The following is a 97,574-nucleotide window of genomic DNA, read 5'->3' as shown; positions in this document are numbered from 1 at the left end:
GCGTCAGTGGGCAGCTGCTGCGGCGTCCCGGACAGGTTGACGACGCAGGCGAAGCCCGGCGCGCGGGTGAACCGCAGCACCCCTTCGGGCGCGGCGTCATCCCAGGTCAGGTCGCCGTCGCCCAGGGCCGCGTGCTCCCGCCGGAGTCGCAGCGCGGCGCGGTACAGCTCCAGCGTGGACTCCGCGTCCCCGGCCTCCGCCTCGGCCGTGTAGCCCTTCCAGGACTCCGGCTGCGGCAGCCAGGGGGTGCTGCCGTCGGGGCCGAATCCGTACGGCTCGGTGTCACCGGACCACGGGATCGGCACCCGGCAACCGTCCCGTCCACGGGACGTGTGGCCGGAACGTTCCCAGACCGGGTCCTGCAGCGCGGACTCGGGCAGGTCCTCGACCTCCGGAAGGCCGAGCTCCTCCCCTTGGTAGACGTACGCGCCGCCGGGCAGCGCCAGCATGAGCAGCGCCGCCGCCCGGGCCCGGCGGGTGCCGAGCTCCAGGTCGACGGGCTCCTCGACGTCGTGCTGCGGGCCGCGGCCGCCGGTGTGCGCCCGGCCGTACCGCGTGACGTGGCGGACCACGTCGTGGTTGGACAGGACCCAGGTGGCCGGGGCGTTCTCCAGGGCGAACGCACCCAGGCTCGCGTCGATCACCTCGCGCATGCTCGCGGCGTCCCACGAGGCGCGCAGGTAGTCGAAGTTGAACGCGGTGTGCAGCTCGTCCGAGCGCAGGTAGCGGGCCAGCCGCTCCGGAGTCGCCACCCACGCCTCGGCCACGAACGTACGGTCGCCGTCGTAGCGGTCGGCCACCCGCCGCCAGCCGCGGTAGATCTCGTGGACCCCGTCGCGGTCCCAGTGCGGGTGGTCGAGCCGCATGCTCGGCTCCAGGACGTCCTCGGCCTCCCCGCCGAGGTCCGGCAGGCCCTCCTGCTTGACCATGCCGTGCGCGACGTCGATACGGAAACCGTCGACGCCGCGGTCGAACCAGAACGCCAGCACCCGCTCGAACTCGGCGCGGACCTCGGGGTTCTCCCAGTTCAGGTCCGGCTGCTCGGGGGCGAACAGGTGGAGGTACCACTCCCCGTCCGGCACGCGGGTCCAGGCGCTGCCGCCGAACGTGCTGCGCCAGTCGTTCGGCGGCAGCTCGCCGTCGTCCCCGCGACCCGGCCGGAAGACGTACCGGTCGCGCTCGGGGCTGCCCGGTCCGGCCGCGAGGGCGGCCTGGAACCACTTGTGCCGGTCGGAGGTGTGGTTGGGAACGATGTCGATGATCACCCGGATGCCGTGGTCGTGTGCGTCACGGATCAGGGCGTCCGCGTCGGCGAGGGTGCCGAACATCGGATCGATATCGGTGTAGTCGGCCACGTCGTAGCCCCCGTCCGCCATCGGGGAGGGGTACCACGGCGTGATCCAGACGGCGTCGACGCCGAGGTCGCGCAGGTACGGAAGCCGGGACCGGATTCCGGCGATGTCACCGATTCCGTCACCGTTCGCGTCGGCGAAGCTGCGAATGTAGATCTGGTAGATGACGGCACTGCGCCACCAGGGGGCGTTGACCTGCACGGTTTCCCTTCGGGGGAGAGGTGGGGGACGGTGTCGTGTCCTGCCTACTTCACGCCACCGGCGGTGAGACCGGCGATGATACGGCGCTGGAGGAGGAGCACGACGATGACGAGCGGCACGGTGACGAGGACGCCGGCCGCCATCTGGGTGCCGAACGGCTGGTCGAAACCATACGCTCCGGTGAACTTGGAGATCGACACGGTGGCCGTCTGCATCTCCTTCTTGTTCACCATGGTCAGGGCGATCATGAACTCGTTCCACGCGGCGATGAACGCGATGATCGCGGTGGTGAAGACGCCCGGCGCCGCGAGCGGCACGATGATCTTCCGGAATGCCTGGCCGCGGGTGCACCCGTCGACCATCGCCGCGTACTCCAGCTCGAACGGCATCTGGCGGAAGAACGCGTTGAGGTTCCACACGGCCAGCGGCAGCACGAACGACAGGTCCGGGATGATCATCGCCTGGTACGAGTTGATCCACCCGATGTTCGTGAACAGGTGGAGCAGGGGAACGATCAGGGAGATCGTCGGGAACATCGAGGTCGCCACGATGATGCCGAGCACGATGTTCTTGAACTTGAAGTCCAGCCGCGCCAGCGCGTACGCCGTGAAGGTGCCGACGACCAGCGTGAGCAGCGTCGTGGCGCCCGCGACGACGAGGCTGTTCACCAGCGCCCGCCCGAAGCCCACGCCGGGCTTGAAGACCGCCCCGAAGTTCTTCACCGAGAACGGCGCCGGGATCGGCGAGTTGTCGAACTGATCCTGCGGCCGCCGGAAGGCCGAGACGACCATCCAGTAGAACGGTGCCAGACAGTAGATCGCCACGACGGCCATGCCGAGGTAGGACAGCGCCTTGCCCGCGCTGAACTCCCGGCGCCCCGTGGGCTTGGCCTTGGTGGTGGAAATGGCGGTCATGCCGTTGCCTCCCGGGCGGCCCGCGGGCCCTTCTTGGCGCGCTTGGCCGCGGTCTTCTTACGCGACCGCGCCTCGCCGATGATGTCGGCGCCGAGCAGCTTGACGAAGGCGTACGCGACGACCGCGACGTAGACGAACAGGATCGTGGCGTACGCGGCCGCAGGGCCGTACCGCAGGTTGCTCGCCTCGTCGTAGGCGAGCATGGACAAGGTCTCCACCGAGTCCTTGTGCGCGCCGATCAGCACGAACGGCAGGTCGAAGAACCGCAGGACGTCGAGCAGCCGGAACAGCACGGCGACGAGCAGCACCGGCTTGATCAGCGGCAGGGTGATCTTGCGGAACGTGTACCACGTCCCGGCCCCGTCCACCTTGGCGGCCTCGTACACCTCGGCGGGGATCAGCTGGAGGCCGGCGAGGACGAGCAGGCCGACGAACGGCGCCGTCTTCCACGTGTCGGCGATGAGCACGGCGACCTTCGCGTGGAAGCCCTCCGTGGTCCACAGCACCTGGTGGCCGATCATCGCGTTGGCCACGCCGTCGGCCTGGAACACCCAGCGCCAGAGCAGCGCGGACACCGCCGTGGGGATCGCCCACGGCACGAGGATGCTCGCCCGGACGAAGCCCCGGCCGCGGAACGCCTGGTGCATGACCAGGGCCATCGCCACGCCGAGGATCGTCTCGATCAGGACGCCGACGACGGTGAAGAAGGTGGTGTTGTAGAACGCGTTCCAGAACGCGTGGGACGCGTCGCCGGTGAGAATGTCCGTGTAGTTCTTCAGGCCGACGAACTTGTCGCCCTTGACGACGAACCCGTTGGCGTCCAGCCCGTTGCTGCGCTGGTACATCGACTCTCGGAGCGCGTCGATGATCGGATAGCCGACCACGAGCGCGAGGACCAGGAAGGTCGGCGAGAGCAGAACGGCGGCCAGGCGACCCGAGCCCTGGACGTCGCTCTTGTTCTTCTGCTTTACCGGGGCCACGGTTCCCGGTTCGGCGGTCGTAGTGGTCATGGAGCCCTCCTCGGGGCCCGTGGCGGGACGCGGGGGGCGTCCCGCCACGGGACGCGGCTATGACGTGATGAGCTGTCCGAGCTTGTTCTGCAGGTCGGCCAGCGCCTTGTCACTGGTCGCCTTGCCGGTGAGGGCCGAGTACGCGGCCTCCTGGATCGCGGCGGTCACGTCGCCGTAGCGCACGGCCTGCGGCCGGGGCTTGGCGTTGAGGAGGGACGCCTTGAGCGTGGTCAGGTAGGGGAACTTCTTCTGCAGCTCGGCGTCGTCGTACAGCGCGGCCAGGGTCGGCGCCTCCGAGGAGGCGATGAGGTTGGCCCGCTCGGTCTGCTCGCTGGTCAGGTACTTGATGAAGTCCAGCGCCGTGGCCTTGTTCGGGGCGAACTTGGAGATGGCCAGGTTGTGGCCACCGAGGGTCGGCGCGCCCGGGCCGTTCAGGCCCGGCAGCGGCGCGACGCCGAACTTGTCGACGACCTTGGAGTCGCCCTCCTTGCTCGACAGGGCGTAGGCGTACGGCCACTGGCGGTAGAAGACCAGGTCGCCCTTCTCGAACGCGCGGCGGGACTCCTCCTCCTTGTAGCTGATGGCCTCCTTGGGGATCATCCCGTTCTTGAAGCCGTTGACGAGGAAGTCCAGGCCCTGCTTGGCCTGCGGGGTGTTGACGTTCGGCTTGCCCGAGTCGTCGACGACGACGCCACCGGCGCTGGCGACCGCTTCGGAGAAGTTGACCGTGAGGCCCTCGTACTTCTCGAACTGGCCGGCGTAGCACTTGGCGCCCTTGACCTTGGCGCAGTCCTGCTGCATCTCCGCCCAGGTCTTCGGGGCCTCCTTGATGCCGGCCTTGTCCAGCAGGTCCTTGTTGTAGTAGAGCAGACCGGCGTCGGTCTTCCACGGCGCGGCGTACAGGTTGTTCCGGTACTCACCGGTCTTGGTCGCCGCCGGCAGGAACTTCGTCAGGTCGAACTGGTCCTTGGGCAGCTGCGCGATCCACTGGTTCGCCGCGAACTCCGCCGTCCACACCACGTCCAGGTTCAGCACGCTGTACGCGTTGGACTTGGTCTGGGCGTTCTGCACCATCTGCTGCCGCTGCGCGTCGGCGTCCTCGGGCAGCTCGATGATCCGAGCCTGCTCCTTGGGGTGCTGCTGGTTCCAGGTATTGACCAGGTTCTGCATGTTGCCCGACGTGTCCTTGCCGGTCGCCAGCGTGATCGGCCCGCGGCCGCTCAGCGCGCCGGCGTCGCCGGACCCGCCCTTCTTGTCATCGTCGCTGCTGCCGCCACAGGCGGCGGCGACCACGGCGACGCTCGCCGCGATGACCGCGAAGCGGGTCATTCTCGAAACGGATGCCACCTTTACTCCATCCTGAGGGTTTCTTCGGTACTGCTGCCGGATCCCCGGCCTTGTCACTCCCGTGCCACGAGTTCTGGGCGCAACATCACCCCCTCGGGCGGGGAGTCACTGCCCTGGACCCGTGTCGTCAGCAGGCTGACGACACGGCGCGCCACTTCGTCGAGCGGTTGCCGGATGCTCGACATCCGAGGCGAGATCAAGGTCGCCGCCGGCGAGTCGTCGAAGCCCACCACCTCGACGTGCGGACGACCCTGCGCGTCGAGGCCGCCGGCGAGCCTGGCTCCGACGGCGTGCGTGTCACTGCCGCAGACGAAGGCGGTCGGCGGCTCGGGCCGCGCCAGCAGCCGCTCGGCCGCCTCGGCGGCGACGGCGACGCCTTCCGCGCACACGCCGATCAGCCCGCCGGTGTCCAGGCCGTGCCGGGCCATGGTCCGCTCCCAGCCCCTTCGCCGCTCGTCGCCGAACCCGGTGCCCTCGGGCCAGCCGAGGTAGGCGATGCGCCGGTGCCCGCGGCCGACCAGGTGCTCGACGCCCTGCTCGATGCCGTACGCCCCGTCGACGTCCACCCAGGTGTACGGCCCGTCCTCCTGGCCCCAGGGCCGGCCGAAGCAGACGAATGGGATGCGGCGCTCGGCGAACCACGGCAGGCGCCGGTCCCGCGCCGACACGTCGGCCACCACGAATCCGTCGACCGTGCCGGTGCGGATCAGGTCCTCGTAGGTCGCGAGCTCCTCGTCGACGGCCGCCGGGGCGAACAGCAGCAGGTGGTAGCCGGCCGTCCCGGCCGCCACCGTCAGGGAGTACAGGAAGCGGTCGAGGAAGTTGCTCACGCCGATCGGCGCGGGGATCTTCAGGCCGATGCACCGGCTGGCGCGTTCCCGCAGGTTCTGCGCGGCGCGGTTCGGCCGGTAGCCGAGCTCGTCGATCGCCCGCCGTACGCGCTCGGCGGTCTCCGGCGCCACGCGCGCCGGGCGGTTGAGCACGTTGGACACGGTCTGACGGGAGACTCCGGCAGCCGCGGCGACATCGGAGATCGTCACTCCGTTGGCGTCTCGACGGCGCATTCGTTTCCCTCGCGTTTCGCGAATTTTTTGGTGACCGGTGCGATTTGATCGTTCAAATTGCCACCACGCGAGAAGTGTGTCAAGCAGATGTCCAACACGTTTCCGGCTCGTTACACGGGCGTGTTGGTACCGAGTCCAAGCGGCTCGCACCCTCGGGTCCGAGCGGCCCGGAACCCCCTGAAACAGGCGGGTTCCCCCCAACAGGACGATGCCACGCGGGACTCGATCCGGGAAGAGGGGTGACCGACACGATCCCGGGCAGGGCCATCGGCGGCCTCCGGTGACGAATCAGCGATCCATCCGGGAACACCGGGGCGGATCCGGTCGTTCCGGCTGTACGACCGAGGGAAGAGGGGGGATGTGGGTGTCCGCGGCGTCGGACCCTTCCAGTCCTAGGGCGAGGGCACCGCGATGGTGAGCGCCCTCGCCGGGGTCGCCGCCATCTTCGCGCTGACGGCCGCGACCGGATACTTCGTGGCACAGGAGTTCGCCTTCGTCGCCGTCGACCGGGCGACGCTCGGGGTCCAGGCCGAACGCGGCGACCCCCGGGCCCGGCGGGCCCTGGCCGTGACGAACCGGCTGTCGTTCATGCTGTCCGGCGCGCAGCTCGGGATCACGGTGACCGCGCTGGTCGTCGGCTTCATCGCCGAGCCCGCCACGTCCCGGCTGATCGCCCCGCTGCTGCGGCACGCGGGTCTGAGCGCGGGCGGGGCCGGCGGCGCCGCGGTCGTCGCCGGGTTCCTGCTGGCGACCGCGATCCAGATGGTGCTCGGCGAACTGCTGCCCAAGAACCTGTCGCTGGCCCGTGCCGAGCCGGTCGCCAAGGCGCTCGCCGCCTCGACCCTGGCCTACCTCACGGTGGCGGGCCCGGTGATCCGGTTCTTCGACACGGCGGCCGCCCGGCTGGTGCGGCTGTTCGGCGTCGAACCGGTGGAGGAGCTGCACCACGGCGCGACCCTGGAGGAGCTCGGCGACATCATCGGCGAGTCTCGTCGCGCGGGCCACCTCCCGCCCGACCTGTCCGACCTGCTCCAGCGCGCGCTGACCTTCCGGGAGCGCACGGCGGCGGAGGTCATGGTGCCCCGTCCCGACATCGTCGCCGTCCCCCGGTCCACGACCGTCGCGGAGCTGACCGCCCTGGTCGCCGAGGCCGGCCACACCGACTACCCGGTGTGGGGGCGGGACATCGACGACGTCATCGGCGTGGTCGGAGTGCGCGAACTGGCCGCGCTGGACGTCACGGACACGTCCGGACCGCCCGGCCGGAACGACGCCGGCCCGCCGGGCGGCGACCGGACCGTGGACGCGGTGATGCGCCCCGCGCTGCTCGTCCCGGACACCCTCGAGCTGCAGGCCGTCACGGCCCGGATGCGCGAGGCGCGCCAGGAGTTCGCCGCCGTCGTCGACGAGTACGGCGGCCTGGCGGGGATCCTCACCTTCGAGGACATCGCCGAGGAACTCGTCGGCGAGATCGCCGACGAGAACGACGCCGCCGAGGCGGACCCCACCCGCGGCCGTGGCGTCTGGGTGCTGAACGCCGGTACCCGGATCGCGCAGGTCCGGGACCTCACCAGGCTGGCCCTGCCCGCCGACGCCGCGTACGACAGCCTCAGCGGGCTCGTCATGACGCGGCTGCACCGCCTGCCGCGCGCGGGCGACCGGATCGAGGTCGAGCTCGATCCGGAGTACGGCCCGGCGGGACGCGCCGAGATCGAGGTCCTCGCCGTACGGCGCCGCGTGGCCCGGACCGTACGGCTGCGCGCCCTCCCGCGCGCAGCCGCACCCGCCGAGGAGGTCTCGTGGGCCCGCTGACCTCCGTCCTGGTCACCCTCCTGCTGCTGGCCGGCAACGCCTTCTTCGTCGCCTCGGAGTTCGCCCTCGTCGCCGCCAAGCGCCCGCGCCTGGAGCGGGCCGCCGCGCGCGGCGGCGCCGCCGCGCGGGCCGCCGTCGCCGGGATCGACGAGCTGTCGCTGATGCTGGCCGGCGCGCAGCTGGGGATCACGATGTGCTCGCTGGGGCTCGGCGTCGTCACCGAGCCGGCCTTCGAGGCGCTGCTGGACGCGCCGCTGGCGGCCGCCGGCGTGCCGGAGTCCGCCGCGCGCGTGGTGGCGTTCGTCCTCGCGCTGGGCGTGGTGACCTTCCTGCACATGGTGGCCGGGGAGATGGCGCCGAAGTCCTGGACGATCGCCCACCCCGAGCGCTCGGCCCTGATCCTGGCGATCCCGTTCCGCGGGTTCGCCCGGTTGTCGCGCCCCGTCCTCGCCGTCCTCAACGGGGTGACGAACGGCCTGCTCCGGATCTGCGGCGTACGCCCGAACGCGGAGGCGGAGCCGCCGGCCGACCCACAGCGCCTGTCCCACCTGATCGGCGAGTCACGCCGGATGGGGCTGATCGACGGTGCCGAGCACGACCTCCTGGGCCGGGCGATCACCACCCGGCAGGAGGGCATCGGCCACCTGGTCGTGCCCGCCGAGCGGGTCACCGCGGTCCCCGCCGACGCCGCTCCGGAGGAGATCAGGCGGGCCGCCGCGGCGAGCGGGCACACCCGGTTGCTCGTCCGGGACGGCCGCGCCCGCGTCAGCGGGCTCCTGCACGTGCGGGACGCCCTCCCCCACCGGGCCGGCGACCGGACCGCCGGCGACATGACCTATCCGGTCCCGGCCCTCTCCCTGGACACCACGGTGCTCGCCGCGGTGAGTACGCTACGCCGGGCCCGCGCGCAGCTCGCCCTCGTCGCGACGCCGGAGAACCCCTTCATCGGCATCGTCAGCCTCGACGACCTGCTCAGCGAGCTCCTCGCCGGGAACCCCCACTAGACGCCACCAGACGAACAACAGGGTCGTCACTTCCGCCACTCGTCGATGTGCAGGACCGGCGCCGGGTCCGACGCAGGCGCCCTGCCCGGCGCGAGGTCGCGGGGGCCCGGCCCGGCCGCCGCGCGGGTCGTCATCGGCAGGACGTCGGCGGTGCCCGGCGCCTCCTCCGGGACCACCGCGTACACCGGGACCCTGATCAGCAGCAGGACCAGCGCCGCGGCTCCGGTGCCGGCCGCCGCCAGGGTGAGGACCCCGGGCAGCCGCGCGGCGGCGACGGCCACGCCGCAGAGCCCGGCCAGGCCCGCGACGGTGAACAGGGTCAGGGCGACCTGCGGGACGGTGAGCCCCATCGCGCGCAGCCGGTGCGACACGTGGTCGGTGCCGGCCGTGAAGCAGGACAGTCCCGCGCGTGGGCGCGCGATGACGACGAGGCAGGTGTCCACCGTCGCGACGAAGGTGAACAGGAGCAGCTCGGCCAGCCGGGCGGGCGCGCCGCCCGGGATCCGGACCAGCACGGCGCCGGCCGCCAGGAGGAAACCGATGAACAGCGAGCCCGCGTCCCCCATGAACATCCGCGCGGGCGCCCAGTTGTGAACGAGGAACCCCAGGCACGCCGCGGCCAGCGTGATCAGCAGGAGCGCCAGGCCGCGCCGGCCCTCCAGGCAGGCCGCGCCGGCGATGAGGCAGCCGACCGGGACGGCCACCGCCGCGGCCGCCCCGTCCATGTTGTCCAGGAGGTTGAAGGAGTTGGCGAGGACCACCACCCACACCACCGTCACCACCGGGTCCGCCCAGTGCCCGAAGACACCGATGCGGCCCCCGGCCAGGACGACCGCGCCGGCGGCACCGGCCTCGACGGCCAGCCGGAACGCCGGACGCGTCGGCCGGACGTCGTCGAGCAGCCCGACCAGCGCGACGATGACGGCGGCCACGACGAGGACCGTGATCCGCCGGTCCCAGTAAGGGATCGACACCGTCCCCGCCGTCAGCGCGGCGACGGCGATCGCGACCCCGCCGAGGTACGGCGTCGGCCGGTCGTGGGCCTTGCGGACGTCCGGCCGGTCGATGATCCCGCGTCGCAGGGCGAACCGGCCGAGCCCGGCGCTCAGCACGTCGGCCAGCACGAGCGCGGCGAGGGCCGCGCCCGTCGCCGTCAGCCACGCCGGCACGGCCGCCCGCTCTCGACGGCCCACCTGATCGTGCCGGGCATGGCGCCCCTCCCGAGGTCGGACGACGGCCCTGTGGACGGATGCCACCGTCCGTGACCACTCCGGGAATCAGGCTAGAGATCGACGATCAAAACCGGGGTCGCCCGACCTACATGATCGGAGAAAGTCCGGGCCGGTCGTCCCGGCCTCGGCCGGTGGGATTCCCGCGCGCACTCCCCCCGGGGGGAGGCCGGCCCGGCGCGGCGTTTAACCAGGTCGGCACCGGAAATGTCGCAATAGGCACATTCGGGGAACACAGGGGGGAAGGTACCGCGAGATGACTCAGCGACCTGAGACGATGCCGGAGAGGGACGCCGTCGACCTGCTGATCCGCCAGCACGAGGAGATCCGCCGCCTCTTCGATGACGTCGACCGGAGCACGGGCCACGCCCGCGAGGAGGCGTTCGAGAAGCTCTGCCGTTTCCTCGCCGTGCACGAGACGGCCGAAGAGGAGGTCGTGCATCCTCTGGCCCGCCGGGTCATCCCGGACGGCGACCGGGTGATCGACGCCCGGCTGGAGGAGGAGAACGAGGGCAAGCGCGTCCTGCAGGCCCTGGAGAAGATGGGCACCTCGGCCGCCGGCTTCGAACCGCTCTTCGCCGAGTTCCGCAAGTCCGTCCTCGACCACGCGGAGCTCGAGGAGCGCGAGGAGTTCACCCGGTTGCGCGAGATGGGCGGCACCGAACTGCGCGGCCTCGCCGCTGCCATCAAGGCGGCCGAGGCCATGGCGCCGACGCACCCGCATCCGGGGGTGGAGTCCGCCACCAAGAACATCCTCATCGGCACGTTCGCCTCCGCCGCCGACCGGACGCGCGACGTGGTGCGCAAAACCCTTGGCCGCGAGCGGAAGTGACCTCGCCATGGGGCGGTGCACCCCAGTTTTACCATTTGCGCTCTTGACGCTACGGAGCGTTACCGGCATGGTTGAGGAGACCGCCCATTGCGGTCGATTCGGAATGCGATGGCGCATTTATCGCCAGTCAAATGGTCCGGTCGCCCCGCGGGCACCGGGCCGGACCGGCGGTCCCGGGTAGGCGTGCCCGGGAGGGCGATCGGGAGCTCCTCCCGGTCGCCCGCCCCGGTTCCGGGTCCCCCGACCGCCCATCACGGCAGGTCAGGCGACCGCCCATCACAGGCGGGTTTCCGCGACCGCCTATCACGGACAGGCTCTGCGACCGCCCATCGGGGGCGGGCGCCTCGCGGGCTCAGCGGCCGACGGCGAAATGGGCCTGGACGCGGGTGCCATCGCCGGAGCGGGAGATGCGGACGAGGTCGGAGATCTGGTTGACCAGCAGGAGGCCGCGCCCGCCGTGGGCGTGGGGGCCCACCGGCCGCCGTCCGGCCAGCGGGTCGGCGAGCCGGCCGAGGTCGCTGACCTCACAGACGACGAACCCGGGCAGCGACCACACACGGAGGGTGCCACGGCCGCCGCCGTGCACGATCGAGTTGGCGGCCAGCTCGTTCACCGCGAGCTCGAGGTCGAGAAGACGGTCGCCGGCCAGGCCGCGCCGGGCGGCCTCCGCCGTGGCGAAGACACGGACCTCGCCCAGCGCGTCGGCGTCGAAATCGAGGGCCGCCGTGTCCATGGGCTCGGGGCCCACATCGTTGTACACCTCGATGACCTTCTCTGGGTCGAATTCGGGACTGGCACGCTCGACGCCGTCCTCGATGAGGACCGGGTGGGTCAGCGCCGCGTCCGCCAGCGCCCGCCGATCGAGCTCCGCCGCGTCATAGGGGCAGAGGACCGTGGCCGCGCGCCCGGCGAAGGCCAGGTTGATCAGGGCCTCGTGCTGGGCGCAGGCGGGGTACTCCACCGCCGAACGGCCAGGCCAGACCGGCTCACCGATGATCCGCACCCGCCGTCCGGGATACGCGTCGGCGAAGCGGCGCAGGACACCGGGGATGATCCGGCCCGGGTTCCGTCCCGCCGCGCTCATGTCGATGAACCGCACCCCCCCGGCCGCCGCGCCCAGTCCGGCGCGCAGCAGCGCCAGCCGGTACCCCGGAACGGCGACCGCCACCGGCTCACCGGCCTCGAGGCCGCCGCGCACGAAGGGCAGCGTCCCAGCGAGGTACTCCTCCTCACCGCGGTACAGCAGCGCCGGGTGGGAGAAGGGGGCGGGGGCGGTCATCCCGGTCTACCTCGCTCGTCGGCCACTGAGGAACACTACCGTGAGGTTACGTCTGAACGACCAGGATATTGCGGCCCGCGGCCTCCGAGCCGGTCGCCGGCCACGGCCACGGCCGCGCGTTCCCGGTAGGGTCGAGGCCAGGAAGGCCTCGGCCAGGTGGGGAGGGTATGCGGTGTCCGGTGAGCGGGCGCGCCGGCGGATTCCGGCGATCCTCGTCTCACTGCTGCTGTTCCTCGGTGCCGGAGGCGGGCTCGGCGCCGCCTCGTCCTCTTCTCCGGACGCCCGCCCCCTGACCGCCACGGTCGCGGCGACCGCCCCCCTCGCCGGCGCCGCCCCCGCCGCCGAGCACGGCCGGCACGCGCCCCGGCTCGGTGAACACCGACTGACCGGCAAGACGCCGCTGCGGGCGTCCGGTCCGGCGGGCGTCTCGATGGCGGCCGGCCTGCCCGTCTGGTGGCGGGGGCCGCACCGGACCTCCTCCCGCGCGCCGGCGGGTGACCGGCCGACGCGGGGCGGCCGGGCGCCTCCGGTCCTCTCCTCCTCCGCGTCGGCCTAGCCGTACGGTCGCGAACCGCGCCGTCGGCCGCCGGCGCGCGTACGTCCGGGTGCCGAAACCCCGGAGCCACGGGACGCCCGCCGCGATGACGGCGCGCGCCCGTTCCCGACCGTTCCCGTCCGCGGGCGGCGTGTGCGTGCCGCCGTCCCGCGGACCGCCGGTGTACCCCATCGGCGTTCCGACGTGGAGAAACGACCGTGACCTACCTGTTCCTCGGCATCGCCCTGCTCGTGTCCGGCGGTGTGCTCCTGATCGGCTGGATGTTCCGCCGTGACGACGCGCGTCTCGGCCTGCCGGCACTGGCGACGCTGATCGCCGCGAACGTGCTGGCGATGGTGTACGCGGCCCTCGACCAGTGACGACCACCGCTCCCGGCGACGAGCCTGAGAGGACTCTCGTGGAGATCGAACGCACCTCCCTGCCCGGTATCGGCCTGCAGCACGTGTTCACGACGGCCCGCGGACGGCGCGTCGGAATCGTCTCCCACCACAGCGGCCGGCGCGACCTGGTCGTCTTCGACCGGGACGACCCCGACACCGCCGCGACGACGATCGTGCTGACCTCGGAGGAGGCCGGCGCGGTCGCCGAGCTCCTCGGCACCGCTCGCGTCGTCGAACGCCTGGCCGACCTCCACCGCCACGTCGAGGGCCTGGTCAGCCGGCAGGTCCCGATCACCGCCGGCTCGCCGTACGACGGACGGCCGCTCGGCGACACCCGGGCACGGACCCGCACGGGCGCCTCGATCGTGGCCGTCGTCCGCGGCGGCGGCGTGGTCGCCAGCCCGCGCCCGGACTTCGTGTTCGAGGCGGGCGACATCGTCCTCGTGGTCGGTACCGCCGACGGCACCGCGGCGGTCGCCGCGCTGCTCGCCACGCGGTAGCCGCCCATGCACTCGACGACCCAACTGATCGAACTCGGCGCGATCATCCTGGGCCTGGGGCTGCTCGGCGCGGTCGCGGTCCGGTTCTCCGTCTCGCCGATCCCGTTGTACCTCCTGGCGGGGCTGGCCTTCGGATCAGGTGGCGTGCTCCCCCTCACGACCAGCGAGGACTTCGTCTCGGTGGGCGCCGAGGTGGGGGTGATCCTCCTGTTGTTCACCCTCGGCCTGGAGTACACGGCCGACGAACTGGTGACCACCATGCGGACGGCCGCTCCGGTCGGCCTGTCCGACCTGGTGCTGAACGCCGTCCCGGGCGTCGCCACCGCTCTCCTGCTGCACTGGGGCCCGGTCGCGGCGGTGGCGCTGGGCGGCATCACGTACGTCACCTCCTCCGGGATCACCGCGAAGGTGATGGGCGACCTGGGCCGGCTCGGGAACCGCGAGACTCCCAGCGTGCTGTCGGTGCTGGTCTTCGAGGACCTCACCATGGCCGCGTACCTGCCGATCCTCACGACGCTGCTGGCCGGGGCCGGCGTGCTCGGCGGCGTGGTCGCGCTCCTGGCCGCCGCCGTCACGATGGGACTGATCCTGTTCGTCGCGCTCCGCCACGGCGAGGTCGTGCAGCGCTTCGTCGCCAGTCCCAGCCGGGAGGTGCTCCTGCTGAAGGTCCTCGGACTGACCGTCCTGGTGGCGGGGCTCGCCCAGCAGCTGCAGGTGTCGGCCGCCGTGGGGGCGTTCCTCGTCGGCATCGCGCTGTCCGGGCCGCTCGCCCACGACGCCCGGCAGCTGCTCAGCCCGCTCCGGGACCTGTTCGCGGCGGTGTTCTTCGTGTTCTTCGGCCTGCACACCGATCCGGCGGACCTGCCGCCGGTCGCGGGGGTCGCGGCCGTCCTGGCGGTCGCCGGAGTGGCGACCAAGCTCGCGACCGGATGGGTGGCGGCCCGCCGGGCGGGAGTCGGCCCGGCCGGCCGGCTGCGCGCCGGAACCGCGCTGGTCCCGCGCGGGGAGTTCAGCATCGTCGTCGCCGGCCTGGCGGTCGGCGCCGGCACGAACCCGAGGCTCGGGCCGCTCGCCGCGGCGTACGTCCTGATCCTCGCGGTCGCCGGGCCACTGCTGGCCCGGAGCGCCGACTCCCTGGCCCGTGCCGTGGCCGGCCCCCGCGGACGCCGGGCCTGACCCGTCCCCGCCGGGTCCGGGCCTGACCCGTCCCCGCCGGGTCCGGGCCTGACCCGGACCCGGCGGGGACCGGTTCCCGCAGGGCGCGTCGAATACCTTCCTCCCACTGGGACAGACTTAGGAAAACCGGACGTCCCTCGCGCTGGGACGGACGCAGGACACCGAACGTCGACGGCCCGTGAGGGCCGAAGGAGCATCCGATGGCGCATGAGCGTGCGGGGCGGCCCGCGCAGCCCGAAGACCTGGTGGACGTCGCACGGCTGGTGACGGCGTACTACGCGTACCGGCCCGACCCCGCGCGGGTCGAGCAGCGGGTGGCCTTCGGCACGTCGGGGCACCGCGGATCGGCGTCGAACACCGCGTTCAACGAGGCGCACATCCTCGCCACCAGCCAGGCCATCTGTGAGTACCGCGCGGCCCAGGGAGTCGACGGGCCACTGTTCCTGGGCATCGACACGCACGCCCTGTCGGAGCCCGCGCGCGTGTCGGCGCTGGAGGTCTTCGCCGCCAACGGCGTACGGGTACTGATCGACAGCCGGGACGGCTACACGCCGACGCCGGCCGTCTCGCACGCCATCCTGACCTACAACCGCGGTCGCGAGTCGGGTCTCGCGGACGGCGTCGTAGTGACGCCCTCGCACAACCCCCCGGCCGACGGCGGCTTCAAGTACAACCCGCCCTCCGGCGGCCCGGCCGACACCGACGCCACTTCGTGGATCCAGGACCGGGCGAACGCGCTGATCTCCGAGGACCTCAAGGAGGTCAGGCGCATCCCGTACGCCCGCGCGCTCGCGGCGGAGACGACCGGCCGCTACGACTTCCTCGGCGCGTACGTGGACGACCTGCCCTCCGTCCTCGACCTGGACGCCGTCCGCGAGGCCGGGGTGCGGATCGGGGCGGACCCGCTCGGGGGCGCCAGCGTGGCGTACTGGGGTGAGATCGCCGACCGTCACCGGCTCGACCTCACGGTCGTGAACCCGCATACCGATCCGACCTGGCGGTTCATGACGCTGGACTGGGACGGCAAGATCCGGATGGACTGTTCCTCGCCGTACGCGATGGCCTCGCTCATCGCCCGCAAGGACGAGTTCGCGGTCTCCACGGGCAACGACGCGGACGCCGACCGGCACGGCATCGTCACGCCGGACGGCGGCCTGATGAACCCCAACCACTTCCTCGCGGCCGCCATCTCCTACCTGTACGCCCACCGGCCCGACTGGCCCGGCGACGCGGGCGTCGGCAAGACGCTCGTCAGCAGCAGCATGATCGACAGGGTCGCCGCCGGGCTGGGCCGCCGCCTCGTCGAGGTGCCCGTCGGATTCAAGTGGTTCGTGCCCGGCCTGCTGGACGGCTCGCTCGGGTTCGGCGGCGAGGAGAGCGCGGGAGCCTCGTTCCTGCGCCGCGACGGCTCGGTGTGGACCACCGACAAGGACGGGATCCTCCTCGCCCTACTGGCCTCGGAGATCACCGCGGTCACCGGCCGCTCCCCCAGCGAGAACTACGCCGACCTGGTCACGCGGTACGGCGACCCCGCGTACGCGCGCGTCGACGCCCCGGCGTCCCGCGAGGAGAAGGCGGTCCTCAAGAAGCTGTCCGCCGAGCAGATCACCGCCGGCACGCTCGCCGGAGAACCGATCACCGCGGTGCTCACCGAGGCGCCCGGCAACGGGGCGCCGCTCGGCGGCGTGAAGGTCTGCACCGAGAACGCCTGGTTCGCCGCGCGGCCGTCCGGCACCGAGGACGTGTACAAGATCTACGCCGAGTCCTTCCAGGGCCCGGACCACCTGGCCCGCGTCCAGGAGGAGGCCCGCGACCTGGTCAACGCCACACTCGCCGCCACGTCCTGACCCGGAGCGCGCCTGCCGGCCCAGAGCCCGCCGGCCGGGCTACTCGCCGCGCCTGCGCCGCGACGCCCGCGCGGGGCGTCGCGGCGCAGAATGAACGTATGAGCGGACCATCGACCGCGTACGGGGACAACCCGGCGCTGCCGGCCCTGCGGCGCCACTTCGAGGACCTGCGGGACGGCACCCACGGCGGCGTGGAGGCACGGGCGGACAAGGAGGAGCGGTTCGCCGACACGGTCGTGCTGCTCGCCCCGTACGCCAAGCGGGTCCTGGCCGAGATCGACCAGGGTCTCCTCAAGGGGACGGGCCGCGTCGACGAGACCGGGCTGTGCCGGACCGAGGACGGGGGCCTGGCCGCGTCCTGGACCCTGTCGTGGCCGGAGCAGCGGGCGGCGGGCGTCCGGCCGATCACGCTGGAGGCGCACTTCGAGCGGAATTTCCACCATCCGCACCTGCGCGGCGCGACGGTGGGCGAGTGGCCGCTCAACGTCTTCACCGACCAGCAGGCCGCCGCGGAGGTACCCACCCTGCGCGCCATCGCGGCGGCCGACCTGCACAACCTCGTCTTCCAGCGCGACTACCGCCTGGTACCCGCCATCACCCGGTGAGGAGCGCGGTCCGGCTCCTTCAGCCGGCCGACCTCTCCTCGTCGTAACGGGCCTGGGCCGCCGTGACCTCGGGCATGCGGGCCTCCAGCCACTTGATGACGTCCCAGAGCCGCTCGGCGGCCTCGCGGCCGAGCGGGGTGAGGCTGTACTCGACGCGCGGCGGGATGGTCGGCTCGGCCTTCCTGAGCACGAAGCCGTCACGTTCGAGGGCCTGAAGGGTCTGCGCGAGCATCTTCTCGCTCACTCCGTCGACCCGTCGGCGCAGCGCGTTGAACCGGTAGGTGCCCTCGCTCAAGGCGCCCAGCGCGAGGATCCCCCAGCGCCCGGTGATGTGCCCGAGCGCCTCACGGGAGGTGCATCGGACGGCGAACACGTCGTAGACGACGTCGCCGTAGGCGTCGTCGGCCGCTCCGCCGCCGTCGCGGGACGGGGTCGGCGATCCGTTGGTCGGGCGGCTGTCCATGGCGCTCAGCATACTTCTCCACCGCACTGCTCTTTAGTTGGGTACTCACTCTGAGATTGCACTGTGGAAAAGTTAGTACTACGGTCTTGGGGAGTGCTCACCTCGCGGCGTGGCCGCCGAGGTTCCTCGGACGCGGGAGATAAATGTGATCATCGTTACCGGCGCCACCGGACAGCTCGGCCGTCTGGTGATCGACGGGCTGCTGGAGAAGGTGCCCGCGGACCAGGTGGTGGCCGCCGTGCGCAGCCCCGACAAGGCCGCCGACCTAGCCGCGCGCGGCGTCCAGGTGCGGGAGGCCGACTACGACCGTCCCGAGACACTGCGCCCGGCGTTCGAGGGAGGGACCAGGCTGCTGCTCATCTCCGGCAGCGAGGTCGGGCGGCGCGTCCCCCAGCACGCCGCGGCGGTCCAGGCCGCCCAGGGGGCGGGCGTCCCGCACCTCGTCTACACGAGCGCGCCGCACGCGGACACGTCGGTCCTCGGCCTGGCCGCCGAGCACAAGGCGACCGAGGAGATCATCCGCGAGACGGGACTGACCTACACCCTCCTGCGTAACAACTGGTACAACGAGGTGTACGCCCCGGCGATCACGCAGGCCGTCGCGACCGGCGCCGTCATCGGCGGCTCCGGGGACGGGCGGATCGGCAGTGCCGGCCGGGCGGACTACGCCGCCGCGGCCGTGGCCGTGCTCACGGGGGCCGGCCACGAGAACCGGATCTACGAGCTCGCCGGGGACGTCGCGTGGAGCCTGCCGGACCTCGCGGGTGAGATCTCCCGGGCCTCCGGCAAGGAGATCGTGTACCGCGACCTGCCGCCCGAGGAGCACCGCGCCGCCCTTATCGCAGCCGGCGTGCCCGACGCGTTCGCCGACGTGCTCGTCGACGTCGACCGCGGCGTCAAGGCCGGAGCGCTGGCCGACACGCCGGGCGACTTGAAGGCGCTCATCGGCCGGCCGACCACGCCGATCGCCGACACCGTCGCCGCGGTGCTCGCCGGCTGACCGGACGGCCGCCGCCGGGTTCGGCGGACCGGCCGCCCGCGCGCCCGGAACGGCGGGGCTCCGGGCGCGCGGGCCGGCTTTCTCTGGGCCCGGCACGACCCGCGCGGGGGCGGGCTCCGGCCTCAGCCGGTGGCGACCAGGTGGTCCCGGAGGCCGATGCCGTACGACGTGGGGGTGCCGTCGTAGGAACTGATCAGTGACGGGCCGCTGCCGCAGTCCCAGGTGTTCCACGTCCACCCCAGGTAGCCGACGGCGTGCGTGTCGGCCCAGCTCATGAGGGTGTCGATGAAGTCGTGCGAGCAGTCGTTCTCACCGATCTCACTGAGCGTCAGCGGCACCTGCGCCGCGACCGGGGCGAGCTGACCGTCATAGCAGGACGTGTTCGCGCAGGTGTTGAAGTTGTAGATGTGCGCGAACGCGGCGAGGTTGTTCTTCGGATCGGCCGGCCGGTACTGCAGCCACTGCGTCAGGTCGTTGGAGTACGCCAGCCCGCCGACGAGGATCACGTTGGTGGCGCCGGTCGCGCGTACGGCGTTCACGAGGCTCTGGAAACCGGCCACCTGGTAGGGGATGCCGGCGCAGGTCCCGCCGTCCCGCCAGCAGGTCCAGCCGGAGGCCTCACTGCCGGTCGCGCGCTCGGGGTACGGCTCGTTGAACAGGTCGAGGACCACCGCGTCGTCGCCCTTGAAGGCGTTCGCGACGCCCGTCCAGAACGACGGCGCGTACTGGGCGTCCGGCATCGGCTTCTGGCAGGTCGCGTGGACGTCCGAGCAACCGGACGAGGGACCGGTGTAGGTGCCGTGGTTCCAGTGCATCTCGACGATCGGGGTGACGCCGTGCGCCTCGAGCCGTGACACGAACGCCTTGACCTCGGTCTGGTACGCCGTGCCGCCGTACCGCGCGTCGATGTTGCTCAGGCCGAGCCAGCACTCCTCGTTCAGCGGGATGCGGACCGCCTTGATCTTCCACGCGACCATGGCGTCGATCGACGCGTCGTCGACCGGCCCGTCCCAGATCCCCCGGCCCTGGACGCACATGAACTCGCCGCCGGAGCGGTTCGCCCCGCGGAGGCGTACGGTCGCGCCGCTCGCGGTGACGAGCCTGTTCCCGGAGACGTGCAGCGCGGGCGCGGGCCCGGTCGTCCCACCACCCCCACCACCCTCACCACCGCCACCGCCACCGCCACCGCCGGAGCCGTTGCACACGGTTCCGTTGAGCGAGAAGGACGTCGGGTCGGTGTTCGTGCCGGTGTAGGTGAAGTTGGCGCCGATCTGGGCGGTGGCGCCGCTCGCCAGCGCGCCGTTCCAGCTCGCGCTGGTGACCGTGATGGTCTTACCGCTCTGCGACCACGTGCCGCTCCAGCCCTGGGTCAGCTTCTGCTCACCCGTGTAGGCGTAGCTGAGCGTCCATCCGCTGAGCGCGTCACCGAGGTTCTTGAGGGTGATGGTGGCGCTGAAGCCCGACCCCCAGTCGTTCTTCGCGTAGGTGACATCGCAGGCGACGGCGGCGTGCGCCGTGCCCGTGCCCGTGCCGGTGACGAGGCCGGCCCCGCAGACGCTCAGCAGGAGGGCCAGGAGATAGGAGATCGCGCGTCGAGGTCGCATTGACGGCTCCATGGCGGCTTTGCGGGAGTAGAGTGGGAGCGCTCCCATGCCGAGCGAAGGTAACCCCGGGGACAGGACCGGGAAAGGCCTTTTCATGGCCGTTCATTGCGGACGCCTCGCAGGTCCGGGCATCGGGCCGGCCGCCCCTCACGGGTACGCTGGCAGAAACCGCGGCGGCGCTCCGGAGCCGGCTCCCACCGCCGCCGTGAACTCCAGGCGCGCGACGGCGCGGACCTCGACCGCAGGGTTTCGCCCCACGTCAGGACCGCTACCCGCAGCGCCGGCGACCGGGCCGTCCGCCCGGTCCGCGCGACGGCCACTGTCCACTTCCGGCCGTCGTTAATGTTCTTAACAATAAATGTTAATGTGATTAACGATCATCACGCACGGGACGCGCACCGGATGCGATCCGACGATCTTCAGGAGGCGCCGTGACCAGGCTGAGGTCCCACCCGATCATCCTGGCGGCATGCGCCCTGCTCGCCGTCGCCACCCCGTCGGCGGCGGCCGCCCGCTCCACCGGGGGCGCGGGGCAAGAGGCCGGCGCACCCCTCACCGGCCCACCCCTCTCCGGCGCATCTCCCTCCGGCCCCCTCCTCTCCGGCGAACCGGCCTCCGCCACGCCGTCGCCCGCCACGCCGTCGCCCGGCACGGCCTCGACCACGGCCCCCGCCGCCCCCTCCTCCGCCGCCGACCTGAACACCGGCTGGAAGATCCAGTCCTCGGCCGTCGCGGGCACGTCGGGCGCGACGATCTCCCGGCCCGGCTACGCGACCACCGGCTGGCTGCCGATCAGCCGCCCCGAGACGCTGATGGCGGGCCTGCTGGAGAACGGGCGCTACCCGAACGTCTTCTACTCCGACAACCTGGCCAAGGTGCCCACCGGCCAGTTCACCCCGAACTGGTGGTACCGCGAGCAGCTGACCGTCCACCCGCGCCGTGACGGCCGCACCGTACTGATCATGAACGGGGTGCTCGGCACCGCGGACCTCTGGGTGAACGGCACGAAGGTCGCCGACCGGGCACAGCTCCAGGGCGCGTACGGCCGGTTCGAGTACGACATCACGCCCTACGTCCGGGACGGCCAGAACGCCATCGCGCTCGACATCGCCAAGAACGCCCCGAAGACGTACCTCACCGACAGCACACTGGACTGGAACCCGCCCGCCCCGGACCAGAACACCGGCCTGCGCTTCGCGCCCCAGCTCGCCCAGGCCGGCCCGGTCGCGCTGCGCGACGTGCACGTCGTCCAGCACAACGCCGCGAACCTCGGCAGCTCGGACCTCACGGTCAAGGCCGGCCTGCGCAACGACACGGACGCGGCGCGGAAGGCGCGGCTGGACGCCGTGATCACCCACGGCGGGACGCGGATCGCCGTGTCCGCGGACACGACCGTCCCCGCGAAATCGACCCGTACCGTGACGCTGACCCCCGCGGACCACCGGGCGCTGCACCTGGAGCACCCCGCCGTCTGGTGGCCGTACCAGCTCGGCGCGCAGCCGCTCTACCACCTGACCGCGAGCGCGAACGTCGGCGGCCGGGTCTCCGACCGGGCGGACGAGGACTTCGGGATCCGCACCGTCACCTCGCACCTGACGCCGGTCAAGGCGGGCACCCACGCCTCACACGGCTCGCGGCAGTTCGTGATCAACGGCGTGCCGCTGGCGATCCGCGGCGGCGGGTGGTCGCCGGACATGTTCATGCGCTACTCGCCGCAGAACATCCGCGACCAGCTCTCCTACGTCAGGAACCTCGGACTGAACACCCTGCGGTTCGAGGGGAACCTGCCGCCCGACGACATGTTCGCCCAGATGGACCGTCTGGGCATCCTGGCGATGCCCGGCTGGCAGTGCTGTGACCGGTGGGAGGACCCGTCCTCCAAGTGGCCGGACGCGCTGAAGGCGAACGCCGGCGTGCAGGCGGCGCACGTGGCGCGGTGGCTGCGCGACCACCCGAGCGTCTTCACGTTCTACCAGGGCAGCGACGAGGCGCCCGACGCCGCCAAGGAGGCCATCTACCTCAAGGCGTTCGCGGCGGCCGACTGGGCGACGCCGCAGGTCGCCGCCGCGGAGTACAAGTCGTCGCCGAGGCTCGGCTACTCCGGGTCCAAGGAGGGCCCGTACAACTACGTCCCGCCGGGCTACTGGTGGGCGAACGGGCCGGAGACGGTCGACCCCGGCGACCCGACCTACACCAACCAGGGGAGCGCCTGGGCGTACGGCACCGAGACCAGCGCCGGGAACACGGTGCCGACCCAGGACTCGCTCAACCGGTTCCTGACGCCGGCGGACCAGAAGAAGATCTGGGACCTGAGCACGACCAACGGGCCGGGGACGGGCCCGGACCTCTTCCACGTGTACCAGAAGTACACGAGCTACACGAAGACCGGCCGGATGGGGCAGTACAACACCCCGCTGTGGAACCGGTACGGCCACTGGTCCGACATGGCGTCCTACCAGCGCATCGCGCAGATGGGCGGGTACGAGGTCACGCGGGCGCAGTTCGAGGCCTACCTGGGGCACTCGAAGGACCCGGCCAATCCGAGCACCGGCGTCATCTACTGGATGCTGAACAAGGCCTGGCCGTCGCTGCACTGGAACCTGTACAACTACGACCTCGACCAGCCTGGCGTGTACTTCGGCGCGAAGAAGGCCGGCGAGCCCGTGCACGTGATGTACGACTACGCCGACGGCTCGATCAAGGTCGCGAACCTGACCAGCACCCGGCAGCCGGGCCTGACCGCCACGGCGCGGTTCATCGACCTGAACGGCACGGTGCGGGCGACGGCGCGGCAGGCGGTGCCCACCCTGGCCGGCCAGGACGTACGGACCGTGCTGACGCCGAAGGTGCCCGCGGGCATCTCCCGTACCTACTTCCTGGAGCTGACGCTGACGCGGCCGGGCGCGACGGTGAGCCGCAACGTCTACTGGCTGTCCACGAAGGCGGACCAGGTCGACTGGTCCAAGACGCTCGGCCAGGGCTTCGGCGCGGTGTTCAAGACCGGCGGCTACGCGGACCTGACGGGGCTGCAGAGCCTGCCCGCCGCGAACATCGGGGTCTCCGCCTCGACGCGCCGGAACGGCGGGGAGGCGACCACCACGGTGACCATCCGCAACGTCGGTTCGAAGCCGGTGCCCGCGGTGTTCACCCGCGCCGACGTGCGCCGGGGCACGTCCGGTGGCCGCGCGCTGGGCGGTGACGACCAGGTCCTGCCGATCGAGTGGAGCGACAACGACGTCACGCTCTGGCCGGGGCAGAGCCAGACGCTGACCGCGCGGTACCGCGTCGCGGACCTGCGGGGAGCGGCCCCGGTGGTCGGGCTCACCGGCTGGAACCTCGCCGGTCTCACCGTCCCCGCACGGGGCTGATACCGTTCGCGACTTATTTCGCACTGTCCGGAATCGTGACCGGATCCGGACAATCGGCACCGCCCGGCGGCGCGCGTCCGCGGGGAAAGGCGGCTCCGGAGGCCGCCGTCCCGCCCGGACCGCACTCCGGGCGGTCCAGCGCCATCCCTCCTGACCTGCGCCGATGGGTGCCGCACTCCGCATGCCCGGCAGCGTGAGGTGACGACGCAATTCCGCTCCGCTAAGTCGGGCACCGCCGTGACGATTTTTCACGTTTTCGGCACTTTAAAGACCTCCGGCCTCCTACACTCCTCTCGCAATCCGGTTTCGATCACTAATGCGATCGCCCAATGCGATCGTCCTCTGGAAGGGCAGGTCGATGCCGAGGACGCACCGAAGGCAAGGGCGGCTCGGCCCCCCACGGCGCCGGAGGCCGGCGGCGTGGCTGGGTGAGAGGATCTCCGCCCTTGGCGGAGTGGTCGTCGTCGCGGTGGGTCTCGCGCTGGCCGCCATCGTCGAGCAGGCCGTGATGCCGCCGTCCCCCCGGCACCCGGTCGCCGACCGGCGTCCCGTGCACGCCGGGCGCTCCCACACGTCCCGCCCGGTGGTGTCGCGTCCTTCGTCGTCCCGCGCTCCGGTGAGCCCGGCCGTCCAGCTCAGCCGGCAGGTCGAGACGGTCGCCCTCGCCGAACGCAGCCGCGTGGCCCGGCGGGACTACGGGGTCGGCACGCTGTCCGCCCCCATCGTGCGGCTCAGCCGGATGGACCGCGCGCGCACCTGGGCGTTCGGCACCGAGACGATCCCGCCGCCGCGCGGGAAGACGGTCATGCCGGAATCCTCGCTGTACGTCGCGCAGCGCACCCGCGCCGGCTGGCAGGTCGCCCTGGCCGGCACCCCGCGGTTCACGACGCTCCTGCGGAAGGCGCCCGCCTCCGTCGTTCCGGCCGCCGAGCGCCCGGTGCTGGAGAAGTTCAGCGCCGCGGCCGACGCGCCACTGGACACGGGCCTGATGCTGCCCTGGGGGGTCGGGCAGTCCTGGACCCTCCTGGCCACGGACGACGGCGTGTCGGGCTTCGACGGCGGGGACGGACGGGTCCTCGCCCCGGGCGACGGCCGGATCTACCGGCTCTGCTCCTCCGCCGCCGGTCACGGGCTCGTGCTCCTGATCCACCCGAACGGCCTGGCCACGCAGTACTACCAGCTGTCCGACGTGACGAAGGTCCGCGACGGCGCTTTCGTGAAACGCGGCGACTACCTCGGCCGGACCGGCACGGAGCAGCCGTGCGGAGGCGGCGAGGCGCCGCAGCGGATGGTGCGCTTCGCGATCGGCGACGCGACCGGCCCGATGCGGCTCGACCACTTCCAGCTGGGCGGCTGGACCGTGCGGGAGACGGCGGCGGCGACGTTCGCCGAGCGCGCCGGCGTCCGCGTCGACGCGGGCAATCCGCTGCTGAACTTCGGGGCCGTGCCCGCGTCCCCGGCGCCCTCGCCGTCCAAGAGCCCCTCCCCCGGCCGTACGCCCAAGCCTGGCTCGCCGAGCGTTCGCGTCCCGAACGTCCCGCTGCCCGGTGGGAGCCCCGATGCCGGTGTCTGAGCAGGCCGCCGCCCCGCGCCACACCTCCCGGGAGCCCGGAGCGCGGCGGAGGCGGGCGCGGCGCCGTACCTCCCGAAGACCCGGGCGCACCCGGGCGGCGGTCCTCACCCTGGTGCTCCTCGTGATCGTCCTGATCGTCGGCCGGACCTCCCGGGGAGCGGACGAGGTCGAGCGCCTGCGAAGGTTCCTGGAGTTCTACGTCGGCGTGTTCACCCTCCTGGCGGCGACCGCGGCGGTCGTCGCCGGGGTCGCCGCCGCCCAGCGGGTCCTGCCGATCGGCCTGCGCATCCTCGCCCAGGGCGCCCACCGCGCGACCGCGATCATGGCCATCGGCTTCCTGGTCACCCACATCGCCTTGAAGGTCATGGAGGCGCACGCGACGGTCCTCGACGCGTTCCTGCCCTTCACCGGCCACGGCCGCGCCGCCCTCCTGGTCGGCCTGGGCACCATCGCCGGCGACCTGCTCATCGTCATCGTCGCAACCGGCGTGCTGCGCGGCCGGTTCGTCACCGGTCCCCGTCCGTGGCTGTGGCGCACGGTGCACGCGCTCGCGTACGTGATGTGGGCCCTGGCGATCCTCCACGGCCTGACCGCCGGCCGTCCGCCCAAGGCCTGGGTCACCTGGAGCTACCTCATCTGCGCCGCACTGGTGCTCGTCGCCGCGACCGGCCGGCTGCCGCGCCTGGCCCGTGACCGGCGCATGCTGCGCGCCCGCAAGGCCAGAGGAGACGGCCGGGTCACGGGGAGCGGGGCGCGCGACGGCGCCGCCGACCCCCGTGACCGGGTCAGCGCGGACGCCCGGGCCGCCGCCGAGACCGGCGACCTGCCCGACGAGCAGTTCTGGGCGGCGCTGCGCGCCGAGACCTCGCCCTGGCCCGGTGGGAGATGATGAACTTCCGGTACGTGGGGCCGCCGCGCCTCGGCCGCGGGCTCGACCGGTACCAGCGCATCGACCAGACCGCGCACCGTGAGGTGCACGGGGAGTTCCGCCGGCGCAGTGTGCGCGAGCTGCTGGCGATGGCCGAGCAGGTCGACCTGCGCGGCCGCGGCGGCGCGGCCTTCCCGTTCGCCCGCAAGCTGAAGGCCGTCGTCTCGGCGGCACGCCGTCAGGACGCCCAGACCGTCGTCCTGGTCAACGCCACCGAGGGCGAGCCGGCCAGCGCCAAGGACAAGCTGCTGATGTCCCGCACCCCGCACCTCATCCTCGACGGGGCGATGCTCGCCGCCCTCGCGCTCGGCGCCCGCGAGGTCGTCATCGGCGTGACGGACGGCGGCCGGGCCGGCCGGTCCATCCGCAGCGCGGTCGTGGAGAGCAACCTCGGGGGGTTCATCCGCGTCGTCCGCCTACCGGAACGCTTCGTCACCGGCGAGGGCGGCGCCCTGGTCAACGGCGTCAACGGTGCCCCGGCGCTGCCGCCGGGCCGCAAGGTACGGGCGGCCGAACGCGGCGTGGACGGGCTGCCCACCCTGCTGTCCAACGCGGAGACGTTCGCCCAGCTCGCCCTGCTGTCCCAGCTCGGCCCCGACCTCTACCGGGCGATCGGTACCGCCGAGGAGCCGGGCACCGTCCTGCTCACCGTCTGGGGACCCGGCGGCCGGCCCGTCGTCGTCGAGGCCCCGGCCGGGACTCCGCTGTTCCAGGTGCTCGACCTGTGCCGGGCCGACGTCGGGCAGGGCGTCCTGATGGGCGGGTACCACGGCGCGTGGCTCGCCCCCGCCGCCGCGAACCGCGCCCGCGTCTCACGTGAGGACATCGCCCGGGCGGGCGCGAGCCTGGGGGCCGGCATCATCCTGCCGCTCGCGCCGGACGTCTGCCCGCTCGGCGAGGTCGCCCGGGTCGCCGTCTACATGGGCATGGAGACCGCCGGGCAGTGCGGTCCCTGCCGCCTGGGCCTGCCGGCCCTCGCCCGGTCCCTGCGCGCGCTCGCGGAGGGCGACTCCCGATCCGAGGCGCTGTCGGCGGTACGCCAGGGCATGCAGGTCGTCAAGGGACGCGGAGCCTGCCACCACCCGGACGGCACGTCGCGGTTCATCGCCTCGGCGCTCGAGGTCTTCCGTGACGACGTCGACACGCACCTGGCCTCAGGGACCTGCGGCCGCCCGGTACGCGGGCTGCTGCCCATCGACGGCGAGGACGCCGCCGCGGTGGAAGAGTCCGAGGACACCGGGCTGCGCCTGACGGTGGACTGGACGCGCTGCGCGGGGCACGGCCTGTGCGGGCACCTCGTCCCCGACCTCGTGAGCCTGGACGAACACGGGTTCCCGGTGGTCGAGAGCAAATCCGTGCCGCAGCGCCTGCTGCGCCAGGCCCATCAGGCGATCGAGATGTGCCCCGCTCTCGCCATGCGCTTCAAGACGCCCTGACGAGCGCCGCTCATCTCCCGGGAGATCCCGGGGGCCCTCCGGCGCCGTCCAGGTGGTCCGCGAGGGTCTCGCTGATGACGCCGAGCCACCGCACCTGCTCGGCGTCGAGCGCGTCGAACAGCGCCCGGCGTACGGTCTCGACGTGGCCCGGCGCCGCGCCGGCCAGCGCGGCGAAGCCATCGTCGGTGAGGACGGCGAGCTGACCGCGCCGGTCGGTGGGACAGTCCTCCCGGCGCACCCAGCCCCGCTCCTCCAGCCGGGTGATCGCGTGCGACAGCCGGCTCGCGGAGACACGGGTGTCCTCGGCGAGCACGGACATCCGCAGCGCGCGGCCGGGCGTCTCCGAGAGACGCACCAGGATTTCGTAGTAGGCGTGTGGGATGCCCGAGTCGCGGCGGAGCTGCGCGTCGATCTCGTCGAGCAGCAGGCGATGGGCGGTCAGGTACGCGCGCCAGGTGCGCTGCTCGTCCGGGCTCAGCCATCGCGTCTCGCTCATCCTGGCGAGTCTAGTCACCCGCTCGAACCTCAACCGGTGACCGCGGGCGGTCCCTCCTCGGTCAGGTCGCCCAGCGCGATCCCGTGCCGCCGCAGCAGCCGCTCGAGCTCCACCAGGTGGTAGCAGTAGCCGTCGCCGATGAGGTAGCCCCGCCGGCTGACGCGATAGCAGGGACGGTCGCCGAGGACGATCGCCTCGATCATCCAGCCACCTGCCGCGCTCCAGCGTCCCGCCATGCCGAAAAGGCTACGTGACCTGCGGCGATGCGCGGAACTGGGAGTCGCGGCGGGCACGCGCCGCACCCGGGGAGGCGCTACGCCGTCAGGGCGTCCCGCGCGGCGATCGCGGCGCCGCGCGCGCCGGCCATGTCGAGGTCGGGGACGAGGGCGAACCGCGCGACCAGGGCCTGTTCCTCCCGCAGCACGGTGTGCTCGCGGACCTTGTCCAGAAACCACTCCCGGAACCTCGGGCCGGTCTCGACGACGCCGCCGCCGACGAAGTACGCGCTGGGGTCGGTGAAGTTCGCGGCGATGGTGAAGAGCCGGCCGAGCGCGATCGCCTGCTGCTCGAAGATCTTGAGCGCGAGAGGGTCGTCCTGCTCGGCGTACCCCCGCACGAGCTTGGCGGCCTTGCCCTGCGGCTCATCGGCCAGCGGGTGCCCCTCGAACCTCGTGAGCCAGTACGGCAGGAGGTTGTTGGCGATGCCGGTGAGAGAGGCCACGCTCTCGGCGTCGGCGGAGAAACCGCAGTTGCAGGCGGGCACCGGCTGGCCCTCCTCCAGCAGCCCGTGCGTCGGGATGTGGACGTGCCCGAGCTCACCGGCCATGCCGGCGGCGCCCTTGACGACCTTCCCGGCCTCGACCACACCGCCGCCCAGACCGGTGCCGACGATCGCGGAGACGGACGAGTGCCGGAACGCGTCGGCGCCGAAGTGGGCGTGGTGGGCGTACAGCGCCGCGGCGTTCCCATCGTTGTTGTAGACGACGGGCAGCCCCAGGCGCTCCTCCAGCGCGGCGCGGATGTCGAAGCCCCACCACTCGGGCTGGGAGAAGTTCGTGCCGCCCCTGCTGGAGATCACGCCGGCCGCGCTCGCCGGGCCGGGGGTGTCGAGGCCGACGGCGCGAACCCGCGCCGGGTCGACGCCGGTCACCTCGAGAACCCCGGCCAGGGATGTGGCCAGGGCCTCCACGGCCACCTCGGGGCCTTCGAGCACCCGGCTGGGCGTCTCCACGAGACGGTCGGCGAGGAAGCTCCCCGAGGCGTCCAGCACGGTCGCGTTATTGCTGGTACCGCCGTTGTCCAACCCGACGACCACCCACGTGTCCGGCATTCCTCATCCCCTTTCGGCCTCATGATGGTACGGCTCGCGGCGGCGCGCGGACCCGGGAGGGGCCTCATCCGGCCGCCGGCCGCCCGTCCGCGCGGCGTCAGGCCGGCAGGCCGGTCACGGCCGTGTCCCGGAGACCGCCTGTCCGCGCCTCGTCAGCCGGCCGGCCGGTCGAAGTCGATGACTCCGCGGATCGAGAGATCGGCGAGGACCTGCTCCGGCTCGCGAAGGTCGGCCGCCACGATGGTGGCGCGGTCCTGCTGCTCTCGGGACGGCAGCGCCCGCGCGTGGGCCGGCACGATCGGGTCGGCCGTGTGCGGCACCGAGGTGTCGATCCCCGGATGCGGGGCCGCCGCGCGCGGGTCCGGCGTCACTTCCGCATGACCTCCGGCTCCTGACGGCGGAGCATCCGGGCCACCAGGAAGGACAGGACGACGACCTGCAGGAGCATGACGCCCATGTCCAGGCTCCACGTGGCGAGGTCCTGCTTCCACAGCGGGTCCGGCGGGGTGTCGCGGTGCGGGATCAGCTGCCCGGCGTCGAGGGTGCCGGCCATCGCGGCGAGCGCCCACCGGGCGGGCACCAGCCACGAGAGCTGCTCCAGCACCGGCTTGCCGTCCAGGTGGACGAGGGCGCCGCAGAAGACCACCTGGACCAGCGTCGACATGACCAGGAGCGGCATCGTCATCTCGCTGGTCTTGACCAGCGCGGAGATCAGCAGGCCCAGGGCCATCGCGGTGAAGGACAGCAGGGCGATCGCGAGGACCAGTTCGGTGAGCGGAGTGGTGATCACGCCCTTGTCGTGCGTCTTGACGCCGAGCATGGCCACCAGGGTCAGCACGATCCCCTGCCCGATGGTGATCAGGCCCAGCACGAGCAGTTTCGAGGCGAGATACGCGGATCTGGACAGTCCGACCGCGCGTTCTCGCTGGTAGATCGGTCTTTCCTTGACGAGTTCGCGCACCGCGTTGGCGGCGCCGGTGAGGCATCCGCCGATGCACAGGATCAGCAGGAGGTTGGCCGCCTGGCCGTTCGTGCCCGGGCGGGCGAGCAGGTCGCCGGTGGGCACCACGCGGGCCAGCAGGCCCATGATGATCGGCAGCAGCACGGTGATGCCGAGGAACATCGGGTCCGCGGCGATGCCCCGCACGTAGCGGCGGATCAGCGTGCTCAGCTGCTCCGGCCACTTCTGCGGCTTGGGCGGCGGCTGGTAGGAGGCGACCGGCCCGGTCTGCGGCGCGGCCGGCTGGACCAGCTCGGCCTGGACGTACCGCTGGTGCTCGGCGGAGTGCAGGTAGCGGCCGCCCCAGTCGATGGACTGGTCGTCGAACGCCTGGAAGACGTCCGCCCAGTCGTCGAAGCCGAGGAACGGCAGCGCCTCCTTCGGCGGGCCGAAGTAGGCGATCCGGCCGCCGGGCGCCATGACGAGCAGGCGGTCGCAGATGTCGAGGTTCGCGACGCTGTGGGTGACCACGGCGACCGTACGGCCGTCGTCGGCCAGGCCGCGCAGCATCTGCATCACCGACTTGTCCAGGCCCGGGTCGAGGCCGGAGGTCGGTTCGTCGAGGAAGAGCAGCGACGGTTTGGTCAGCAGCTCCAGGGCGACGCTGACGCGCTTGCGCTGGCCGCCGGACAGCGCGGAGACCTTGTTGTCCCTGCGGTGGTCCAGGGAGAGTTCCTTGAGGACCTCGTCGACGCGCGCCTTGCGCTCGCTCTGCCGGGTGTCGTCGGGGAACCGCAGCTCCGCGGCGTACAGGAGCGCGCGGCGCACCGTCAGCTGCGTGTGCAGGATGTCGTCCTGCGGCACGAGCCCGATGCGGGAGCGCAGCTCGGCGTAGTCGCGGTACAGGTCGCGCCCGTCGTAGGACACCATGCCCTGGTCGGCGGGCCGCAGGCCGGTGAGCGCGCGCAGCAGCGTCGACTTGCCCGAGCCGCTGGGCCCGATGACCGCGACGAGGCACTTCTCGCCGAGCGGGAACGTCACGTGGTCGAGCAGCACCTTGCCCTTGTCGACGGTGACGGTGAGGTCGTGCGCGCTGAGCCGTACCGCGCCGGCGTCGACGTACTCCATGAGGACGTCGTCGACGAGGTGGAACGTCGAGGGCCCGATGCCGATGATGTCCTGCGGGCCGATCGGCGCCCGCTGCACCTGCCGGCCGTTGACGTAGGTGCCGCTGCGGCTGCCCAGGTCGACGATCTCGTACGTTCCGCCGGTGGAGCGCAGCTCGGCGTGCTGGCGTGACACCCGCAGGTCCGCGATGACCATGTCGTTCTCGGGTCCGCGGCCGATGCGCACGACCCGCGACCCCTCGAGCCTGCGGATCTGCGTGGGCTCGCGGTACTGCCCGCTCATCGTCTGCACGATCGGCGACCGCGGCCGCGGGCCGGGTCCCGGCTGTCCCGCAACGCCGCCCGGACCGGGCTGCCCCGCAACTCCGCCCGGGCCGCCGGGTCCGGGGGGAGGCGGGTACGGGGCCGGGCCGCCGCCGTATCCGGGGGGCGTCTGGGGAGGAGTCCCGCCGTACGGGGCGGCCTGCCGGTCGGGTGCCGCGCCGGGGTACGGGCCGGGCCGGCCCGTGGCGGACGGATCGATCGTCGGGGGGATCTGGCCGGGGTACGCCTCGGGCGCGGGCGGGTAGCCGTGCGCCTCGGTCCCGCCCGCCGGGGCGCCCTGGGCCGCGGGCGGATGGCCGTAGGGCGCACCCCCACCGGCGGCCTGCGGAGGGTACTGGCCGGGAACGCCCGGCTGCGACGGCCCCGCGGGCGGCGCCGCCTGCGGGGACGCGTCCTGCTGATACGGCACGGCCGGGCGCGGGGACGGCTCGGACGCGGGCGGGCGGCCCGGAGCGGGATGGCCGCCCTGGGCGGCGGGCGCGGTGCCCGGCGCACCCGACGGCGGGTATCCCGGACCGGCGGCCGGCGGCGCGGCGGGCGAGCCCGGCCCCGTGGGTCCCGGAGCGGCGGAGCCCGGCGTGGTGGCGGGCGTGGCCTGAGCGGCCCGGAAGACGAGCGGGACGCCCTCCGCCGGGTGGCCGAGGCGGACCTGGGTGCCCGGCGCGACGACGACGCGCTGGATCCGGTGGCCGTCCTGGTAGGTGCCGTTGGCGCTGCCGTTGTCCTCGAGCACCCACTGACCTGCGTCGAAGCGGAGGATCGCGTGGGTACGGGAGACGCCGTCGACGGCGATGACGATGTCCGATCCCGGATCCCGGCCCACGCGGTAGGCGCGTCGTGGATCAAGAGCCACCGAAGTGCCGTTGCCATCCACGAAAAGCTGAGTCACGAAACCGCCTTCCCGTCACTGCCCCGTAGCGCCGGGTGAGCGGTTCTACGGACGCGCCTCCCCTGGCCGAGGCTAAACACTAGGGCTTCGCCGACATACGCTGCAATGTTTCGCAAAAGTGGGAGACATCCACTCAGGACCGATATGACGGGGAGGGCATTTATCTCCCGTCGGCGTGCCTGATTTGCCCCCGGGCCGCGCATCCTCGATCATTGACCGAATGTCCCCCGAGCCTCAGGCGTCTCACCAGGCGCATCCGGAGAGTGCCGCCGGGCGATGACCACGACGCTGCAGCCGGCCCCCAGGGCCGACGTTCCACGTACCCGCCGGTCCAACCACCGGCGATGGCTGTTCCACCCGATCGTGGTGGCGACGGCCGCCGCGGCGATCCTGCATCTGCTGTGGGCGAGATACGCCGCGACCGACGGCGGTGACCTCGCCGCGCAGTACGCCTGGACGCGATTCGTAGGGCGTCACCCCGGTTCCGCGTACAACTTCGCGTGGTACGGCGGTATGCACCCGATGTCCTACAGCGTCATCTCGCCGTACCTCATGGCGCTGATCGGCGTGCGCACGGCCGCGGTGATCGCCGGCACGCTCTCCGCGGCCCTGGTCGCCCTCCTCCTCGTCCGCTCGGGCGTCTCACGCCCGCTCGCGCCCGCGTTGTGGGCCGCCTTCTCCCTGTCCTGCAACGCCGTGTCCGGCCGCGTCACCTTCGCACTGGGCGTGTTCTTCGGGCTGGCCGCCGTGACGGTGGTGTTCGTGCCGCGCGGTCCCCGCGTGCTCCGCGCCGTCGCCATCATCGGCCTCGGCGTGCTGGCCACGCTCGCCAGCCCGGTCGCGGGCCTGTTCCTGGAAGTGGTCGCCGCCGCGCTGTTCCTCACCCGCCGCCGCCCGGCCGCGTACGCCGTGGCCGCCGGGCCGCCGGTGGTCGTGGGGGGATCCGCGCTGTTCTTCCCATTCGAGGGCGTCCAGCCGTTCCCCTGGTACCTCGTGGTGGCCCCCGTGGTCGCCTCGGTGGCCCTGGTCGCGTTCGCGCCGCGCGGATGGCGGACCATACGCCTGGGGGCGGTGGTGTACGCCATCGGGACCGTCCTCACCTGGGTGATCCCGTCCCAGGTGGGCAGCAACGTCGACCGGATGGCGCTGCTGTTCGGCGGGACCGCGCTGCTGGCCGCGGCGCTGCACCGGCGCATGGCCGTCCTGTACATCGCCTTCGCGGCCACGGTGATCTCCCAGGTGGCCCGGCCGGTGTTCGACCTCGTCAACACGGCCGCGACCGTCGGGCACACGACGAGCCTCGTCGGCGAGCTGCGCCGGGTGCGCGCCGACCAGAGCCGGGTCGAGGTCGTGCCCGAGCGCACCCACCTGGAGGCCTCCGAGCTCGCCACGCACGTCAACCTGGCGCGCGGCTGGAACCGCCAGGCCGACGTGCAGCGCAACGCCCTGTTCTACGACGGGACGCTGAACGCGGACACCTACCACGACTGGCTGCGCCGCTGGGCCGTGGGCTACGTCGTCCTGCCCTCCGCCCAGCCCGACTGGCAGGCCATCGACGAGGCCCGGATCGTCCGCGCGGGCCAGCCCTGGCTGCGGCCGGTCTGGCACAACCGGCACTGGCGGCTGTACCGCGTCACCGACGCCGTCCCGCTCGCCGATCCGCCGGCGACCGTGAACCGCGCGCTCGACAACGAGCTGGACGTCACGGTTTCCTCCAGTGGTTCGGTGCTGCTCCGGGTGCCCTGGTCCCCGTGGCTGAAGGTCCTCGGCGGACGGCCGGGCTGCCTCGCGAAGGAGGGCGACTGGACCCGGTTCTACGCCCCCGCCCCCGGCCGCTACCGCATCGGCGCGCCGTACGGCCTCCCCCGCGGCTCCTCCTGCCAGGGCTGAGACCGCGCGCCGGCGCCCCCGGCTCCGGGGCGCCGGGTCCGGGGGCTTCTGGTCCTGGGACGCCGGGTCCGGAGACGCCATGCCGGAAGGTGCCGGGCGGGTGTGTCACACGCCGAGGCGGTCGTTCAGCCAGCGGAGCGCGGGGGTGAGCTCGCGGTTCCAGACGCTGAAGTGGTGCCCGCCCGTGGGGAGGGTGATCGAGGCGACGCGCATCGGGGGGCGGACGAGCGCGATGAACCGCCGGGTCGCCCGGTAGTCCCTCTCCCCCACCCGGCTGGTCGTCACCAGGACGTCGACCGGCGGGGCGGGCCGGTGCCGGAGCCGCCAGACCAGGTCGTTCTCATTCCGGTACGCCGGACTCCCGCCGTACAGGTCGCCGGTGGTGATGTCGCGCAGCGCCTTGTAGTAGCCCGACAGGGAGATCCCGGCGGCGTACCGGTCCGAGTGGCGCATGGCGAGCTTCAGCGCGCAGTACCCGCCGGTGGAGTCCCCCATCGCGCTCCATCCGGCGGGGGCCGGCACGGTGCGGTACGCCTCCTGGACCGCGGCGGGCAGGTCGCGCGCGAAGAACGTCTCGGCGAGCGGGCCGTCCGGGACGTCGGTGCACTCCGTGTCGCGCGGCGGGGTGACCATGGGCCGCATCATGATGAAGATCATCGGCTTGAGGCGGCGGGCGGCGATCTCCTGGGCGGCCGTCTGCGGAAGCCGGAGGCGGGTGATGAGGTTCCGGGCGTTCCCGGGATAGCCGGTGAGCGCCAGCGTCACCGGGAACCGCCGGGTCCGGTCCTGGAAGTACTGCGGCGGCAGGTAGACGTAGGCCAGGGCGGTGATCCCCGACCGCGCGCCGTGGATCGTCACCGCCTCCAGCCGCCCGTCCTTGGCCGGAAGGCGGTGCCCGTCGACGAAGGCGTCGTGCGCCGGCACGAGCAGCGGGTCCGGCCCGCCGGGGCCGCTCCCGCCCCGAGGGCGGTGCCCCGCCGCATCGCCCGTGCCGCCGGGCATGCCCAGCAGGTCGCCCCACGACCCATAGAAGGCGAAGTACGCGTTGGCGACGGTGAGCAGGGCGGCCAGGAGGAGGACCTGGGAGACCAGCAGCAGGCCGACCCGCGCCGGGACGCCGCGCGCGGCCCAGGGCGCGACCCACACCACGCCGGCCAGGGCGGCCAGGGCGAGCACGCAGACGAGCACGATGAACGGGGTGCCGGTGAGGCCCATCGACGTCAGCTCTCCGGGCTCAGCCGGCCGCTGAGCCATCGCAGTACGGCAGGAAGGTCCCGCTGCCAGGTCGGGAGCGCGCCGCCACCACGGACGGTGCGGGTCTCGGCACTCGCCGGCGGCCGGGCCAGGGCGGTGAGCCGCCGGGCCGGTTCGCGCGCGCCCCCGGCGGTGAGGACGAGGAGGTGCGCCGGGGGCGGCGGGCGGTGGCCCAGCGTCCAGAGCAGGTCGGCGTCGCGCTGGATCGCCGAGCTGCGCCCGTAGAGGTCACCGGGCGGGGCGCCGTACGACGACGCGGCGCAGGCCGCCGCGGTGAAGCGGTCGCCGTCCCGCAGCGCGAGCCTGGCCGCGCAGTAACCGCCGTACGCGTCCCCGACGACGCCCCAGCCGGGACCGTCCCGCGCGACCCGGTAGGAGGCCGCCACCGCCATCGGCACGTCCTCGGCGAAGAAGGTGTTCGCCTGCCGGCCGCCGGGTGCGTCGACGCAGGCGCCGACCGGGCTCATGAGGACGTACACGGTCGGCTGGACCGCGCCGCCGGCGACCTCACGGGCCGCGACCGACGGCAGGCGCAGCCGGGTGAGCGCGCCCCGCACGTCCGCCGTGAGAACGAGCACGACGGGCGGCCGCCGGTGGCGGTGATCGTGCCGGAGGTACTGCGGGGGCAGGTACACGTAGCCGGTGGCCGTGACGCCGGAGCGCAGGCCGTGGAAGACGACCGCGTCGAGGCGCCCCTCGTCCGGGGGCAGGGCGCGCGACAACGCGTCGGACGCGGGCCGCAGGGACGGCTGCGCCGCGGCGGCGGGCGGCGTGGCCCCGGCCGCTCCGCCGACGACCCGCACCCGGCTCCGGTCCGTGCCGAACAGGTCGGCCCAGGACCCGAAGAAGCCGAACGAGGAGTTCACCGCCACGAGCACCGCGAACACCACGACGGACTGGGCGCCCACCACCAGGCCCGCCCGCGCCGCCGCCTGACGCGCACCACCGGCCGAGACCCGGGGCAACAGGCCGACGCAGGCCGTGAACGCGGCGAGTCCCAGGACCCCGAGCAGGAGGACGAACGGCCCGTCGGTCAGGCCCATCAGGACACCTTCTCGGGTGAATGAGCGCCCGGCCGCCGTTCTCGCTCCCGCAAAAGCGTGGATCCCCTCGTCATCGCTGCGGACAGCGTAGGGAGCCGCGGGTCAGTACTCGTTCAACGCACGGTTAGCGGGACGCTCACCTTTCTCGCAGGCGGCGTGGAGGCGACGCCCAGGCCGGGGTGCGATCGTCCCTACGGCACCGGGCCGCGCGGGAATCATGATCACCCACAGCAGTCACGTTGTACCATTCAGGCAGTGACACGCCACGGCGGCCGCTGGTCGGCTACGGCACCGTCCGCCGGTGGACCTGGAGGAACCATCACGTCAGCCGCCCCTCATCCCCCGTTTCCCGAATGCTTCATCCGACGGGGGAGGTCGAGGTCATGAGTCCGCGCATCCTGACCCGGCGACGGGTGCCCGACCCGGTCGTCGAGCGGCTCGACGGGTCGGTCGTCGCACGGTTCCCGATACGAACGCGGGTGGCCGCCGGGCTGCTCGCCGCCGCGCTGTGCGGGGTGGTCGCCGGCGCGCGCCTGACCGACATCGGCTTCCACGACGTCGACCTTCGCGACTGGGCCGGGGACCTGTCGGCCCGTGCCTGCCGGATCCGCTGGGAGTTCGTGCCGCTGATCGCCGCCCTGGCGACGCTGCACTACCTCGCGTCGGGCCTCGGCGTACGCGCCGCGGCCGACGGCGTCTCCGGGCGGCGGCTGCGCCTGTGGGAGGTGACGGCGTCGCAGTTCGCCGGGGCCGCGGCCAACCGTTTGGCGCCGAGCGGCCTCGGCTCCGCGGCCGTCACCTGCCGGTACCTCACCCGGCGCGGCCTGCCGGTGTACGAGGCGACGGCGGCGATGGCCGCCGCCGGTCTCATGCGGGGCGTGACGAAGCTCGGCCTCGTGGTGCTGGCCGTCGGCGTGTGGAACGGCCTGGGCGACCCGTCGGTGCCGGCCATCCGCCTCGACCGGGTCATGAGCCGTCATTCCGGGGTCATCGTCCCGGTCGTCCTCTCGGTGGCGGGTGCGGCGATCCTCGTCGGCCTGATCGTGTTCTGCTGGCCGGGCGGCCGGGCACGGGCCTGGGCCCGCGCCACGGTGACCGGTGTGGGCCGATCGCTGCGGCACCTCCTCCATCGGCCGCGCTGCCTGCTGTGGACGCTCGCCGCGTCGACCGGCGCGCACGTCGCGCTGGCGCTGGCGTTCGCGGTCAGCCTGCTCGCCGTGCCCGGCGCGCTCGGCGGCGCCTTCGTCGCGCTGCCGGCCGTCTACCTGCTCGGTGCCACGGCCGGCGCGGCGATCCCGACGCCCGCCGGGGTCGGGTCGACCGAGGCCGCGCTGATCACCGCGCTGGCGGCCGCGCACGTCCCGACCGGCCAGGCGGCCGAAGGGGTCCTGCTGTTCCGGGCCATGACCTTCTGGGCGCCCGTCCCGGTGGGCGTGTTCAGCACCCGGCTCCTGCGCCGCAGGCACGGGCTGTAGCGCGCGGGGGCGCTCCCCGGCGTCTCCCGGGTCAGGCCAGGCCGTTCCGGGCGGCGAAGACCGCGAGACGCACCCGGTTCGGGCACCCCGTCTTGGTCATGAGACCCGCCACATGCGTCTTCACCGTCGTGACGCCGATGTGCAGGCGTGCGGCGATCTCCGCGTTGGACAGTCCCTCCGCCAGGAGGGCCAGGACCGTGCGCTCCCGTCCCGTGAGGTCCGGGCCCGGGTTCGCGGGTTCGTCCTGACGCGCGCCGACCGCCTGGGCGACCAGCCTCCGCAGCACTGGTGTGCTGAAGGGACTGTCCCCGTCGGCCGCCCGCCGGATGGCGTCCACCAGTGTCTCCGGCGCGACGTCCTTGGCGAGGAAACCGCAGGCTCCGGCGGCGAGCGCCGGGTAGAGATGGTCGTCGTCATCGAAGGTCGTGAGGACCACGACGCGCGTCGACGGCCGTTCGGTGAGGATCCGCGTCGTCGCGACGACGCCGTCCACGCCCGGCATGCGCAGATCCATGATGACGACGTCCGGCGCCAGGCCCGCCGCGAGGCGTACGGCCTCGGCCCCGCCGGTCGCCTCGCCGATCACCTCGATGTCGTCGGTCGACTCGCACAGCATCCGCAGGCCCGCCCGGACGAGATGCTGGTCGTCGACGATGAGTACCCGGATCATCCCCTCATCCGATCACGACCCCGATTCGGGCAGCAGGGCGGACAGGCGCCATCCGCCGGAGGTGGGGCCGACGTCGAGGCTGCCGCCGACCAGGTCGACCCGTTCGCGCATGCCGAGCAGGCCGTGCCCGCCCCCGCCGGTCGCCGGCGGGTCACCGTTCGTGGCGGGACCGCCGCCGGCGTCGTTGTCGATCTCCAGGCTGACGGTGCCGTCCCCGGTCATCGTCGCGGCGAGCCGTACGGACGCCCGGCGCCCCGCGTGCTTCGCGACGTTGGTGAGCCCCTCCTGGACGAGGCGCAGCACCGTCAGGCCGCGTACGGCGTCGAGTCCGGCGAGTTCGGGGGCGACCGAGGACTCGACGGTCAGCCCCGCCTGCCGGGCCCGCTCGACGAGACCGTCCAGCGCGACGGGCAGATCCGTCGGCTCGGCGAGCAGGCGACCGGGGTCGTCCGGATCGCGCAGCGCGGTGAGCAGGCGCCGCAGGTCCGCCAGGGCGCTGGAGGCACTGGCGTGCACGTCGTCGAGCACCTCGGTCACTCGCGGGTCGGCCCGCGGGATGACGTGCCGGGCCACACCGACCCGTAGCGCCACCGAGGCCAGGTGGTGGGCGACCATGTCGTGCAGTTCGCGGGCGATCGCCGTGCGCTCGCTCATCCGGGCGGCCCGCTCGGCCTCGGCCGCGCGTTCCTGGGCGCTGCGGGCGACCTGTTCGAGCGAGCGGACGTACGCGGCGAGCAGCACCGGGCCGCCCACGACCGCGGCCACCTTGTACAGCAGTGCCGGGACGTCCCCCGGCAGGCCGATCGCGACGTAGACCGCGGTCAGCGCCGAGGCGGCGAGCAGGACCGGAACGCCCCGCCGCCGGAGCACCACCTCGAACAGCGCCACGCTCGCCATCATCTTGATGCCGATCGGCGGCACGTGACCGAACCTCTCGGCCAGGGCGAGGAGCACCGGCTGCCCGAGTGCCACGGTCAGGGGGAACCGCCCGCCGGCCGCCCCCAGCGCGAGCGAGCACAGCGCGAACGCCCAGTCGGCCGTGGCCCGCGGGGCGCCGGTCCGGTGCAGGAGGAGATAGCCGAGCGCGCAGGCGAGCAGGACGGCCCGCAGCGGGCCGAACCCACCGCCGAGCAGCACCGCCCTGGCCGGGCCGAGACGATCGCCCCGCAGCGTCACCCGCGCCTGCGCGGGACGGTCGCCCCGCGGCACCGCCCGCGCCGGGCCGAGACGATCGCCCTGCGGCACCGCCCGCGCCTGAGCCAGGCGGTCGCCCCGCGGCACCGCCCGCGCCGGGGCGGGACCGCCACCGCGCAGGACCGCGCGTGCCTGGGCGAGACCGCTCCCCAGCAGGCGGCCGGGCCGGGTTCTCTCCACACCGCCGACATTAGGACCCGCCGGCGCCCGTGCCTTCCTCCTCCGGGAGGAGGGCGGCTCCTCCGACCGGCCGCCGGGTCGGACCGCCCGGCGGACGCGGGACCCGTCCCCGCCGCGGAGGGTGGGGGCCATGACGACATCCATCGCCCACCGGGACGGTGCCCTCGCGGCGTTCGTCTTCCTCGGCGGCGCCATCGCCGTCGGGGCCTGGACCGTGCTCCTCGGGTTCTACGCCCCCGCCGCCGCCCGTCACCTCTGGATCGGCTTCGACCTCCTGCTCGTCGCCGGGATGGCGCTGACCGGATGGCTGGCCCGCCGCGGGGACGGGCGCGCGGCCCTGACCGCCGCCGGGCTGGCCGCGCTCATGCTCGCCGACGTCTGGTTCGACGTGATGACGGCCCGGCCCGGCCACCGGCCGGCGTCCATCGTGATGGCGTGCACCCTGGAACTGCCGTTCGCCGCCGTCTGCGCCGCCTTCGCGCTGCGGATCCGGGCGCGGGGGTGGCGGTGAGCCGGCGGAGGCCTCCCGGGCACCGGCCGGACGGAGGTCAGCGGGGCGCGGTCCGGCGCAGCCACAGCAGGCCGAGCACCGGGAGCACGACCGGCACGAAGCCGTACCCACTGCCGAAGCCCGACCACACCGTCGGGTCGGGGAAGGCGGCACGGTCGGTGAGGCTGTAGGTGCCGACCGCCAGGACGCCGACGAACTCGACGGTGCAGGAGGCGACGGCGACGCGATACGACGTACGGCCGGAGCGGGCCAGCATCACGGTGGCCAGGACGTACACGACCGCCGCGAACGCCGACAGCAGGTAGGCCACCGGCGCCTCATGGAACTTCGTGGCGATCTGCACGCCGGCCCGGGCGCTCGCGGCGAGGGCGAACACGCCGTACACGGCGATCAGCACCCGCCCGGGCCCGGATCGCCGCGCGCCCGCCTCAGCCATGCCACACCTGCTGCATGCGGACGACGAGGACGGCGATCACGAGGAAACCTGCGGCGAGGACGACCGGGCCCCAGCGGGTGCGCTCGGCGAGTCCCCAGAACGCGGCGACGGGCAGGATCACCAGCGACCCGGCGAGGTAGCCGATGAAGATCGGCATTCCGCCCACCGGCCGGGCACCGCCGGCCAGCCGGACGATCGCCCAGACCACCTGGACGAGCAGTCCGGCCTCGCCCAGCGCGGCCGCGCCCAGCAGGGCGACGCCGACCCGGCGGTTCAGGGCGGCCGTCGCGAGGGCCAGACCGGCGAGCACGAGCGCGCCGATGATCAGTGACACCGCCAGGGCGTGGACCACGCGTCAGCCTTCCTCTCGGTTCGCCGTTCGCTTCGCCTGCACAGGCGAAGACCGTACTACGGCGTGTAGTACTGGCGACCGGCGGCCCCGGCGACGCCGCCCGGAGTTCGTCTCAGCGCTTCACGAGCTCGATGTCGAGCTCGACCAGGAGGGTGCCGCCCACCGCGGCGATCCCGACGCGCACGGCCTGGTTCCAGTCGACGGCGAACTCGTCGCGGTTCAGCTCCGTGACCGCGTGGAAGCCGCAGCGCACGCCGCCCCACGGGTCCGGTCCCGTGCCGAGGTAGGTGGTGTCGAGCGTCACCGGGCGCGTAGTGCCGCGGATGGTCAGCTCGCCGTCCATCGCCCATCGGTCGTCGGCGAGCCGCCGCAGGCCCTTGCTGCGGAAGGCGATGTCGGGGTACTCGTCGACGTAGAGGAAGTCCTTGCTGCGCAGGTGGGTGTCGCGGTCGGAGTTCCCGGTGTCGATGCTGGCGGCCCGCAGGGTGACCTCCACCGTGGAGTTCTCCACGGGGTCGGTGACGACGATCTCGCCGGAGAAGTCGCTGATGCGCCCGCGCACGCTGACGAGCCCGATGTGCCGGGCCCGGACCTGCACGGAGGAGTGCACCGGGTCGATGTCCCAGACGCCGGCTTCGGGGAGCCGGCGTCCGCCGGTCCCCGCGATCTCGATGTCGCCGAGGTCGAGGCCGGTCGGGCCGACGACCGCGGTCCGGGCCTCCGGCTGGTGTCCCGCGGCGGAGACGATCAGCGTGTAGACGCCGGGCGCGATCCCCTCCAGGACGGCGCGTCCGGTCGTGTCGACCGCGGTGCGGCCGGCCTGGCGGCCCGTGGCGTCGGTGAGCGTCAGGATCGCGTGCTCGACCGGCCAGCCTCCGGGGGCGACGATCCGGGCCGTGACGGCGGCGTTCGCGTGGTTCACTGGCAGGCCCCTTTCAGGCGGTCAGCGTGACGTCGGCCTCGACGGGCCGGCCGCCGACGATGTGGACGGGGACGGCGGCCGGGCCGGGGCCCGCGGCGACGACGGTGTACGTCCCCGGTTCGAGGTCTTCGAAGGAGAACTCCCCGGACGCGCCGCTCACGGCGGTCCCGGCGATGCTTCCGGCCTGGTCCATCAGCGTGACACGCGCGCCGTCGTAGAGCCGGCCGTGCAGCAGCACCTCGCCGTTCAGCGTGCCCCGCGCCAGGAGTTCGAGGTCCTGACGCGTCTGGGTGCCCTGCCGGACCGTCACCGCGGCGGCCACCGGCCGCTGTCCGGGCGCGGAGGCGACCAGCGTGTAGGCGCCCTCGGAGAGGCTGATGAACGAGAAGCCGCCGCCCTCGGTGCTGCGCGCCGTCGCGACGACGTCCCCCTGGACGTCGGTCACGGTGATCGTGGCGTCCGCGACGGGCCGGCGGGTTCCGGACAGCCGGACGATCCCGATCAGCCCTCCGACGCCGGCGATCGTCATGTCGTGGCGGACGGTCCCCGTCCCCACCGCCACCAGTGACGCGATCGGCTCGTGGCCGGGCGCCGAAGCGATGATCAGATAGGTGCCGCCCTTCTGCACGGTGAGGCGGTACTCCCCGTCCATCCCGGTGTACGCGGAGCCGATCTTGCGGCCGGCCATGTCGGCCAGCGTGACCACCGCGTCGGCGACCGGCGGGCCCTCCGTCCGCTGCACCGTGCCGAAGACGGTGAGCGTCTCGCTCAGCGCCGTGTTCTCAGTCATCGGTCCATTCCTCCGTCGTGCGGTCGTTCCGGGGCCGCGGCCAGGGCTTCGAGGGCGGGCAGCGCGGCGGCGAGGCCGGCCTGCTGCTCCGCCGGCAACCGCCGGATCTGGTCCTCGAGGAGCCCGGTCATCCGCCGTCCGAGATCGTCCAGCAGTTCGTCGCCGGCGTCGCTCAGAACGAGCCGGCACACCCGGCGGTCCCGTGGGTCGGGCCGCCGATCGATCAGTCGCAGTTTCGCCAGCGCGTCCACGATGTGGGAGACGGTCGGGGTGCTGACCGCCATCCGGCGGGCGAGCTCCCCCACGGGGAGCGGCCCGTCGGCGGCGATCATGGTGAGTGCCGACAGCCGGCTCGGGGTCAGGTGATCCGGCCAGTCCTTGCGCATCCTGCGGTTGAGGGCGACGAGGGCGACCCTGAGCCGCCCGGCGACCTCCCCGGACCACCCAGCGGCCTGCTCGGGCCGCCCGGCGACCTCCCCGGACCACCCGGCGACCTCCCCGGACCACCCGGCCGGCTCCCCGGCCGGCCCGGGGCCGGCCGTCCCGCGGTCCGCGTCCGCGCGGTCCGCTCGTGGATCGGCGCCCCTCGGCACACGCCCCGCGCCACGCGCACGGTGGACGGCACGCCGGGCGCCACCTCGACGGTCACCGTCGCGGGACGGTGACCCGCCGCGACCAGCGTGTAGCCGCCGTCCGCGAGCCCGGTGATCCGGTAGGCGCCGTTCTCGTCGGTGACGGTGGTCGCGACCACCTCGCCGTTCTCGTCGGTGACGGTCGTGGTGATCCCGGCGACCGGCTCCCCGCGCGGGGAGCGCACGACGCCGTGCAGGACGCCGGTCGGGCGCACGCTGTCGGGGACGAGCGGGAAGTCCCGGACGACCGACGCGTCGCCGACGAGGACCGTCGCGGCCTGCGGGACGCGGCCGGGCGCGGTGACGATCACGAGATGGTCGCCGTCCGTGACCGCGATGGAGTACCGGCCGTCCGGTCCGGTCGTGGCCCGCCCGAGCTGGTGTCCGTCGGGCCCGGTGACCGTGACGGCGGCGCCGGGCACCGGAGCGCCCGCCCCGTCATGGACGAGGCCCGCGATGACCGGCCCGGACCGGCCGTTCGACATGGCCCGCTGGGCGGCCGCCGGCGCGTGGGCCGTCTCCGGGACCAGGGTGGTGTCCGGGAGCCGGCCGGCCGCCGGCGCGTGGGGATGCGCCGGGACCATCTGCGGGACGGTGGGCTCGCTGAGTGCCATCCCGGCCTCACCGGTCACCCCTGCCAGCTCCGAGCCGAGCGACTCGTGCTCGGCGGGCTCCTCGCCGGGCTTGTTCCGCCTGGTCAGCAGCGACGCGATCGCGGCGATGACGCAGGCGGCGATCGCGAACCAGAAGGCGATCGTCAGGCCGTCGTGGAACGGCTGGGTGATCAGGCGCGGGAAGAAGCTGCGCCCGGTGAGGTAGGAGGCGTGGTCGGCGGGCAGCTTGTGCAGCTCGGGACCGAGCAGCTGCTGCATCGGGTTGTAGCCGAGGAAGGCCGCGAACAGCACCGCGAGCGGCGGCAGCTGCGCGATCCCGTGGGCCGTCTGGGCCGGGACGCCCTGGGCGACCAGGCCGCTCTGCATCGACGACGGCAGGCTGTTCGACAGGCCGGCCACCATGAGGCTGAAGAAGATGCCGATCGACAGCACCATCGCGGAGTTCTGGAACGTCGCGGTCATGCCGGCGCCGACGCCCCGCTGGTCGGCCGGGACCGAGTTCATGATCTCGGCGCGGTTCGGGGAGGCGAACATGCCGGAGCCGAGGCCGTTGACGGCCAGCAGCACGGCGAACACCCAGTAGGAGAAGTTCACCGGAATGGCGAGGAGCAGCAGGAAGCTGAGGCCGGTGACGAGCGCGCCGCCGACCGTGAACACCCGGACGCCGATGCGGTCCGACAGGATGCCGGACAGCGGCGCCGACAGGAGGAAGCCGACGGTCAGCGGGATCATGTAGATACCCGCCCACAGCGGCGTGTCCTCGAAGCTGTAGCCGTGCTGCGGCAGCCAGATGCCCTGCAGCCAGATGATCAGCATGAACTGCAGGCCGCCGCGCCCGAGCGCGGTCAGCAGGCTCGCCAGGTTCCCCGCAGTGAAGGTGCGGTTCTTGAACAGCGAGAGGTTGAACAGCGGGTCGGCGATCCTCGTCTCGATGTACATGAAGACGCACAGGACGAGCGCGCCGCCGATCAGCGCGGTGAGCACCCACGGGTTGGACCATCCCATGGTGTGATCCTTGTACGGCTGGATCCCGTATGTGATGCCGATCAGAACCGAGATCAAACCGATAGCGAAGGTGAGGTTGCCCCACCAGTCGATCCGCGCCTTCTTGCGGACGCCGGTGTCGTGCAGCTTGACGTAGGCCCAGAAGGTGCCGAAGACGCCGAACGGCACCGAGACCAGGAAGACGTAGTGCCAGTTGACGGGGCCGAGGATGCCGCCGATGATCAGCCCCAGGAACGATCCGGCGATGCCCGCGATGGCGTTGATGCCGAGCGCCATGCCGCGCTTGGTCGCGGGGAACGCGTCGGTGAGGATCGCGGTGGAGTTCGCGAACAGCAGCGCGCCGCCGATGCCCTGCGCGATGCGCCAGCCGATGAGCCAGAGGGCCGCCGCGGCCCCGTGCATCCAGGTGACCGACAGCACGATCGAGCAGACCGTGAAGACGGCGAACCCCAGGTTGTACATCCGGACCCGGCCGTACATGTCCCCGAGCCGGCCGAAGGACACCACCAGCACCGCGGTGACGACCATGAAGCCCATCATCATCCACAGCAGGTAGCTGGTGTTTCCGGCGCCGAGGGGGTTGAGGCCGATGCCGTCGAAGATGTTCGGCAGGGCGATGAGCACGATCGACTGATTGATCATGACCATCAGCACGCCGAGCGTCGTGTTCGACAGCGCGATCCACTTGTACCCGGGGCCGAGGGCCCGGTGGTCTGGCCGTCCGGTCGCGTGTGCGCCCGTCGTCATTGGGAATGCGCTCCTGATAGTTCGTCAGCACAAATGTTGCTTAGCGCTAACTAACTATAGAGCAACCCGGTTCGCCCGAGACGCCCGCCCGGCGAAGAGCGCCCCACATGGGCGATCCCGGAGTACGCGCCCCGGCCGCGCGCCCGCGGGGCGACGGGACGGCGGAACCGGCAGGCCTCGGGCGGGACGGTGGCACGGTGGACCTCAGCCGGGGCGGTGGAACCGGCGGACCTCAGGCCCCGTACACCGGCTCCGGTGAGGCGGCCTCGGCCAGCAGGCCGCGGACCACGGACCCCAGCTCGGCGGGGTCCCACCGCGCCCTCCGGTCGACGGCCGGGCCGTGCCGGAAGCCCTCCATCACGCAGATCCGGCCGCCCTCGGCCTCGAACACCCTGCCGGTGACGTCGCAGCCGGGCGACCCGAGCCAGGCCACGAGCGGCGAGACGTTCTCCGGCGCCATCGCGTCGAAGCCGCCGTCGCCGGGCGCCGCCATCGTCGCGGCGAAGACCTCCTCGGTCATGCGCGTACGGGCCGCGGGGGCGATCGCGTTCACCCGGACGCCGTAGCGCCCCAGCTCGGCCGCCGCCACCAGGGTCAGCCCGACGACGCCCGCCTTGGCGGCCGCGTAGTTCGCCTGGCCGACGCTGCCGAGCAGCCCCGCCCCCGAGGAGGTCAGGACGGCGCGCCCGGCCCCCGGGCGGCCCGCTTTCGCCTCGGCCCGCCAGTGCAGGCCCGCCTGCCGCAGCGGCAGGAAGTGCCCCTTCAGGTGCACGCGCGTGACCGCGTCCCACTCCTCCTCCGACAGGTTCACGAGCATGCGGTCCCGCAGGAACCCGGCGTTGCAGACGAGCGTGTCCAGCCGCCCGAACGTGCCGAGGGCGGTCCGTACCAGCGCCTCCGCGCCCTCGGAGGTGGCGACGTCGTACGGCGCGGCGACCGCCTCCCCGCCCGCGCCCCGGATCTCCGCGACCACGTCCTCGGCCGGGTCCGGGGAGCCGCCCGAGCCGTCCGGCCCGACCCCGAGGTCGTTCACCACGACCGCCGCGCCCTGCCGGGCGAACTCCAGGGCGTGGGCACGGCCGAGCCCGCGCCCGGCGCCGGTGACGATGGCGACACGTCCCTCACAGATCATTCGCCCTCCCGGTCGATGCGTCGTGTCCCGCCGGGTCCCCCGGCGCGGGGTCATCCGGAGCGGTCCGCGTTCGCCGCGCCGAGGAAGGCGGGGCGCTCGCCCCCGCCGTGCACGAGCAGCGCCGAGCCGCTGACGTACCCGGCGAGGTCCGAGGCGAGGAAGACGCACGCGGTCCCGGCGTCGTACGGGTCGGCCAGCCGGCCCAGGGGCACGGTGCGCTCGACGGCGGCGATGCCGGCCTCGTCCCCGTAGTGCACGTGCGACCGCTCGGTGCGGACCATGCCGAGGGTCACCGCGTTGACGCGCACCTTCGGCGCCCACTCGACGGCCAGGCTGCGGGTGAGGCCGTCCAGGCCCGCCTTCGCCGCGCCGTACGCCGCGGTGCCCGGCGACGGGCGCGTCCCGCTCACGCTGCCGACCATGATGATCGAGCCGCCGTCGCCGCGCTGCATGACCGCGTTGGCCGCCCGGGCGACGAAGAGGGGCGCGACGAGGTTCAGCTCGATGATCTTGGCGTGCGCGCGCGGGTCGCCGTCGGCGGCCGGCAGGTACGGGGTGCCGCCCGCGTTGCTGACCAGGACGTCGAGCCGGTCGAGGCCCTCGACGAAGTCCCGGACCGCGGCGGCGTCGCGCACGTCGAGCGGGGCGAACTTCAGACCGGGCGGCGGCCGCTCCGGCGCGTGGCGGGCGACGGCGATCACCTCGGCGCCGGCGTCGAGGAACGCCTGGCTGATGCCGAGGCCGACGCCGCGCACTCCCCCGGTGACGACCGCGACCCTGCCGGTGAGATCGAGCGTGTAGGCCATCGGACCCTCCCCCTGTACGATACTTCTAACAAACGTTTGGTGGAAAGGTAGCGCATGGGCATCTCCACCACGCTCCACCGATCGGGCGTCGCCGAGCTCGTCGTGGACGTCCCACCCGTCAACGCGCTGACCGCCCAGGGCTGGCAGGACCTGGCGGGCGCCGTCCTGGCCGCCGGCCGCGACCCGGCCGTCCGCGTGGTCGTGCTCCGCGCCGAGGGACGCGGCTTCAACGCCGGCGTCGACCTCAAGGAGATGCAGGCCGCCGAAGGGCACACTGCGCTGCTCGGAGCCAACCGCGGCTGCTACGCCGCGTTCGCCGCCGTCTACGAGTGCGCGGTGCCGGTCATCACGGCGGTGCACGGCCACTGCCTCGGCGGCGGCATCGGCCTCGTCGGCAACGCCGACCTCGTCGTGGCCGCCGAGGACGCCTACTTCGGCCTGCCCGAGGTCGACCGCGGGGCGCTGGGCGCGGCGACCCACCTGGCCCGCCTCGTGCCGCAGCACCTGATGCGGGCGATGGTCTACACGTGCCGCACGGTCACCGCGGGGGAGCTGCACCGGCACGGGTCCGTGCTCGAGGTCGTGCCCGCCGCCGAACTGCGCGACCGCGCCCTGGAGCTCGCCGGGACGATCGCCGCCAAGGACCCGTACGTCATCCGCCGGGCCAAGGAGGCGCTGAACGGCATCGACCCGGTCGACCCGAAACGCGGCTACCGGTTCGAGCAGGGCTTCACCTTCGAGCTGAACCTCGCCGGCGCCGGCGACCGCCACCGCGCCGCCTTCCTCGCGGGCGAGGAGGCGACGTGAGCCCCGCCTTCGCGAAGGAGACCTCCATCGAGGAGGTGGTCGGCACGATCGAGTCCGGCATGACCGTCGGCATCGGCGGCTGGGGCTCGCGCCGCAAGCCGATGGCCCTCGTCCGGGCGATCTGCCGGTCCGGCCTGCGCGACCTCACCGTGGTGTCCTACGGCGGCCCGGACGTCGGGCTGCTGTGCGCGTACGGCAAGGTCCGGCGTGTCGTCGCGCCGTTCGCCACGCTCGACTCGATCCCCCTCGAACCGCACTTCCGCCGCGTCCGGCAGCAGGGGACGATCGCCTTCACCGAGTACGACGAGGGCATGGTCATGTTCGGGCTGTACGCGGCGGCGCACCGGCTGCCCTTCCTGCCCACCCGCGCCGGGCTCGGCTCCGACGTCATGCGCGTCAACCCGGAACTGCGGACGGTCCGCTCCCCGTACGAGGACGGCGAGGAGCTCGTCGCGATGCCCGCGCTGACGATGGACGTCGCCCTGCTCCACCTCAACCGCGCGGACCGGCGCGGCAACGCCCGGTACCTCGGCCCCGACCCGTACCTCGACGACCTGTTCGCCAAGGCGGCGGCCCGGACGTACGTCTCCTGCGAACGCCTCGTCGAGACCGCCGACCTGCTCAAGGAGGGGCCGGTGCAGAGCCTGCTGATCAGCCGGTCCCACGTGACGGGCGTCGTCGAGACCCCGAACGGCGCCCACTTCACCTCCTGCGAACCGGACCACGGCCGCGACGAGGCATTTCAGCGGGCGTACGCCACCGCGGCCGGCGACCCGGCCGCCTGGGCCGCGTTCCGCGAGCGGTTCCTGGCCGGCGACGAGACCGCCTACCAGTCCGCCGTCCGCGCCTGGCGGCGGAAGGAGAGCCCGTGACCGGGCGGAGCGAAGACGCCGAGCGGCGCGGCACCGTGGCCATGGACCCGGCGAAGGAGATCTCATGACGGCGACGAGGGCCGAGGTGTGCGTGACGGCGTGCGCGGAGGCGTTCCGCGGCGACGGCGAGATCCTCGCGGCGGGCATCGGCGGCGCCGTCACCGTCCTGGCCGCCCGGCTCGCCCGGCTGACGTTCGAGCCCGGCCTGCTCACGCACGACGGCACCTGCCTGCTGACCGGCGACGTTCCCGCGCTCGGCGAGGGCCCCGGCGATGTCGAGGGCTGGCTGCCGTTCCGCGAGCACCTGTGGCTGGTGCTGAACGGCCGCCGCCACGTCATGCTCGGCGCGAGCCAGATCGACCGGTTCGGCAACACGAACATCTCCTGCATCGGCGACTGGGCACGCCCGAAGGCCCAGCTGCTCGGCGTACGCGGTGTGCCGGGCAACACCCGATGCGGCACCACCAGCTACTGGATCCCCCGCCACTCCCCCCGCGTGTTCGTCGAGACGGTCGACATGGTCAGCGGCGTCGGGTACGACCGGGGCGCGCACGAGATCCGTGTCGTCGTCACCGACCTGGCCGTCCTCGATTTCGCGACGCCCGACCGGCGGATGCGGCTGCGCTCGGTCCACCCCGGCGTGACGGTCGGCCAGGTCACCGCGGCCACCGGCTTCGACCTCGCCGTCCCCGACGAGGTCCCCGCGACGCGGGCCCCGGACGCGGAGGAACTGCGCGTCATCCGCGAGGTCCTCGACCCGGACGGCCTCCGTGACCGCGAGGTCCCGGAAGGCTCTCGCCGATGAGGGGCCGGGCGTGGCGGCGCCGGACGGGCCCGGGCGTGGCGGCGCCGGACGGGCCCGGGCCCGTCCGGCGAGGGAGAGGAGGGCACCGGACCATGCGGACGGCGCTGACCGACCTGACCGGCGTCCGGCACCCGGTCGTGCAGACCGGCATGGGCTGGGTGGCCGGCCCGCGCCTGGTGTCGGCGGTGGCGAACGCCGGCGGCCTCGGCATCCTCGCCTCCGCCACCATGACGCTCGACGCCCTGTCCGCCGCGATCCACGAGGTCAGGGAGCGCACCGAGGCGCCGTTCGGGGTGAACCTGCGGGCCGACGCCGCGGACGCCGGCGACCGGATCGACCTGATCATCCGGGAGGGCGTACGGGTCGCGTCCTTCGCGCTGGCGCCCCGGCCCGAGCCGATCGCCCGGCTGAAGGACGCCGGCGTCGTGGTCATCCCGTCCGTTGGCGCGCGCCGGCACGCCGAGAAGGTCGCCGCCTGGGGCGCCGACGCCGTCCTGGTCCAGGGCGGCGAGGGCGGCGGGCACACCGGTCCGGTCGCCACCACGCTGCTGCTCCCCCAGGTCCTCGACGCCGTGGACATCCCGGTGATCGCGGCAGGGGGTTTCTTCGACGGCCGGGGCCTGGCGGCGGCGCTGGCGTACGGGGCGGCTGGCGTGGCGATGGGCACCCGGTTCCTGCTGACCTCCGACAGCCCGGTGCCCGACGCGGTGAAACAGGTCTACCTCGGCATGACCGACACCGTCGTCACCCGGCAGGTCGACGGCATGCCGCACCGGGTCCTGCGCACCGACCTGGTCGACGCGCTCGAGCGCTCCGGTCGGCTCACCGGCCTGGCCCGGGCGCTCCGCAACGCCGCCCGATTCAAGCGGATGTCCGGCATGTCCTGGCGCGCGATGGTCCGCGACGGCGTGGCCCTGCGGCACGGCAGGGACCTGTCCTGGTCCCAGGTGCTGATGGCCGCGAACACCCCGATGCTGCTGAAGGCCGCCATGGTCGGCGGCCGCCCCGACCTCGGCGTGCTGGCCTCCGGCCAGGCCGTCGCCGTCATCGACGACCTCCCCACCTGCCAGGACCTGATCGAGGGGATCGTCACGAGGGCCACCGACATCCTGACCGCTCTCCCCCCGCCCTGAGCGCCGAGGATCCCCGTCGTTCCCACCACCAGAACCCTCGGCCGTACGCCGCCGCCCTCATCCCGCCGGCCTGGGGGCTCATCCGGCGAGGGCGCGGAGGACGGCGATCGCGTCCTGGGCGCGATCCCAGGGGACGAAGAGGTGGTCGTGGTAGAAGGCGGAGACGGCGTTGCAGCCGATGCCCGCCTCCGCCAGCGCGCCGGAGACGGCCGCCATCATCCCGACGGCCTCCAGCGACGAGTGGATCCGCAGCGTGATCCACGCGCTCGAGAAGACGCCGTCCAGGCCGGCCTCCTCCGCCTGCGCCCGCGGCAGGACGAGCGTGCGCCCTTCCGCCTCCTCGAAGACGAAGATCGGCCGCACTCCGGCCGGCGTCTCCCGATCCCGCAGCGTGACGAAGACGTACTCCTCCTCGTGCAGCAGCGGATCGAGCCCGGCCAGCAGCCGCCGCAGATCGGTCTCCCCCGCCACCACCGTCTCCCGCTCGCCGGATCGGAACCGGTGCGCGGCCGCGTACCGGCGGGTCGAATCCTTCCCTGTCGCCCTCCCGCGGCGCAATCGCGTTCCCTGAGCGTGCTCCGTCCCAGCGGTCCAACGCGGCCGGATATCCGGTCGCCCGGGCGGCGCCGCTCGTGCAAGATCGTTCCAGGTCCGTGAGCAGAGGAGGGCAGGGCCATGCGGAAGATCCCGACCGCGTTCGTCCGCGACTGGGACGGCGACCGGCGGTACGTCACCCGGACCCCGAACCCGGAGTGCGGCTGGGTCTTCGACGGCCAGGGCCGGCCGACCCGCAAGTTCGACGGCACCTGCGTCCGCTACGACGGTGAGCGGTGGTGGGCGCGCCGTGAGGTCAAGCCGGGCAAGGGCCGGCCGCCGGGCTTCGTCGAGATCGTCCACGATGAGCAGACCGGCAAGACGGTCGGCTGGGAGCCCGCCGAGCAGTCGGGCTTCCAGAGGTTCCTCGCCGAAGCGATCGACGCCGGCAGCTGGGAGCCCGGCACGTACGAGCTCGTCGGTCCGAAGATCAACGGCAACCCGGAGGGCCTGGATCACCACGCCCTGGTGCGCCACGGCGCCGAGGACCTCGGCGACGTCCCCCGCGACTACGCCGGCCTGGCCGCCTGGCTGCGCGCCCATCCGTGGGAGGGCGTCGTCTGGCACCACCCGGACGGCCGGATGGCCAAGCTCAAGCGCCGCGACCTCCCCCCGGCCTGACAGTCGGCGCCGAGGATGTCCGTGGTTCCGGCGACGCGAACCCTCGGCCGTACGCCACCGTCCCCGCGCTCGGCACGGATCTCTGGACCACGCCCGGGCCGGCTGCGGGACATCAGCGGGGGCTCTCACCTCTGACCTCGGGCACTGCGGCCAGGACGCGGGCGCGGTGGTCGGCGGGGGTGCCCCACGCGGAGCGCAGCGCGCGGACCTTGCGGATCCACAGGGACGGGTCGTACTCGTCCGTGTAACCGATCGCGCCGTGCACCTGGAGGGCGGTCCGGGCGGTGGCGTAGGCCGCGTCCGAGGCCGCTGCCTTGGCGGCCGACACGTCGCGCGGGAAGTCCGGTGAGCCGAAGGACAGCGCGGCGCCGTACGCCAGCGGCCGGGCGAACTCCAGCCCGGTCAGGGCGTTCGCCAGGTGGTGCTTGACCGCCTGGAACTCCCCGATCGGGCGGCCGAACTGGCGCCGGGTCCGCGCGTACTTCACGGTCACGTCGAGCAGTGCCCGGCCCAGCCCGAGCAGTTGCGCGGCGCAGGCCAGCGCGGCGAGGTCGTACGCCGTCGCGGCGGCGCGAGGCACGGCCGGCCCGGTGGCCAGGCGCTCGACCTGACGGACCGGAAAGAGGCGGCGCGCGGGGTCCAGGGCGCGTACGGCGGGGCCTTCGGGCACGGCCGAGAACAGGTGCTCCCCGTCCGCGAGCAGGATGAGGTCGGCGGCGTCCGCGTCGAGCGCGCGGCGGATCCGGCCGGGTGATCCCAGCGAGACGACGGCCTGTCCCGCGGCGATCCTCGGGAGCCACTCGGCGGCCGGCCCGGCGGCGGCGCTCCCGTCGAGGAGCGCCGCCGCGGCGAGCGTCTCCACGATCGGTCCGGGCGCCGCGTGGCGGCCGAGCTCGTGGGCCGCGACGACGAGTTCGACCGGGAGCGGCCCGGCGCCGCCGTGGCGTTCGGGTACCGCGAGGGCGAAGACTCCGGTCTCCCCGAGCGCGGACCACAGCGTGCGGTCGTGGTCGCCGGCCGCCCACCGGCGGATCAGGGCGGGCGTGCCGGCCTTGGTGAGGAGCCCGTGCAGCGTGTCGCCGAGCAGCCGCTGCTCGGTATCGAGGACGAACCTCATCTCCTCGCCTCCCTGGGCAGGCCGAGGACGCGCTCGGCGATGAGGTTGCGCTGGATCTCGTTGGTGCCCGCGTAGATCGGGCCGGCGAGGGAGAAGACGTAACCCTCCAGCCAGTCCCCGTCGAGTTCCGCGTCCGCGCCGAGGATGTCGAGCGCGGTCTCGTGCAGCTCGACGTCGAGCTCGGACCAGAAGACCTTGTTCACGCTGGCCTCGGCGCCGGCGTCGTCGGCGCGGGAGATCGTCTCGAAGCCCTTGAGCCGGTAGGCGCGCGCCTTGATCCAGGCGTCGGCGACGCGGTCGCGCAGCAGCGGGTCGGCGCCGTGCGCGCGCCACAGGGCGACGAGGCGGTCGGCGGCGGCGAGGAACCGGCCCGGGCTGCGGAGGGTGAGGCCGCGCTCGTTGCCGGCCGTGCTCATCGCGACGGTCCAGCCCTGTCCCGGCTCGCCGATGACGTCCCGGTCGGGCACGAACACGTCGTCGAGGAACAGCTCGGCGAAGGCGGGTCTGCCGTCGAGCCGCCCGACGGGCCGTACGGTCACGCCGTCGGCGTCGAGCGGGAACATCAGGTAGGTGAGCCCGCGGTGGCGTTCGGCGGCGGGGCCGGAGCGGAACAGCCCGAACGCCCGGTCGGCGAAGGCGGCGCGCGAGCTCCAGGTCTTCTGCCCGTTGAGCCGCCAGCCGCCGTCGGCGCGGGTGGCGGTCGCGCGCAGGGCTGCGAGGTCGCTGCCGGCGCCGGGCTCGGACCATGCCTGGGCCCAGATCACCTCGCCGGCGGCCATCGGCGGCAGGACGCGTCCGAGCTGGCCGGGGGTGCCGTGGGCGAAGAGGGTCAGGGCGAGGAGGTTGATGCCGTTCTGGCTCACTCGTCCCGGGGCGCCGGCCGCGTAGTACTCCTCCTCGAAGACGAGCCACTCCAGGGGTGACGCGCCCCGGCCGCCGTACTCCTCGGGCCAGGACACCACGGACAGCCGGGCCGCCGCGAGGGTCCGCTCCCACGCCCGGTGGGCGGCGAAGCCCGCCTCGGTCTCCAGCGACGGCAGCGGCGTCGCCGGCACGTTCCGGCGCAGCCAGTCGCGCACCTCGGCCCGGAAGGGCTCCACCGGCGACAGGTCCAGGTCCATGGCTCGCCTCGAATTCTTTCTAACAACTGTTTGGTAGGGTAACGTACGTGAGCGAGACCGGCACTCCCTCCACCCGGCCGGCGCCCGTCCCCGGCCACGGGCTCCTGCGCGACCGCGTCGTGGTGATCACGGCGGCGGCGGGCACCGGCATCGGCGGGGCGACGGCCCGCCGATGCCTGGAAGAGGGCGCGCGGGTGATGATCGGCGACGCGCACGAGCGGCGGCTCGGGCGGTCGCTGACCGAGCTGGGCCAGGAGTTCGGTGCGGACTCGGTGGCGGCCGTGCCCTGCGACGTGACGTCCGAGGACGACGTACGGCGGCTGTTCGCCGCGGCGGCCGACCGCTTCGGCAGGATCGACGTCGCGGTCAACAACGCCGGCCTCGGCGGCACCGCGGACCTCGTCGAGATGACCGACGAGCAGTGGTCCCGGGTGCTGGACGTCACCCTGGGCGGCACCATGCGCTGCACGCGGGCGGCCCTGCGGCTCATGCGCGAGCAGGGGCACGGCGTGATCGTGAACAACGCGTCCGTGGTCGGCTGGCGGGCGCAGCGCGGGCAGTCGCACTACGCGGCGGCCAAGGCCGGGGTGATGGCGCTGACCCGCTGCGCCGCGCTGGAGGCCGCGGAGTACGGCGTGCGGATCAACGCGGTGGCGCCCAGCCTCGCCATGCACCCCCACCTGGCGAAGGTGACGAGCGAGGAGCTGCTGACGGAGCTGACCCGCCGGGAGGCGTACGGCCGGTACGCGGAGCCGTGGGAGGTGGCCAACGTTATCGTCTTCCTGGCCACCGACTACTCGTCGTACATGACGGGTGAGGTCGTCGCCGTCTCCAGCCAGCACCCCTGAGTCAGCTCCGAGGTATCCCATGAGTCCACGACGGCGTGACGCCGAGGGCACCGCCGCCGCCCGAGCCGAGCGGCGAGCCGAGCTGCTCGCCACCGCCGCGGAGGTCTTCGCGACCCGCGGGTACGCCGCGACGACCGTACGGGAGGTCGCGGACGCCGCCGGCATCCTCGGCGGCAGCCTCTACTACCACTTCGACTCCAAGGAGTCGATGGCCGATGAGATCCTCTCGACCTTCCTGAACGAGATGTGGGCGGCGTACGACCGGGTCCTCGCGGCGGGGCTCGGGGCGCGCGACACCCTGACCGCCCTCGTCGTCGAGTCGTTCCGCTGCATCGACCGGCACCGCCCGGCGGTCGTGATGTACCAGAACGAGTCGCGGCACCTGGCGACCGGCCCCCGGTTCGCGTACCTGACCGAGTCGCGGCGCCGGTTCGAGGACATGTGGACGACGCTGCTGGAGCGCGGTGTCCGTGAGGGCGCGTTCCGCCCGGACCTGGACACCGCCCTCGTCTACCGGTTCGTCCGCGACACCGTGTGGGTGGCGGCGACCTGGTACCAGCGCGGCGGGCGGCTGACCGCGGAGGAGATCGCCCAGCAGTACCTCGCCATGGTCCTGGAGGGGATCCAGCACGAGTAGGAGGCATGTGATGGCGGAGGCCTACATCGCCGAGGCGGTCCGTACGCCCGTCGGCCGGCGGAACGGCGGGCTGGCGGAGGTCCACCCGGCGGACCTCGGCGCGCACGTGCTGACGGCGCTGGTCGAGCGGTCCGGCGCCGACCCGGCGGCGGTCGAGGACGTGATCTTCGGGTGCGTCGACACGGTGGGGCCGCAGGCCGGTGACATCGCCCGCACGTGCTGGCTGGCGGCGGGACTGCCGGAGGAGGTCCCGGGCGTCACCGTCGACCGCCAGTGCGGATCCTCGCAGCAGGCGGTGCACTTCGCCGCCCAGGCCGTCCTCAGCGGCACCTGCGACCTCGTCGTCGCGGGCGGCGTGCAGAACATGTCGCAGGTCCCGATCGCGTACGCCATGACCGCCGGCGCGCCGCCGGGGTTCGCCGGGCCGTTCGCCGGCTCGCGCGGCTGGGAGGCGCGCTACGGCGACCAGGAGGTCTCGCAGTTCCGCGGCGCCGAGATGATCGCCGAGCGGTGGGACATCGGCCGGGCGGAGATGGAGGAGTTCGCCCTCGAGTCGCACCGGCGCGCCGTCCGAGCCGCCGGCGAGGGCCGGTTCGATCGGGAGATCGCCCCGTACGGCGACGTCACCGCCGACGAGGGGCCCCGCCGTGACACGTCCCTGGCGAAGATGGCCGCGCTGAGACCGCTCGTCGAGGGCGGCCGGCTGACCGCCGCGCTGGCGTCGCAGATCTCCGACGGCGCCGCGGCCCTGCTCCTCGCCTCCGAACGCGCCGTGCGCGACCACGGCCTGACCCCGCGCGCCCGCGTCCACCACCTGTCCGTACGCGGCGAGGACCCGATCCGGATGCTGTCGGCGCCCATCCCCGCCACCACGTACGCCCTGAAGAAGGCCGGGATGACGATCGGCGACATCGACGTCGTCGAGATCAACGAGGCGTTCGCGCCGGTGGTGCTGGCCTGGCTGAAGGAGACCGGCGCCGACCCGGCCGTGACCAACCCGAACGGCGGCGCGATCGCGCTCGGCCCTCCGCTCGGCGCGACGGGCGCCCGGCTGATGACGACGCTGCTGCACGAACTGGAGCGCACCGGCGGGCGATACGGCCTGCAGACCATGTGCGAGGGCGGCGGCCAGGCCAACGTCACCATCATCGAGCGCCTCTGACCCGGCGGGGCGTGACGCGCGGCGGTGGGGTCCGGGAGCCTTGTCCATCTCCCGGACCCCGGCTTGCCGCCCATTTGCGCACGCCGGCGGCGTTTAAGAGAACGGATCAGTCCTGAGATCGCCGTGCTCTGCCTATTGAGCTAACGCGCCGCGGAGAGGCGCATGCCGGGCTCGAACCGGCACCCCGACGAGTTTCGTCCGTTCTCACTTGATCCGGCGTTCGGCGGCGAATGCTGAATCTGGAGCGAGAGCCTGAGCTTGAACGGCCGCCTCTGCCATGTTGGGCCATCCCGGCACGGGTGCCGGGAGAGGGACTCGAACCCCCAGTGTCACCGCGATCAGACTGAACTTCAGTTTCAGCTTGCGCTCCTCGCGCTTCCCCCGCAGCGACGGGGGAGTCTGTGACGCTACCCGAAGAGGTAGCGGAACACCACGTCGCCGACGCGCCGGTCGGTCACCTCCGCGCCGTTGGCCTCCTCGCGGGCGAACTTCACGGCCTGCTGCAGCCTCTCCACCCGCTCCAGCAGCTCGTTGATCCGCCGGGCGGGCAGCGCGCCGGAGAACTTCATCGTCGTCCAGTAGCCGACGGCGACGTCCTCGTAGTAGACCTCCACCTGCGCGGGGTGCTTGTCCGTCGCCTCGGCCTTGACGTGGTTGCGCGGGACCTTCTTGGTACGGATCGTGCGCACCGGCTCGGTCCGCCAGGCGTCCGCGGAGTCGTCGAACACCCAGGTCTCGGCGGCGTCCAGCGCCGGGAGCTTCTTGACGAAGGTGTGCAGGTCGGTGAGCTGCTTCTCCAGGAAGAGCAGGTACGTGACGGGGACGTCCCGCAGCAGCGTCTGGCCGTCGACGACGACGTCCGCCTTGGCCGCGCAGTTCGCCCAGTCCTTGGTGGCGGTGACATCGAACAGCCGCGTCATGATCTCGGCCGTCCGGCGCAGAACCTCATCGGCCTTCACCTGCACCCGGGTCGACTCGGGCGGAAGCTGCTCGCCCTCCTCGTCCTTCGGCTGGTAGGTACGCGAGATGCCGGACAGCAGCGCCGGCTTCTGCAGCCCGTGATGGGCGTCGGTCAGGTCGCGGAGCGTACCGCTCTTGATGCCCTTCTCGACGGCGATGATCTGGTTGAGTTTCGCCACCATGCCCCCCTTTCTGGCAGCACGCACCGTATCGCGATCACTGCTCCGTACGCAGGTCGATTAATGTGGGCCGGTGGCACACCGGCAGAGCACCCGCGTGGTGGAGGCGACGGTCGACTCCGGCACCGTGGAGCTGATCCCCGACCCCTACCGCCCCCGGGCCCACGTCCTCATGCTGGACGGCGCGCCGCAGTCCCACGTGGACCTCGACGACCCGGCCTACCTCGACTTCGAGTACGTGCGGCGGCTCGGCCACGTCGTCGACCTGGCGGCTCCGGCGCGGCAGCCGCTGCGGGTGCTGCACCTGGGCGGCGGCGCGCTGACGCTGCCGCGCTACGTCGCCGCGACCCGGCCCCGCTCGACCCAGCAGGTGGTCGAGATCGACGCGGCGCTCATCGAGTTCGTCCGGCGTGAACTGCCGCTGGAGAAGGGCCATCGGATCCGCATCCGGCACGGCGACGCCCGTGAGGTCCTGACGCGGGCCCCCGAGGACTCCTTCGACCTGGTCATCGGGGACGCCTACGCGGGGACCCGGTCGCCCGCGCACCTGACGACGGTGGAGTTCGCCGCCGCCGTGGCCCGTGCGCTGCGCGCGGACGGGTGGTACGCCGCGAACGTCGCCGACGGCGCGCCGCTGACGTTCGCCCGGACGCAGGTCGCGACGCTGCGGGCCGTGCTGCCGGAGGTCTGCCTCATCGCCGACCCCGCCGTGCTGCGCGGCCGCCGGTTCGGCAACCTGATCCTCATCGCCGGGCGGACGCCGCCGCCCGTCGCGGAGCTCACCCGCAAGGCCGCCGGGGACCCCTTCCCCGGCCGGGTCCTGGACGGGGAGGAGCTGACGAGGTTCGCCTCCGGCGCCGCCCCGGCCACCGACGCGACCGCCCGCCCGTCACCGCCCCCGCCCAAGGGGATCTTCTGACCGTCCGCCCCCGCCGGAGGCGGGACCGCGCCGTCAGAGGAGCGGGGCGGCTCCCACGTAGTTCTCGGCCAGCGTCGTCGCGGCCGCCTTCGACGCGGCGACGTACTCCAGGTGGGACAGCTGGAGGCGATGTCCGAAGGCGTCCTGGCGGGGGTCCTTGTGCAGCAGCGTCGTCATCCAGTACGAGAAGTGCTCGGCCCGCCACACGCGCCGCAGGCACGTGTCGGAGTACGCGTCGAGCAGTTCGGTCGTCCCGGAGTCGTACCAGGCGCCCAGCGCCTCGGCGAGGACGACGACGTCGGAGATCGCGAGGTTCAGGCCCTTCGCCCCGGTGGGCGGGACGATGTGCGCGGCGTCCCCGGCGAGGAACAGGCGGTCGTGGCGCATCGGCTCCGCGACGAAGCTGCGCATCGGGGTGATCGACTTCTCGAGGATGGGCCCGTCCCGCAGCTCCCACCCGTCGTCGGTGGCGAACCGCGCCCGCAGTTCGGACCAGATCCGCTCGTCGGGCCACGCGGCGATGTCCTCGGCCGGGTCGACCTGGAGGTACAGCCTGCTGATCTTCGGGGAGCGCAGGCTGTGCAACGCGAAGCCACGCTCGCTGTACGCGTAGATCAGCTCGTCGGTGGACGGTGGGACGTCCGCGAGGATGCCCAGCCACGCGAAGGGATATTCGCGCTCGTGGACGCGCGTGTCCGGCACGGCCGGGCGGCAGACCCCGTGGAAGCCGTCACAGCCCGCGATGACGTCGCACTCCAGCGTCTCGACGCGACCGTCACGGCGGAAGGTCACCGTCGGCGCGCCCGGGTCGACCGAGAGCACCTCGGTCTCGAAGTGGATCTCTCCCCCGGCGGCCAGCCGCGCGGCGATCAGGTCCTTGACGATCTCGGTCTGCGCGTAGACCGTCACCGTTCGCCCGCCCGTCAGCTCGGACAGCGGAATCCGGTGCCCGGCGCCGTCGAAGCGCAGTTCCAGACCGTGGTGGGTGAGGCCCTCGCGGTCGAGCCGTTCTCCGACGCCGCTGTCGCGGAGAACGTCCACGGTGCCCTGCTCCAGCATTCCGGCCCGCTGCCGCTTCTCCACGTAGGCGCGGTCCCGGCTCTCCAGCACCACCGAGTCGATGCCGCGCAGTCGCAGCAGGTGAGAGAGCAGCAGTCCGGCCGGTCCGGCCCCGGCGATCGCCACTTGCGTGCGCATCGATCATCCTCTTTCGTACGTCCTCGGGACGATCCTCGCGCCGACGCCGCGGCCGTCACCCCCAGTCCTTCCACTCAGCGGAACCGCCATGGGCGTCGACGTCCCGGGCGAGGGCGCTCGCCGCGGCCAGGACGGCCGGCACCAGACGCCGCAGATCGACGACGTTGCGCCGGGTGACGAGCGACAGCGCCGCGAACACCGCACCGGCCGGATCACGGACCGGGGCCGCGACCGAGCACGTGCCCAGGGACATCTCCTCCCGGGTCACGGCGTATCCGGAGCGCCGGATCTCGGCGAGGCACGCCCGCAGGCGATCGGCGTCGGTGACGGTGTGCGGGGTGTACGGCGGCAGCCCCAGCGCGATGACCTTCTCGGCGAAGTCCTCTGAGGCGAAGGCGAGCAAAACCTTGCCCACGCCCGTCGCGTGCAGCGGAAGCTCGGCCGCGACCCGCGTCACGATCGGCACCGACCGGGGTCCGCGCAGCCGTTCGAGATAGAGCGCCTTGTCGCCGCTGAGCACCGCGAGCTGGACGTTCTCATGGGTGGCGGCGTACAGCTCCTCCATGTGCGGCAGGGCGAGCTCGCGCAGGCTCCGCGCCGCCGAGGCCTGCGCGCCGATGCGCCACAGGCGCGTGCCGATGCGGTACGACCCGTCGGGGAGGCGTTCGAGGAAGCCGCCGCCGGTCAGCTCCCGGACGAGCCGGTGCCCCGTCGCGAGCGGCAGTCCGGCGCGAGCGCAGATCTCGGTGAGGGTCAGCCGCACGGCGCCGGGCGCGAACGACTCGAGGATGGCCATCACCTTGCCCGCCACGCTGGGCGGGCGCTCGGCACCCGACATCACTCCCGCTTCCTTGACCCTGGACCCTGGACCTTCACGATAGGCAACGCCCCGCGACCCGGCACCGGGTCGCGGGGCGCGAGGGCTCCGATCAGTTGGCGCGGACGTTCAGCGCCTCGATGATCAGATCCAGCTTCCTGCCCTGCTCGTCGAGCTTCCTGCCGTGCTCGTCGAGCCGCTCGTCGATCTGACCGAATCGCTGATCGATCTGACCGAATCGCTGATCGATCTGGCCGAACCGCTCGTCGACCTGCGCGAAACGCTCGTCGATCTGGCCGAACCGCTGGTCGACCTGCGCGAAGCGCTCGTCGACCTGGCCGAAGCGCTCGCCGAACCCGTCGACCTTCTCGGTCAGCACCGCCATGGAGCTGTCGAGGTGGTTGAGCCGCTCGCCGTGCTCCTGCTGGGTGGCCCAGATGCGGGTGACCGTGTCGTTCAGGGACACCAGCTGACGGCCGTTCGCCGTCAGCTGCCGGCCGTGGGACTGCTGTGTCTGCTGAACGATCGTCAGCTGGTCGTAGATCGCGTAGACGTCGTTGTAGAGCTGGCTGATCCGCCGCTCGGTGTCCGTCACGTCCATGACCCTACCTCCCGTGCTTCGCGTTCCCTGGGGGGATCGGGGAACTCGATCACGCGCCGCCGACGCGGAGCGTGAGCGACAGATTACGCTCAGAGTGAACACGGAGGGAAATCGATCATTCACTGTCGGCGACGACACCCTCCTCCACGAGGACGCGCTGGGCGACCGCGAAGGCGGAGTTGGCCGCCGGGACACCGCAATATACCGCGGTCTGCAGCAGGACTTCCTTGATCTCATCCACCGTGAGGCCGTTGCGGAGCGCCGCGCGCACGTGCATCGCGAGCTCGTCCAGGTGCCCGCGGGCGACCAGCGCGGTCAGCGTCACGCAACTGCGGGTCCGGCGGTCCAGGCCGGGCCGGGTCCAGATCTCCCCCCACGCGTACCGCGTGATGAAGTCCTGGAAGTCGGCGGTGAACTCCGTCGTGCGCGCCTGCGCGCGGTCCACGTGCGCGTCGCCGAGGACCTCCCGGCGAACCCTCATCCCCTCGCTCATGCCGTCCTCTCCAAGTGGCGTACCAGTGCCTCGGTGACCGGGCCGGGGCTCTCCAGACCGGCCAGGTGGGCCCCGGGCACCACGACCAGCTCCGCCCCGGGGATCCCCCAGGCGAGGATCTCGGCGTGGTCCAGCGGGGTCGCCACGTCCTCGGCGCCCGCGATGACCACGGTGGGGAGGGCCACGTCGCCGAGCCGGTCCCGTGCGTCGAAGGCGGCGAGCGCCTCGCAGCACGCGGCGTACCCCTCCGGGTCGATCCGCCGCAGCATGTCCCGTACGGCGGCCACGCCGGGACCGGCGTAACCGGCGGTGAACCAGCGTTCCAGGAACATGCCGGTCAGCGGTTCCAGGCCGACCGCCCGGACGCGCGCGGCGCGCTCGTGCCACGGGCCCGGGTCCCCGAACCGCGCCGAGGTGCAGCACAGCGCCAGGCTCGTGAGCCGGTCCGGGTGGCGCAGCGCGAGGGCGGTGCCGATCGCCCCGCCCAGGGACACTCCCGCGTAGGCGGCGCGGCCGATGCCGAGTTGGTCGAGCAGGCCGGCGACCGCGTCCGCGAAGTCCGCGATCGAGCCGTGGATCGCGGGGGAACCGTTGTGGCCGGGAAGGTCGAACCGGAGGGTCCGCCACGGACCGGCCAGCGCCGGGAGCTGCGGCCGCCACAGGTCGAGTGTCGTGCCGAGGGAGGGGCCCAGGACCAGGACCGGCGCCTCCTCCGGGCCGTCGAGACGATGGTTCAGCTCACTCACCGCGGATCCTTTCCGGCTCAGTCGCCTGCCCGTAGGCGTCGAGGGCGCGGTCCACGAGCTCCGGCGCGCGGCCGATCACCTCGGCCAGGTCGACTCCGAACGCCGTGCCGGGCCCGCCGCTCCGCGCGGAGCCGTCGTCTCCGGCAGCCTCCGCACGCCGCCCGGATCCGCCGCGCGGCGCCGAAGCGGGGCCGGTACCACCGTCCGCGCGGTCGTCCCGCGGCAGCAGGTCGCCGAGCGGGCGTCCCTCGCGCACGTCCCGCGCGACGGTCTCCTTGGCGGCCGCCCGGCCCTCTCGTTCGGCGAGCCGCCCGGCGACGTACTCGGCGAGGAGCTCTTCACGGAGGTTGGCGCGCATGCGGTCCGGGAAGACCTCCAGGCCCGCGGTCAGCTCGGCGGCGGTCTCGGCGGCGCCGCCGACCAGGCGCAGGCAGTCGTTGAACGGCTGCCACTCCGCGTGCCACTCCCCCGTCGGCCGGTCGAGGCCGGCGGCCTGGGCGGCGAGCAGGATCTGGACGTACGCCGGGACCCGCAGCGCGGCCGACCGGATCATCGTGGCGAGGACCGGGTTGCGCTTGTGCGGCATGGCCGAGGATCCGCCGCGGCCGGGCGCCGCCGGCTCGGCGACCTCCCCGATCTCGGTCTGGGCGAGCAACACGACGTCCGTGGCGATCTTGCCGAGGGCGCCGGCGACGAGGGCGAGCGCGGCGCCGAGCTCGGCGACGGGCGCGCGCAGCGTGTGCCAGGGCAGCACCGGCTCGGCCAGCCCGGTCTCCTCGGCGAACAGCGGCAGCAGTTCGGTGGTGCCGAGCGCGGCCAGGGTTCCGGCGGCCCCGCCGAGCTGGGTGGGCAGCCGTACGGCCGCGAGCCGGTCCCGCGCCTCCGCGACCGCGGCGAGCCAGCCGGCGGCCCGCAGCCCGAACGTCGTGGGCACGGCCTGCTGTCCGAGCGTCCGCCCCGCCATGGGGGTGTCCCGGTGCCGGCGGGCCAGGCCCGTAAGGGCGTCCGCCGTACGGCCGAGGTCGGCGAGGATCGCCGCGCGGACGCGCGACGCGACCAGCATCGCGGCGGTGTCCATGATGTCCTGGCTGGTCGCGCCCGCGTGGACCTGGTCGCCCGCGACCTCGCGCAGCGCGGCGACCAGCGGCACGACCGGGTTGCCCGCGCCGCGCGCCCGTACGGCCAGGTCGGCCGGGTCGATCCGGGCGCCCGCGAGGGCGTTCGCGACGTCGCCGGGGATCAGCCCGAGACGGGCCTGGGCCCGGGCCAGGGCCGCCTCCGCGTCGATCAGTGCGCGCACCCACGCCTCGGCGGACGTCGCCTCCGCGGCCACGGTGCCGGCGGCGACCGGGGACAGCAGGTCAGCCGAAGTACCGCTCAAAGAACACGGTCTCCTGTTCTCCTCGCAGGTGGACGTCGAAGCGGTAGGACCGCTCGCCCTCCTGTACGGCGACCAGCGTGTCACGCCGGTCCACCGGCACGGCGGACAGCACCGGGTCCGTGGCGTTGCCGGGCTCGCCGGGGAAGTAGATCCGGGTCGCGACCGGCTTGAGCAGGCCGCGGGCGAAGACCAGCACCGCGATGTACGGGGCCGGGCCGCCAGGCTTGATCGTGGAGAACCAGAAGTTCCCGGCCGCGTCGGTTCCGCAGCGCCCGAAGCCGGAGAAGTCCTTGCCGGCCCGCCGCAGCGCGCCGCCGCCACGGGCCACGTTGCCGTCCGCGTCGGCCTGCCAGATCTCCACGAGCGCGTCCGGCAGCGGTTCGCCCGCGCCGTCCAGGACCCGGCCGCGGATCCGGATCGAATCCGGATGCCACTCCGGGACGACGTACGGGCCGTCGGCGTACGGGAGGGCGTAGCCGAAGAACGGGCCGACCGTCTGCGAGGGGGTGCTCATCAGGCCTCCGTGGGGGTCGCGCCGAGGACGATGTCCCACTGGTAGGCGAGGGACCAGTCCGGCACGGTCGTGTCGATGTCGAACCGGGAGACGAGGCGTTCCCTGGCCTTCTCGTCGGGAATCGACTGGAAGATCGGGTCGTAGGCGAACAGCGGGTCGCCGGGGAAGTACATCTGGGTGACCAGCCGCTGCGTGAACGCCGTCCCGAACACCGAGAAGTGGATGTGCGCGGGCCGCCAGGCGTTGTGGTGGTTCCCCCACGGGTAGGCGCCCGGCTTGACCGTGACGAAGCGGTAGCGGCCGTCGGCGTCGGTGAGGCAGCGGCCCGCGCCGGTGAAGTTCGGGTCGAGCGGCGCCGGGTGCTGCTCGCGCAGGTGGATGTACCGCCCGGCGGCGTTCGCCTGCCAGATCTCGACCAGCGCGTTCGGCACCGGGCGCCCGCCGGAGTCCAGGACCCGGCCGGTGACGATGATCCGTTCGCCGATCGGGTCTCCGGAGTGCTGCCTGGTCAGGTCGTTGTCGAGCAGGCCCAGTTCCTCGTGGCCGAAAACGGGGCTGACCAGCTCGATCGCGTCGGGCCCGTAACTGGGCATCACCAGTGGCCGGGACGGCGCCCGCAGCGGCGTGCTCCCGTACGGCGGGTAGAGGTAGGGCGGGTTCGGGTCGGTCATCGAGGTGCTCCGATCGGGGGTTCGGTGCGGTCGCGGATCTCCTGCTCGCTCACGCCGGGCGCGGTCTCGATCAGGACCAGGCCGTCCGGGGTGACGTCGAGGACGCCCAGGTCGGTGATGATCCGCTGGACGCAGGCCGCGCCGGTCAGCGGCAGGGAACACTCTTTTACGATCTTCGGGCTGCCGTCCTTGGCGGTGTGCTCCATCACCACGATCACCCGCCGGGCGCCGTGGACGAGGTCCATCGCCCCGCCCATCCCCTTGATCATCTTTCCGGGGACGGCCCAGTTCGCCAGGTCGCCGCGGGCCGACACCTGCATGGCGCCGAGCACGGCCACGTCCACGTGACCGCCGCGGATCATTCCGAACGACAGCGCCGAGTCGAAGAACGACGCGCCACGACGGACCGTCACCGTCTCCTTGCCCGCGTTGATCAGGTCGGGATCGACCTCGTCCTCGGCCGGGTACGGGCCGACGCCCAGCACGCCGTTCTCCGAGTGGATCACCAAGTCGGCACCCGCGGGCAGATGTCCGGGGATGCGCGTCGGCAGCCCGATGCCCAGGTTGACGTACATCCCGTCGGAAAGCTCGGCCGCCGCCCGCGCGGCGATCTCGTCCCTGCTCCAGCTCATTTCCCGCCCCGGCTCATCGGTAGGTCGCCCGGCCTTCTCACTCGCTCTGGGCCTTGCTCACGGTGCGCTTCTCGATCGGCTTGTCGGCGGCCTGCTCCGGCGTGAGCGCGACCACGCGCCGAACGAAGATCCCCGGCAGGTGGATCTCGTCCGGGTCGAGGAAGTCGACGAGCTCGTCGACCTCGGCGATCGCGGTCCGGGCCGCCATGGCGCAGAGGGGGTTGAAGTTCCGGGCGGCCTTGTCGAAGACCAGGTTGCCGTGCCGATCCCCGCGCGCGGCGCGCACGAGGGCGAAGTCGGTCCGGACGCTCTCCTCCAGGACGTACGACCGACCGCCGAACTCGCGGACCTCCTTCGGCGGGGAGGCCACGACGACGTCGCCGTCCGGCCCGTACCGCCATGGCAGGCCGCCCTCCGCGACGAGCGTGCCGACGCCCGCGGGGGTGTAGAACGCCGGAATCCCGCTTCCGCCCGCGCGCAGGCGCTCCGACAACGTTCCCTGCGGCACGAGTTCGAGCTCGATCTCCCCCGACAGGTAGCGCCGGGCGAGCTCCTTGTTCTCCCCGACGTAGGACCCCATCGCCCGGGTGATCCGCCCGGCGTCCAGGAGGCGTCCCAGCCCCCGGCCGATGGTGCCGCAGTTGTTCGACACGATCGACAGCTCCGAACTGCCCCGTTCGTAGAGCGCGTCGATCAACGTGAAGGGGACACCGCACAGCCCGAACCCGCCGACCGCGATCGACGCGCCGTCGCCGATGTCCGCCACGGCCTCCGCCGCCGAGGGAAGCACCTTGTCCATGTCCCCACCCTGCCAATCCGCGTCCTCCCGGCCACCCCCTCCCTTCCGCTGAGCGGAAATCCCGGGGCCTCGGCTTCCGCCGGCCGCGAAAGATCCCGCCGGGCCGAGGAGCGCCGGGTCCTCGCCGCCTGGACCGCGTCGCGCGGGCGGCCGGCGGGCTGATTGGTAACGTCTGGGAGCCGAGAGCAGGGAGGAACGGGCCGATGCAGCTGGCCGATGGAGTGGGCGCCGTCATCACCGACCGGTCCGGCGGGACGAGCGCCGCGCCGTACGACTCGCGCAACCTCGGTGGCGGGGTCGGGGACGATCCGGCCGTGGTCCGGGAGAACCGCGCCAAGACCGCCGCCGAGCTCGGCGTCGAACGGGTCGTCTACATGCGCCAGGTGCACAGTGCCGACGTCCGGTACGTCACCGGGCCGTTCGGCGACGATCCACCGGCCCTCGACGGCGTCTACACCGGCGAGACGGGCCTGGCGCTGGCGGTGCTCGTCGCCGACTGCGCGCCGGTGCTGGTCGCCGATCCGGTCGCGCGGCTGGTGGGCGGCGCGCACGCGGGCCGCGCGGGCACGGCCGCAGGCGTGGTCCCCGCGCTGGTCGAGGCGATGGCGGGGCGGGGCGCCGACCCGGCCCGGATGGTCGCGCTGATCGGCCCGAACGCCTGCGGTTCGTGTTACGAGGTGTCCGCCGAACTGCGCGACGAGGTGGCGGCGGTGCTGCCCGCGGCCTGGTCGACGACCCGGCAGGGAACGCCCGCGCTCGACATCAGGGCGGGGATCACCGCGCAGCTCACGGCCGCCGGCGTGACCGACGTACGGCACGACGCGCGCTGCACGATCGAGAGCCCCGAGCTGTACTCCTACCGCCGTGAGGGCCGCACCGGCCGGTTCGCGGGCCTCATCTGGCTGGAGTAAGCGGGTCACCGGGCGAGATCCCTGGCGGAATCCGGCCCGGGTGATCGACCCGGAACAGATCACGACGGAACGGTGTTGGAACGTGGGCCCCGGTCCGCCGGCCTGAGGGCGGCGGAAATCGGGTGGCGCGGTGCCCGCCGATCGGGCACGGTGGACGCCGGAGGCTGGACCGTCCGGCTGCCTGCCTATCCTTCCGGTTGCGATGGGATCCTCGATTACCGACCTGCAGACCCGCCTGCCCGAGCTGATGCTGCGTGACCGGCATCGGCTACGTCGTCGTCTCGACGGACTGCGCAAGGTGCGCGCCGCCGAGGCCAGGGAGAAGATCCTCGCCGAGGTCACCGCGGAGGTGGAGGCCGCGGAGCGCCGCGTCGCCCGCCGCCGCGCCGCGATCCCGCCGGTCACGTATCCCGAGGCGCTGCCGGTCAGCCAGAAGAAGGACGAGATCCTCAAGGCCGTCGCGGACCATCAGGTCGTGATCGTCGCGGGTGAGACCGGGTCCGGCAAGACCACCCAGCTGCCCAAGATCTGCCTGGAGCTGGGGCGCGGCGTCAAGGGGCTGATCGGGCACACGCAGCCGCGCCGGCTGGCCGCGCGGACGGTCGCCGACCGGATCGCGGAGGAGCTGGGCACCGAGCTCGGCGAGACCGTCGGCTACCAGGTGCGCTTCGCCGACCACTCCGGCGAGGACACGCTGGTCAAGCTGATGACCGACGGCATCCTCCTCGCCGAGATGTCCCGCGACCGGCTGCTGCGCCGCTACGACACGCTGATCATCGACGAGGCGCACGAGCGCAGCCTGAACATCGACTTCATCCTGGGCTACCTCAAGCGGCTGCTGCCCAAGCGCCCCGACCTCAAGGTGATCATCACCTCGGCGACGATCGACCCCGAGCGGTTCTCCAAGCACTTCGACGACGCGCCGATCGTCGAGGTGTCCGGCCGCACCTACCCGGTGGAGGTGCGCTACCGCCCGGTCGAGGAGGACGACGACCAGGTCCAGGCGATCCTGGACGCCGTGGACGAGCTGGCCCTGGAGGAGCCGGGCGACGTCCTGGTGTTCCTGTCCGGCGAGCGGGAGATCCGCGACACCGCCGACGCGCTGGAGAAGCGCAAACTGAAGAACACCGAGGTGCTGCCGCTGTTCGCCCGGCTGTCGACGGCCGAGCAGCACCGGGTGTTCCAGGCGCACCGCGGCCGGCGCATCGTCCTGGCCACCAACGTCGCCGAGACGTCGCTGACCGTTCCGGGCATCAAGTACGTCATCGACCCGGGCACCGCCCGCATCTCGCGCTACAGCCACCGTACGAAGGTCCAGCGGCTGCCGATCGAGCCGGTCTCCCAGGCGTCGGCCAACCAGCGCAAGGGCCGCTGCGGCCGCGTCTCGGAGGGCATCTGCATCCGGCTGTACTCCGAGGAGGACTTCCTCGCGCGCCCGGAGTACACCGACGCGGAGATCCTGCGCACCAACCTCGCGTCGGTCATCCTGCAGATGACCGACCTGGGGCTCGGTGACATCCTCGACTTCCCGTTCATCGACCCGCCGGACCGCCGCAACGTCAAGGACGGCGTGAACCTCCTGCAGGAGCTCGGCGCGCTCGACGGCGACCGGCTGACGCAGCTGGGCCGCAAGCTCGCGCAGCTCCCCGTCGACCCGCGGCTGGCCCGCATGGTGCTGGAGGCCGACCGGAACGGCTGCGTGCACGAGGTCATGGTGATCGCGGCCGCCCTGTCGATCCAGGATCCTCGCGAGCGCCCGGCCGACAAGCGGGCCGCCGCCGACCAGCAGCACGCCCGGTTCGCCGACAAGGAGTCGGACTTCCTCGCGTACCTCAACCTGTGGAACTACCTGCGGGAGCGCCAGAAGGAGCTGTCCGGCAACCAGTTCCGCAGGCTGTGCAAGCAGGAGTACCTCCACTACCTGCGCATCCGCGAGTGGCAGGACATCTACGGGCAGCTGCGGCAGGTCGGCAAGGACCTCGGCGTCACGATGAACTCCACGCCCGCCGACCCGCAGCGCGTCCACGTGTCGCTCCTGGCGGGCCTGCTGTCCCACGTCGGCCTGCTGGACACCGAGAAGAAGAACGGCGGCGGCGGTAAGGACGATGCCCGGCGCGGCCCGCGCGAGTACCTCGGCGCCCGGAACGCCCGGTTCGCTATCTTCCCGGGTTCGGCGCTCGCCAAGCGGCCGCCGCGCTGGGTGATGGCGGCGGAGCTGGTCGAGACGTCCCGGCTGTGGGCGCGCATGGCCGCCAAGATCGAGCCGGAGTGGGTCGAGCCGCTCGCCGGCCACCTGGTCAAGCGCACGTACAGCGAGCCGCACTGGGAGAAGAACCAGGGCGCCGTGATGGCGTACGAGAAGGTCACGCTGTACGGCGTGCCGATCGTGGCGCAGCGCAAGGTCAACTACGGCAGGATCGACCCGGAGCTGTGCCGGGAGCTGTTCATCCGGCACGCGCTGGTCGAGGGCGACTGGGACTCCCACCACCGGTTCCTGCGCGACAACCGCCGGCTGCTCGAGCAGGCCGAGGAGCTGGAGCACCGGGCGCGGCGCCGCGACATCGTCGTCGACGACGACACCCTGTTCGCGTTCTACGACGAGCGCGTCCCCGCCGACGTCGTCTCCGCGCGTCACTTCGACGCCTGGTGGAAGAAGACGCAGCGCGACGAGCCGGAGCTGCTCACCTTCTCGACGTCCATGCTGGTCAACGATGCCGCCGGGGAGGTCAGCCAGGCCGACTATCCCGACGCCTGGCAGGCGGACGGGCATCGGTTCCGGCTGTCGTACCAGTTCGAACCGGGCACGGACGCCGACGGCGTGACCGTGCACATCCCGCTGCCGGTGCTGAACCAGGTCGACGGCGAGGAGTTCGACTGGCAGATCCCGGGCCTGCGGCAGGACCTGGTGACCGAGCTGATCCGGTCGCTGCCCAAGCAGCTGCGCGTCAACTTCGTTCCCGCGCCGAACGTCGCCCGTGAGGTGCTGGCGCGCATGACCCCCGGCTCGGGGCCCCTCCTCGACGTCCTGGAACGCGAGCTGCGCGCGATGACCGGCGTCACCGTCCCGCGCGAGGCGTGGGACCTGTCCCGCGTCCCCGACCACCTGAAGATCACCTACCGGGTGACCGACCGGCGGCGCACCCTCGCCGAGGGCAAGGACCTCACCGCGCTGAAGCGCCGCCTGGCGCCGAAGGTCTCCGCGACGCTGTCGAAGGCCGCCGACGACCTCGAACGGACGGGCCTGCGCGGCTGGGACATCGGCACGCTCCCGCGCGTGTACGAGCAGGGCCGGGTCAGGGCGTATCCGGCGCTGACCGACGAGGGCGACAGCGTCGCCGTGCGCACGTACGCCACCGAGGCCGAGCAGGAGCGGGCGATGTGGCGCGGCACCCGGCGGCTCGTCCTGCTGAACAGCCCGTCCCCGCTGAAGTACCTGCAGAGCAGGCTGGACAACCAGGCCAAGCTGGTGCTCAGTCACAATCCCCACGGCGGCGTCCCGGCGCTGCTGGACGACTGCATCGCCTGCGCCGCGGACCATCTGATCACCGAGGGCGGCGGCCCCGCGTGGGACGAGGCAAGCTTCCGCCGCCTGACCGATCACGTCCGCGCCGACCTCGCCGACACCGCCGCCGACGTCCTCGCCCACGTGCAGCGCGTCCTGGCGGCGGCGCACCAGGTCGACCGCGGGCTGAAGAGCACGAACAGCCCGACGCTGATCCCGGCGCTGACCGACATCCGGGCGCAGCTGTCCCGGCTCATCTATCCCGGTTTCGTCACCGTCACCGGCCGCCGCCGGCTGCCCGACCTCCTGCGCTACCTGCGGGCGGTCGAACGCCGGCTCGACAAGCTCCCCGAGGACCCGTACGGCGACCGCCAGCGCATGCAGCGGGTCCAGCAGGTCGAGGCGGCCTACATCCGGGCCCGCGACGCCAGGCCCGGCAACGCGGAGATCCGGCGGGTCCGCTGGATGATCGAGGAACTGCGGGTCAGCTTCTTCGCCCAGCAGCTCGGCACCGCCTACCCCGTGTCGGAGAAACGCATCCTCAAGGCCCTCGACCAGGCCACCGCCTCCTGAGGCCGGCCTCCTGAGGCCACCGCCCCGTCAGGCGACGAGCTCCGCCTCGACCGGGGATCGACCCCGGGCGCGGGGGGCGAGCCGGACGGGGCCCAGCCACGAGGTGAGCCGGGCGGCCTCGGCGGCGATCGCCGCGGCCGCCTCCGCGCCGACGTCCTCCAGCAGCCGGTGGACCACCTCGCCGTCGGCGCGCTGCGCCCAGCCGCCGACGACCCGCCCGTCGCACCAGACCGTGGGGCCGGCGTTGCCGTTGCGGTCGAACAGGAGCGGGCCGTGCCCGCCGAGATACCAGTCGCGTCCCGCCCAGCCCATGACCGTCGGGTCCAGAGCGGGCAGCAGGGCGACCCAGGGCCCCGGATCGGGCACGGGCTCCACGTCCTCGGCCAGGACGTACCCGTCCTCGCCGGCGAGCTCGACCCGCGCGACGGCGATCCGTTCCAGCGCCTTCCTGACCTGGGTGAGGGTGAGACCGGTCCACCACTTCAGATCGGAGACGGTCCCGGGCCCGTACGCGCCGAGCCACCGGCGGACCAGCTCGGCCCGCGCCTCCTCCGCGGGGACGCGCGGCAGCCCGCCGGGCAGCCACGCCTCGATCGGAGACCAGCTGAACTGGCTGCTCGTCCAGGAGCCGCGCGGCCGGCCGCGGACGACCCGGCCCTCCGCGGCCAGGCCGAGCAGCACCCGGTTGGCGATGGTCGGCCGTGCCTCGTACGCCTTGCCCTCCGCGAGGAGGATGCGCTCCTTCAGCCGGGGCACGTCGGCGGACAGATCGGCGGCGAACGCCTCGCCGCGGGCCCGTAGCGCGGCGACCGTGGCCTCCTCCACCTCGCGCAGCCAGGCGTCGTCGCCGAGGCCCGCCTGCTCGATGAACCGCAGGGTCTTGCGGCGCTCGCGCCGCGCCACCTCGTCGGAGCAGGCCGCCTGGACCACCGGGGCCGACTCGGCCGGAACCGTGAAGACCGTCCGCCGCATGGCCAGCATCCGCAACAGCAGGCGGTCGTCGTACAGCGCCCGCTCCACCGCGCCGACATCCGGCACGCGCATCCGGGCCGCCGCGGCGAGGTGCACCGACGCCGGATCGGTGCCGTGCAGCGCAACCAGCGCCTGAGCGACGTCGACGACGGTGTCCGCCGGATCCGCGAGACGGTGCCGCGCGCCGAGACGCGCCCGGCGCTCCTCTGCCTTGATCGCCCGTACGGTCATCCGCCGATTATGACGGCGTCCACCGACATTCGCGGCGATCAGGAACCCCCTGTCGATCGGCGGGCTCACGCCGGCGGGAGGCGGCGGTACGCCCTGGGGTCCCGGACGGACTGTCGCCGCCCGCGGCGGGCACGCGGAGCCGGACCGGGCCCACCGCCGCCGGACGCGCCGAAGCGGCCGCGGTCACCTTCTATGCTCTGGCCCATGACGTCCGACGTCGCACCCGCTCCCCGCCAAAACCCGGCCGGCGACCCGACGCCGCGAAACGGCGCGGCCGCGCCCGTGGCCGCCCCGCCGAACGGCGCGAGGCCCGTGGCCGGCCCGGAGACCGTGGCCGCCCCGGAGGCCGGGGCCGGGCCCGTGGGAGTCGGGCCGCACCCGCTGCCCTGGCCGGACGACCCCCGGCTCGACCCGGCGCTGCTCGCGGGCGGCGACCGCCGCAACGTCGTCGACGAGTACCGCTACTGGAGCAACGAGGCGATCGTCGCCGACCTCGACGCCCGGCGGCATCCCTTCCACGTCGCCGTCGAGAACTGGCAGCACGACTTCAACATCGGCGCGGTCGTCCGCAACGCCAACGCGTTCCTCGCCGCGGAGGTGCACATCGTCGGCCGGCGGCGCTGGAATCGGCGCGGCGCCATGGTCACCGACCGCTACCAGCACGTACGCCACCATCCGGCGACGAGCGATCTCGTGGCGTGGTGCCGTGGGCGCGACCTGCCGATCATCGGCATCGACAACCTGCCCGGGTCCCGCCCGATCCAGAGCGCGGAGCTGCCGGCCGCGTGCCTCATGCTCTTCGGCCAGGAGGGACCGGGTCTGTCGGAGGAGGCCCGGGAGGCCGCCGACGTCGTCCTGCACATCCCGCAGTTCGGGTCGACCCGCTCGATCAACGCCGGAGTGGCCAGCGGCGTCGCGATGTACGAGTGGATCCGGCGGCACGCCACCGTCTGACCCGCGCCGGGATCACCGGGCCGGGCCGGGCTCGTGCGGCTGTCCGGCCAGCCGGTACGCCCGGGCCTGCAGGTCGTACAGCTCGCTGAAGACGCCACCGGCCGCCAGCAGCGCGGCGGGCGTCCCCTCCTCCACGACCCGGCCGTGGTCGAGGACGTAGACCTGGTCGGCGTGGCGGACGCTGGCGAGCCGGTGCGTGATCAGCAGGACCGTACGGCCGTCGGCGTGGCCGCGGATCCGCTCGAACAGCGCGTTCTCGGCACGGGCGTCGAGGGCCGCGGTGGGCTCGTCGCAGATCAGCAGTGAAGCGTCCCGGTAGAAGCCGCGCGCGACCGCGATCCGCTGCCACTGCCCGCCCGACAGCTCGTGGCCGTCCTTGAAGCGCCGGTCGAGCAGCGTGCCGTACCCGTTCGACAGCGGCTCGATGACCTCGTCCGCCCCGGAGGCCCTGGCCGCCTCGGTGATCAGGGCGTCGTCGGGCGTACGCCCCATCGCGATGTTGTGCCGCGCCGTCATCGGCCAGTGCGTGTAGTCCTGCGGGATCATCGCGATGTTCTCGCGGAGACCCTCGAGGTCGACCTCGGACAGGCGGGCGGCGTCCCAGCGCACCTCGCCCCCGTCGGGCCGGTACAGACCCGCCAGGATCTTGGCCAGCGTCGTCTTACCCGAGCCGTTCTCCCCGACGAGGGCGACGACCTGGCCCGCGCGGACCCGGACCGAGACCCCGCGAAGGCTGGGCTCGTCCGCTCCCGGGTAGGTGAACCAGACGTCCTCGGCGGTGATGACGTCGAAGGTCCTCGGCACCGGACCGGTGCGCCGTTCGGGGACGCGGCGCTCGGCCTCGGCGCAGAACTCGAGATAGTCGGAGAAGTACAGTCCCGACTCGTAGCACTGGTTGACCGCGTACAGGAGCGAGGCCATCGAGGTCTTCCCGCTGCGGATCGCCAGCACCGCGGTGCCCGCCACGGCCAGGGGCAGGGCACCGGTCGCGAGCAGGACGCCCAGCACGACGTACACCGCTCCGGTCGCCAGCCCGCCGGCGATCTCACCCAGCACCTGCACGACCGTCTGACGGCGGGCGAGAGCGACGTGGACCGCGCACTCCTCGGTGCCGAGCCGGTCGTGTTCGCGGCCGAGGAAGCCGCGCATCGTGAAGGCCCGGATCTCCGCGGCGGAGTCCCGGTCGGCCATCAGGTCCGCGAGCACCCACTTGCGGCGGCGCACCGGGGACAGGGTGAAGATCGTCAGGTAACGCATCCGGGCGGAGCGCGCCGCCGCCCACCCGTCGGGCACCGCCGTCAGGAGCAACAGCGGCAGCAGCACGGGATGGAGCACGCCGAGCGCTCCGGCCGCGGCCGTCAGCCCGACGAGGCCGGTCAGGATGTCGATCGTCTCCTGGACGACCGCCGACGCCTCGTACAGGCCACGCTGGCGGGCCCGGTGCATGGCGTCGTGGAAGTCGGTGTCGTCGAAGGCCGTCAGGTCCACGCGCATGGTCAGGTCGAACAGACGGGTCTCGACCATACGGTTGACCCTCGGCTTGAGCCGGGCCTGCGCCCAGCCCGCGCCCGCCTGCAGCCCGGAGCGCAGCGCCGCCGCCCCCGCCACCAGGGCGAGCGCCGGCAGGGCCGCCCGTACCCGGTCGGGCGTCGCCCCGCCGGCGAACAGCGCCGTGAGGACGCCGGACGTGGCCAGCAGCCCGTAGGCGGTGAAGACGCCCGCGGCGAGGTTGAGCAGGACGGTCGCCGTCGTGTCGAACCGGCTCGCCCGCCAGGCGAGGCGGAGGGCGGCCGCGACCAGCGTGGGCAGCCGGCGGCTCATGCCCGTCAGGCTCGTGGCGGCCAGCTCGCCCAGGTGGGCCTGCCAGGGCAGCGCCGCCATCTCCCCGACGACAAGGCCCTGCCCCGCGCCCGCGTCCCGCGCGCCGTCCCGGTCGTCATCCCGGGACTGTCCGGTGCGCGCGCCGTCCCGGGCCTGCTCGTCGAGGGCCCGCCCGTTCTCACCCCGCTGCGCTCCGGCCGGGTCGTTCTCGCCCTGTCCGGTGCTCGCCTGCCCGTTCCCGGTCCGCGTGGTCGAACCACGTCGCATCGTGCCTCCCCCAGTGGCAGCCGACCGCAGTGTCCCTCCGCCGGGCGAAGACCACCGGCGGTAGGACCGTTCGGGTATTGATCGTCCGTTTGGCGAGACGGATGATCCGGAGATGGACATTCAGGGGATCTCCGACCGGCTCGAGCTCGGCGAGCTGCCGGCCCGCCATGTCCGCGCCGTCGACGGCGGCGACCGGGCACTCCTCGACACCGTCTTCACCGCCGACGCGATCGCTCCGTACGCCCGACGGCCGGCGCAGCCGGGAAGTGGTGCAGGAGCAGTCCTGGCGCACGCTCGGCTGAGCGGCCCCGCCGGAACCGGTCAGTCCGTGAGCGCCGCGGTCTCGATGGTGAGCCCCCACGGCTCCGGCAGCTCGATCGGCCGGCCCAGGGCCACGTCCGTCTCCTGCTCGTAGCCGTCGGCCCCCGGCTCGGACAGGAGCCGGACCTTCCGCGTGAAGACGTCGATCACCAGGCAGAGCGGCACGCCTCCCGCGGCGTACCGCCGGGGTTTGACCTGGTGATCATCGGTCGCGCTGCTCGGAGAGACGACTTCGACCGCGAGAAGCACCTGGTCGGAGTAGACGTGGTCTGCCGCCCACATCTTCGGCTTGGCCGGCACCACCGTAAGGTCCGGACGGTAGCGATCCTCTTGCGGCCCCAGGAAGAGCGTGATGTCGGTCCATATCCGCCAGCCGTTGGCCTGGACAGTGGCCAGGATCTGGGCGAACAGCCAGTAGATGATGTCATTGTGCTGACCGGTCGGCACCGGATTCACCACGATCCGGCCGTTGACGAGCTCCACCCGATGCTCCGGGAGGACGCCGCACATCTCGCGGAACACGCTCTGAATGTCGTCGTTGCGAACCACGGGCACCTCAAGGGCTTGGACGGCCATAGGTGCATCATTCCCTCCGAGGGGCGAGGACACAAGGTAACGGTGACCGGACCCACCGTAGTCGAAAATCCTGTCGAGTCAACCAAGAGTAATCACCCGGTAACCGTCAGTTCAAGGATGCGTCAGGGCCGGCCGGCGTCGAGGGGAGAGTTGAGGGTGGCCAGGCCGGTCCAGGTGAGGTCCATGAGGTGGTCGGCGGCCTCTTCGGGAGTGACCTCGGGGTTGCGCGCCCGCCACAGGGCCATCCGCTCGCACGCGCCGATGATGCTCTCCGCATAGGCCTCCAGGGCACGGCGCGGCCGATCCGGCAGGTGCGCCGCCAGCAGCCCGACCATCATCTCGCTCTGCTGGCGGCGGATCCCCTCGATCTCCTCGGCCGCACTGCGCAGGAGCATCTGCTCCTGGAGGAGGACGAGCCAGGCCCGGTGGTGGGCCTCGCCGAACCGGAAGTAGGCGACGTAGCCGCGCCGCAGCATCTCCTCGGGCGTGCCGCCCGCCTCGACCGCACGCTCGGTGACCTCCCGCAGCTCTCCCCGCGCCCGCCGGATGACCCCGAGCAGGAGGCCCTCCTTGGAACCGAAGTACTCGTACAGCATCGGCTTGGACAGCCCGACCAGCTCGGCGATCTCCTCCATGGAGACGGCGCCGTAGCCGCGCTCGGCGAACACCTCCTCGGCGACGTCGAGCATCTGCTGCTCGCGGTCGGCTCGGGACATCCGCCGGCGACGCGGTTTCACGGAGTCATCGCGGATCACGTGTGAACTCTATCTCAGCACCTACCGGCGGTAACCTACCGCTGGTAAGTTACTAGTGGTAACTCCGAAGCAGAGCGACGACGGCCCAGGAGGCGCAGTGAAGATCGCGATCATCGGCTCCGGATTCGGCGGCCTCGGCATGGCCATCCAGCTGAAGCGGGCCGGCTTCCACGACTTCGTCATCCTGGAGAAGGCCGACGACCTCGGCGGCACCTGGCGCGACAACCAGTACCCCGGGTGCGCCTGCGACGTGCCGTCGCACATGTACTCCTTCTCGTTCGAGCTCAACCCCGGCTGGTCCCGGATGTTCGCCCCGCAGCCGGAGATCTGGGACTACCTGCGCCACTGCGTCGACAAGTACGGCCTGGGCCCGCACCTGCGCTTCGGCTGCGCCGTCGAGGCGATGGAGTGGGAGGAGACGGCCCGCCACTGGCGGGTCACCCTGACGTCGGGTGAGGTCCTCACGCCGAGGGCCGTCGTCTCCGCGATCGGCGCCCTGCACGTGCCGTCCATCCCCGACATCCCCGGCGCCGAGCGCTTCCGGGGCACGGCGTTCCACTCGGCGCGGTGGGACCGGTCGGCCGACCTGTCCGGCAAGCGGGTCGCGGTCATCGGCACGGGCGCGTCGGCGATCCAGTTCATTCCGCGGGTCGCCGACGAGGCGGGCCGGCTGCACGTGTTTCAGCGCACGCCGCCGTGGGTCCAGGGGAAGCCCGACTTCGTGCTCTCCGAGCGGGTACGGCGCGTCTTCCGGCACGTACCCGGAGCGCAGCGCGCCTTCCGTGACGCGATCTACTGGGGTCTGGAGGCCCGCGCGGTCGGCTTCGCCCTTGACCCGCGGCTCATGGGGCCGATGGAGTCGCGGGCACGCCGCCACATCGAGCGGCAGATCGACGATCCGGAGCTGCGCGCGAAGGTCACCCCCGACTACACGATCGGCTGCAAGCGCATCCTGCTGTCCTCGGACTACTATCCGGCGCTGACCCGCCCGCACGTCGACCTGGTCACGGAGCCGATCAAGGAGATCACCGAGACCGGGCTCGTAACCGCGGACGGCACCGCGTACGACGTGGACGTCATCATCTACGGCACCGGCTTCAAGGTCACCGAGGCGCTCTCCGAGCAGCACATCGTCGGGCGGGACGGGCTGAAGATCCAGGAGGCGTGGGCCGGCGGCATCGAGGCCCATCACGGCGTGACGGTGGCGGGCTTCCCGAACCTCTTCCTGCTCCTGGGACCCAACACCGGCCTGGCGCACACCTCGGTGGTCTTCATGATCGAGTCGCAGGTGCAGCACGTGCTGAGCTGCCTCCGCATGCTCGCGAAGGAGAAGGCCGAGACGATCGAAGTCCGGCCCGAGGCCCAGCGCCGGTTCAACGACCGCCTGCTGAAGAGGCTCCGCCGGGCGGTCTGGAACGAGGGCGGCTGCACGAGCTGGTACCTCGACGAGCATGGCGTCAACCGCACGCTGTGGCCCGGTTTCACCTTCGAGTACTGGGCCCGCACGCGGCGCGCCCGCCGGGAGGACTACGCCCTGTCCTCCGCCTGACCGCCCCAGGTTCGGAACAGTGGATCCTTCCGCCGGGGACGACTTCGACGCGGCGCGGACGACGCTCAATGCCCACGACCCGTACCGCGTGTTCGGCAACGCGTTCCTGGACACGCTCTTGCCCTGAGCACCGCCACCGCACCCGGGCGCCTCCGACGCCCGGACCCCGGACCCCGGCCACCGGCCACCGGCCACCGGCCACCGGCCACCGGCGTCGAGGACACCCGGACGGTCGGCTCACTTCGCCAGTGGGCTGTCCTCCAGCTCCCGCAGCAGATGGGCCGTTCCGTCGTAGACCGCGACGGCGCCGGCGTCCCGGAGCTCGTCCGCTCCGATGCCCCCGGACAGCACCGCGACGCACGGCAGGCCCGCGCGCTCGCACGCCTCGACGTCCCAGACCGTGTCCCCCACGAAGATCGCCTGCTCGGCCCGGACGCCGGAACGCTCGAGGGCGACCTGCACGATGTCGGGGGCCGGCTTGCTCTCCTCCGCGTCGGCCGAGGAGGTCACGGCGCTGATCGCGTCATCGGCGTCGAGCGCCGCCAGGAGCGCCCCCATCTCGTCGCCGTCCGCGGAACTGGCCAGAACGACCTTCCGGCCGCGCGCGGCGCAGGCGCGCAGCAGGTCCGCGGCGCCGTCGAAGGCGCGCAGCCGGGTCCAGTACAGGCGGTACAGGGTCTTGTGGGCGGCGCGGGCGTCGTCGTCGCCGTCACGATCACGGTCCTCGGGCAGCAGATGGTCGAGAAGCTTGTCGGACCCCATTCCGATCGCCCGGTGCACGGCGGCCATGTCGACGCGGTGGCCGTTCTGCCGGAACGCCTCCCACCACGTCACGGCGTGCAGGTAGTTGGTGTCGACGAGCGTGCCGTCGACGTCGAAGATCACCGCTTCGGTCATCGGTCGTGTTCCCCCTGCCGCTCAGTCCGCGTACCGCAGCAGGGCCCCGACTCCGGACTCCGCCCGGAACGTGTCCGGCGGCAGCAGGTGCAGGTCCCCGTCCGTGCCCGCGAGCGCCCGGATCAGCGCCGCGTCGGCGCGGGCCTCGACGGGCTCGGCGACGCCCAGTTCGCGAAGGGAGTCGGCCGACGTGCCCACCTCGGTCGGGTGCGGGCCGACCCAGAGTGTGGCCGGCGAGTCCGGCCGGTTCTCCAGGAACAGGGTCGCGACCTGGCCCTTGCGCAGCGCGTCCGTCACCCCGGCCAGGCCCTCGACCGCGCGCCCCTTCTTGGTGAGCTGCTCGTCGAACTGTCCGAGCAGCGCCGCGCGCTGTTCCCCGCGCTTGTGCTCGATGGCCTCGGCGATCTCGTCCTCCAGCGACGGGCCGACTCCGCCGGCGTCGACCAGGCGCGCCAGGACCGCTTCGGGCAGCTCCCCCTGTACGGCCTTGCGGGCGCGGATGTCACCCGCAAGGACCACGATCTCGGCTCCGCAGTCGTCGACGGCCACGGCGATCTCATGGGCGACCTTCTTCGCGTTGATCCGCCACACCTCCTCGGCGGCCCGCTGCTGCTTGTCCTGTCGGAACGAGTCGCCGGCCTTGGTCTTGCGCACCGGGAAGTCCTCCTCCGGCTTGACCCCGATCACGCGGCGATGACCGTCCCGGGACACGCAGGTGAGCTCGCCGCCGAGCCGGTCGACCGTGACGGCCAGGTAGGCCATCGGCTCCCCGCGCTGGGCGAGCAGCGGCTCGACGTGCGGCAGCGGGGCGTACTGGGCCAGTTCGACGGGCGGCGGCCCGGGCAGCACCTCGTGGTGGACGACCTCGCCGTCCGCCGCGAACATCGCGAGGGTGCCGGACTCGCGCCGGCCGTTCTCCTCGTCCACGAGCCGCACCATCGCCTCGATCATCGCGGGCGGAGCTCCCTGGTCGGCCAGCTCCCGCTGCCGGGCCTTACGGCGCAACTCGATGGCCTTCGGCGCGTCTTCCGTGATCCGCCTGATGTCCAGGTAGACGGAGGCGAACGGTCCTGAACTGTCGTACAGCGACTTGAGGAAGCTAAGGTCCATGCTGGCCGCCTACCCGCCGAGGCTGTCCCAAACCCACGATTCGCCCCGGACGGCTCTCCGGAACCCGCCGCAGCCGCCCGTACACGCCCGGCGACCGGCCAGGTCCCGGCCCAGGCGCAGGGCAGTACCCGCGCATCGCGGCCCGCCGGCCGATCCCCAGCCCCGGCCCGTCGCGGCCCGCCGGCGATGCCCGGCCCGCCCGCGCATCGCGGCTCGTCGGCGCATCGCGGGCCGCCGGCGCGTCTGGAGGCGCCGGCCGTCTCAGTCCTCCGCGGCCTTCTGCAGTCGCGCGTAGGCGAGCTGGAGCCAGTCGGCGCCCGCCACGGCCGTCATCGTCGCCCCGGCCAGCCGGGTCGCGTCCGGTGCGAAGGTCATCCCGGCCGCGTAGGCGGTGCCGATCCACTGCGCCATGCAGAACGGGCAGGTGATCAGCTCCCCGATCGCGTGCTTGACGCCCTTGCCCCGGACCTCCTCGGCGAGCTCGGCGGGACCGGCCGTCCCCTTGTACCGGGTGAAGGGGGCCCGCAGCGGGCTGGTCACCGAGTCCTTGGCGAGTGTGCGGGACGCCTTGTGGGTGGTGACGGCCATCAGCGCGACGTCCCACAACCCCAGACGGGGGGCCCGGCGCCCGGTCAGCCGGGCGACCAGCGCGGTGGCGCCGACGGCCGCGCCGTAGACGGCGAGCGTTCCGGCGTAGGACTTCAGCGGCCGCGGCTCGCCCTGGCTGTACGCGCGCTCGTTCTCCTTGACCGTTTCGGTGATCGAATTCACGGAAGCTCCCCTTACGTGCGGCGATGTCTCGTCCGACCGGCGAAGGAGCTACCCGGAGAACCCGCACCGAACCTCCCTCATCCCCGGCGGGCGGGAGGTCACGCCAGCGACTCGACGAAGTCCGCGAGCTGGGCGAGGTTACGGCATTCGCGCATCGGCACCACCGCCCCGTACGCCGAGGCCGCCGAGTCCCCGGTGTCCCAGTCCCGGAGGGGCTCGGGGTTGAGCCAGTACGCGTGCCGCGCCCGCCCGGCCAGCCGCTCGACCGTCTCGAGGTTGAGCGATCCGTAGTTGCTCCGGGCGTCCCCGAGGATCAGCAGGGACGTCTTGGGCGTGATGGCGTCGGCGTACCGGTCCGCGAAGACGCCGAACGCGCGCCCGTAGTCGCTGTGCCCGCTGATCCAGACCAGGCGGGCCTCCCGTGTCATCCGGGTCATCGCCTCGACGACGTCGGCGCCGGGCGCGAAGAACCTCGTGATCTCGTCCAGGTCGTCGATGAACGCGAACGCCCGCACCCGGGCGAACTGCTCGCGCAGCGCGTACGTCAGGAGCAGCGTGAAGTGGGCGAACGAGGAGACCGAGTCGCTGGCGTCGCAGAGCACGACGAGTTCCGGCTTGTGCGGGCGCGGCGGCCGGTGGTGGGTGGTCAGGGGGACGCCGCCGGTCGACAGTGACGCGCGTACGGTCCTGCGGAAGTCCAGCCGCCCGCGGCCGCCGTGCCGCCGGCGGTGGGTGAGACGGGCCGCGAGGCGCCGGGCGAGCGGCTGGATCTCCCGCCGGATCGCGGTCAGGTCCGCTCGCGTCGCCCGGAGGAAGTCGATCTCCTCCAGTGGCCGCCGCACGGCGCCGCGCGCGGCCTTGCCGGCGCCGGTCTCCTCGGCGATCCGCCGCCGTACGTCCTCGGCGACGAACCTCTCCAAGCGTTCGATGCGGCGGGTGAAGGTACGGCGGGCGACCTTCTCGTCGAGGCCGCCGCGTTCGGTGAGCACGGCGGCCAGCAGCCCCGCCATCAGGGTGTCCGGCGACAGGGTCCGCAGCACCTGGTAGGAGAACCACGGGCTCCCGCCGGACCCGCCGCCCGACCCGCGGCCGTACGCGCCGACGGCCTGGCGGGCGAAGTCGCGCAGGAGGTCATCGTCGCCCTCGACCAGGAGGCGGCTCAGTTCGTCACGGAGCCGCCGTACTTCCGGATCACCGTACGCGGGGCGCTCCCGGGCCGTCTCGGGACTGCCGGTCACCGGCGGAAACCACAGGTCGAACAGTGTGTCGAACGCCTCCCGGTGGGCCTGCCGCTTGACGAGCGTCGCCGCGTACGCCGCGCGGAGCGCCTTACGTTCGGCCAGGTCGATCGCGGCCAGGGCGTGGACGGCGTCGAGTCCTTCGGCGAGTGACACGGGCAGGCCCGCCTCCCGCAGTGCCGCGAGGAAGGCGAGGTGGCGGTCCAGCAGCGCCATCAGGGCACCCGGCGGCCGTTGATCTCAGCGAGCGGTGGCATCGCCGGCGACGACCTCCTTGCGCGCGCGTTCCTGGTCGGAGTGGTGTTTCAGGACGACACCGAGGGTCGCGGCGATCTCCTCCCCGCCGAGCCGGTCGAGGCCGAGCGCCAGCAGGGTCCTCGCCCAGTCGACGGTCTCGGCGATGCTCGGGGGTTTCTTCAGCTCCAGTTCGCGCAGGACCGCGACGACCTGGGCGAGCCGGGTCGCCAGGGCCTCATCGATGCCGGGCACCCGCGCCCGTACGATGTCGCGCTCCCGTTCGGGAGAGGGATGGTCCAGGTGCAGGTAGAGACAGCGCCGCTTGAGCGCCTCGGACAGCTCGCGGGTCGCGTTGGAGGTGAGCACGACGAACGGCCGGCGCGCGGCCGTGATCGTCCCGAGCTCGGGGATGGTCACCTGGAAGTCCGAGAGCACCTCCAGGAGCAGCCCCTCGACCTCCACGTCCGCCTTGTCGATCTCGTCGATCAGCAGGACCGTCGGGTCGGTGCGCCGGATGGCGGTCAGCAGGGGCCGTTCCAGCAGGAACTCCTCGCTGAAGATGTCGTCGTGGGTGGCGCTCCACTCCTGGTCGCCGGCCGCCTGGATGCGCAGCAGCTGTTTCCTGTAGTTCCACTCGTAGAGGGCCCGCGCCTCGTCGAGGCCCTCGTAGCACTGGAGTCGCACGAGCCGCGCGTCGGTGATCGCGGCGACGGCCTTGGCCAGCTCCGTCTTGCCGACTCCGGCGGGGCCCTCCACCAGCAGCGGTTTCCCGAGCGCGGCGGCGAGGTAGACGGTCGTCGCGATCGCGTCGTCGGCCAGGTAGTCCACGGCCGCGAGACGCTCACGGACGTCGGTGGGCGAGCTCAAGGTCATCTGCGCTCCAGAGAACGAACCGAACCGCGTTCGAACCTACCTCACCTCGCTGATCCGCCGGATCCCCGCGGCGCTCGTGAGAACGATCATGCCGGATCCGCCGTCACCGCCCAGCTGGGCAGCGGCCTGCCGCTGGAGGACCTGTTCCGGCGGCAGGTCGACCCCGCGCTGCAGGCGCGGGAGATCTACGCCGAGCTGGACCTGCCCGCCTACGCCACGACGATCGCGGGAATCATGGCGGGGGCGGAGGACGCCGTGGAGATGCGCCGCCGGGGCTCCACCGTCGCGGTCGTCCACCCCGACGAGGGATCCCTCGCCGCGATGGGCACCAATCCCCTCGACCCGTCGGTCCGGGCGGCCGCGGCGCACGCGGCCCGCGCCCAGGGCCGCCGCGAGGCCGACGCCATCCGTCGCCTGATACCCGGTTCCGGATCGGTGTGAGGGATCAGGAGGCCGGCAGGGTGAGGTGCCGGCATGTCGACGACCGACGGGGGGACGATTACCCGCAGGCTCAGGGCCGCAGGTGTTTCGCCTGGAGAGGAAGCGCTGCCCTCGGTCGCCGGACCGGTGCCAGGATGACCGCATGGCGGACATTCTTCAGTTCCAGCGAAATCACGTCCCCGCACCGGATCATGAGCCGGAGCCGTTGTGGCGCGAGGTGCTCGGCCGAACCCTGCGCGCGGCCAGGGAGGAGCAGGGTGGGCGCCTCATCGACGTCGCGGAGCGGGCCGGCATCTCGCCCCAGTACCTGTCCGAGATCGAACGCGGTCGCAAGGAGCCCTCGAGCGAGATGATCGCCGCGGTCACCGGTGCGCTCGGCATCGACCTGGCCGACCTGCTCACCGGCATCGCGGGCGATGTCCGGCGGCGCCGGAGCGCGGGTCCCACGGTCGGGCGCCGTCCCGCAGGACCCGTGCTCATGGCCGCATGAGACCCTGGTCAGCTTCGGTGGTCGATGACCTGGTCCGCTAGCCCGTAGCTGACGGCGCTCGCCGCGTCGAACACGCGGTCCCGGTCGGTGTCGTGCCGCAACTGCGCGACATCGTGACCAGTGTGCTTCGAGAGGATCTCCTCTAGCTGCGTGCGCACCCGTATCACCTCGTCCGCCTGGAGAATGAGGTCCGGGATGGCGCCGCGGCCCTGTGCTGCGGGCTGATGAAGTACCACCCGGGTGTGGGGCAACACGGAACGGCGTCCAGCAGTGCCGGCAGCCAGCAGCACCGCGCCGGCAGCGACCGCCTGACCAACGCACGTCGTCGCCACCGGCGCCTTGATGTAACGCATGGTGTCGTACAGCGCGAGCATCGCTGACGGGTCGCCGCCCTCGGAGTTGATGTACAGGTTGATCTCCCGCTCCGGGTTGTCCGCCTCCAGGTACAGCAACTGGGCGATCAACGCGTTCGCCACGCCGGAGTCGATCGCGGTGCCGAGGTAGACGATCCGCTCCGCCAGCAGGTGCGAGTAGACGTCCATGATCCGCTCGCCCCCCGCGACCCGCGTGATGACGTTGGGGATGGTGTACGTGCTCACGAGCGGACTCCTGTCGCCGAGCCGAGTCCCAGCGTGTGCGGCCGCACGGGCACGACCTGGCTCAGATCGTTGACGATGTGGTCGATGAAGCCGTACTCGCGGGCCTGCTCGGTGGTGAACCAGCGGTCGTGCAGCGAGTCAGCGAAGATCCGGTCGATCGGCCGGCCGGTGTCCTCCGCGATGAGGCCGAGCACCGTGTCCCGGGTGTGCCGCAGGTCGTCGGCCTGTACCTCCACCTCGACGGCCGATCCGCCGATCCCCGCCGAGCCCTGGTGCATCAGGATACGGGCGTGAGGTAGGGCGAAGCGTTTGCCCGGTGTGCCCGCGGACAGCAGGAACTGCCCCGCGCTGCACGCCAGTCCCAGCGCGAGGGTGGCCACGTCGCACGGCACGAGCCGCATCACGTCGCGGATGGCCAGCATCGCCGGGACGGAGCCGCCCGGCGAGTGGATCCACAACGCGATGTCCTTCCCGGGATCCTCGCTCGCGAGGGAGAGTAGCTGTGTCGCGAGCACCGTCCCGTTGTCGTCGTCGAGCGCGCCGTCGAGGACCAGTATCCGCTGGCTGAAGAACCGTTCTCGGAGCCGGTGGTCGAACAGCGGCTGCTTCTCGTCGTTCGTCATGCCCCGACCATGCCGCCTAGGTGGCGCCGGCCGCCGGTTTCGCTGCTGTGAGCAGATCAGCCCTCAGCAGGCCAGGTATTTCGACGGACACCTGTCGGTGCCGCTGCAGGCCGGCCGGATCGGTGAGCTCACCCGGGCCGAACCGGCCAGAGATAGTTCAGGACGCCTGGTCGTCACCACGTCGGCCCGTCGAGCCATGCGCGAGGATCGACACCACGTCCGGGCGCGCGTCGAGCACGTCCGCCTGCCAGCGGGCTTCGAGGTCCATCACCTTGTCGCCGGCGCCCCGGTGTCCAACCAGGTCACGGTCCGGTCCGGGTGCCGGAGGCCCACTCGCCCGCGACGAGCAGCGGATAGCCGAACCCGAGACCATGGTCGCTCTCCTCCCGCCGGCAGTCGGTGACCGAGTCGCCGGTGAACATCACGGTGGTTCCCGGCCGCGGAGTGATCGTCATGTGGACTCCTTGTCGCAGCTGATCGAGGAAGGGGGTGTCACGCCGGGTCGCCGAACCAGTGCCCGGCGGCGCGCTCGAACGCTGCACGGTCCGGGTCATGGTCGTCCGCCCAGGCGACGATGCCGTCGGGCCGGACGAGCACGGCACCGCATCCGAGGTCGTTCCTCGCCGGCCCGGCCGCGTACCGGATCCGGCCCTCCCAGCGCGTCGCCGCGCCGCGCAGGCGTTCGCCGGCGCTGAAGTCGAGCACGACGCCTCGTCCGTCCCGCATCAGGTCGCGGAGGCGAGTGCCGTCCTCGAAACGGAAATCAGGGGCATTGCGCCCGATCAGCGGCTGCTCGCCATCGAGGTCGTAGCGGATCGACGTTCCCGACGTCCTCTCGAATACGTAGGTCGTTCCGTCACGGGTCCCGATCAGGTCGCGGATCACTCCCTGGATCGCCTGCGCGTACGGGTCCGGCCGCATGACCGCCGCCTGGGCGCGTGCCCAGTCGAGCACCCGCGCGCCGATCGGATGGCGCTCGCGGGTGTAGGTGTCGAGGAGCCCGTCCGGCGCGTACCCGCACACGGTCGCCGCGAGCTTCCATCCCAGGTTCATGGCGTCGCCGATGCCGAGGTTGAGTCCCTGCCCTCCCAGGGGGGAGTGGATGTGGGCGGCGTCGCCCGCGAGCAGGACGCGCCCCTGCCGGTAGGTCGTCGTCTGCTTCGCCCGGTCGGTGAAGCTCGAGGCGAGGTGGACGTCGCGCAGCGTCACGTCGGTGCCGGACACCCGGCGCAGGACCTCCTGGAGGTGATCGCGTGTCGGCGGCTGTGAGCGGTCGAACGCGCCGCCGTCGAAGTCCAGCACGCTGACATACTCCTCAGCGGGCGTGCGGAGGTACATCCCGGTCGGCGTCAGGTTGAACCCGGGGCGCAGCTTCTCGGCATCGGTGATCGTGGCGAGCATGACGTAGCCGGTGAACTGCGGCTCGGTGCCGGCGAAGTCGAAGCCCGCGAGCCTGCGCACCGTGCTGCGTCCGCCATCGCAGCCGACGAGCCAGCGCCCCGCGTACTCGTCCTCACCGGCCTGCGCGACCACGAACCCGTCACCCTGCGCGATGCCTGAGACCATGACGCCGCGCCTGACCTCCACGCCGAGTTCGGCCGCCCGCTCGGACAGCACCGTCTGGACCGCTTCGAGACTTGTCATGACGCCCTCCAGCGCCGGACTCGGCAGCCGGAACGGCAGGGCGGCGACATCGATCTTGGCCGGATCGAGCATCATGCCGGCGAAGTGGCTCACGCCACGCGGGGCCGGCGGCTCGTCCACGTCGAGGTTCGCGCCGGGATGGTCGCCGGCGCCCGACGCCGTCAGCAGCGAGTGCAGCATCCCCCGGCGGTGGAACGCCTCGACCGACGCGGCGGACAGGCCCCGCATCCCGAGCGGGTACGCCCTCCACGGGGAGCGGGGCTCCGGCTCGCGCTCCACCACCAGGACGGAACAGCCCGCGAGGCCGAGCTCGCAGGCGAGGAACAGACCCACCGGGCCGGCCCCCACGATCACTACGTCATGCACGACAACGTCCCCTTCCGAAGCTCGCCGTCTTGTTCTCTTCAGACACGTGAAGACTGCGACGATCCGCTCACACGGGGCGCACACGGCGCTGACATGGGCGCACACGGCGCTGACACCGGGGCACACGGCGCTGACGGCAGAGCTTTGGAACGCCATTCCATTTGACATGCCTGGGACACCGCTCCATCCTGAGGGCACTGGAACGATGTTCCAGACATGTCGCCGGGCGTTCCCCCGCGGCCCCGATCAGGGAGAGAGCACCATGACCACCCACGTCACGATCATCGGCGCCGGGCTCGGCGGCCTCACGCTCGCCCGGGTCCTGCACGTCCACGGGATCCCGGCCACCGTCTACGAGGCGGAGTCCTCCCCCGCGGCCCGCGCGCAGGGCGGGATGCTCGACATCCACGACCACAACGGCCGGGCGGCTCTTCAGGCGGCGGGCCTGATCGAGGAATTCCGCGGCCTCGTCCTGGACGGCCGCCAGGCGTCACGGGCCATCGCCCCCGACGGGACCGTTCTGCTCGACGAACCCGACGACGGCACGGGCGGGCGCCCCGAGGTGATGCGCGGCGAACTGCGGCGGATGCTGCTCGACTCGCTCCCGGCCGGCACCGTCCGGTGGGGCCACAAGGTCAGCGGCGTCCGCACCCTCGGCGACGGCCGTCACGAGGTGACCTTCGCGGACGGCACCACCGTCGCCACCGGCCTGCTGGTCGGCGCGGACGGCGCGTGGTCACGGGTCCGGCCGCTGCTCTCCGACGCCACACCCGAGTACGCCGGCCTGTCGTTCGTCGAGACCTACCTGTTCGACGCCGACACCCGGCACCCGGCCGGCGCCAAGACGGTCGGCGGCGGGGCGATGTACGCGCTCGCGCCGGGGAAGTCGATCCTGGCTCACCGGGAGAGCGGCGGGACCCTCCACACCTACGTGGTGCTCCGCAGGCCGCTGGACTGGTTCGCCGCCATCGATCTCACAGATCCCACCGCGGCCATCGCGCGGATCGCCCGCGAGTTCGACGGCTGGGCGCCGGAGCTCACCACGCTGATCACCGGCGCCGATACCGCGCCGGTCCTGCGCCCCGTCCACACCCTGCCCGGCGGCCACCGATGGGACCGGGTGCCGGGGGTGACCCTGCTCGGCGACGCCGCCCATCTCATGCCCCCGTCCGGCGAAGGCGCCAACCTGGCCATGTACGACGGTGCCGAGCTCGGCGCGGCCCTCGCCGCGCACCCCGGTGACGCCGAGGACGCGTTCACCGAGTACGAGCGGGCTCTGTTCCCCCGCAGCGCCGCGGAGGCCGCCGAGGCCGTCCGCCTGCACGAGCTCATGTTCGGCGACGGCGCGCCTCACGGCCTGATCGCGATGTTCACCGGAGAGCAGTAGCCGCAGCGGTGGCCCCCGATCGAGGGGTCGCCGTCAGGTCGGCCCGGGGCGTCTCACGGCTCAGGCCGCGCCGATCGGCGTCCGGCCGCCGTGACCAGGGGCGCCGGGCCAGGGGCGGCCGGAGGCCGGAGCGGATCAGACGCCGACGGTGCCGTCGATGGCCTCGCGGATGAGGTCGGCGTGGCCATTGTGCCGGGCGTACTCATGGATGAGGTGGAGCATCACCAGGCGGAGCGAGACGTCCTCGCCCCACCGGGGCTGATGGCCGGTGACGTCCAGGGACTCGGCGGCCTCCTCGATGCGGCGGGCGTGCTCGACCTCCGCCTGCCAGGCCGCGAACGCCTCCGACCGGGTCGACGCGCTCGCGTCGTACGCCACCTGGTAGTCGCCCTCGTCCGACCACACGAGGGCGATGTCCTCGGCGTTCATCACGATGCGGAACCAGGTCCGCTCGACCTCGGCCATGTGGCGCACGAGGCCGAGCAGGGACAGTGTCGAGGACGGCACCGCCGCGCGGCGCAGGTCGTCGTCGGACAGCCCCTCGCACTTCATCGCGAGCGTGGCACGGTGGTAGTCGAGGAAGGCGCGCAGCATCTCGCGCTCTCCCCCGACGGTCGGCGGGGCGATCCGGTCGGTGGTCATGGCGCGAATTATGCCGCTGAGCGCCGCCTGACAAGATCGGGAACATGGAGCAGCGCTCGGTTTCACTGGCCAGGATCAAGCTCGCCGACTGGAGGGCCGTGCACTCCTGGGCCTCCCTGGACGAGGTCTGCCGCTTCCAGGTCTGGGGGCCGAACACCGAGGAGCAGACGCGGGAGTTCGTGGTGGCCGCGGTCGCGGCGTGGTCGCAGGTGCCGCAGAAGAGGTTCGCCTACGTGGCTCGCGTCGGGGATGACGTGGTCGGCATGGGCGAGCTGCACGTTCGAAGTTTCGAGCAGCGCCGGGGCGAGATCACCTATGTGGTGCATCCGCGCGCGTGGGGTCATGGCGTGGGCACGGCGATCGGGGAACAACTGCTCCACCACGGTTTCGAGCGACTGGCGCTGCATCGGATCTTCGCCACGTGTGACCCACGGAACCTCGCGTCGGCGCGGGTGCTGTCCAGGCTGGGCATGACCCGGGAGGGGCGGCATCGCCACACCGCTCTGATCCGGGACGGATGGCGCGACTCCGAGATGTTCGCCATCCTGGAGGACGAGTGGCGCGGGCACGCGCCCTTCCGATCCCCGCGCGGCCGCCGGCGGCCGGCACACCGCCGTGGAGGTTCTCCGGGCGAGGTCGGGCCGAGGTGAGTTCAGGTCGTGGCGGGCTCCGGCGCTCCGGCGGGCCAGGCGAGGAAGTCGCCCAGGATGGCGAGCAGCGCCCGGGAGGCCGGGGTGTTCGCCGGCCCGTCCGTGGGCACCGCGACCGACACCCGCCAGGACGGCGGCGTGTCCCGCAGCGGCAGGACGCGCACGTTCTTGCTCTTCTTGTACGCGATCGGCCGGGGTACCAGGGCCACTCCCAGGCCGGCTCCGACGAAGTCGAGCAGGCCGTGCACGTCGTTGACCTCAAGGGCCACGCGGCGGCGGAGCCCGGCCGCCTCGAACGCCCGGTCGGTGACCTGGCGCGATCCCCAATCGGCGTGGAAGTCGACGAAGGACTCGCCGTCCAGCTGCGTCCAGTGGACCGCCTCGCAGGCGGTGAGCCGGTGGTCCGGATGACAGACGAGCATCATCGGCTCGGTCGCGAGCGGGGTGAGGGCGACACCCGCCGGCGGCTCCGCCGCGGTCGCGACGAAGGCCAGGTCGAGGCGCGCCGCGCGTACCTCCTCGACGAGGTGGACGGAGCCGGTCTGGCGCAGCCGGATTTCGACGCCGGGGTGCACGGACCGGAACCGGGACAGCAGCGCGGGCAGGTCCACGACGCACAGGCACTGCTCCGTGCCGATGCGGAGGGTGCCGCGCAGGAGGCCCTGGACGGCGGCGACGGCGGCGCGGGCCGCAGCGACGTCGGCGAGGGTGCGCCGGGCCTCGGGCAGCAGGGCGCGGCCGGCCTCGGTCAGCTCGACCCGGCGGGTGCTCCGGACGAAGAGGGGTGCGCCGAGTTCGCGTTCGAGCGCGCGGATCGACGCGGACAGGCCGGACTGGGCCAGGTGCAGACGTTCGGCGGCGCGGGTGAAGTGTGCCTCCTCCGCCACCGCCAGGAAGTACTCGAGATGCCGCAGCTCCACGAACGAGCACCCTAATTGAGCACTCGGACTGCTGGATCGCATCGGTTTCCTCTGTTGGACACGCAGCGTCCCGGCGAGCAGTCTTGACCAGGTCGCCCGCCCTGGGGAGTGCCGCCCGTTCGTGGGTAGGACCCGGGGTCGCCGTCGTGTGGGTCGCGCCACCGGGTTGAGCCACGCGAGGCGACGACCGTTTCTCGTGCAGGAAGTCTTCGGAGGTCTCTTCATGCGTACTCGCCGGATCGGCGATGTCCAGGTCGGCGCGATCGGGCTCGGGGCGATGCCCCTGTCCATCGAGGGACGGCCGGAGGAGGGCCGTTCCATCGCCACCGTCCACGCGGCCCTCGACGCGGGGGTGACCCTCATCGACACGGCCGACGCGTACAGCCTGGGCGCGGACGACGTGGGGCACAACGAGTCGCTCATCGCGAAGGCGCTGGCGTCGTACGGCGGTGACACCTCGGACGTGCTGGTCGCGACGAAGGGCGGCCACACGCGTCCCGGCGGCGGGAGCTGGGCGCTCGACGGCTCGCCGGAGCACCTGCGCCGGGCGTGTGACGCGTCGCTCAAGCGGCTCGGGGTGGGGGCGATCGGGCTGTACCAGTTCCACCGGCCGGATCCCGCCGTCCCGTACGCGGAGTCCGTCGGGGCGATCCGCGATCTCCTCGATGAGGGGAAGATCCGGATGGCCGGCATCTCGAACGCGAACCCGGAGCAGATCCGCCAGGCTCAGGAGATCCTCGGCGGCCGCCTGGCCTCCGTGCAGAACGAGTTCTCGCCGAGGTTCCGGAGCAGCGAGCCCGAACTGCGGCTCTGCGACGAGCTGGGCATCGCGTTCCTGCCCTGGAGCCCGCTCGGCGGCATCACCAGGGCGGGTGCCCTGGGATCCGCCCACTCGGCCTTCGAGCGGGTCGCCCGGGCGCACGGGGTGAGCCCGCAGCAGGTCTGCCTGGCCTGGATGCTGGCGAAGTCCCCGGTCGTGATCCCGATTCCGGGGTCGAGCCGCCCGGAGACGATCCGTGACTCGGCCGCCGCGGCCGAGCTGGAGCTCACTCCGGAGGAGATCGCGGAGCTGGACGCCGCCTGACGGACGGGGTGCCGCCGGGACCAGGCGGTACGGGACGCGGACGACGCGGATCGCGTGGACGACGACGTTCCCGCCCCCGAGCGGGGCGGGAGCGCACCATTGTTGCCCTGGTGCGGCGAGCCTAAGCTTTGCCGCCATGGGCGATGACGAGCTGCGGTTGCGGCCTGTGGGCGGGGACGATCTGGCGGTGATCGAGAGGCTGACGGGCGATCCGGAGGCCACCGGGGAGCACGGCTGGCTCGGCTGGTTCGAACAGTGGCGTTTCCGCAGACGCTGGGAGGAGAACGGCCTGATCGAGGACGAGCGCGGCGTCCTCATGGTGGTGCGCGGCGACGAGCGGCTGGGGTTCGTGTCGTGGCGCAGGCAGTCCACGTCGCTCCGGTCGTACTGCTGGAACATCGGCGTCGCCATGCGGCCGGAGGTGCGCGGCCTGGGGTACGGCACCGAGGCGCAGCGGCTGCTCGCCGGTTACCTGTTCGCGCACACCCAGGTGAACCGGGTCGAGGCGATCACCGAGGTCACGAACACGGCCGAGCAGTGGGCGCTGCAGAAGGCCGGCTTCACCCGTGAGGGCGTGCTGCGCGGGTACGGCTTCCGCGACGGCGCCTGGCGCGACGTCATGATCTACAGCGTGCTGCGTCAGGAGTTCGAGGCCTGAGGCGCGGGGCGACCGCCTTTACAATGTAGATCATCATCGCGCCGACGCCGCCGGCCACGCCGTGGAGCGCGGTCGGCGGCGCCGACGTCGGATGGCCGTCAGGCCTCGATGTTGGACATCACGTGCTTGACGCGGGTGTAGTCCTCGAAACCGTACATCGACAGGTCCTTGCCGTACCCGGAGTGCTTGAAGCCGCCGTGCGGCATCTCGGCGACCAGCGGGATGTGCGTGTTGATCCAGACGCAGCCGAAGTCCAGCCGCCGCGAAACGCGCATCGCCCGGCCGTGGTCGCGGGTCCATACCGAGGAGGCCAGGCCGTACTTCACGCCGTTGGCCCAGCGGACGGCCTCGTCCTCATCGGAGAACCGCTGCACGGTGATGACCGGGCCGAAGATCTCCTGCTGCACCGCCTCGTCGTCCTGGCGGAGCCCGGAGACGACGGTGGGCTCGTAGAAGAAACCCTGCTCGCGCGTACGGGAGCCGCCGGCGGTCACGGACGCGTGGTCGGGCAGCCGGTCGATGAACCCCGCGACCCGGTCGAGCTGCACGGCGTTGTTCAGCGGGCCGTACAGGACGTCCTCGTCGTCGGGCAGGCCGGTGCGAGTCTGGGCGGCCTGCTCGGTCAGGGCGGCGACGAAGTCGTCGTGGACGCCCGGGGCCGCCAGCACCCGGGTCGCCGCCGTGCAGTCCTGGCCGGCGTTGAAGTAGCCCGCCTCGGCGATCGCCTGGGCGGCTGCCTCGACGTCCGCGTCGTCGAAGACGATGACGGGCGCCTTGCCGCCCAGCTCCAGGTGCACCCGCTTCAGGTCGGCGGCGGCCGACTGGGCGACCTCGGTGCCGGCGCGCACCGAGCCGGTGATGGAGACCATCTGCGGAACGGGGTGCTCGACGAGGAGGCGCCCGGTGTCGCGGTCGCCGCAGACGACGTTGAAGACGCCCGGTGGCAGGAACTCCGCGGCGATCTCGGCGAGCAGCGCCGTCGTCACCGGAGTGGTGTCTGACGGCTTGAGCACGACCGTGTTGCCCGCGGCGATGGCCGGCGCGAACTTCCAGACCGCCATCATCATCGGGTAGTTCCACGGCGTGACCTGCGCGCACACGCCGATCGGCTCGCGCCGGATCCAGGAGGTATGGCCGGCCATGTACTCCCCGGCGGAGCGGCCCTCCAGGATTCGCGCCGCGCCGGCGAAGAACCGGATCTGGTCGACCATCGGCGGGATCTCCTCCGACGCCGTCAGGCCGATCGGCTTGCCGGTGTTCTCCGACTCGAGCGCGACCAGTTCGTCGGCGCGGGCCTCGATCGCGTCGGCGATGCGCAGCAGCGCGAGCTGCCGCTCGGAGGGCGTCGTGTCGCGCCAGGTTTCGAACGCGCGCGACGCCGCGTCGAACGCGGCGTCGACCTCGGCCTGCCCCGAGACCGGGGCCATACCGAAGGCCTCGCCGGTGACGGGGCTGATCAGGTCCGCGGTACGGCCGTCGGCGGCGTCGGCCGGCGAGCCGTTCACGAAGTTACGGACGGTGCGCTTCATATCGCGAGCGGTCCTTCCTGGAGTCTTGGCGTCGGAGTCATGGCGTCGGCCCGGTGCCCGGGGCTACAGGCCCCGGGTGTCCCCGGAGACGCGCTGGGCGAGGTACACCGGGACGACGGACAGCACGATCAGCGCGGCGGCCACGACATTGACGATGGGTGCCTGGTTCGGCCGGAACAGGTTGTTGAAGATCCAGATCGGCAGCGTCTGCACCCCCGCCCCGGCCGTGAACGTCGTCACGATGATCTCGTCGAACGACAGCGCGAACGACAGCAGCCCGCCGGCCAGCAGCGCGGAACGCAGTAGCGGGAAAGTAACGTACCGGAACGTCTGGAAGGTGTCGGCGCCCAGGTCGGCCGACGCCTCCTCGACGCGGGTGCCGAGCCGGCGCAGCCGGGCCAGCACGTTGTTGAAGATCGTGACGACGCAGAAGGTCGCGTGCCCGACGACGACGGTGAACAGCCCGAGCTGGATGCCCAGCGGCGACAGCACCGTGCGGAAGGCGTTGTTCAGCGCGATGCCCGTGACGATGCCGGGCAGCGCGATCGGCAGGATGACGAGCAGCGACACCGTGTCGCGGCCGAAGAACCGGTACCGCTGCACGGCGAACGCCGCCATCGTGCCCAGCACCAGCGCCACCGCGGTGGCCCCGAGCCCGGCCTTCACCGACGTCCACAGCGCCGTGCGCACACCGCCGTTGTCCCACGCCGTCGACCACCAGTGGCCGGTCAGGTGGGAGGGCGGCCAGGCGAACGCCTTGTCGGCGTTGAACGAGTTGACGAGCACGACGAACAGCGGCACGTAGATGACGGCCAGGCCGATGATCATTCCGGCCCGGAGCGCGACGCGCGCGCCTCGCGACAAAGTCATTGCAGGTCTCCCCCGCCGGTCAGAGGTTGTCCAGCGCGCCGGTACGGCGTACGGCGACGAGGTAGATGACCATGATCACCACCGGGATCGTCGCGACGGCCGCGGCGAACGGCAGGTTGTCGGCGGCGCCGATGTTGTCGTAGACGACGTTGCCGATGAGCTGGCTCTTGCCGCCGACGATCTTCACCGTGATGTAGTCGCCGAGCGAGAGCGAGAACGTGAAGATCGATCCCGCGATCACCGCGGGG

Annotated in this window: 96 protein-coding genes (1 of these 96 running past the window's edge); 38 read left to right on the top strand and 58 right to left on the bottom strand. The window is 72.7% G+C overall.

The window, feature by feature from the left end:
• From NE235_RS26095 to NE235_RS26075, 5 genes are all read right to left on the bottom strand, one after another.
• On the bottom strand, positions 1-1,553 hold a 1,553-nt coding region (locus NE235_RS26095; RefSeq protein ID WP_252807531.1), incomplete at its 3' end, for a glycoside hydrolase family 13 protein.
• A gap of 44 nt (positions 1,554-1,597) precedes the next feature.
• Positions 1,598-2,467 carry a carbohydrate ABC transporter permease gene (locus tag NE235_RS26090; protein WP_252807529.1) on the bottom strand — a complete coding sequence of 290 codons (870 nt, stop codon included), beginning with the start codon at positions 2,465-2,467 and terminating at the stop codon, positions 1,598-1,600.
• Positions 2,464-3,477 (bottom strand): carbohydrate ABC transporter permease, encoded by a 1,014-nt coding sequence (locus tag NE235_RS26085; protein WP_252807527.1) that lies wholly within the window; start codon positions 3,475-3,477, stop codon positions 2,464-2,466. Before NE235_RS26085 ends, NE235_RS26090 begins: the two co-directional genes overlap by 4 nt.
• Before the next feature lie 57 nt (positions 3,478-3,534).
• A complete protein-coding gene (locus tag NE235_RS26080) occupies positions 3,535-4,806 on the bottom strand; it encodes an ABC transporter substrate-binding protein (protein ID WP_252807526.1) in 1,272 nt (423 codons plus the stop codon).
• Between the two features lie 71 nt (positions 4,807-4,877).
• Positions 4,878-5,888, bottom strand: coding sequence for a LacI family DNA-binding transcriptional regulator (locus NE235_RS26075; protein ID WP_252807524.1), 1,011 nt, complete (start codon positions 5,886-5,888; stop codon positions 4,878-4,880).
• Between the two features lie 411 nt (positions 5,889-6,299).
• Between NE235_RS26075 and NE235_RS26070 the strand changes: the two genes are divergently transcribed.
• Positions 6,300-7,700 carry a hemolysin family protein gene (locus tag NE235_RS26070; RefSeq protein ID WP_252807522.1) on the top strand — a complete coding sequence of 467 codons (1,401 nt, stop codon included), beginning with the start codon at positions 6,300-6,302 and terminating at the stop codon, positions 7,698-7,700.
• Positions 7,688-8,704: a CNNM domain-containing protein gene (locus NE235_RS26065; protein ID WP_252807520.1), complete on the top strand. Its 1,017-nt coding sequence runs from the start codon at positions 7,688-7,690 to the stop codon at positions 8,702-8,704. The genes NE235_RS26070 and NE235_RS26065 overlap by 13 nt, the downstream gene beginning before the upstream one ends.
• 26 nt (positions 8,705-8,730) lie before the next feature.
• Here the strand turns inward: NE235_RS26065 and NE235_RS26060 are convergent, their stop codons facing one another.
• On the bottom strand, positions 8,731-9,897 hold the full coding sequence (locus NE235_RS26060; RefSeq protein WP_252807518.1) for a glycosyltransferase family 4 protein: 1,167 nt from the start codon (positions 9,895-9,897) through the stop codon (positions 8,731-8,733).
• Positions 9,898-10,189: 292 nt separating this feature from the next.
• Here NE235_RS26060 and NE235_RS26055 point away from each other — a divergent pair, with 292 nt between their 5' ends.
• The gene (locus NE235_RS26055) at positions 10,190-10,765 is read left to right on the top strand and encodes a hemerythrin domain-containing protein (protein ID WP_252807516.1); all 576 of its coding nucleotides are present in this window, start codon (positions 10,190-10,192) and stop codon (positions 10,763-10,765) included.
• A 352-nt stretch (positions 10,766-11,117) separates the two neighbouring features.
• On the opposite strand, the gene NE235_RS26050 is transcribed toward NE235_RS26055, so the two are convergent.
• The gene (locus NE235_RS26050) at positions 11,118-12,044 is read right to left on the bottom strand and encodes a sensor histidine kinase (RefSeq protein WP_252807514.1); all 927 of its coding nucleotides are present in this window, start codon (positions 12,042-12,044) and stop codon (positions 11,118-11,120) included.
• Positions 12,045-12,216: 172 nt separating this feature from the next.
• Between NE235_RS26050 and NE235_RS26045 the strand changes: the two genes are divergently transcribed.
• The 6 genes from NE235_RS26045 (at position 12,217) to NE235_RS26020 (ending at position 17,108) form a co-directional block, all read left to right on the top strand.
• Positions 12,217-12,600 (top strand): hypothetical protein, encoded by a 384-nt coding sequence (locus NE235_RS26045; RefSeq protein WP_252807512.1) that lies wholly within the window; start codon positions 12,217-12,219, stop codon positions 12,598-12,600.
• A 197-nt stretch (positions 12,601-12,797) separates the two neighbouring features.
• On the top strand, positions 12,798-12,959 hold the full coding sequence (locus tag NE235_RS26040) for a hypothetical protein (protein WP_252807509.1): 162 nt from the start codon (positions 12,798-12,800) through the stop codon (positions 12,957-12,959).
• A 38-nt stretch (positions 12,960-12,997) separates the two neighbouring features.
• A complete protein-coding gene (locus tag NE235_RS26035; RefSeq protein ID WP_252807507.1) occupies positions 12,998-13,480 on the top strand; it encodes a cation:proton antiporter regulatory subunit in 483 nt (160 codons plus the stop codon).
• Positions 13,481-13,486: 6 nt separating this feature from the next.
• Entirely contained in the window at positions 13,487-14,656 is a 1,170-nt protein-coding gene (locus NE235_RS26030) for a cation:proton antiporter (protein WP_252807505.1), read from the top strand.
• 200 nt (positions 14,657-14,856) lie between these two features.
• On the top strand, positions 14,857-16,503 hold the full coding sequence (gene pgm / locus NE235_RS26025; RefSeq protein ID WP_252807503.1) for a phosphoglucomutase (alpha-D-glucose-1,6-bisphosphate-dependent): 1,647 nt from the start codon (positions 14,857-14,859) through the stop codon (positions 16,501-16,503).
• A gap of 98 nt (positions 16,504-16,601) precedes the next feature.
• Positions 16,602-17,108 (top strand): hypothetical protein, encoded by a 507-nt coding sequence (locus NE235_RS26020; RefSeq protein ID WP_252807501.1) that lies wholly within the window; start codon positions 16,602-16,604, stop codon positions 17,106-17,108.
• A gap of 19 nt (positions 17,109-17,127) precedes the next feature.
• Here the strand turns inward: NE235_RS26020 and NE235_RS26015 are convergent, their stop codons facing one another.
• Positions 17,128-17,571, bottom strand: coding sequence for a winged helix-turn-helix transcriptional regulator (locus tag NE235_RS26015; RefSeq protein ID WP_252807499.1), 444 nt, complete (start codon positions 17,569-17,571; stop codon positions 17,128-17,130).
• Positions 17,572-17,716: 145 nt separating this feature from the next.
• Here NE235_RS26015 and NE235_RS26010 point away from each other — a divergent pair, with 145 nt between their 5' ends.
• Positions 17,717-18,571: an SDR family oxidoreductase gene (locus tag NE235_RS26010; protein ID WP_252807497.1), complete on the top strand. Its 855-nt coding sequence runs from the start codon at positions 17,717-17,719 to the stop codon at positions 18,569-18,571.
• 122 nt (positions 18,572-18,693) lie between these two features.
• On the opposite strand, the gene NE235_RS26005 is transcribed toward NE235_RS26010, so the two are convergent.
• Entirely contained in the window at positions 18,694-20,175 is a 1,482-nt protein-coding gene (locus NE235_RS26005; RefSeq protein ID WP_252807495.1) for a cellulose binding domain-containing protein, read from the bottom strand.
• Between the two features lie 431 nt (positions 20,176-20,606).
• Here NE235_RS26005 and NE235_RS26000 point away from each other — a divergent pair, with 431 nt between their 5' ends.
• From NE235_RS26000 to NE235_RS25985, 4 genes are all read left to right on the top strand, one after another.
• Positions 20,607-23,543 carry a glycoside hydrolase family 2 protein gene (locus NE235_RS26000; protein ID WP_252807493.1) on the top strand — a complete coding sequence of 979 codons (2,937 nt, stop codon included), beginning with the start codon at positions 20,607-20,609 and terminating at the stop codon, positions 23,541-23,543.
• A gap of 454 nt (positions 23,544-23,997) precedes the next feature.
• Complete coding sequence (locus tag NE235_RS38340) at positions 23,998-25,116, top strand: M23 family metallopeptidase (RefSeq protein WP_252807491.1); 1,119 nt, start codon at positions 23,998-24,000, stop codon at positions 25,114-25,116.
• Positions 25,103-26,005, top strand: coding sequence for a hypothetical protein (locus NE235_RS25990; RefSeq protein ID WP_252807489.1), 903 nt, complete (start codon positions 25,103-25,105; stop codon positions 26,003-26,005). The genes NE235_RS38340 and NE235_RS25990 overlap by 14 nt, the downstream gene beginning before the upstream one ends.
• Positions 26,005-27,480: an NADH-quinone oxidoreductase subunit NuoF family protein gene (locus NE235_RS25985; RefSeq protein ID WP_252807487.1), complete on the top strand. Its 1,476-nt coding sequence runs from the start codon at positions 26,005-26,007 to the stop codon at positions 27,478-27,480. Before NE235_RS25990 ends, NE235_RS25985 begins: the two co-directional genes overlap by 1 nt.
• A gap of 10 nt (positions 27,481-27,490) precedes the next feature.
• Here the strand turns inward: NE235_RS25985 and NE235_RS25980 are convergent, their stop codons facing one another.
• From NE235_RS25980 to NE235_RS38335, 5 genes are all read right to left on the bottom strand, one after another.
• Entirely contained in the window at positions 27,491-27,976 is a 486-nt protein-coding gene (locus NE235_RS25980) for a MarR family winged helix-turn-helix transcriptional regulator (protein ID WP_252807486.1), read from the bottom strand.
• Between the two features lie 29 nt (positions 27,977-28,005).
• Positions 28,006-28,212 carry a hypothetical protein gene (locus NE235_RS25975; RefSeq protein ID WP_252807484.1) on the bottom strand — a complete coding sequence of 69 codons (207 nt, stop codon included), beginning with the start codon at positions 28,210-28,212 and terminating at the stop codon, positions 28,006-28,008.
• Positions 28,213-28,289: 77 nt separating this feature from the next.
• A complete protein-coding gene (locus tag NE235_RS25970) occupies positions 28,290-29,306 on the bottom strand; it encodes an ROK family protein (RefSeq protein ID WP_252807482.1) in 1,017 nt (338 codons plus the stop codon).
• A 152-nt stretch (positions 29,307-29,458) separates the two neighbouring features.
• Entirely contained in the window at positions 29,459-29,677 is a 219-nt protein-coding gene (locus NE235_RS25965) for an SAM-dependent methyltransferase (protein ID WP_252807480.1), read from the bottom strand.
• Positions 29,674-32,586 (bottom strand): FHA domain-containing protein, encoded by a 2,913-nt coding sequence (locus NE235_RS38335; RefSeq protein WP_308206154.1) that lies wholly within the window; start codon positions 32,584-32,586, stop codon positions 29,674-29,676. The genes NE235_RS25965 and NE235_RS38335 overlap by 4 nt, the downstream gene beginning before the upstream one ends.
• Before the next feature lie 276 nt (positions 32,587-32,862).
• Here NE235_RS38335 and NE235_RS25950 point away from each other — a divergent pair, with 276 nt between their 5' ends.
• On the top strand, positions 32,863-34,476 hold the full coding sequence (locus NE235_RS25950; protein ID WP_252807478.1) for an MFS transporter: 1,614 nt from the start codon (positions 32,863-32,865) through the stop codon (positions 34,474-34,476).
• Positions 34,477-34,581: 105 nt separating this feature from the next.
• Here NE235_RS25950 and NE235_RS25945 read toward each other — a convergent pair whose 3' ends face one another.
• Complete coding sequence (locus tag NE235_RS25945; RefSeq protein WP_252807475.1) at positions 34,582-35,730, bottom strand: alpha/beta hydrolase; 1,149 nt, start codon at positions 35,728-35,730, stop codon at positions 34,582-34,584.
• Entirely contained in the window at positions 35,697-36,773 is a 1,077-nt protein-coding gene (locus tag NE235_RS25940; protein ID WP_252807473.1) for an alpha/beta hydrolase, read from the bottom strand. The genes NE235_RS25945 and NE235_RS25940 overlap by 34 nt, the downstream gene beginning before the upstream one ends.
• A 383-nt stretch (positions 36,774-37,156) precedes the next feature.
• On the opposite strand from NE235_RS25940, the gene NE235_RS25935 reads away from it, so the two are divergent.
• Positions 37,157-38,248: a lysylphosphatidylglycerol synthase transmembrane domain-containing protein gene (locus NE235_RS25935; RefSeq protein WP_252807470.1), complete on the top strand. Its 1,092-nt coding sequence runs from the start codon at positions 37,157-37,159 to the stop codon at positions 38,246-38,248.
• Between the two features lie 31 nt (positions 38,249-38,279).
• Here the strand turns inward: NE235_RS25935 and NE235_RS25930 are convergent, their stop codons facing one another.
• A complete protein-coding gene (locus NE235_RS25930; protein WP_252807468.1) occupies positions 38,280-38,918 on the bottom strand; it encodes a response regulator in 639 nt (212 codons plus the stop codon).
• A gap of 12 nt (positions 38,919-38,930) precedes the next feature.
• Positions 38,931-40,292, bottom strand: coding sequence for a sensor histidine kinase (locus NE235_RS38330; RefSeq protein ID WP_252807466.1), 1,362 nt, complete (start codon positions 40,290-40,292; stop codon positions 38,931-38,933).
• 130 nt (positions 40,293-40,422) lie between these two features.
• On the opposite strand from NE235_RS38330, the gene NE235_RS25920 reads away from it, so the two are divergent.
• Positions 40,423-40,803 carry a hypothetical protein gene (locus tag NE235_RS25920; protein ID WP_252807464.1) on the top strand — a complete coding sequence of 127 codons (381 nt, stop codon included), beginning with the start codon at positions 40,423-40,425 and terminating at the stop codon, positions 40,801-40,803.
• Between the two features lie 37 nt (positions 40,804-40,840).
• Here NE235_RS25920 and NE235_RS25915 read toward each other — a convergent pair whose 3' ends face one another.
• The 8 genes from NE235_RS25915 to NE235_RS25880 form a co-directional block, all read right to left on the bottom strand.
• Complete coding sequence (locus NE235_RS25915; protein ID WP_252807460.1) at positions 40,841-41,239, bottom strand: hypothetical protein; 399 nt, start codon at positions 41,237-41,239, stop codon at positions 40,841-40,843.
• The gene (locus NE235_RS25910; RefSeq protein WP_252807459.1) at positions 41,232-41,591 is read right to left on the bottom strand and encodes a hypothetical protein; all 360 of its coding nucleotides are present in this window, start codon (positions 41,589-41,591) and stop codon (positions 41,232-41,234) included. Before NE235_RS25910 ends, NE235_RS25915 begins: the two co-directional genes overlap by 8 nt.
• A 112-nt stretch (positions 41,592-41,703) precedes the next feature.
• On the bottom strand, positions 41,704-42,513 hold the full coding sequence (locus tag NE235_RS25905; protein ID WP_252807458.1) for a YceI family protein: 810 nt from the start codon (positions 42,511-42,513) through the stop codon (positions 41,704-41,706).
• 13 nt (positions 42,514-42,526) lie between these two features.
• Entirely contained in the window at positions 42,527-43,303 is a 777-nt protein-coding gene (locus tag NE235_RS25900) for an MSCRAMM family protein (RefSeq protein ID WP_252807456.1), read from the bottom strand.
• Positions 43,300-43,689, bottom strand: a complete 390-nt coding sequence (locus tag NE235_RS25895) for a MarR family winged helix-turn-helix transcriptional regulator (protein WP_252807454.1) — start codon at positions 43,687-43,689, stop codon at positions 43,300-43,302. The genes NE235_RS25900 and NE235_RS25895 overlap by 4 nt, the downstream gene beginning before the upstream one ends.
• Entirely contained in the window at positions 43,662-46,301 is a 2,640-nt protein-coding gene (locus NE235_RS25890; protein ID WP_252807452.1) for an MFS transporter, read from the bottom strand. Before NE235_RS25890 ends, NE235_RS25895 begins: the two co-directional genes overlap by 28 nt.
• Before the next feature lie 232 nt (positions 46,302-46,533).
• Positions 46,534-47,433 (bottom strand): SDR family oxidoreductase, encoded by a 900-nt coding sequence (locus NE235_RS25885; RefSeq protein ID WP_252807450.1) that lies wholly within the window; start codon positions 47,431-47,433, stop codon positions 46,534-46,536.
• 50 nt (positions 47,434-47,483) lie between these two features.
• Entirely contained in the window at positions 47,484-48,239 is a 756-nt protein-coding gene (locus NE235_RS25880; RefSeq protein WP_252807448.1) for an SDR family oxidoreductase, read from the bottom strand.
• A 54-nt stretch (positions 48,240-48,293) separates the two neighbouring features.
• Between NE235_RS25880 and NE235_RS25875 the strand changes: the two genes are divergently transcribed.
• From NE235_RS25875 to NE235_RS25860, 4 genes are all read left to right on the top strand, one after another.
• Positions 48,294-49,046, top strand: coding sequence for an enoyl-CoA hydratase family protein (locus NE235_RS25875; RefSeq protein ID WP_252807445.1), 753 nt, complete (start codon positions 48,294-48,296; stop codon positions 49,044-49,046).
• Positions 49,043-49,918, top strand: coding sequence for a CoA transferase subunit A (locus NE235_RS25870; protein ID WP_406567641.1), 876 nt, complete (start codon positions 49,043-49,045; stop codon positions 49,916-49,918). Before NE235_RS25875 ends, NE235_RS25870 begins: the two co-directional genes overlap by 4 nt.
• 64 nt (positions 49,919-49,982) lie before the next feature.
• Entirely contained in the window at positions 49,983-50,723 is a 741-nt protein-coding gene (locus NE235_RS25865; RefSeq protein ID WP_252807444.1) for a CoA-transferase subunit beta, read from the top strand.
• Between the two features lie 92 nt (positions 50,724-50,815).
• Positions 50,816-51,856: an NAD(P)H-dependent flavin oxidoreductase gene (locus tag NE235_RS25860; protein ID WP_252807442.1), complete on the top strand. Its 1,041-nt coding sequence runs from the start codon at positions 50,816-50,818 to the stop codon at positions 51,854-51,856.
• 78 nt (positions 51,857-51,934) lie between these two features.
• Here NE235_RS25860 and NE235_RS25855 read toward each other — a convergent pair whose 3' ends face one another.
• Positions 51,935-52,327, bottom strand: coding sequence for an ACT domain-containing protein (locus tag NE235_RS25855; RefSeq protein ID WP_252807440.1), 393 nt, complete (start codon positions 52,325-52,327; stop codon positions 51,935-51,937).
• A gap of 204 nt (positions 52,328-52,531) precedes the next feature.
• Between NE235_RS25855 and NE235_RS25850 the strand changes: the two genes are divergently transcribed.
• Positions 52,532-53,071: an RNA ligase 1 family protein gene (locus NE235_RS25850; RefSeq protein WP_252807438.1), complete on the top strand. Its 540-nt coding sequence runs from the start codon at positions 52,532-52,534 to the stop codon at positions 53,069-53,071.
• 112 nt (positions 53,072-53,183) lie between these two features.
• Here the strand turns inward: NE235_RS25850 and NE235_RS25845 are convergent, their stop codons facing one another.
• Both NE235_RS25845 and NE235_RS25840 read right to left on the bottom strand, forming a co-directional pair.
• The gene (locus tag NE235_RS25845) at positions 53,184-54,188 is read right to left on the bottom strand and encodes an acyl-CoA dehydrogenase family protein (RefSeq protein WP_252807436.1); all 1,005 of its coding nucleotides are present in this window, start codon (positions 54,186-54,188) and stop codon (positions 53,184-53,186) included.
• Positions 54,185-55,309, bottom strand: a complete 1,125-nt coding sequence (locus NE235_RS25840; RefSeq protein WP_252807434.1) for an acyl-CoA dehydrogenase family protein — start codon at positions 55,307-55,309, stop codon at positions 54,185-54,187. Before NE235_RS25840 ends, NE235_RS25845 begins: the two co-directional genes overlap by 4 nt.
• A 47-nt stretch (positions 55,310-55,356) precedes the next feature.
• On the opposite strand from NE235_RS25840, the gene NE235_RS25835 reads away from it, so the two are divergent.
• The 3 genes from NE235_RS25835 to NE235_RS25825 are packed head-to-tail and all read left to right on the top strand — an operon-like array spanning position 55,357 to position 57,956.
• Entirely contained in the window at positions 55,357-56,157 is an 801-nt protein-coding gene (locus NE235_RS25835; RefSeq protein ID WP_252807432.1) for an SDR family oxidoreductase, read from the top strand.
• A gap of 19 nt (positions 56,158-56,176) precedes the next feature.
• The gene (locus NE235_RS25830; protein ID WP_252807429.1) at positions 56,177-56,794 is read left to right on the top strand and encodes a TetR/AcrR family transcriptional regulator; all 618 of its coding nucleotides are present in this window, start codon (positions 56,177-56,179) and stop codon (positions 56,792-56,794) included.
• Between the two features lie 10 nt (positions 56,795-56,804).
• A complete protein-coding gene (locus NE235_RS25825) occupies positions 56,805-57,956 on the top strand; it encodes an acetyl-CoA C-acetyltransferase (RefSeq protein WP_252807428.1) in 1,152 nt (383 codons plus the stop codon).
• A 407-nt stretch (positions 57,957-58,363) separates the two neighbouring features.
• On the opposite strand, the gene NE235_RS25820 is transcribed toward NE235_RS25825, so the two are convergent.
• Positions 58,364-59,095: a DUF7873 family protein gene (locus NE235_RS25820; protein ID WP_454464576.1), complete on the bottom strand. Its 732-nt coding sequence runs from the start codon at positions 59,093-59,095 to the stop codon at positions 58,364-58,366.
• Between the two features lie 73 nt (positions 59,096-59,168).
• Between NE235_RS25820 and NE235_RS25815 the strand changes: the two genes are divergently transcribed.
• Positions 59,169-60,014, top strand: a complete 846-nt coding sequence (locus tag NE235_RS25815; protein ID WP_252807425.1) for a spermidine synthase — start codon at positions 59,169-59,171, stop codon at positions 60,012-60,014.
• Between the two features lie 33 nt (positions 60,015-60,047).
• Here the strand turns inward: NE235_RS25815 and NE235_RS25810 are convergent, their stop codons facing one another.
• From NE235_RS25810 to NE235_RS25765, 10 genes are all read right to left on the bottom strand, one after another.
• Positions 60,048-61,211: a 4-hydroxybenzoate 3-monooxygenase gene (locus tag NE235_RS25810; protein WP_252807423.1), complete on the bottom strand. Its 1,164-nt coding sequence runs from the start codon at positions 61,209-61,211 to the stop codon at positions 60,048-60,050.
• 55 nt (positions 61,212-61,266) lie between these two features.
• A complete protein-coding gene (locus NE235_RS25805; protein ID WP_252807421.1) occupies positions 61,267-62,049 on the bottom strand; it encodes an IclR family transcriptional regulator in 783 nt (260 codons plus the stop codon).
• Between the two features lie 91 nt (positions 62,050-62,140).
• Positions 62,141-62,629, bottom strand: coding sequence for a hypothetical protein (locus NE235_RS25800; RefSeq protein ID WP_252807419.1), 489 nt, complete (start codon positions 62,627-62,629; stop codon positions 62,141-62,143).
• Positions 62,630-62,744: 115 nt separating this feature from the next.
• A complete protein-coding gene (gene pcaC / locus NE235_RS25795) occupies positions 62,745-63,122 on the bottom strand; it encodes a 4-carboxymuconolactone decarboxylase (RefSeq protein WP_252807417.1) in 378 nt (125 codons plus the stop codon).
• Positions 63,119-63,868, bottom strand: coding sequence for an alpha/beta fold hydrolase (locus tag NE235_RS25790; RefSeq protein ID WP_252807415.1), 750 nt, complete (start codon positions 63,866-63,868; stop codon positions 63,119-63,121). Before NE235_RS25790 ends, pcaC begins: the two co-directional genes overlap by 4 nt.
• Positions 63,861-65,249, bottom strand: coding sequence for a 3-carboxy-cis,cis-muconate cycloisomerase (gene pcaB / locus NE235_RS25785; RefSeq protein ID WP_252807413.1), 1,389 nt, complete (start codon positions 65,247-65,249; stop codon positions 63,861-63,863). The genes NE235_RS25790 and pcaB overlap by 8 nt, the downstream gene beginning before the upstream one ends.
• Positions 65,230-65,763, bottom strand: a complete 534-nt coding sequence (gene pcaG / locus NE235_RS25780; RefSeq protein WP_252807411.1) for a protocatechuate 3,4-dioxygenase subunit alpha — start codon at positions 65,761-65,763, stop codon at positions 65,230-65,232. Before pcaG ends, pcaB begins: the two co-directional genes overlap by 20 nt.
• On the bottom strand, positions 65,763-66,434 hold the full coding sequence (pcaH, locus tag NE235_RS25775; RefSeq protein ID WP_252807409.1) for a protocatechuate 3,4-dioxygenase subunit beta: 672 nt from the start codon (positions 66,432-66,434) through the stop codon (positions 65,763-65,765). Before pcaH ends, pcaG begins: the two co-directional genes overlap by 1 nt.
• Positions 66,431-67,066 (bottom strand): CoA transferase subunit B, encoded by a 636-nt coding sequence (locus NE235_RS25770; protein WP_252807407.1) that lies wholly within the window; start codon positions 67,064-67,066, stop codon positions 66,431-66,433. The genes pcaH and NE235_RS25770 overlap by 4 nt, the downstream gene beginning before the upstream one ends.
• A 37-nt stretch (positions 67,067-67,103) precedes the next feature.
• Positions 67,104-67,865: a CoA transferase subunit A gene (locus NE235_RS25765; protein WP_252807404.1), complete on the bottom strand. Its 762-nt coding sequence runs from the start codon at positions 67,863-67,865 to the stop codon at positions 67,104-67,106.
• 203 nt (positions 67,866-68,068) lie between these two features.
• Here NE235_RS25765 and pgeF point away from each other — a divergent pair, with 203 nt between their 5' ends.
• The gene (gene pgeF / locus NE235_RS25760) at positions 68,069-68,776 is read left to right on the top strand and encodes a peptidoglycan editing factor PgeF (RefSeq protein ID WP_252807402.1); all 708 of its coding nucleotides are present in this window, start codon (positions 68,069-68,071) and stop codon (positions 68,774-68,776) included.
• Between the two features lie 202 nt (positions 68,777-68,978).
• A complete protein-coding gene (gene hrpA, locus NE235_RS25755) occupies positions 68,979-72,851 on the top strand; it encodes an ATP-dependent RNA helicase HrpA (RefSeq protein WP_252807400.1) in 3,873 nt (1,290 codons plus the stop codon).
• A 27-nt stretch (positions 72,852-72,878) separates the two neighbouring features.
• Here hrpA and NE235_RS25750 read toward each other — a convergent pair whose 3' ends face one another.
• Positions 72,879-74,054: a winged helix DNA-binding domain-containing protein gene (locus tag NE235_RS25750; RefSeq protein WP_252807398.1), complete on the bottom strand. Its 1,176-nt coding sequence runs from the start codon at positions 74,052-74,054 to the stop codon at positions 72,879-72,881.
• Positions 74,055-74,258: 204 nt separating this feature from the next.
• Between NE235_RS25750 and NE235_RS25745 the strand changes: the two genes are divergently transcribed.
• Complete coding sequence (locus NE235_RS25745) at positions 74,259-75,008, top strand: TrmH family RNA methyltransferase (protein WP_252807397.1); 750 nt, start codon at positions 74,259-74,261, stop codon at positions 75,006-75,008.
• 12 nt (positions 75,009-75,020) lie between these two features.
• Here NE235_RS25745 and NE235_RS25740 read toward each other — a convergent pair whose 3' ends face one another.
• Complete coding sequence (locus tag NE235_RS25740; protein ID WP_308206153.1) at positions 75,021-77,096, bottom strand: ABC transporter ATP-binding protein; 2,076 nt, start codon at positions 77,094-77,096, stop codon at positions 75,021-75,023.
• A gap of 112 nt (positions 77,097-77,208) precedes the next feature.
• On the opposite strand from NE235_RS25740, the gene NE235_RS38770 reads away from it, so the two are divergent.
• Positions 77,209-77,511, top strand: a complete 303-nt coding sequence (locus NE235_RS38770; RefSeq protein ID WP_406567640.1) for a nuclear transport factor 2 family protein — start codon at positions 77,209-77,211, stop codon at positions 77,509-77,511.
• Here the strand turns inward: NE235_RS38770 and NE235_RS25735 are convergent.
• Positions 77,418-77,993, bottom strand: a complete 576-nt coding sequence (locus tag NE235_RS25735) for a Uma2 family endonuclease (RefSeq protein ID WP_252807394.1) — start codon at positions 77,991-77,993, stop codon at positions 77,418-77,420. The genes NE235_RS38770 and NE235_RS25735 overlap by 94 nt on opposite strands.
• 122 nt (positions 77,994-78,115) lie before the next feature.
• A complete protein-coding gene (locus NE235_RS25730) occupies positions 78,116-78,748 on the bottom strand; it encodes a TetR/AcrR family transcriptional regulator (protein ID WP_252807393.1) in 633 nt (210 codons plus the stop codon).
• A gap of 97 nt (positions 78,749-78,845) precedes the next feature.
• Between NE235_RS25730 and NE235_RS25725 the strand changes: the two genes are divergently transcribed.
• Together NE235_RS25725 and NE235_RS38325 are read left to right on the top strand one after the other, a co-directional pair.
• A complete protein-coding gene (locus NE235_RS25725; RefSeq protein ID WP_308206152.1) occupies positions 78,846-80,297 on the top strand; it encodes a flavin-containing monooxygenase in 1,452 nt (483 codons plus the stop codon).
• Between the two features lie 19 nt (positions 80,298-80,316).
• On the top strand, positions 80,317-80,424 hold the full coding sequence (locus NE235_RS38325) for a cholesterol oxidase substrate-binding domain-containing protein (protein ID WP_252807391.1): 108 nt from the start codon (positions 80,317-80,319) through the stop codon (positions 80,422-80,424).
• Between the two features lie 110 nt (positions 80,425-80,534).
• Here the strand turns inward: NE235_RS38325 and NE235_RS25715 are convergent, their stop codons facing one another.
• The 5 genes from NE235_RS25715 to NE235_RS25695 form a co-directional block, all read right to left on the bottom strand.
• Positions 80,535-81,194, bottom strand: a complete 660-nt coding sequence (locus tag NE235_RS25715; protein ID WP_252807388.1) for an HAD family hydrolase — start codon at positions 81,192-81,194, stop codon at positions 80,535-80,537.
• Positions 81,195-81,215: 21 nt separating this feature from the next.
• On the bottom strand, positions 81,216-82,304 hold the full coding sequence (locus tag NE235_RS25710; protein WP_252807386.1) for a baeRF2 domain-containing protein: 1,089 nt from the start codon (positions 82,302-82,304) through the stop codon (positions 81,216-81,218).
• Between the two features lie 261 nt (positions 82,305-82,565).
• Positions 82,566-83,075, bottom strand: a complete 510-nt coding sequence (locus NE235_RS25705) for a DUF1360 domain-containing protein (RefSeq protein WP_406567639.1) — start codon at positions 83,073-83,075, stop codon at positions 82,566-82,568.
• Between the two features lie 98 nt (positions 83,076-83,173).
• The gene (locus tag NE235_RS25700) at positions 83,174-84,529 is read right to left on the bottom strand and encodes a vWA domain-containing protein (RefSeq protein ID WP_252807384.1); all 1,356 of its coding nucleotides are present in this window, start codon (positions 84,527-84,529) and stop codon (positions 83,174-83,176) included.
• A gap of 24 nt (positions 84,530-84,553) precedes the next feature.
• Positions 84,554-85,423 (bottom strand): AAA family ATPase, encoded by an 870-nt coding sequence (locus NE235_RS25695; protein ID WP_252807383.1) that lies wholly within the window; start codon positions 85,421-85,423, stop codon positions 84,554-84,556.
• Positions 85,424-85,657: 234 nt separating this feature from the next.
• Between NE235_RS25695 and NE235_RS25690 the strand changes: the two genes are divergently transcribed.
• Both NE235_RS25690 and NE235_RS25685 read left to right on the top strand, forming a co-directional pair.
• Positions 85,658-85,864, top strand: coding sequence for a hypothetical protein (locus NE235_RS25690; protein WP_252807380.1), 207 nt, complete (start codon positions 85,658-85,660; stop codon positions 85,862-85,864).
• A 142-nt stretch (positions 85,865-86,006) separates the two neighbouring features.
• Positions 86,007-86,354: a helix-turn-helix domain-containing protein gene (locus tag NE235_RS25685; RefSeq protein ID WP_252807378.1), complete on the top strand. Its 348-nt coding sequence runs from the start codon at positions 86,007-86,009 to the stop codon at positions 86,352-86,354.
• Positions 86,355-86,362: 8 nt separating this feature from the next.
• On the opposite strand, the gene NE235_RS25680 is transcribed toward NE235_RS25685, so the two are convergent.
• The 4 genes from NE235_RS25680 to NE235_RS25665 form a co-directional block, all read right to left on the bottom strand.
• A complete protein-coding gene (locus NE235_RS25680; protein WP_252807376.1) occupies positions 86,363-86,953 on the bottom strand; it encodes a ClpP family protease in 591 nt (196 codons plus the stop codon).
• The gene (locus tag NE235_RS25675) at positions 86,950-87,576 is read right to left on the bottom strand and encodes a ClpP family protease (protein ID WP_252807374.1); all 627 of its coding nucleotides are present in this window, start codon (positions 87,574-87,576) and stop codon (positions 86,950-86,952) included. Before NE235_RS25675 ends, NE235_RS25680 begins: the two co-directional genes overlap by 4 nt.
• 302 nt (positions 87,577-87,878) lie before the next feature.
• Positions 87,879-88,031 (bottom strand): hypothetical protein, encoded by a 153-nt coding sequence (locus NE235_RS25670; RefSeq protein ID WP_252807372.1) that lies wholly within the window; start codon positions 88,029-88,031, stop codon positions 87,879-87,881.
• Positions 88,032-88,068: 37 nt separating this feature from the next.
• On the bottom strand, positions 88,069-89,586 hold the full coding sequence (locus NE235_RS25665; protein ID WP_252807370.1) for an FAD-dependent monooxygenase: 1,518 nt from the start codon (positions 89,584-89,586) through the stop codon (positions 88,069-88,071).
• Positions 89,587-89,848: 262 nt separating this feature from the next.
• On the opposite strand from NE235_RS25665, the gene NE235_RS25660 reads away from it, so the two are divergent.
• Entirely contained in the window at positions 89,849-90,973 is a 1,125-nt protein-coding gene (locus tag NE235_RS25660; protein ID WP_252807368.1) for an FAD-dependent oxidoreductase, read from the top strand.
• Between the two features lie 135 nt (positions 90,974-91,108).
• On the opposite strand, the gene NE235_RS25655 is transcribed toward NE235_RS25660, so the two are convergent.
• Positions 91,109-91,615: a DinB family protein gene (locus tag NE235_RS25655; RefSeq protein WP_252807366.1), complete on the bottom strand. Its 507-nt coding sequence runs from the start codon at positions 91,613-91,615 to the stop codon at positions 91,109-91,111.
• A gap of 44 nt (positions 91,616-91,659) precedes the next feature.
• Between NE235_RS25655 and NE235_RS25650 the strand changes: the two genes are divergently transcribed.
• Positions 91,660-92,265 carry a GNAT family N-acetyltransferase gene (locus NE235_RS25650; protein WP_252807364.1) on the top strand — a complete coding sequence of 202 codons (606 nt, stop codon included), beginning with the start codon at positions 91,660-91,662 and terminating at the stop codon, positions 92,263-92,265.
• Between the two features lie 2 nt (positions 92,266-92,267).
• On the opposite strand, the gene NE235_RS25645 is transcribed toward NE235_RS25650, so the two are convergent.
• Positions 92,268-93,185, bottom strand: a complete 918-nt coding sequence (locus NE235_RS25645) for a LysR family transcriptional regulator (RefSeq protein WP_252807363.1) — start codon at positions 93,183-93,185, stop codon at positions 92,268-92,270.
• Positions 93,186-93,408: 223 nt separating this feature from the next.
• Here NE235_RS25645 and NE235_RS25640 point away from each other — a divergent pair, with 223 nt between their 5' ends.
• The gene (locus NE235_RS25640; protein WP_252807361.1) at positions 93,409-94,269 is read left to right on the top strand and encodes an aldo/keto reductase; all 861 of its coding nucleotides are present in this window, start codon (positions 93,409-93,411) and stop codon (positions 94,267-94,269) included.
• Positions 94,270-94,405: 136 nt separating this feature from the next.
• Positions 94,406-94,927, top strand: coding sequence for a GNAT family N-acetyltransferase (locus tag NE235_RS25635; protein WP_252807358.1), 522 nt, complete (start codon positions 94,406-94,408; stop codon positions 94,925-94,927).
• Positions 94,928-95,025: 98 nt separating this feature from the next.
• Here the strand turns inward: NE235_RS25635 and NE235_RS25630 are convergent, their stop codons facing one another.
• The 3 genes from NE235_RS25630 to NE235_RS25620 form a co-directional block, all read right to left on the bottom strand.
• Positions 95,026-96,456 carry a gamma-aminobutyraldehyde dehydrogenase gene (locus NE235_RS25630; RefSeq protein ID WP_252807353.1) on the bottom strand — a complete coding sequence of 477 codons (1,431 nt, stop codon included), beginning with the start codon at positions 96,454-96,456 and terminating at the stop codon, positions 95,026-95,028.
• Positions 96,457-96,519: 63 nt separating this feature from the next.
• Positions 96,520-97,326, bottom strand: coding sequence for an ABC transporter permease (locus NE235_RS25625; RefSeq protein ID WP_252807336.1), 807 nt, complete (start codon positions 97,324-97,326; stop codon positions 96,520-96,522).
• A gap of 19 nt (positions 97,327-97,345) precedes the next feature.
• Positions 97,346-97,574: the 3' end of an ABC transporter permease gene (locus NE235_RS25620; protein ID WP_252807334.1), read on the bottom strand. Its footprint extends 662 nt past the window's final position; the window shows 229 of its 891 coding nt (coding positions 663-891); its start codon lies beyond the right edge, outside the window; it ends in the stop codon at positions 97,346-97,348.

Origin of the sequence: Actinoallomurus spadix, from assembly GCF_024055725.1 — a bacterium.
GTDB classification, from domain to species: domain Bacteria; phylum Actinomycetota; class Actinomycetes; order Streptosporangiales; family Streptosporangiaceae; genus Actinoallomurus; species Actinoallomurus spadix.
This window is presented reverse-complemented; position numbering and strand designations above follow the sequence as displayed.

Excerpts from the sequence above, each read along its gene's own strand:
- NE235_RS26090 (WP_252807529.1), bottom strand. The coding sequence starts at position 2,467 with ATGACCGCCATTTCCACCACCAAGGCCAAGCCCACGGGGCGCCGGGAG.
- NE235_RS26085 (WP_252807527.1), bottom strand. The coding sequence starts at position 3,477 with ATGACCACTACGACCGCCGAACCGGGAACCGTGGCCCCGGTAAAGCAG.
- NE235_RS26080 (WP_252807526.1), bottom strand. The coding sequence starts at position 4,806 with ATGACCCGCTTCGCGGTCATCGCGGCGAGCGTCGCCGTGGTCGCCGCC.
- NE235_RS26075 (WP_252807524.1), bottom strand. The coding sequence starts at position 5,888 with ATGCGCCGTCGAGACGCCAACGGAGTGACGATCTCCGATGTCGCCGCG.
- NE235_RS26070 (WP_252807522.1), top strand. The coding sequence starts at position 6,300 with ATGGTGAGCGCCCTCGCCGGGGTCGCCGCCATCTTCGCGCTGACGGCC.
- NE235_RS26055 (WP_252807516.1), top strand. The coding sequence starts at position 10,190 with ATGACTCAGCGACCTGAGACGATGCCGGAGAGGGACGCCGTCGACCTG.
- NE235_RS26050 (WP_252807514.1), bottom strand. The coding sequence starts at position 12,044 with ATGACCGCCCCCGCCCCCTTCTCCCACCCGGCGCTGCTGTACCGCGGT.
- NE235_RS26030 (WP_252807505.1), top strand. The coding sequence starts at position 13,487 with ATGCACTCGACGACCCAACTGATCGAACTCGGCGCGATCATCCTGGGC.
- pgm (WP_252807503.1), top strand. The coding sequence starts at position 14,857 with ATGGCGCATGAGCGTGCGGGGCGGCCCGCGCAGCCCGAAGACCTGGTG.
- NE235_RS26020 (WP_252807501.1), top strand. The coding sequence starts at position 16,602 with ATGAGCGGACCATCGACCGCGTACGGGGACAACCCGGCGCTGCCGGCC.
- NE235_RS26015 (WP_252807499.1), bottom strand. The coding sequence starts at position 17,571 with ATGGACAGCCGCCCGACCAACGGATCGCCGACCCCGTCCCGCGACGGC.
- NE235_RS26005 (WP_252807495.1), bottom strand. The coding sequence starts at position 20,175 with ATGCGACCTCGACGCGCGATCTCCTATCTCCTGGCCCTCCTGCTGAGC.
- NE235_RS25990 (WP_252807489.1), top strand. The coding sequence starts at position 25,103 with ATGCCGGTGTCTGAGCAGGCCGCCGCCCCGCGCCACACCTCCCGGGAG.
- NE235_RS25985 (WP_252807487.1), top strand. The coding sequence starts at position 26,005 with ATGAACTTCCGGTACGTGGGGCCGCCGCGCCTCGGCCGCGGGCTCGAC.
- NE235_RS25980 (WP_252807486.1), bottom strand. The coding sequence starts at position 27,976 with ATGAGCGAGACGCGATGGCTGAGCCCGGACGAGCAGCGCACCTGGCGC.
- NE235_RS25975 (WP_252807484.1), bottom strand. The coding sequence starts at position 28,212 with ATGGCGGGACGCTGGAGCGCGGCAGGTGGCTGGATGATCGAGGCGATC.
- NE235_RS25970 (WP_252807482.1), bottom strand. The coding sequence starts at position 29,306 with ATGCCGGACACGTGGGTGGTCGTCGGGTTGGACAACGGCGGTACCAGC.
- NE235_RS25950 (WP_252807478.1), top strand. The coding sequence starts at position 32,863 with ATGACCACGACGCTGCAGCCGGCCCCCAGGGCCGACGTTCCACGTACC.
- NE235_RS25945 (WP_252807475.1), bottom strand. The coding sequence starts at position 35,730 with ATGGCTCAGCGGCCGGCTGAGCCCGGAGAGCTGACGTCGATGGGCCTC.
- NE235_RS25940 (WP_252807473.1), bottom strand. The coding sequence starts at position 36,773 with ATGGGCCTGACCGACGGGCCGTTCGTCCTCCTGCTCGGGGTCCTGGGA.
- NE235_RS25935 (WP_252807470.1), top strand. The coding sequence starts at position 37,157 with ATGAGTCCGCGCATCCTGACCCGGCGACGGGTGCCCGACCCGGTCGTC.
- NE235_RS25930 (WP_252807468.1), bottom strand. The coding sequence starts at position 38,918 with ATGATCCGGGTACTCATCGTCGACGACCAGCATCTCGTCCGGGCGGGC.
- NE235_RS25920 (WP_252807464.1), top strand. The coding sequence starts at position 40,423 with ATGACGACATCCATCGCCCACCGGGACGGTGCCCTCGCGGCGTTCGTC.
- NE235_RS25915 (WP_252807460.1), bottom strand. The coding sequence starts at position 41,239 with ATGGCTGAGGCGGGCGCGCGGCGATCCGGGCCCGGGCGGGTGCTGATC.
- NE235_RS25900 (WP_252807456.1), bottom strand. The coding sequence starts at position 43,303 with ATGACTGAGAACACGGCGCTGAGCGAGACGCTCACCGTCTTCGGCACG.
- NE235_RS25895 (WP_252807454.1), bottom strand. The coding sequence starts at position 43,689 with ATGCGCAAGGACTGGCCGGATCACCTGACCCCGAGCCGGCTGTCGGCA.
- NE235_RS25890 (WP_252807452.1), bottom strand. The coding sequence starts at position 46,301 with ATGACGACGGGCGCACACGCGACCGGACGGCCAGACCACCGGGCCCTC.
- NE235_RS25885 (WP_252807450.1), bottom strand. The coding sequence starts at position 47,433 with ATGATCTGTGAGGGACGTGTCGCCATCGTCACCGGCGCCGGGCGCGGG.
- NE235_RS25880 (WP_252807448.1), bottom strand. The coding sequence starts at position 48,239 with ATGGCCTACACGCTCGATCTCACCGGCAGGGTCGCGGTCGTCACCGGG.
- NE235_RS25875 (WP_252807445.1), top strand. The coding sequence starts at position 48,294 with ATGGGCATCTCCACCACGCTCCACCGATCGGGCGTCGCCGAGCTCGTC.
- NE235_RS25865 (WP_252807444.1), top strand. The coding sequence starts at position 49,983 with ATGACGGCGACGAGGGCCGAGGTGTGCGTGACGGCGTGCGCGGAGGCG.
- NE235_RS25860 (WP_252807442.1), top strand. The coding sequence starts at position 50,816 with ATGCGGACGGCGCTGACCGACCTGACCGGCGTCCGGCACCCGGTCGTG.
- NE235_RS25850 (WP_252807438.1), top strand. The coding sequence starts at position 52,532 with ATGCGGAAGATCCCGACCGCGTTCGTCCGCGACTGGGACGGCGACCGG.
- NE235_RS25845 (WP_252807436.1), bottom strand. The coding sequence starts at position 54,188 with ATGAGGTTCGTCCTCGATACCGAGCAGCGGCTGCTCGGCGACACGCTG.
- NE235_RS25840 (WP_252807434.1), bottom strand. The coding sequence starts at position 55,309 with ATGGACCTGGACCTGTCGCCGGTGGAGCCCTTCCGGGCCGAGGTGCGC.
- NE235_RS25830 (WP_252807429.1), top strand. The coding sequence starts at position 56,177 with ATGAGTCCACGACGGCGTGACGCCGAGGGCACCGCCGCCGCCCGAGCC.
- NE235_RS25825 (WP_252807428.1), top strand. The coding sequence starts at position 56,805 with ATGGCGGAGGCCTACATCGCCGAGGCGGTCCGTACGCCCGTCGGCCGG.
- NE235_RS25810 (WP_252807423.1), bottom strand. The coding sequence starts at position 61,211 with ATGCGCACGCAAGTGGCGATCGCCGGGGCCGGACCGGCCGGACTGCTG.
- NE235_RS25805 (WP_252807421.1), bottom strand. The coding sequence starts at position 62,049 with ATGTCGGGTGCCGAGCGCCCGCCCAGCGTGGCGGGCAAGGTGATGGCC.
- NE235_RS25800 (WP_252807419.1), bottom strand. The coding sequence starts at position 62,629 with ATGGACGTGACGGACACCGAGCGGCGGATCAGCCAGCTCTACAACGAC.
- pcaC (WP_252807417.1), bottom strand. The coding sequence starts at position 63,122 with ATGAGCGAGGGGATGAGGGTTCGCCGGGAGGTCCTCGGCGACGCGCAC.
- pcaG (WP_252807411.1), bottom strand. The coding sequence starts at position 65,763 with ATGAGCACCCCCTCGCAGACGGTCGGCCCGTTCTTCGGCTACGCCCTC.
- pcaH (WP_252807409.1), bottom strand. The coding sequence starts at position 66,434 with ATGACCGACCCGAACCCGCCCTACCTCTACCCGCCGTACGGGAGCACG.
- NE235_RS25770 (WP_252807407.1), bottom strand. The coding sequence starts at position 67,066 with ATGAGCTGGAGCAGGGACGAGATCGCCGCGCGGGCGGCGGCCGAGCTT.
- NE235_RS25765 (WP_252807404.1), bottom strand. The coding sequence starts at position 67,865 with ATGGACAAGGTGCTTCCCTCGGCGGCGGAGGCCGTGGCGGACATCGGC.
- pgeF (WP_252807402.1), top strand. The coding sequence starts at position 68,069 with ATGCAGCTGGCCGATGGAGTGGGCGCCGTCATCACCGACCGGTCCGGC.
- hrpA (WP_252807400.1), top strand. The coding sequence starts at position 68,979 with ATGGGATCCTCGATTACCGACCTGCAGACCCGCCTGCCCGAGCTGATG.
- NE235_RS25750 (WP_252807398.1), bottom strand. The coding sequence starts at position 74,054 with ATGACCGTACGGGCGATCAAGGCAGAGGAGCGCCGGGCGCGTCTCGGC.
- NE235_RS25745 (WP_252807397.1), top strand. The coding sequence starts at position 74,259 with ATGACGTCCGACGTCGCACCCGCTCCCCGCCAAAACCCGGCCGGCGAC.
- NE235_RS25740 (WP_308206153.1), bottom strand. The coding sequence starts at position 77,096 with ATGCGACGTGGTTCGACCACGCGGACCGGGAACGGGCAGGCGAGCACC.
- NE235_RS38770 (WP_406567640.1), top strand. The coding sequence starts at position 77,209 with ATGGACATTCAGGGGATCTCCGACCGGCTCGAGCTCGGCGAGCTGCCG.
- NE235_RS25735 (WP_252807394.1), bottom strand. The coding sequence starts at position 77,993 with ATGGCCGTCCAAGCCCTTGAGGTGCCCGTGGTTCGCAACGACGACATT.
- NE235_RS25715 (WP_252807388.1), bottom strand. The coding sequence starts at position 81,194 with ATGACCGAAGCGGTGATCTTCGACGTCGACGGCACGCTCGTCGACACC.
- NE235_RS25710 (WP_252807386.1), bottom strand. The coding sequence starts at position 82,304 with ATGGACCTTAGCTTCCTCAAGTCGCTGTACGACAGTTCAGGACCGTTC.
- NE235_RS25700 (WP_252807384.1), bottom strand. The coding sequence starts at position 84,529 with ATGGCGCTGCTGGACCGCCACCTCGCCTTCCTCGCGGCACTGCGGGAG.
- NE235_RS25695 (WP_252807383.1), bottom strand. The coding sequence starts at position 85,423 with ATGACCTTGAGCTCGCCCACCGACGTCCGTGAGCGTCTCGCGGCCGTG.
- NE235_RS25690 (WP_252807380.1), top strand. The coding sequence starts at position 85,658 with ATGGCGGGGGCGGAGGACGCCGTGGAGATGCGCCGCCGGGGCTCCACC.
- NE235_RS25685 (WP_252807378.1), top strand. The coding sequence starts at position 86,007 with ATGGCGGACATTCTTCAGTTCCAGCGAAATCACGTCCCCGCACCGGAT.
- NE235_RS25675 (WP_252807374.1), bottom strand. The coding sequence starts at position 87,576 with ATGACGAACGACGAGAAGCAGCCGCTGTTCGACCACCGGCTCCGAGAA.
- NE235_RS25670 (WP_252807372.1), bottom strand. The coding sequence starts at position 88,031 with ATGACGATCACTCCGCGGCCGGGAACCACCGTGATGTTCACCGGCGAC.
- NE235_RS25660 (WP_252807368.1), top strand. The coding sequence starts at position 89,849 with ATGACCACCCACGTCACGATCATCGGCGCCGGGCTCGGCGGCCTCACG.
- NE235_RS25655 (WP_252807366.1), bottom strand. The coding sequence starts at position 91,615 with ATGACCACCGACCGGATCGCCCCGCCGACCGTCGGGGGAGAGCGCGAG.
- NE235_RS25650 (WP_252807364.1), top strand. The coding sequence starts at position 91,660 with ATGGAGCAGCGCTCGGTTTCACTGGCCAGGATCAAGCTCGCCGACTGG.
- NE235_RS25640 (WP_252807361.1), top strand. The coding sequence starts at position 93,409 with ATGCGTACTCGCCGGATCGGCGATGTCCAGGTCGGCGCGATCGGGCTC.
- NE235_RS25635 (WP_252807358.1), top strand. The coding sequence starts at position 94,406 with ATGGGCGATGACGAGCTGCGGTTGCGGCCTGTGGGCGGGGACGATCTG.
- NE235_RS25630 (WP_252807353.1), bottom strand. The coding sequence starts at position 96,456 with ATGAAGCGCACCGTCCGTAACTTCGTGAACGGCTCGCCGGCCGACGCC.
- NE235_RS25625 (WP_252807336.1), bottom strand. The coding sequence starts at position 97,326 with ATGACTTTGTCGCGAGGCGCGCGCGTCGCGCTCCGGGCCGGAATGATC.